We start from the raw sequence: 113428 nt of genomic DNA on the forward strand, positions 1-113428 counted from the left end.
AGCCTTTTGGGTTGCAGAAAAACATCGTCAGTCTGCCAAAAACAGATCTGCTTGTCGCCATCATTTTGGGCCAGCAGGCCGAAAGTTCCGCCGATAACTTGAATTCAGTACTGGCGAGCCCAATCTAGCGAATAACTGAGCAAAATACTCAGGTATTCGTTTTTTTCGTTTAAGCCATTCGAAAAAAATCAGCCTAGGCCGCACAAGTTTTATACAGGCCCATACAGAAAAATATGGTATAAAGTGCGCCAATTTTTAAGGCAGCCCGTATAGCACAGGGTTGTATAAAAACGGACATTGGAGTTTTCATGCCGAGCATAATGCCAGACGTAGCCAACCATGCCTCTGCCAGTTACGAAAGTACACTGGATTGGGTTGGGATGAGCCAGATTGAACTGCCCCTGATGTTCGCCGTCGCCGGCGAAGCACCACGTCAGGTCAGCAGCAAAGTAGAAGCTTTTGTGAACCTGAAGGATCCAAAAGCCAAAGGCATTCATATGTCACGGCTTTATCTGTTATTGGATCAGTTGTCCAATGAATCCAGTCTGAGTTTTCACACCTTAAGCCAGTTGCTGAGCGATTTTATCAGCAGCCATGAAGAGCTGAGCACTCATGCGTTTGTGAAGTTCGACTTTGACCTGCATCTGCGCCGAAAAGCCTTAATCACTGAAAAACAAGGCTGGAAAGCTTATCCTGTCACTATTGTTGGTCAGCGCAAAGACGGCAAAGTATCAGTGGAGCTAAAGGTTAATGTGCCTTATTCATCGACCTGCCCCTGCTCAGCCGCTTTGGCCCGTCAGCTGATTCAGGAAGCTTTTGTCACCAAGTTTGCTGGCCATAAAGAAGTCAGTATGGAACTGGTCAAAGACTGGCTGGGTACCACTCAGGGTATTGTGGCAACCCCTCACAGCCAACGCTCTGTGGCCGAAGTCAAAGTGAAACTGAACCACAGAGTGACCGACTTCCCGGTCATTGCGCTGATTGATGCCATTGAAGATGCATTGCAGACACCGGTTCAGGCTGCAGTTAAACGCGCTGATGAACAGGAATTTGCCCGCTTAAACGGACAGAACCTGATGTTCTGTGAAGATGCAGCCCGTCGTTTAAAACAGACACTGAACACCCTGACCGAATTTGATGATTTCTGGTTGAGGGTGAATCACTATGAATCTCTTCATGCCCATGATGCTGTCGCAGTCACGGTGAAAGGTGTGGCTTCAGGTTACGTCGCATAAGTTCCGCATAAAAAATATCTTTTCAGTTACAAAAAAGGCCGGTCTTACCGGCCTTTTTTCTGTCTTTTCTGGCAATTCCGGCCAAAAAAACTAAATTTCATGTAATTAAATTACAAAAACCCTTTGTCGATCCTGCGGTCTAATGGCCTGGGCAGTGCGGCAAATCTGTCTTGCAATTTGCAGGAAATCTCGGTATACCTAAAAGGCATTTTTATGGATAGACGTCTAAACGGCATAAAAATGCAGCCCAAAGGTCAGCAAACTGCATGAAAGCATAAATGTTGTTTTCTTTCAGTGATAAAAACGCCACACATAAGAATAATAATTCACTATTTATAAATTTATATTTACTTTTGGACAGGTTGGAGGAAGGGTCATGGCGTTGTATCACCACAGTCAGGCGAGAGAGAACTGTGGCTTTGGTCTGATCGCCCATTTAGAAGGCGTCGCCAGCCACCGTATTGTGAGGACTGCGATCAGCGGCTTAGACCGGATGCAGCACAGAGGTGGAATTTCAGCGGATGGGAAAACAGGTGATGGTTGTGGCCTGTTAATGCAAAAGCCAGACAGCTTTTTCCGTGCTATTGCGGACGAACAAGGCTGGAGTTTAGGCACTAAATATGGGGTGGGTATTATTTTCTTCAGCCAGGACCCGGTTAAAGCCGAACTGGCACGGGCCATTATTGAGCAGGAAATTACCCGTGAAACCCTGACCTTAGTCGGCTGGCGTGAGATGCCGGTTGATGCATCGGTGTTAGGTGAGCTGGCCCTTGACTCCATGCCACAAATCAAGCAAGTCTTTGTCAGCGCCCAGCCTGGCTGGGGCGATCACGACTTAGAACGCCGCCTTTATATGGTGCGCCGTCGTATCGAAAAACAATTGACCGACGACAAAGACTTTTATATCCCCAGTTTTTCTTCATTGGTGACCGTATTTAAAGGTCTGATGATGCCGGCTGATTTGCCGCGTTTTTATCTGGATCTGGCCGACGTGCGGATGGAAACCTCGATTTGTGTGTTCCACCAGCGTTTCTCCACCAACACCATGCCACGCTGGGCCTTGGCACAGCCATTCCGTTTTCTGGCACATAATGGTGAAATCAATACCATTACCGGTAACCGGCAGTGGGCCCGGGCCCGCCAATATAAATTTGCCTCACCACTGCTGCCGGACTTACAGACAGCCGCACCTTTTGTCAGCCAAAGCGGCTCTGACTCCAGCTCGTTAGACAATATGCTGGAACTGCTGCTGGCCGGCGGCATGGACTTGTTCCGCGCTATGCGTTTGCTGGTACCACCGGCCTGGCAAGGCAATAAGGTGATGGACGATAACCTCAAAGCCTTCTACGAATTTAACTCCATGCATATGGAACCATGGGACGGCCCGGCCGGTATCGTGATGACCAACGGAAAACATGTGGCCTGTAACCTGGACCGCAACGGCCTGCGTCCGGCCCGTTTTGTCATTACCAAAGATAAACTGATCACGCTGGCTTCTGAAGTTGGCATTTGGGACTACACACCAGATGAAGTGCAGGAAAAAGGCCGTGTTGGCCCGGGCGAGATGCTGGCAGTGGACACGTCAACAGGCAAAATCTGGCGCTCCGAAGAAATCGACGCCGACCTGATGCACCGCCATCCGTACCGTAAATGGCTGACCGCTAATGTGCAGCGCCTGGTACCCTACGAGCAGTTTGACAGCGACCTGATTGGCAAACGTGTGTTCAGCGACGATGAAATGCTGGTGTACCACAAGCTGTTTAACTACAGCTATGAAGAAATTGAGCAGGTGATCAGTGTTCTGGCCAAAGACGGTCAGGAAGCTGTGGGCTCTATGGGCGATGACACGCCAATGGCCGTGCTGTCGCAAAAAACCCGCACCTTTTACGATTATTTCCGCCAACAGTTTGCGCAGGTGACCAACCCGCCTATAGATCCGCTGCGCGAAGCTCATGTGATGTCGCTGGCAACCAGTATAGGCCGTGAGCACAATGTGTTCAGTGAAACAGCAGGTTATGCACGCCGTATTCAGTTTGAGTCGCCTGTGATGATGTACAGCGATTTAAAACAGCTGAAAACTGCCGACGAAAAATACTACAAACACCATATTATTTCGCTGAACTTTGACCCCAGCGAAGAAAGCCTGGAACAGGCTACCCGCCGTATTTGTCATGAAGCAGTGCGTGTGGTGCGCGACGACAAAGTTGTACTGGTGATTCTGACCGATCGGCGTATTGCTCAGGGCTTAATTCCTATTCCGGCGGCAATGGCGGTAGGTGCAGTGCATCACGCGCTGGTGGATAACCAGCTGCGCTGTGACTCCAACATTATTATCGAAACAGCGTCCGCCCGTGACCCGCACCACTTTGCCGTGCTGGTCGGGTTAGGCGCGACCGGTATTTACCCCTTTATGGTGTACGAGACCATTGAACAGCTGGTGGAAAAAGGCAGCCTGGCCTTAACCGCACGTCAGGCGGTATTGAATTACCGCAAAGGTATCAATAAAGGTCTGTACAAAATTATGTCGAAAATGGGGATTTCGACTGTGGCCAGCTACCGCTGTTCTAACCTGTTTGAAGCGGTCGGTATCAATAAAAACGTGATGCAGCTGTGCTTCCCGGATATGCCATCCCGTATTCAGGGGGCCGATTTCGCTGACTTCCAGCAGGATTTACAGAACCGTGCCAACAGCGCCTGGCTGAAACGCAAACCACTGACCCACGGTGGTTTACTGAAATATGTGCACGACGGCGAATACCACGCCTATAACCCGGATGTGGTGCAAAGCCTGCAAAAAGCCGTGCGCTCCGGTAAATACGCCGATTACAAAGTCTATTCCGACTTTGTGAATCAGCGCCCTGTGGCGCATCTGCGTGATTTGTTTGAGCTGAATAAAACCGGAGTTACCCCTGTTGCAGTGGAACAAGTGGAAGCGCCAGAACAGATGTACCCGCGTTTTGACAGTGCGGCCATGTCGATTGGTGCCTTAAGCCCGGAAGCGCATGAAGCCCTGGCTATCGCGATGAACCGCCTGGGCGGGCGCTCTAACTCAGGTGAAGGTGGTGAAGACCCACGCCGCTTTGGTACTGAGAAAAACAGCAAAATCAAACAGGTTGCTTCTGGCCGTTTTGGTGTCACCCCCCATTATCTGGTCAATGCTGAAGTCATTCAGATCAAAGTGGCGCAAGGTGCCAAGCCAGGTGAAGGTGGCCAGTTGCCCGGTGAAAAAGTGACAGCCGAAATTGCCCGGCTGCGTTATTCAGTGCCGGGTGTGACGCTGATTTCGCCGCCGCCCCACCATGATATTTATTCCATTGAAGATTTAGCCCAGCTGATTTTCGATTTAAAACAGGTGAACCCGGACGCTTTAGTGTCGGTGAAGCTGGTGTCTGAACCTGGTGTGGGCACTATTGCCACTGGTGTGGCCAAAGCTTATGCCGATTTAATTACAGTGTCTGGCTACGACGGCGGCACAGGCGCCAGCCCGCTCACCTCTGTTAAATACGCCGGTTCGCCCTGGGAACTCGGTTTGGCGGAGGTGCATCAGGCCTTAGTCGACAACGGCCTGCGTGACCGGGTACGACTGCAGGTGGACGGTGGTCTGAAAACCGGCCTGGATGTGGTGAAAGCCGCCATTTTAGGCGCGGAAAGCTTTGGTTTTGGCACAGGCCCTATGGTGGCTTTAGGCTGTAAGTTCCTGCGCATTTGCCACCTGAATAACTGTGCCACAGGCGTCGCGACTCAGGATGCGACCTTGCGCCGCGACCACTTTAACGGCTTGCCGGAAATGGTGATGAACTACTTTAGGTTCTTATCGCAGGAAGTGCGCGAGCTGATGGCTGAGCTGGGCGTGACCCAACTGACCGACCTGATTGGCCGCACTGATTTATTGTCCGTGCGTGAAGGGCAAACCCAGAAACAGCTGAAACTGGATTTAAGCCCTATTCTGCAGTCTTCCGGCGTGCGCTCAAGCAAACCGCTCTACTGTGTGCAGAACAATACGCCATTCGACCCGGGTGCGTTGAACCAGTTGTTGGTTGAGCGCTGCAAAGACATGGTGTTGCATAAAACAGGTGGCCGCTTAAACCTGGCCATCCGTAATACGGACCGCTCTGTCGGTGCTGCGTTGTCGGGTTTAATTGCCCGTCATCATGGCAATCAGGGCATGGCGACCGACCCAATCCAGGTGCAGTTTAACGGCACTGCCGGCCAAAGCTTTGGTGTCTGGAACGCCGGTGGTGTGCATTTGTCCCTGCAAGGCGATGCAAACGACTATGTCGGCAAAGGCATGACTGGTGGCCAACTGGCGATTTACCCGCCCAAAGGCGTCAGCTATTCCAAAGACGATGCCACCATTGCCGGTAACACCTGTTTGTATGGCGCCACAGGCGGCCGCTTGTATTTGGCAGGCCGCGCCGGTGAACGTTTTGGCGTGCGTAACTCCGGTGCTATTGCCGTGGTGGAAGGCACAGGCGACAACTGCTGTGAATACATGACAGGCGGCGTGGTATTGGTATTGGGTCAAACCGGCGTGAACTTTGGCGCCGGTATGACAGGTGGTTTTGCGTATTTATTAGATGAACAGGACGATTTGTGTCTGAGGGTAAACCCTGAACTGGTGGAAACCCTGGATGTCAGCATGCCGATTTTGCAGGAACACCTGCGCAGCCTGCTGCACCAGCACGTCGAAGCCACAGGCAGTGAGAAAGCGCACCGCATCCTCACTGAGTTCAGTCACTATTTACCTAAATTCAAGCTGGTGAAACCAAAAACCAGCGATGTAAACACCTTGCTGGGTCACCGTGCGCGCTCGTCTGACGAGTTGCGGGTGCAGGCGATGTAAGGAGCACTCATCATGGCACAAAACGTATACCAGTTTATCGATGTCAAGCGGGTTGACCCGCCAAAGCGTTCGCACCGCGAGCGCACTATTGAATTCGTTGAAATTTATCAGCCAATGACAGAAACCCAGGCCGCAGGTCAGGCCGACCGTTGTCTGGACTGTGGTAACCCTTACTGCGAATGGAAATGCCCGGTGCATAATTACATTCCGCAGTGGCTGAAGCTGGCCAACGACGGCAAAATTATTGAAGCGGCTGAGTTGTCGCATAAAACCAACAGCCTGCCGGAAGTGTGCGGCCGGGTTTGCCCACAAGACCGTTTATGTGAAGGCGCCTGTACCCTGAATGAAGGTTTTGGTGCTGTGACTATAGGCTCTATTGAAAAGTACATCACTGACAAAGCCTTTCAGATGGGCTGGCGGCCGGACTTATCCGCCGTGGTCAAAACCGACAAACGGGTGGCGGTGATAGGTGCAGGCCCGGCAGGTCTCGCCTGTGCTGACGTACTGATCCGTAACGGCGTTACTCCAGTGGTATTTGACCGTTACCCGGAAATTGGTGGCCTGCTGACCTTTGGTATTCCGCCATTTAAGCTGGAAAAAGATGTACTGAAACTACGCCGCGAAATCTTTACCGAGATGGGCATTGAGTTTCGTCTGAACACCAATGTGGGCGTGGATGTCAGCTTTGACAGCTTATTGGCAGAGTATGACGCGGTGTTTTTAGCACTGGGCACCTATACCCCAATGCAAGGTGGCCTGGTGAATGAAGACGCACCTGGGGTGTATGAAGCACTGCCGTTTTTGATTGGCAATATTAACAACCTGATGGGCTGGCAGACAGAGCACCCATTTGTTGATATGGCCGGCAAAAAAGTAGTGGTATTAGGTGGTGGCGATACAGCCATGGACTGCGTACGTACCTCGATTCGCCAAGGTGCCAGCCAGGTGATTTGTGCCTACCGCCGTGACGAAGCCAATATGCCGGGTTCACGCCGCGAAGTGCAAAACGCCCGCGAAGAAGGGGTGGAGTTTCTGTTTAACCTGCAACCTCTGGGCATTGAAGTAGACGAAAACGGCAACACCATTGGTGTGAAAGTGGTCACCACCCAAATGGGTGCACCGGACGCCAAAGGCCGCCGCAACGCCGAAGTGGTGCCGGGTTCAGAGCAAGTGTTGGCCGCCGACGCCGTGATTGTCGCCTTCGGCTTCCAGCCAAGCCCACCGCAGTGGCTGAAGGATATGGGTGTAGCCTTGGATGAAAAAGGCCGTGTGGTGGCCAGTGAAACCAGCTCGTACCCGCTGCAAACCAACCAGCAAAAAATCTTCGCCGGTGGCGATATGGTGCGCGGCTCCGACTTAGTGGTTACCGCCATAGCTCAAGGCCGCAAAGCCGCCGAAGGTATTCTGGATTATTTGCAGGTGTAGCCTAAGGCAACTCCCTATGTAGAGGCGGGTTTTAACCCGCTTTTTTTATTTTGGCCGTAATTTAAGGCCCAGCCTGTCACCCCAGTAGTTGGTTTGGTTACAGCGGAAAAGGGACTGCTTACGCAGACCCGCCGTGGATATCCGTAAAGGGCAGCGAAGCGTGTTGTTCGGTGTCCGGCCCTTTGCAGAGCAAAGGGCGTTCTTGCTGCGACAAAACCAAATGGTTGGCTTATCGAAACCCCGCAATCCCCTTGCTCAGTACTTTACCTTTCCTCGCGTTGGATAGTCTGAAACAATCCAAAGTCTTGCTCCAGGCAAATCCAACTACTGCAGCCCATCTCCAGTTGAGGCGAGCCGAACCGGGTCGTTTTTAGAATTGGCTCCTGCCAATTCCCCTTCGGGCCAGCCTTCGGCTGTTAAAGCAGGCGTCCTGCCTGCTTTGTCGGCAGACTGCCATTCAAAATCACATTTTATTACCGATTGAAACCCTTTGAGATCCAAGGTAAAACAACCGAATAGAATCCCTGCTGGTTAAAACGCTGGAGTGTAAGTGAAGCTTTTTCAAATCATAGTTCTGTTGCTTGCATTCGGTGCATTATCTGGCTGCACCACAGGCCAGTTAAACTACATTACGCCAGGCGGCGAGCATAAAACCGCCTGTCACACGGAATACAGCGGGCAGCCCAGTGTCGATAACTATGCAGTGGAATATATTCTGAGTTATTGCGCGACAGAGGCCACCAAACAAGGCCATACAGTCTCAGAACAGCACCTGCTGGACATCAACCGTACTCTGCCCGCGGCGCCTGCAGGCAAAAGCTGGTCGCACGAACTTGCCAGACAGCTGCATCAGGCCGGTCAGCTAAGCGACAAAGAGTACGGCTATTTAATCGCCGCGATGGATTTGGGGCATATTGAAAGGAAAACTGAATAAATAAAGATCCTGGCCTGTTCGTGGTGCTTGCTGGGGGTATCAGTCTTGACCTGCTCCACCAGTCCATTATTCCTCTTAAGATCCGGCCGGACACGACAGCGCTGTTTTCGACTTCCACCCAGATGCGGCCCAAAGAAAAAGCTGACTGGCAACCTGATGTACTGAGTCATTTCGGGCTGCTTCTCCCCTTGTAAATCAATAAGCTGCATCTATTCTTAATGCTGGTTTCTCTTCAAATTGGTTTTGCCATGTCATTTATGGTCAGTGGTTTGATCCTCTGTGTGCTAATGCTGTTTCCCGCAGAGTTCAGAGCCGAAGAGGTGATCCATATCCGTCATTATCATTTACAACCCCGTCATGGTTTTGCCTTAAAACTACTGGAGCTGGTGCTTGAAAAAAACGGCGCTCCTTATCGTATTGAAGCTGTGCAATCACCTGAGGTTTTAACGGAAGGCCGGGTAGAAAAGATGGTGGTGAATGGAGAGCTGGATATGCTGTTTATTTCCACCTCTGCAGAGCGTGAGCGCACTATGATCCCGATTAAAGTCCCCATTTACCGCGGCCTGCTTGGACTCAGGCTGCTGTTAATCACACCGGAAAACAATGAAAAGTTTAAAACTATAACAACACTGAAACAGCTTAAACCCTATGTGGCCGGACACAACCCTCATTGGAGTGACTTTGGCGTCTTTAAGGCGAATGGTTTAAGAGTAGTGAGCTCTACCAATTATGAAGCCCTGTTTGAAATGCTGAAACATGGCCGGTTTGACTACTTTTCCAGAGGTGTCAATGAGGTATGGGGCGAGTTAGCCTTGCATTCAGACGACCTGATCATTGCTGACAATATCATGCTGTTTTATCAGCACCCTGTGTATTTTTTTGTCAGTAAGCACAGGCCCGATCTGGCTGCTGTGCTGGAAAAAGGTTTGGCAAAGGCCACAGAGGACGGCTCTTATCGCGCTTTGTTTGACAGTTATTATGCCGACATGCTGAAAAAGGCCAACTTAAACAACAGAACCATGATTTTTCTGAACAATACGGCATTGCCTGCAGGCACAGCACCAATAGATACCAGTTGGTGGTTACCTCCCTGAATCTATGTGTATTATCGACAACCAGGCTGACGGCAGCTTGCTGCACAAACTACAGGAGAATTATAAGTTTTGCCTGGGCGTTACAGTGCCACAGCGAACACAGTTTTATACCCTGTTGATTGGAAGCTGGTACGACCACCACCAGCAGAATCTGCAAACACAACTTAGTTCAGAGGATATTGCCCAAGCGCTGAAGATGGCAGAGCAATGGACCCTGCGTATAAAGCAAAATGGCACCTTATACCCGCATTAACCGGTTTATTCCCTGTCAACTCTGCCAGTTTAACTGCGCAAAACTATGCTGCAGCTGCAATTGCCCCTTGCTATGCCATAGCTGCAGCTGGCCTGGAGTGATCACTCCGGGCGCCAATTCAGCCTCAGTATGAATAGCTTCCAGCCCAACCCAGCCATTGCGGCCACTGTATTTAGCAGCATAGAGGCAAAGATCCGCCAGTTTCAGCAGGTGTTCCCAGTGCAAAGGGGATTCACCAAGTGGCAATGGATAACAGGCATAGCCGACAGAGCAACTGACAGCAACTGGCGGCGCCTCGCTCAGCGGAAACAACTCTTGCTGCACAGTTTCAACCAGTCGTTGTGCCAAAGGAGCGGCTTCTGCTCTGTTAATACTGCGGGCAATCACCACAAACTCTTCGCCGCCCCAACGTACCAGGTAATCGGACTGGCGAAATACCTGCTGCAGTTTCAGGCTGAAGTGTTGCAATACCTCGTCACCCGCCTGGTGGCCATAACTGTCGTTCAGTGCTTTAAAGTGGTCTAAATCAATTAAAAATACGGCGAGCTCAGCGCGCTCTGGTTGAGTGGTTTTGCCACTCTGCCAGTCCTGCCAGCGCCGTCGGCACTGTTCCAGTTCGGTTTCGATATGGCTCTCCAGAAAATGCCTGTTGTGGAGCCCGGTCAATTTGTCGGTCAGGCTAATCACTTCTAACTGCTGATAAGCCTGCTGCAACTCGACATTTTTTTGCTCCAGTTCGATGGTACGGGCTTTTACTTCCTGTTCCAGACTGCGGTTTTGTTGGCTTTGCAGATAACGGCGGTACAAAGAAATCATCAATACAAATACCGCCACCAACCCGAAGATCCAGAAATTGCGGGTCAGCCGGCTCTGCTCCAGCCTGGCCTGCTGCAGAATTTGTTCGTTTTGCAGCAACGAAATTTGGTACTGCTGGCGGGTGTATTCGGTCTGAGCCTGAATGGCCGCTATAGTGGCCGCTTTTTTATTGCTGAATATCTCGTCTTCCAATTGCTTTTGCGATTGCAGTGCATTTAATGCTTCACGCACTGCGTCCTGCCGAATATAGGCGTCCACCCGCATTTGCTGCAACTGGGCTTCATCGGCACGCTCCTGAGTTTGCCGCGCCAGCGCAATACCAGGCTCAATATAAGCGAGAGCCGCCTGCACCTTGTCTTGTCGCAATGACAGCTCCGCCGCCATCTTATAAGTGTCTATCAGCAAACTTTTGTAGCTGTGCTGCAACGCCCGTTTTATCACAGCATCCAGCAGTTGCTGAGCACCGGCATAGTCGCCCTGTTCCATCGCCAGCTTGGCCAGCCCGGTTCGGGCCCAATCAGTATCGCGTTTCGCGCCAATCTGCTGAAACAACGCCAACGCCTGGTTGGCATGAAAATGGGCTTTGTCGAATTCCTTCAGCCCGCTGTACAAAAAGCCCAGCTTGTTATGGCTGTAAGCGATATTGCGTTTATTACCACTGGCAATATCCATTTCCAGTGCCTGCAGGAAATACGTTAACGCCTGGTCATTGTCGCCCAGGCTGCGGTGTAAATCGGCAAGGTTAAAAATGGTACTGGCAATGCTTTCACTGTCTTTCAGCTGATAACTCAGCTCCAGGCTTTGTTGGTGGGCGTGCAACGCTTCTTCAAACTGCCCCATTTTCTCCAACACAGTGCCTATATTGTTGTAGCCAGACGCGATGGATTCTAAATCTTCCAGGTCACGATAGATCTGCATGGCCTGGTACAGATAGTTCAGCGCACTGGCATAGTCACTCTGGTAGCGGTAAGTCATGCCTAATCTGTCGAGTGCATCCGCCAGCGCCTTGCTTTGCCCTAAAGGCTGCAACAGAGCAACTGCCTGCTCCAGTTCAGGCTTGGCCACCTGGTAATTGTTGCGCTCCATCGCGTTTCGGCCCTGCTGAAAATGCGCCAGGCCCAGTTGCAACGGGTCCTTCGCCTGAGTGGCCAGCCGCAGATAGTCGCGGGCAAGCGCATCGGCGTTGGTTAAATCGCCCTGTTGCCTCGCTTGTTTTAACTGCTCACGCAGCGCAATAAAGTCATCTGTTGCAGCCAAAGCAAGCAGGCTTTGACTGCAAAGAAACAGACTAAAAACAACAGGAAAACAGCGCATCACAAAGAATCTGGCAGCCGAAAAATTGCTCTGAAGCTAGCATAAGTAAATTAGTAACATCAAATATAAAACCGCAACTTCGCTACAGTTCACTTTAATCAGCGCAGTGCCAGCATATCGCTACGGATAAAGTCGGCCAGCACAGCTTTGTGCTGCTGCTCCCACTGCTTTAATGCGCTGCCGTCACCTTTGACCACCTGCTCGATAAATGCGGCGGATAAGGCCTGAGTAGCGGCTTTAATCACTTTATTCTGGTGGGCGGTTTCGTCGTTACGGCGCCAGCCGGAAAACACATTGTGGCTGCCACCGTTAAATACAGCCATCACTTTGTAAGGGCTCGCCATGGCATAAAACAGCTCCAGCCGGTCCTGTGGCGATGAATAATAACCCGGCACTTTTATTTCATCTTCTGTGGTGGTGATATGCAAAGTCGGAATGGTGACATCAGCCAGCACCTGAGCAAGTGGCTGGTCGTTATAAAAAGGTGGGGCTGAAATCAGAATAGCGGCCTTAATGCGTGGGTCTTTTAAGCTGACCAACCGGCCCTGCTGTTCGACCTGAGCACCAGAGAGCAACATGGAGGTGTTGGCACCATATGAATGCCCCGCCATCAGAATTTGGTTGTGATCCACGCCTTGAGCGGCATCAGAGGCTAAAAACTGGTCCAGCGCAAAACGCACATCCTGTACCCGGGCCAGAGCTTCAGCTTCATCGGCCGCATCCATTAACCTGAAAGGCAATAACAAACGGCTGCCTTGCCAGACTTTGCGGTCGCTGCCTTCATGTTGCAGGTGCAAACTGTAATAGCCCTGGCTGGCCCAATACTGGCCTAAATAGGCATAACGTTCTTTCGAGCCACCTAAACCGTGCGAAAACACCAACAAAGCGGCTTTGCCTGCTGGCAGTTGTGAGCTGAATCCAGTTTGTTTAGGGCTAAACAGCAGCGCAGGCACTGCACGCTGCCGGCTTTCGTCAAACCAGTGAAATTCGGTTTCTTCCACTTGCTCTGTCACTGCCAAAGCCAGCTGTTCGGCCTTCTGCACCGAAGGTAAATTCAGTTGTTGCTGCCAGACCGAAGGGCTTAACCCCGTGGCTTTAGCAGAGCAACCACTCAGGCCTGCCGCCAGCATCAGGGTTGCAGTCAGGGCCATCAGGCCTGTCCAGACGCGTTGTTGTTTCATCTCACTACTCCGGTGTCAGACTGCAGCTTAACCAAACGGCCTGAGTTGTCCGCTCGTCTGTGGTCAGAGGCTTGGGTTACGGGATAAGGGCAGTGTACGGATTTACAGACCAGAAAAAAGCGGGAAATTCTGCACAGGGTGTTCAAAAAAATTCATCAATCAAAAAGTATTGCAGTGGCGGGGGTTCCCCCGCCAGCAAAGACCAGCCTTAACCATTGATTTTTTTTACCAACAACAGCCCGACCTGAGCCGAACTAATAACCACCTGCTCGCCAGCGACAAGCTCAGCGTCACAGCTGTCTGGGTCCAGTTTTACCTGCCAGTGCACACCGCTAAACAGCAGTTCACTGGCCTGGGTTTTACTGGTGTGGCCTGCCAGCACCAGTTGGGTGCCGACAAAATCAGAAATGCCTTTGTCTTCCTGCAGCCGTTCCCCAGTGTGCTGTAAACGCCGTAGCGGTTTCCACAGCACCAAAGCTGTCACCACAGCAAGCACAGCCAGCGACAGCAGGCTGAGCCAAAGCTCGTCCGGCAACCAGCCGATATACAAAGCCCCAGCCACCAACAAGGCGGAAACCGCCAGCGACAGCAGCACTTCCAGCAAACCCGGCACCGCAAAAGGCAATAACGCCAGACAAACCAGGCCCAAAATCAACAAAGCGGAGAATAAATCCATCGATTGATCTCCTTATTTAGTTAAGGTACCGGATTGCTGAATAGCCGCCACAACCCCCAAAGCTTCAGCCACAGTATGGCCTGCCGAGGACTTGTCGTTATCCATCAGCACCACTGTGGATTCACGGGCTATGGCTTTTTTCGCCGCTATGGCTTCGGTGGCTAAATCCAGTTGCACTGCCGCCTGGCCTTCAGTGGTTGCTGCAGCCTGACCTATCATGGTCAGCGCTTTGGCTTTGGCTTCGGCCACCAGCTCGATAGAACGGGCTTCGCCTTCGGCTTTTAATACCTGCTGTTCCCGCTCAGCTTCGGCCGCCAGCACTGTGGCCTGCTTTTCCCCTTCGGCCAGGTTGATAGCCGCCTGACGCTTGCCTTCAGAATCCAGAATAGCCGCGCGTTTTTCCCGCTCAGCACGCATCTGTTTTTCCATCGCGTCCAGCACTGAACTGGGTGGGTTAATGTCTTTAATTTCGTAACGCATCACCTGCACACCCCAGGCGGCGGATGCCTGGTTGATGGCGTCAATAATTTTGGCGTTTAAGCTGTCACGCTCTTCAAAGGTTTTATCCAGGTCCAGCTTACCAATTTCAGAGCGCATCGAGGTCTGCGCCAGCTGGATCACCGCATACACATAGTTATCAATGCCATACGAAGCTTTGTACGGCTCCATCACCTTGATATAAAGCACACCGTCAATGGTCAGGCTGATATTGTCTTTGGTAATAGCTGACTGGCTGGGAATGTCGATGGCGTTTTCTTTCAGCGACACCCGGTAGGCAATACGGTCGATAAAAGGAATAATAAACTGCAGGCCAGCCGTCTGAGTTTCGTGGTATTTACCCAGACGTTCAATGATATAAGCCATATTCTGCGGCAGTATCACTATGGCTTTGCCAATAATAATCAGCACCGCAAACACCAGCACCAGAGGTACCAGCAACTGGCTGTCAAAAAACATAGTTTGGTCCATCACTTATCCTTATGATTCAATTAGCTTCCCTGCTAATTTAACGGATTTTTTACCAAAACCAAACCCTGCAGTTCAAGCCTGTGAACAGTTCGGAATTAACCTTTGTTCGCCCTGGTGATGCGTTGAACACGAAACCGGCAGCGAAGTCGAGTCAATCAGCATCAGCGGCAAGGGCCAAAGCTCAGAGGGTCGCCCGTCCAAATAAAAACAACAACGGCTGATCCAACCGGGCTGCCCAGGCCGATTCGGTATGAGCCGCCCCTGGAAAAAACCGGCTCTGCCACTGAGTTTCGCTGTAGCCTTTGTGCTGCATGATCGCGTCAATTTTTTGCTGCAACGGCGGATACCAGGCATCCAGCGTCTGGTCACCATAATCAAAATACAACCGCACTTTGCCGGGCGCCGGTAGTTTTTGGCGCAGATAGGCCTGAAACTGTGCAGGCACCGGGTTCTGGTCCTGACTGAAAGCGCCGGGCCAGTGGGTGGACAGACAGGCGGCGGAGCCAAACACATGAGGGTACTGCAGCAGGCCATACATGGAGATCAGCCCGCCCATACTGGAACCCATCAGCGCAGTCGACTGTGCATCTGTGGCCACCCGGTAATTTTTGTCGATATAAGGTTTCAGCTCTGTCACCAGAAACTTCAGGTACTGGTCCGAATACACCGGCTGACTGAAGAGTTTGACACCGGGGCTGCGCTCAGTCTGGTACAGCGACTCTTGCTGAGCCTGGGTCAGCGCTGCAAAAGGCTGCTGCGGAAAATATTCAGCATGGCGGTTTTGTTCACCGTTATGCACAGCCACCACAATAAAAGGCCGTACTTTGCCTTGCGTCTGTAAAGCCGAAGCCACTTCATCCACCTGCCACTCCTGCTTATTCCAGGTGGTATTGGCATCAAACAGCATCTGGCCATCGTGCATATAAAGCACGGCATAAGGCGCGGCTTTTGGATACCCAGGCGGCAGCCAGATATCCACAGTCCGGGCTGGCACCTGGACAGAACTGAAATGGCTGACCCGCTCCAAAGTGCCACTGCTGACCTGCGGCAGAGGCACCTCTGCCCCCTGCACAGCCGTTGCTGCCATAAAAACTGCAACCATCATCCATCTGAACATCTTTCTGCCCCCTGTTGTTTTTGATTTTTATGCTGGCCCGCCATCCAACAAACTGCAAGCTGAATACGAATGCCCTGAATTTGCCGCCAGCTCTTTTCGCCCCTGCGGCTTAAGGTTAGACTGGCAAGAAAATCCAGAGGCTACAGCATGAAGTGGGGCATTTTGTCAGTTCTGTATCTGAGCCTGGCTTTGCATGCGCAGGAACAGCCACAGCTGCTGATCCCTAAACCCCGCTCCGAATACGATATCAACCATCAGTACTATGTCAGCCTGCTGGACAAGGCACTGCGCAAAGCAGCCAATGGCCGCCCTGTCCCCAGGCTGGTCGCCAGCTACCAGATGGAACAAGGGCGCGCCTTGCGTGAGCTCGCCAAAGGTGAAGTGTTGGATGTGTTCTGGGTAGGCACCGACCAGGAAAAAGAACACCAATTCCGTGCTATCCGTATTCCGCTTGAACGTGGCCTGATGGGCTTTCGCAAGATGACTCTGCATAAAGACAAGCAGGCATTATTTGACACTATTCACAGCCTGCAGGGCCTGCAACGCCTGACCGCCTGCCAGGGAGCCTACTGGCCCGACGTCAGCATTATGCGTACGGCCGGGTTAAAGGTGCTGGAGGCTCCGGTCTATGAAAATATTTTTAAGCAAATCAATGCCGGGCGCTGCGACTACTTTCCACGGGGTTTGCACGAAGGTCTGGTCGAACTGCAGCTACGCCATAGCCTGTACCCGAACTTAGTGCGTTACCCGGATCTAATGCTGCATTACCCTTTTACCGTGTACTTTTTCACTCAAAAGCAGCATGAAGCACTGGCGCAGTGGATAGAACAAGGGCTGGAAGCCATGATCGATGACGGCGAACTGCTGGCTCATATGCAACAAAGTGAACTGACCCGCCAAATGTTTCCGCTGAGCCAACAGGCCGCCAGCCGCTGGCTGCTGCTGAAAAACCCGTTACTCAGCCCCGACACCGACTATCAAAACCCCAGGTACTGGTTTGTACCGGCCGATTTTGGCTATTTGCAGGAGCAGCCCTGATGTTGCAGGCTAAAGACATCGCTGATTTAATTTTGAAAGGTTTTCGCCGTCATTTTGTCTTGTTCCAGCGTATTACCGCTCAGTCGAAAAACCGTTTCAGCTACCAGAACTGGCAAGGCCTGCAGCAGGATAATTCTGAGCGTATTTCCTATTACGACAGCCGGGTCAGTGAGACCCTGACCCAACTGCAACATTTATTGCCAGCCGCACAACTGGATGAAGTACTGTGGCAGCAGGTGCGCCAGCATTACCAGTATTACCTGATGTTTCATCCTCAGGCCGAGCTGGCTGAAACCTTTTACAACTCAGTGTTCTGCCGTTTGTATGAACGTAAGTATTTTCATAACCAGAATATTTTTGTGGAGTCCAGCTTAAACAAACAGCAATTGCCAGCACCGGTCGCCTCTGTGTATGAAAGTTATTTTCCGTCGCAGTATGGCCTGAAACAAAGCATCCGCGCCATTATGGCCAGTTTTAAACTGGACGTGCCTTTTGTTGATCCCGAACGCGATATCCGCTTGTTGGTACGCACTTTTACCGAGCAGTCCAGCCATGGCCGCCACCCGGTCCAACTGGTGCGTTTTGATATTCTAAAATCGCTGTTCTTCCGTAATAAAGCCGCCTACATAGTGGGCCGGGTGGTCACACCGGATGGTCAGCAGCCTTTTATTATTCCACTGCTGCATCAGGGCCATGATGGCATTTACGTAGACAGCCTGATCACCGACGCGCAGCAGATGAGTATTATTTTTGGCTTCTCACGCGCCTATTTTATGGTGGAGATGACGGTGCCTTCAGCCTTGGTGCATTTCTTACGTGAACTGCTGCCGCACAAAACGCTGGCAGAGCTGTATTCATCTGTGGGGTTGCATAAACAGGGCAAAACCGAGTTCTACCGCGAACTGTTGCAACATCTGACCAAGTCCAACGATCCCTTTGTGGCCGCGCCAGGTATTCGCGGTATGGTGATGATGGTGTTTACCCTGCCGTCTTTTCCTTATGTGTTTAAGGTGATCCGCGACCGTTTTGCCGAAACCAAACAATTTGACCGTGCCACCGTCAAAGCCCGTTATTTACTGGTGAAAAAACATGACAGAGTCGGCCGGATGGCCGACACCATGGAGTTCTCCGACGTGGCCCTGCCACTCAGCCGCTTTAGCCCGGAGCTGCTGCAGGAACTTAAGGACAGCATAGGCAGCTCGATGCGGATTGAAGATGGCCTGGTGATCATCCGCCATCTGTATATTGAACGGCGGATGATCCCGCTGAATATTTACCTGGAGCAGGCGAGCCCTGCATTGAAACGCCATGCGATGGACGATTATGGTCAGGCGCTGAAAGACATGATTGCCGCCAATATTTTCCCCGGCGACATGCTGCTGAAAAACTTTGGGGTAACCCGGCATGGCCGGGTGGTGTTTTACGACTTTGACGAAGTGCAGTACCTGCTGGATGTGAATTTCCGCACCATTCCGCACACGGACAATTACGACGATATGCTCAGCAACGACCCTTGGTATTCCGTGGCACCGGGGGATGTGTTTGTGGAGCAAATCACCACTTATGTCACAGCGCAGCCGGATATTCGCCAGATGTTGCTCGAGCAGCACCCGGAACTGGCCGACGCCCGCTACTGGCAACAGAAACAGCAGGCCATTCGTGACGGTGTGGTCGAAGACATTTTCCCTTACCCGCAGTCCCAACGTTTTTGTCAGCTGTACCCGGATGAATTCAAATAGCCAAGTGGAAGACGCTTGCGTACAATGCGCCGCCTGAACCGGAGCCTGTTGTGACCCATATTAATTCTGTGCTGGCGCTGCGTGCGCGTGAACTGCAAAAAACCACCCGGATCTTCCGCGCCCGCGGCAGCAAAGTCGTGCGCTGTGAACAGTGTTTATTGCCGGTGCCCGATTGTATCTGTGCGCTTAAACCTTCAGCCTCTGCCCGCTCGGCTTTTTTGTTTCTGATGTACACAGGCGAAGCTTATAAACCGAGCAATACGGGCCGGCTGATTGCCGACATAGCCGAGCGCAACTTTGCGTTTGTCTGGGACCGTACCCAGCCGGATCCAGCGCTGTTGGCGCTGCTCAAACAGCCCTGCTATCAGCCCATTATTGTGTTTCCGCAGCAATATGCCGCTCCAGAGCGCTGCATTTCAGCAGTGGATACCGGCGATAAAATTCCACTTTTTGTGATGCTGGACGGCACCTGGCGCGAAGCCAAAAAGATGTTCAGAAGCAGCCCTTATCTGGACGGCTTTCCGGTGCTGGGCATTCAGCCGGAGCAGGCGTCCAGTTATCAGCTGCGCGAAGCGGCCCATGAGCATCAGCTGTGCACAGCTGAAGTGGCGGTAGAGGTGTTAAAGCTGGCGGGCGATACCCTGGCCAGCCAGGACCTGGCGCTGTATTTTCAGCACTTTCGCCGCAACTATATAGCAGGTAAACCGCATTTAACCTTCGAATAAAACAGCTTTAACTGCGCCAGCAACCAGGCCGCATCATCTAACGGAAGGTCGTGCCCGGCAGCACTGTGCAGCTGCACTTCTGCACCCAGCCAGTTCGCCAACCGCTCACTGCACCGCCAGTCCACCAGCCGGTCGGCCTGGCTTACCAGCACTAACACCGGGCACTGGGGTTTAGCAATGGGCCTGAATCTCGCGGCCGCCCAAAGCTGACGCGCCGCATTGGCAGCGGATACCGGGTTTTCACGGGCTATCTGCACCCACTGTTGAATCACCTCAGGCTGCAATGGCTGGTTGCTGGTTAATTGCCAAATCAGCGCTTCCCGTTGTTCTGGCTGGCGACTGAGCATGCTGCGCAGCAAAGTAAAATACTGTGCCGGCCGCAGCCGTTGCCAAAACGGGCTCAGCGCACTGCTGCTGTTCATCAGCACCAAAGACGCCACCTGTGCTGGCGCGGCCACAGCCCAGTCCAGCGCCAGCATACCGCCCATCGAAATAGCACACAGATGCAACCGGGCGTGCCGGTGCTGTGGAAATTGCAGGACAAACTGCTGCTGCAACTGTTGGCGCATCTGCCCAATACTGAGTGGACTTGGCTGCTGGCAGAGTGCGCCACAGCCCGGTACATCCAGGGTCAGTACAGGTACATTCAGTTGCTGCGCCGCTTGCGAAGGAAAATTCAGCCAGTGACGCTTTTCGCGCACCAGTCCACGCACTAACAACACAACCTCAGCGGCCATACCAGAGCTCCAGCGCCTGCTGGCGATGCATACGCGGATACAGACTTTGCCGCCATTGTTGTTGCGACGCTGTGGCAGAGATCAGAAAATGCAGCAGGGTCAGATGGGTACGCAGCACCCGTTTCACCCGATGCGGTTTGACCGGATGAAACATGCCCAAGAGATCCAGCAGTTGCCAGGGATTTTTCCGCACCCAGTTCCACGAGCCCATTTCCAGCGTCAGGGGTAAAAACAAGGTGGAGCTTCGCAGCGATTCGTCATACAGCTGGTCCCATAAATCGCCATGACACAGGTAATGCTGGGACTGAGGCTCAAACTGATAGGGCTGATAAGGGTAGCTGTCAAACAGCAGCTGGCGCAGCCGGAATAACTCAGCCAGATGTGGCACAGGCTCGCGGCTTTTGGCGTAAGGAAACCACAGTCTGTCCATCACACCAAAACCCGAGTGGCAGTCCAGCACTAAACTGAAAGGCCCCTGAAACAGCTTTTCCCGCACCAGCCGCAGCAAAGCTTCAGTCTCAGCTTCCGGCTGCAACGGGTTGCCGCGGTACCAGGGCAGGCGGTTAGACAGCAGTTGCCCCCCCACCAGAAAGGCCGCTTTGCCTTCGCAGCGCACCTGACCATTGCGCATCAGGTCCACGCCATGGCCGTTGCTGCGGGTTTTCAGCGCCATGCCCACAGGATTGACCATAGGTAATAAATACAGATTCAACTGACTGAGTGTATCGGCTAAGGTGTGGTCCCAGTTCAACCGGGCCAGCAGGCTTTCCAGAAAAGCAATCAGCACCGCACTGCCAATACGCTCCAGACCATGCACACCGCCCACCAGCAATAAATTCGGTTTGGCCGGGTCATGCGCCCCTAACTCCACCAGATAACTGGGCAGGGTAAGACCGGCAAATTCAAATTCAGCCCAGCACTGGGCTGTCACCGCTGCGGGCGCCCTGTCCAGCAAGGCTTCCAGCCGGATCAGCTCCGGCAGTAAATGTCGTACCCGGGCTGAACGCACCCAGCTCTCCCCATCATGTTCTATCGGTGTTTTTCTTCAGCATAAAAGTAAAAAGCCCAAGTTAAAGTGAACTTTTCATGACAGCAGCAGACTATGAATAGCTGGAGTTTCAGCGACTTAGGCGGCATACTGAAAAAAATACGGAGGAGTCATCATGCGATTGTTAGTTCTGCTGCTGGTGTTGGCCCAAACAGGTTGTGCATACAGCCAGCGTGGCTCAGATGAATGGTGGTATGACAGAACTCAACGGGACACCAGAGCCCACTGCAACAGCCTGCCCGCTGAAGTGAAAGCTCAGTGCCTGCAGCAGGCTCAACAAAGTTATGAAGAGTTTAAAAAGCAGCAACAGCAGCACTGAGCCACACTGAGTTACAGTATCAGTTGGTAAGCGTCCACCCATTCGTTTTTATCCGGCACCAGCACTGGCGGTATCGGCAACATGCCGACTTTCTCCAGCAGCTTTTTCGACGCCAGATTTTGTGGCGACACAATGGCCTGCAGCTCTGTCAGCTGTAAAGTCCGTGCATGGGCCACAACAGCCTGTGCCGCTTCCAGCGCATAGCCCTGACCGGTAAACTGCGGAAAATAGGCGTAGCCTAAGTCCGGCACCGGCAGAAAATCACGTTGGATCAGGCCACAAAGCCCAATCGCAGTGCCGTCCTGCAACACCACTTTGTACATACCAAAACCAAATTTCGGGTAGCTGGCCAAAGCCCCCTGCTCCAGGTTGCTGCGGGCATCCGCCAAGGTGCGAACGCCCTTGTCGCCAATGTATTGCAAAAAACTTGGCTCGTTATACAAGGCCAGGGCAAAAGCGGCATCATCCAGCGTCAGAGGCCGAATGATTAAACGTTCCGTGGTTAACATCAATTTCTCCATCACCGAAATATGCGGCTGCCAGTTCCGCATACTCTAATCCAGTGCATAGAAAAACCGGAGCCTGAGCTCCGGTTTTTTTGTTATTGCTCAGACTGAGCCTGTTGCGTTTTCGCTTTTTCTTCCCAGAAAGTGGCATTTTTAATGCCCAACTTCACAGGGTCAAAACGAATAGGGCCACCGGCCTGTTTTTGCGCTTCGTAATCACGCAGGCAACGAATGGTCGGCTTGTGCATAAAGAAAATCAGCAAAATACCCAGCACGTTAATCCAGGCCATCAAGCCCACACCAATGTCCCCAATGGTCCAGATGTAGCCTGCACTGTTCACCGCACCATAAGCCACCATAAACATCAGTGCCAGTTTAAACAGCACCAGCGGCAGCTTGTTACCAAACACCGAGTTTAAGTAAGCCACATTGGTTTCGGTGATGTAGTAATAGGCCAGAATGGTGGTAAAGGCGAAGAAGAACAGCGCCAGGCCAACAAACACTGAGCCGAAGTCGCCAAACACCTGCAGCAGCGCCAGTTGGGTAAAGGCCGGTGAGCTGATCTCCGTATTCGCCGCCACATTCTGCACTATCAGGCTGCCGTCTGTTAAGGTGCCAGCCACATTGTATTGCTGAGTGATCAGGATCATCAGCGCCGTGGCAGTACAGACAAACAGGGTGTCCACATAGACAGAAAATGCCTGCACCAGGCCTTGTTGCGCCGGGTGATCGACTTCAGCTGCCGCAGCGGCATGAGGGCCAGTGCCCTGACCCGCTTCGTTGGAATAAATACCACGTTTCACCCCCCAGCCAATAGCAGCACCTAAACCGGCCTGAGCGGTGAACGCGTCACTGATGATCAGGCTGAATACGCCGGGTAATTTATCCAGATTCAGAAACACCACCACCAGCGCCATAATGATGTAACCCAGCGCCATAAATGGCACCACGACTTGGGTGAAGTTGGCGATACGGCGAATACCACCAAAAATAATAAAACCCAGGATCATCAGGATCACCGCCAGCGTGATCAGTTTATTGGTGCCAACCAGGCCAAAAGCCGTATCGACCATAGCACCGTCACCGAAGATCCGAACCGCCGCATCACCGACCGCATTGGCCTGCACGCCAGGTAAAAACAAGCCACAACCAATAATGGCGGACACGGCAAACAACACACCCAAAGGCTTCCAGCCCAGGCAACGTTCAAAGTAATAGGCCGGGCCACCACGGTACTGGCCGTTTTGTTCCACTTTGTACAGCTGGCCTAAAGTCGACTCGACATAAGCCGTACTGGCGCCCAAAAAGGCCACCACCCACATCCAGAACACAGCGCCGGGGCCACCAAAGCCTATGGCCGCAGCCACACCGGCAATGTTACCTACCCCAACCCGGCCCGATAACGAAACGGCTAAAGCCTGAAAAGACGATATGCCTTTGTCTGAACTGGAATTATTCAGCAGAAGTTTCAGCATTTCTTTGAAATGACGCAGCTGCGCAAAGCGGGTCATTACAGAGAAAAACAAGCCTGCCCCAAGGCAAAGGTAAATCAGGGCTGGGCTCCAGATAACGCCATTAATGGCATTGACTAACTCATTCATTTACATGTTCCCCACGGCATTAAATGGCAATACAACTTGTCTATACCTGTCGTACTTGAAGCTGCGGCTTTGTTGGCTGCACCATCTCGCCCCAGTCACATAGCTTTACTATGCTCCCGGGGTCTCACTGGCTTGCCGCCTCCCCGCAACTGCAAGTTACTTGGGTAAATCTGCCTTTGTTTTTGGATAAAACAACGGCCGGAATCGCTGCCCGGCCGTTATGCCCTAACAAGATACCGCAAGCACGCCGCTACGCCTATTGTTATTTGTGAGTCCGGCACCTCTGGTCCCATCTTTGCCTCCTGTGGTGTTGTGCCGCCATCGCTTTTCAAAAGCGCTTGGTTATACTGCTTCTGACCTATTGATGCAGGACTTTGCAGTGCTTACCATGCCCACTTCCGCCGTTATGCGTTATCACAGTTGGTTCTGGCTGCTGATCTTTGTGATTAGCCTGTTCAGCTGGGGCCTGGATTATCTGATCTGGCAAAAAAAGGAAAGCCTGCTGTATCTGGGGCTGGCCTTTATCAGCGACGCTGGCGCCTTTGTATTAACTGGTGCCGTGTTGCTGTGGTCACAGCAGCAAATTCAGCAGAAGCATTTTTCCGTCTGGCAATTTGTGCTGGCCGCAGTGGCCGCCACGCTGATCTATATTCCGCTCGACAATGTACTGTGGCTGCTGCCGATGAAAAGTGAAACTTTCGATTTGCGCCTGCTGCTGAGTAACCTTGACAGCAGCACTCTGGCTTTTTTTGTCTGGACCAGCCTGTACCTGGCTTATGTGCTGCACCAGCAACGCAATTTCCGGCTGCAGGAATCCAGCCGCCTCAGCCAGAAAATTCAGCAGCTGGAACTGCAGGCACTGCGCCACCAGCTGAACCCCCACTTTACCTTTAATGCGCTGAATTCGGTTTGCGCGCTGATTGAGGCCGAACGTTACGACGATGCCGAACTGATGTCGGAACAGCTGGCGTCTTTTTTACGTTATTCACTGAGCCATTCGCCGGAGCAACTGGTGCAGCTGGCCGACGAGCTGGCAGCCATTAATGCCTATTTATCGCTGCAGAAAACCCGTTTTGGCAATAAACTCCGGGTAGACTGGCAAATTGAACCAGCGGCCACTGCCCAGTTGATCCCTCCACTGCTGCTGCAGCCTTTGGTGGAAAACGCCATTAAATACGCCGTCGCCAGCCGTCAGCAAGGCGCCACCATCACCATCAGCGGCGAATGCAAAAACAACGAACTCTGGCTGAAAATACAGGACGACGGCCCCGGTGAAGCCGCCACTGCGCTGGCCGGTCAAAGTGCCGGTGTCGGCCTGAGCAACATCCGCAACAGGTTAAAACAGCACTTCGGCCAGACCGCCCGTCTGATGGTGGACGCGGGTCAGCAGGGCTTTGCTGTACTGATCCAGTTGCCGTTGCAGCGGAGTGCCCTATGAGCGCTGTTCAGCCGTCCCTGGGCCGTTTTTGGTACTGGCACCTGCTGTACTGGCTCTGTTATCTGCTGGTCAAATTTATCCATCTGGCGGTGTTGGTGCCGCTGGATGGCCGCGCTGTATTTCCGTACCTGATGATTTACCTGCTGCTGAGCAGTATTGCTTTTGTGGTCACAGGCCTGCTCGGACAACGTGAGCTGCGCGCATCTCATAACCTGAGGCAGCAGGCTGTCATTTTACTGCGTTGGCTGATCCCGCTCTGGATGGCGTTGGTGCCACTGCGTCAGTACCTGATGATGAACTACGCCATGCTGAACTATGAAAACAACATCAGCCCGCTGCATTATTTATTGGCCTTTAATCTGGTGCTGATGCCCATAGCCGGCTGGGGCGCGCTTTTTATGGTGTACAAAGCCAATGTGCTGGACCGGCTTGAATTTGGCCACCAGCAGGAGCTGGCACGGCAAGCCCGGATGACCCGGTTGAAAGTGCTGCGCTACCAGGTAAACCCACATTTTATGTTTAACACCCTTAATGCGCTGAACTCCTTGATAGTGCAGCACAAAGGCCTGGACGCCGAAAACCTGATCCTGCAGCTGTCAGCCTTTTTACGCCACTCGCTGAAAAACCATACTGAACACCTGATCCCACTCAAAGAAGAACTGGACGCGCTGGCGGCTTATCTGGCCATTCAGCAGGTGCGTTTTGGCGATCGGCTGACCCTGTGCTGGCAATTGGATGACAAAGCACTGAACTACAAAATACCGCCGCTACTGCTACAGCCCCTGGCGGAAAACGCCATTAAATATGCAGTGTCCGAAATGAAAGGCGAAGCTCAAATTCGCATTACAGTCAGCCTGACCGACCATTTTATCAAGCTGTCTTTGTCGGATAACGGTCCGGGCGCGGAACTGGCGGCCGGCTGGCCGCGTCAGGCCAGCAGCGGCAGTTTACAAAACCTGGCTGAACGGTTAAGCCTGCTGTTTGGCGCTAAAGCCAGCCTGGCCTTTCATCAGCAGGCACAGCTTTTTACCGGTGAAATCTCGTTACCTCTGGAGTCTCTGGATGCAATTGATTAGAACCCTTATTGCTGACGACGAACCTTTAGCTGTCAGCAACCTGAAAGCCAAACTGGCGGCTTACCCAAATATAGTGGTGGAACAAAGTTTTGATAACGGCGACGACACCCTGGCCTATTTGCAGCAGCATCAGCTGGATTTAGTCTTTCTGGATATTCAGATGCCAGGCTTAAAAGGCATTGAAGTGCTGAAGCAACTGTCCAAGTCGTCCGCTATGGCGGCACCACTGATTATTCTGGTGACCGCTTACGACAACTATGCGTTTTCTGCGTATGAGCATTTTGCTTTTGATTACCTGTTAAAACCCGTGTCACGCCAGCGCCTGGCGCAGACGTTACTCGATGCCAAAACCGCACTGGATAAACAGCAACAACTGGTGCCTGCCCCTGTGGCGCAAAAGCTGACCTTTAAAACCGGCGCCTCTACCTTATTGCTGGACGATGTGGATGTGCTGATGATTGAAGCTGCCGGCAACTACATGTGTATTCACACCTTAAGCGAGAACCTGATTATCCGTGAAACCATGAAAGACTTATTGCAGCGGCTGCCGCCGCAGTTTGTGCAGGTGCACCGCTCCTCCATCGTCAACCTGCACCATGTGCACAAAGTGCAGCCACATAACAACGACTACCAGCTGCAACTGTCCAACGGCAAACAGGTGGTAGCGTCGAGGCGCTTTAAAGCCGACTGGTCGCCTAAATTGCAGCAGCTCTAACTTACACCGACCAATCTTCCAGCCGAAGATCTGGCACTCGTGCAAATTCTCTGATGTTGTTGGTGACCAGCACAGAACCTACCGCAATAGCATGGCCAGCAATTGCGGTGTCATTGCCACCGATAGGCGTGCCAGCATCCGCCAGATATTGCTTGATAGCCGCACTCGCCTCTACTGCAAGCTTATCCCAAGGCAACACAGCATCAATCCTGGCCATAAACTGATCAACAATTTGGTTATGTTTTGGCGATGCTTTTTTGCCTATAGCCCCAAAGCGTAATTCAGCATAGGTAATTGCCGAAATAACCAGCCTGTCTTTATTTTCCACATGACCTTGCAATACCTTCAGCAGAGTTTCTGGGCGCTCGCGCATGATAAAAGAGCAGATATTGGTATCAAGCATATAGGTTTGTTTCAAAGCACAACCCGCCCTTCCTGAATAACATCAGTACGCTCCGCCATAAAGTCAGCATCAGCGAGCGGTGCATCAGCGAAGCTGGTCCAACTTGGACGGACAGGACGCAGTATTAACACATCACCTTCGCGGCTGATTTCTACTTCAGAGACGCCTTCAAATTCCAGCTCTTTAGGGATCCGGACCGCCTGGTTGCGGCCATTGATAAATAGTGACGCTGTTTTCATAAACACCTCAGCATATACTTGATATATGCCAGCATAGTTCAGCCAAATCATATGTCAAGCATATAGCAAATTAAAGCCAGGCTGAGACAGCATTTACTGTATAAATCCTGACAAAATTATTGCCCAATGTTGCTAAATATTTCGGCGCCCCCTGCTGTCACAGCTGGCTTCCCAGTGGCCCCATTTGAGCAGAAAACCAACAAAAGCTCCGCCAGAATTCAGGTATGGCGCGGTGCCATAGCGGAGGATACCCCAATGAAAGTTTTAGCTTCTATCGCCATTCTGGCTGCAGTAATCTCTGGCTCAACCCAAGCCAGCGATACCCCATACATCATGGACCCAAGCATTGAGCAGTTACTGGTAAAGGTCTGCACACAAAGCCAGGATGATGACAAATTTGGCTTAAATAAAACCCTGAAAGCCAACCGGCTGAGCAAACAGAATGCCGTGGATAAAGTGGTTTGTAATGGCCAGCCTTTAGTCACATTCGCCCGTAACTATGAAGCGCACAAAGTGGTGAAAATGCTGGAACGTTACGAGCTACGTGGCAAAGGCAAAGTGTCTATTTCTGATGTCGTAGCAGCGCCGAATTAATAGCCACTGCCCAGACCCTATTCTGTAAATGCCAGTCAGTTCAGCTGACTGGCATTTTCTTTTCGCTTAAGTGCAGGCCGGTGTTCAGCCCTGCACATAAGCAACATAGTCCGTCACTCCGGGGTCGAGCCCCAGCTGGTACATCAGGGTAGTCACCTGCCCTCTGTGATGGGTCTGATGATTGAACATATGGGCAGTAGCCACCCACACTGGATGCTCACGTAGCTGGCCCTTTGAATTGCTGTAACGCATGCTCTGCCCAAGCAACTCATCCGTTAACTCCCAGGCCCAGTCGGTAATCACCTGGTCTGTCGCCTGCCGTTCACGAAACAAGGTGCTGAAATCGCTACATAATTCCAGCCGCAATGAGTCAAATTCATACACCAGGTCTGCCGAGCTCAGCGCCCTGATGCCGGGCAGTGCTTTGGCAAAGCGACCCAGCCAGATCCGGTCGGCCAGCAAAATATGGTTCAAGGTACTGTGGATGGAGCCAAAAAAAGCTCCCAGGTCCCGCTTGCGATCATGGTCACTCAGCCCCGCCAGCTGGTTAAACAGCGACAGGTTAAACTCGCGGTTATAGCGGGCAAAACCACAAAGCTGATCTCTATGTGCTCCCATTGGATCTCCTTAACGCAGATGAACTGAGCGCGCCTGCGCGCGAACCTGTGCGTCTTCAAGGCCGAACGGAAGACCCCGAATAACGCGTATTGTCTGCTGTTTGTCAGCATGAAGGCACGAAGCTACCGCTCCTCTCGCATAACATAGAAAACGACAGCCTTGTGCTTATCCTTACAATAAAAATTGTGACAGGCTGGCACCACAAGCTCCCCAAATACCGGATCTGGCAGCTCTGGAGCAAGGCCCCCCGATTTAGCCAGTTGATTCGCTGCAATCGCAAGCAGACAAAATCGGGGCTGGCATTTTCTTTGTTGTTCTAAAGTAAAACCTTGCCCGCCCAGCAGATACCATAATCTGGTATTTATTGGTATTAACAGAGGCAAGCTGATGGCCAAGAATACAAGTATCATACTGGGTGAACACTTTGAAGGCTTTATTGCCAGCCAGCTCCAAAGCGGCAGGTACGGCTCTGCCAGCGAAGTCATTCGCTCCGCACTGCGTTTACTGGAAAACCAGGAAACCAAATTAGCTGCACTGCGCCAACAGCTGGTGGAAGGTGAACAAAGCGGTGACGCTGATTATGATCTGGCGAGCTTTATGGCTGAGCTCGACGCTGAAAACAACCAATGAGGCCATTTACCCTTGCCGCAACAACGGATTTACGGGACATTGCATTATTCACCCAAAACCGTTGGGGCCGGGAGCAACATAACCCTTATTTACAGCAATTCGATGACGCATTTTGGCTTTTGGCTGACAACCCAGCTCTTGGTCAGCCATGCAACGAAATCCGCCAAGGCTACCGAAAATTCCCTCAGGGCAGCCACCTGATTTTTTACCAACAAAGCGCGCAGCAACAGATCCGAATCATCCACATTCTGCATAAAAGTATGGATGTTTATCCGATAGTGGGTGGGTAGTAGCATGAGCCACCGTGTTTACGCGGTAGCTCCACTCACTCGTCAGTGCTTTAAGCCCTTAAGGCGCAAGATTCAACTAATGGACTTATTTGTCCGCTATTGCTCTTTTGTACTGGTAGTTGAATGCGTTTGCGGACTCATCAACCAAAACCAATTTTCCATCTGCTCGAAGCTTCTGCAGAGCTTTTTTAACCTTATTGATGTCGTCTTCGCCACTCAACTGGCGAGCCATCTTGTTTGTTATGACTGAATCTGGATTTTCCTCCAGATAGTTCATGACTACATCTTCGATAGATGCCAACCTTTGATGCCGAATAACTACAACAAAATTGTTACCACGTTCTTCGAAAATCGGGTCAACAAGACCGGCCTTCTTTAATTCATTCTTGACTGTGTCAAGCCCTTCACCAATATCATGATTGAGGGGATTCGGGAGATTATGAAGCATCCTAACCAAATTAGGATTCCGAGAGAATCGCTCATCGTATAGGTTATTCAGATCAACATACCCTGGTAGACGACCCGGACTCAGGATCTCAACCCGATTGTCAAACACTCGAACATGAACATCGTCGTTCAGGCTATAGTCCCTATGTATAACGGCATTAACGAGAACCTCCTTTAACGCTTCTGCGGGGTAGCTTAGTTTAACTAGATTATCACCCTCATAGAATGAAGCCCCATCGACGAGTTCCTGAACTTTTGCGATAGTCTTTCTAATTAATGTCTCGATTGGACCGTTAATCGTTGCTGGCATCTCAGCAAGATGTTCTCGCTTGTATTCCGATTCAGTTGTTCGAAGCCTGTAAACTTTTACTGCGCACCGGGTATCTATAGATGCCTGAGGCTCTTCATCGAAAAGTAAAACGCACCCGACATTTACTTTTTGTTCACCGTTTTGCTCAGAGAGCAATCTTTGCTTATTTAGGAATCTACGCGCATCAAGAGCTGTGCCAACGCGTCGCATATAATCATTGAGAATCGGCGATTCGACGATCTCACCAATGTCAACGGACGATACTGCCACTCGTTCATAGGGAGCGGATCCCTTTGAATAACTTAGCGCGGTGACACGTTCACCCTTAATTTTAACCTTTCCGGCATTCAGTCTAATAAAGCAATCACTAGAAGCCGTGTAATGTACTTTTGGACTTTTCGGGATGGACAAGTGCAGAATATAACCGCCAACTGAAGGTGATATAAATTCAACCGCAACATTTTCAACGGCGGGAATTGTCTGCTCCAAAAGGACAGCCAGAACATCATTGGCATCCTCCTTCGCCACAAAGGGCACTAGTCGCTCTCCTTCGCATTTTTTGTCTTCAATTCCTATATACAGATCACCGCCATCGGCATTAGCAAAGGCTACGAAGGATTCTTGTAGCTTGGACGGCGCAATTCGCTTGCTCTTCACATCAAAGAAGTGATCTTCGTCAGAACTAAGGATCTTCGTAAGTTCACTGTCAGAGAGAATTCTTTCTTCAATCATCTATATCGCTCATATAATTAAATTTTGTGGCATAACAGCTCTATAAGATTCACGACGCACGCTTTAAATCGTGCGTCATCCCTTCTTTCCTAATTTTTTTCATTAATTGAAGCCGTTAACTCACCGAATCTCAGTAATTTAAAGCAGCGAGTCCCGAACACTGGCACGAAAAATTAGGTTATAACCCGAATAAAAGGCTTAAACAACCAGCTGACACTGAGACGACACAGTTTAATTTCGGTCAGACAAAGCAGCTCGCTTTTGGCGTAAGCCCAGCCGCCAGCAAAACAGACGCGGGTAACTGCGTAGTGAGCGATATAAAAGTGAGCGCGCCAGAAGCGAACGGGCGAACGCAGTAGTTACCTGTGGCTGGGTTGCCTGCCACTGAACTCAGGCCATCGCCGGTGATTGCTCCTGCATTGCTGGTGTACCATACATCCTGTATATCGCCGAAAAATGTTCCATGCCATTTCGGCGTACCGTGCATCCTGTACATAAAAAAAAGGGCAGCCGAAGCTGCCCAAACTGTCAGTGTTTACCGACCACGTTATCAACGCTGTGGATGCCCAGTCCGCTTAGAACTGGTTCATCGTATTGTCTTTACCTGCCGCTTTTAAGGCGGCGTCGCCCGAGAAGTACTCTTTATGGTCATCACCCATATCCGAGCCGGACATATTCTGGTGTTTTACGCAGGCAATGCCCTGGCGGATTTCCTTGCGCTGCACCCCTTCCACATACCCCAGCATACCCGCAGCGCCGAAGTACTCTTTGGCCAGATTGTCCGTCGACAAAGCCGCCGTGTGGTAAGTTGGCAAAGTGATCAGGTGGTGGAAAATCCCCGCCTCCCGCGCCGCATCGGCCTGGAAAGTGCGGATGCGGTTATCCGCTTCCAACCCAAGTTCAGTGCCATCGTAATCCACCGCCATCAGCTTGGCACGGTCGTACGCCGACACATCTTTGCCTTCAGCCTGCCAGGCGTCGAACACCTGCTGACGGAAGTTTAAGGTCCAGTTAAAAGACGGGCTGTTGTTGTACACCAGCTTGGCGTTGGGCACCGCCTCGCGAATGCGGTTCACCATGTCGGCAATCTGGCCAATATGGGGTTTTTCGGTTTCAATCCACAATAAGTCAGCACCGTTTTGCAACGAGGTGATGCAGTCCAGCACCACCCGGTCCACCCCGGAGCCTGCTTTAAACTGGAACAAACCGCTGGCCAGACGCTTGGGTTTTAACAGCTTGCCATTGGCTTTGACTACCACATCGCCGTTCTGAATATCGTCCGCGCTTTGAATGTAATCGCCGTCCAGGAAACTGTTGTACTTGTCGCCCAAATCGCCCGGCGTTTTGGTCACCGCAATTTGTTTAGTCAGGCCAGCGCCTAAAGAGTCGGTACGGGCGACGATAATGCCGTTTTCAATGCCCAGCTCCAGGAAGGCGTAACGCACCGCGTTAATTTTGGCCAGAAAGTCGGCATGCGGCACCGTCACTTTACCGTCCTGGTGACCACATTGTTTTTCGTCCGACACCTGGTTTTCAATCTGAATGGCACAGGCACCGGCTTCAATCATTTTTTTCGCCAGCAGGTAAGTGGCTTCTTCGTTGCCAAAACCGGCGTCGATGTCGGCAATAATAGGCACCACATGGGTTTCAAAGTTGTCGATTTTGGCTAAAGTCGCTGTCACTTTCGCCTGGTCGTCGGCGGCACGGGCTGCGTCCAGCTCACGAAACAGGCCACCCAACTCGCGGGCATCGGCCTGCTTTAAGAAAGTGTATAACTCTTCAATCAAGGCCGGCACGGCAGTTTTTTCATGCATGGACTGGTCTGGCAAGGGGCCAAAGTCAGAGCGCAGCGCGGCAATCATCCAACCCGACAAATACAGGTATTTGCGTTTGGTGCTGCCGAAATGTTTTTTAATGGCGATCAGTTTTTGCTGGCCAATAAAGCCATGCCAGCAGCCTAACGACTGAGTGTACTGGCTGCTGTCGGCGTCATAAGCTGCCATGTCCGCACGCATCAGGTCGGCGGTGTACTGCGCAATCTCCAGCCCGGTTTTAAAACGGTTCTGCAGCTGCATGCGCACTGCGTATTCAGCACTAATCGCATTCCAGCCTGAACCCTGCCCTTTTACGCTCTGTTCCAGTTGTGCCACTGCATCTAAATAAGCTGACATCTTTATCCCCTGTGATTGCTGTTCTGTGGTTACAGCGAAAGTGCTGTTGTTGCAATTCACTATAGGTTTCAGTTTTAGAATTCATGTAGTTGATTTTTATGATTCCCATCATTCATTATGTGAATATAGCCAGCCTGAGGAGCGGATCATGAATATCAGCAAAATTGACCTGAACTTATTGGTGTATCTGGACGTGTTGCTGCGGGAGAAAAACGTCACCCGCGCCGCCAACCAGCTGAATATCACTCAGCCTGCCATGAGCAATGGCTTAAAGCGGCTGCGTGACTTATTAAACGACCCTATTCTGGTGCGCACCTCAGACGGCATGGTGCCGACTGAACGCGCCAAAGAGCTGGCGCCTGTGGTACGGGGCATTTTGTTAACGCTGGAAGAAACCTTACAACCCAACAAAGAATTTGAGCCCGACCACAGCCACAGGGTGTTCCGCATTATGGCCAGCGATTACGCGGCTTCCACCCTGATCCCGGCGCTGCTGAAAAAGCTGCGGGCCTTAGCCCCTTCCACCTCACTGGACATTATGACGCCGTCGGACGTGACCTTTCACGACGTGGAAAACGGCAAAGTGGATATGGCGATTAACCGCTTTGACCAACTGCCACAGTCCTTCCACCAGAAGACCATCTGGCGCGACAGCTTTGCCTGCCTGGTCAATAAACAAAACCCTATTGTCAGCCACTTTAACCTCGACAGTTATTTAAAAGGCCAGCATATCTGGGTCAGTAAAACAGGTTTTGGCGTGGGCGTGGGCATGGACCCGGCTGATGTGCAGAAATTGGGTTGGGTGGACGAAGCGCTGGCCAAGTTTGGCAAACAGCGCAATATCAGCGTCTTTACCCGCAACTACCATGTGGCGATGCATCTGGCGGTAGAAACGGACCTGATCGCCACCCTGCCGCTGCGTGCTGCACTGTTGTATCAGAACGACAGTACCATGCAGGTGCTGGACCCGCCTTTCCCTATTCCGTCGATTGAGCTGAAGATGATCTGGAGCCCCTTGTTGCACCAGGACGCCAGCCATATCTGGCTGCGCCGCTTAATTGGTGAAGTGGCCGAGGAGCTGTAACATCGCTGGGGGCCAGGGGTTGAATGTCGCGGGCGGGGTTTACCCCGCCCGCACCTATTACAGAAGCTCGTAGGCGGGTAAGGTCAGGAAGTCCACCAGCTCGTCGGCTGTGGTAATTTGCAGCAGCAACTGCTGTGCTTTGGCAAAATTCTGCGCCTGCCACTGCTCTTCACCCACTTCAGTGCGCACCACCTCTGACTCCTGCTGCAGCATCTGGGCAAACAAATCTTTAGTCACCAGTTGGCCGTTGCTTAAGGTTTTGCCGTGTTTAATCCATTGCCAGATGGAGGTGCGGCAAATCTCCGCGGTGGCCGCGTCTTCCATCAGGCCATAAATTGGCACACAGCCTTTGCCACTCACCCAGGCCGCAATGTACTGCAAAGCCACCCGGATGTTGGTGCGCATGCCGGCTTCGGTACGCTCACCGCTTGATGGCGCCAGCAAATCAGCCGCCGTCACAGGGGCGTCCTCGCTGCGGCTCACATCCAGCTGGTTCAGTTTGCCGTCGGTCAGGTAGCGGTTAAACACCGCATTGGCCGTGGCCGCCAGGCCAGGGTGAGCCACCCAGGTGCCGTCGTGGCCGTTGCTGGCTTCACGCTCTTTGTCGGCTGTTACTTTGGCCAGAATGGCTTCGTTAGCAGCAGGATCTTTGGCCGGAATAAAGGCCGCCATGCCCCCCATCGCCAGCGCGCCGCGCTTGTGACAGGTTTTGATCAGCAGCCTTGAGTAGGCGGACAAAAACGGCTGGTCCATGGTCACTACCTGACGGTCTGGCAACACCCGGTCGGCATGGTTCTTTAAGGTTTTGATATAACTGAAGATATAATCCCAGCGGCCGCAGTTCAGCGCGACAATATGCTCACGCAGTGCATGCAGAATTTCATCCATTTCAAACACAGCGGGCAGGGTTTCAATCAGCACAGTAGCGCGGATGGTGCCCACCGGCTGGTTGAACTTCGCCTGGGTAAAACGGAACACGCTGTCCCACCAGGCCGCTTCCTTATGGCTTTGCAGCTTCGGCAGGTAATAATACACACCTGAGCCATTGGCTAAGCGGGTCTGGTAGTTATGCAGGAAATACAGGGCGAAATCGACCAGCGAACCAGGCACCTGCTCACCGTCCACCAGCAGGTGTTTTTCCCACAAGTGCAGGCCACGTACCCGGGCAATCAACAAGGCCGGGTTGTCCCGCAGCGCATATTGTTTGCCGGATTGCGGGTCGCTGTAACTGATAGTACCCAGGTTGGCGTCGCGCAGGTTGATCTGGCCTTCAATGACCCCAGCCCAGCTTGGGGCCTGCGAGTCTTCAAAATCCGCCATAAAGACTTTTACATCGGCATTTAAGGCGTTAATGATCATCTTGCGGTCGACCGGGCCGGTAATTTCCACCCGTCTGTCCTGCAAATCAGCCGGAATAGCGGCCACTGACCAGTCGCCCTCACGGATACTGGCGGTTTCCGGCAAAAAGTCTGGCAGCGCACCAGCATCAAATTGCTGCTGCCGGCTTTGGCGAGCCGCCAGCAGAGCTTTCAGTTGTGGCCGGAACTCACGGGTCAGCTCCACCAGGAATTGTTGCGCCTCTGGGGTCAATATCTGCTCGAAGCCGCTGTGCATAGCACCACGAATAGTTAAAGCTGAAATGGTGGTCATCTGTTGATCCTTGCCTTTCTCTTTGTAGGGTGAGCTTCACTATAAGTGAGCAAGCCTATTTCAGCCATTAATAGCAGCAATGCCAGACATTCACCTTGTTTATATAATTTAGAGCAAAAACACTAATTCATTGGCACAGCCCCTGCATACCCCCCTGTATCAGACACAAAGCTGCGTCTGTTCAGTCAAATTTTTGTCGGAGGTCATTATGGAATTGGTTTTATTGTTACTGGTGGTATTGGTGGTCGCCGCTGCGCTGTTGGCAAGCCGCTTTATGCAGCAGGGCAACCCCTTTCCGGTCAGCAGAAAAGCCACCTTATTTACTCAGGTCGAACGCAACTTCTTAGTGTTGCTGGAGCAGGCTGTAAATGGCGAATACAAAATTATGAACAGAGTCAAAATGCTGGACCTGCTCGATTTCAAACAAAACACCGACAGCAAATCACGCCGGGCGGCCATGCTGAAAATGAATGCCAAGTACCTGGACTTTGTGTTGTGCGATCCAAAAGACATGACCATTGTCGCGGTGATTGACCTGGTAAATAACAACAGCAAGGATGGCCACAAAGCGGCGCCAGACTGGTTTGTCAGCGGGGCTCTGGAAGCGGCGGGTTTACCTTATATCCGCATGAAAGTCCGCACCGATTACACAGTGGCTGATATTCAGGCCGGGCTGGCCGCCAAAATTGGCAAGAACCTGCCAAAACCAGACCCGCTGCTCAAAGGCCATATGAAAAAAGGCCCAACCCGTCCGGTGCGCCCTTTAACTCCGGTGTTGTCGCCGAACCAGATCAAAGCGCAGTCGACTGCACTTATTCATTGATCATCAGTCTGTGACCGAAAAAGCCACCTGCAGGTGGCTTTTTTATTGATTGGTATCACCCTCTGCACACCCTAAATAAAAATTACAAATTTTTACTTTAGCTGCAGAGCTGGCTGCCGATAGAGTTAAAGGATAAATGGCATGGGAGTAAACATGACAACATCCATAAGCGGAGCCCCTGGTTTAAGCGAAGGCTATGAAGTTCTGAGCGCCAGTCTGGCCAAAAAACAGCAAGTGGCAGAAGGCCGTGCGGCCCTTGAGCTCTTGCAAAGCGCAGCCATGCCTGTGGCACAGCTGCAAAGCCCATCTCCCGTGGGCAACCTGGGTCAGAATATTGACATCAGAGTGTAGGCTTTTGTCTGCAACCCAAGGGCTGACATTGTCAGCCCTTTTCTTTTGGTGACATTCACAGACTCTGCTGCTTTAGCCGTTTTGCGCAGCCAGCCATTGTTGCCGGTCCGGCAAGGCGGCAAAAGCACCATAAGACATACAGGTGAATGAGCCCGCCTTGATTGCGCCTTGCACCAGTTGCTGCTGCCAACTCAGGGATTGCAAAGCACTGTCGAGCGATTGGCCTTGCTCAATCCTATGTGCCAGCTGATACAACCAGGCCCCGACAAAGGCATCACCGGCTGCTGTGCTGTCTTTCACCTGCACAGCTGTTACCTGCTGCACAAAGTGCCCGGCTCTGCTGTAGCTGCCCACTTCGGCGGCCCCTGCCGTCACCAGTACCCAACGGGCCTGGCCAGCCAGTAACTGCCTAATCCAGTCGGTATCCGTCTGCTCATCCGCCAGATAACGCAGCTCATCTTCGCCCAGCTTGACCAGATCGGCCTGTTGCACCAACTGGCGCACCAAAACACGATCAGCCTGACCGCAAGCCCACAGATTATGCCGCAGGTTGGCATCCACAGAAATCAGCCAGCCATGTTGCCTGGCCTGTTGGATCAGGCTGAAACTGGTGGCCGCTATGTCAGGCATGGTGAGGCTGTTCGAGCACAGATGCAAAATGCCGGGCTGCTGCCAGAATGCCGCAGGGCAATGCTCAGCCCGATACAATAAATCTGCCGACGGTGGCCGGTAAAACGAAAAACTGCGGTCGCCGTCCTGATTTAACGCCACAAAAGCCAACGCCGTTTTGGCGTCGCTGGTAAAGCGGACCAGCTCACAGTTCACGCCGTAGCTGACTAATTGCTGATGCAAAAAATCACCAAATAGATCCTGCCCCAACATGCCGAGAAAATGGCTTTGACCACCCAGCCGGGCCACCGCCACAGCCACATTGGCAGGGGCACCACCGGCATAACGGCGGAACAGATCAGGCTGAGCCGGGTCTTGCAGAAAGTCGATTAATGCTTCGCCAAAACAACAGACAGGGACAGTCGGCATCAGATGCACCTCGAATTGAATAACCTTAACTTAATCGTTTAAGTCAGATTAGTCTTTTCTACCTACTCAGTAAATTCCCTGCAGAAAATTTTTTTGCTTTGGGCTGGAGAAAACCTTGCAAAAACGTTTCAGATCACGTTTTATTAGCAGCACTATTCGTGCTCAACCCGGATCTTCCCATGCAGGCCACCACAGATCAGCTACTTAGTCAGCCAGGCTTATTACAGCTGGAATGTCAGAGGCTACTAAAACGTTTCAGCCAAACCCTGAGACCTCTGGCAAAACAACAATGGCCCGCGCTGCAATCCCGGCTGAATGAGCAGCTGCCGGTATTACTCAGGCTGTACCTGCAGTTATATGCTGAACGTTATGACTGTTACTTCCATCTGGAGCAATTGCTGAAAAGCCTGGCGAAAAGCAGCGCCAGCCGCCCGGACTACCTGTGTCAGCTGGACGAACAGCCACAGGACTGGCATAAACAAAGCAACCAGTTGGGCGCTGCCTGTTACGTTGATTTATTTGCCAGCGATTTTGAAGGGCTGAAACAGCGTATCCCTTATTTAAAACAAACAGGCATCAATTACCTGCACCTGATGCCCTTGTTTAAAGCGCCGGAACCCAACAGTGACGGCGGTTATGCAGTGTCCGACTACCGCACGACCATGCCAGCGCTGGGCAGTATGCAGCAACTGGCCGAGCTGATGGCCGAGCTGCACCAGCAGGGCATCCGTCCTGTGCTGGATTTTGTGTTTAACCACACGTCCGACGAACATAGCTGGGCGCTAAAAGCCCAAAAAGGTGACCCTGAGTACCGCGATTTTTATTTTTTCCTGACCGAAGCCGAGCGCGACCGCTATGCGCCTCACCTGCGCGAAATATTCCCGGAAATCCGTCGGGGCTGCTTTACCCAAGACCCGGCATCCGCTTTATGGGTCTGGACCACCTTTAACAGCTTTCAGTGGGATTTAAACTACGCCAACCCGGCCGTTTTTAATGCCATGGCCGGAGAAATGCTGTTTTTGGCCAATCAGGGCGCGGCGGTGCTGAGGCTGGATGCGCTGGCCTTTGTCTGGAAAGAAGCAGGCACGAACTGTGAAAACCTGCCCAAAGCCCACCTGCTGATCCAGGCCTTTAACGCGGTGGCCCGTATTGCGGCGCCTGCGCTGCAGTTTAAGTCAGAAGCCATAGTGCATCCGGATGAAGTGGTGAAATACATAGCCCCCACTGAATGCCAGCTGTCCTACAACCCGCTGCTGATGGCGCTGCTGTGGAACAGCCTGGCCACCCGTAAAACGCGTTTACTGACCGAATCGCTGAAACGCCGTTTTGCCATAGATCCGCACTGCAGCTGGGTCAATTACATTCGTTGCCATGACGATATTGGCTGGACCTTTGATGACAATGTGGCCTGGCAACTGGGTATTCACCCTGACCATCACCGGCATTTCCTCAACCAGTTCTACACAGGCCAGTTCCCTGGCAGCTTTGCCTGTGGCGTGCCATTCCAGCAAAACCCGCTGACAGGCGACTGCCGCGTCGCTGGTATGCTGGCGTCGCTGGCTGGTGTCGAACAGGCAGAGCTGCAGCACAATACGCAGTACCTTGCGCATGCGCTGGCACGGATTTATCTGCTCAATTCGGTGATCCTGAGCATAGGTGGCCTGCCGTTGCTCTATATGGGGGACGAACTGGGGCTGCTGAATGACTACAGTTTTGTTACTGATCCGGCGAAAAAAGACGACAGCCGTTGGGTGAACCGGGTGAAAGTCACAGATGCACAGCTGGCAAAGGCCAAAGACCCGACGTCCTTTTCAGGTCTGGTGTACCAGCAACTGCAACAACTGCTGGCGGCCCGCCGCCGCCTCGTGGTATTGGGCCAGGGCAGTACCAGGATTCTGGAGTGTGGCAACCCCCATCTGTTTTGTTATCAGCGCGAACTGGCAGGCGACAGACTGTTGGCTTTGGTGAATTTTTCAGAGCAGCAACAGCAGGTGACGCTGCCCGCCACAGGCCCCTTTACCGATGAGCTGAGTGGCCAGTGCTATCAAACGGACACTGTACAGTTACAGCCTTATCAGGTGCTGTGGCTGACGCCCACCCCCTGAATCTATGCATTACTTCAGCTGCTGTTTTAACCACTGAACCATATCTGTGCGGACTTTCTGCTGAACAGGGGCAAAGCTGTGGTTGGCCCCAGGGTACAGCAACAGCTGATAGGGCCACTGACGTTTTTCAAGCTCAGTGGCCAAACGTTTGGATTGCTCCACTTCCACCCGCTCGTCTTGTTCGCCATGTTGCAGCAATAGCGGCACCCTGGGTAATTCGTCCAGCAAATACAATGCTGAGCGCGCACGTAACGCAGCTGTTTTTTGGTCGGCATAGCCGGGAATACGGTGTTGATAAACTTTTTCCATCTCAGGCCTGAGGTTCAGATGGGATTCCAGATCGGCCACCCCGGCCCCGGCAACCAGGGCTTTCACGTCACCCGGCCACTGCTTCGCTGCCAGGTACGTCATCATGCTGCCTCTGCTGTGGCCCCAAATCGCCAGTCTGCTGGTATCCGCTGCAGGCAACTGGTCGGCAATGGCTTTTAATGCCACCACATCGGCCACTTCAGCTCCGCCAAACTCGTCGCGCAGCAGGGTGGTCCCAAGCTTTTTTTCATCGGAGCGGTAGTTACTTGCCAGGATCACAAAGCCCTGCTCCGCCACCGGCATCAGTAACTGATACACCTGACCAAACACCAGTTGACCAAAGTCGCCATTGCCACCGCGGTTAAAAATCAGCACGGGCAGTTTTTGCTTTGCCCCTTTGGGCGACAGGATATAACCCCGCACTGAAAGACCATCCACTGTGTAACGAATTTCTCTGCAGTCTAAATTAGCCTGATACCGGCCAAAATCTTCTGCTTTAAACTGCTGCTCCAGCATAACGCGACGCTGTTGCGGGTCCACTCCTGCTTTACCGGGCTGAGCGCTGAGCCAGTCGAGAAAGTGTTGATGGCTGGCGGCGGGGCCTGAGAAACAGGACCGCTGTTTTTCGATTTGAGGGGAAGCAAGTCCGGCACTGGGGGTGGCCGCCGATAAAGAAAAGGCAGACGTCAGGCAAGACAACACCAGCACCGTCGATAACGCAGGGCGTTTCATTTTTGTTACATCCTTGTATAAAAAGAGAAAACAAACTAACTGAACCCTGAGTGGGCGGTCAAGCGGTCAAGTCTGTTTTTTTTCCGCTCCCGCTTTGGCTGGATAAGCTGCGCTTCTGGCCTGTCTGCCACTTGTCGCCCCGGGCGGATGCAGCGATAGTACAGCCCTCAGCAGAACCAAATGGAGCCCTTTATGTTTAATGCTGTGCGTCAACCCGGAGTGCAAGGCGTGGTGCTGGCCGCCGCTGGTATTTTGATGGTGACCATGGGCATACGCCAGTCTTTTGGTTTGTTCGTCAACCCAATCAACGCCGACACAGGCCTGGGCCTGGTGGCTATTAGTTTTGCTTTGGCGATAGCGCAGTTTTGCTGGGGCGCGGTGCAACCTGTGGCCGGCATTCTGGCCGACAAGTATGGCCCCAAACCTGTGTTGTCTTATGGTTTATTGATCCTGGCGATTGGCTGCGCCCTGACGCCTTTTATTCAAAACAGTTTTGGCCTGATTTTTACGGTCGGCCTGCTAGCCGCCATCGGCTCGGGTGCCAGCAGCTTTTCGGTGTTGATAGGTGCCGCGGCCCAGCGTTTACCGGCTGAAGTGCGCGGTTCTGCCTCCGGCATCATCAATGCCGGCGGTTCTTTGGGCCAGTTTGTGTTTGCACCACTGGCACAAAAGCTGATCGCCGTCTTTGGCTGGATGGGTGCTTTATGGGCTTTGGCAGTGGCGGCTCTGGCCGCATTGCCGCTGATTAATAAAGTGACAGGCCACAGCAACAGTCCTCACAATGCCGCATCAGTGCAAAGCGACACCGAAGCGAAACTCTGGCCGACCTTGCGCCAGGCTCTGAGCGATCGCAGTTACGCACTGATCCATCTGGGCTTTTTTACCTGTGGTTTTCATGTGGCCTTTCTGGTGACGCATCTGCCCGGTGAAGTCGAGCTCTGTGGCCTGCCGGCCAGTGTGGCCAGTTGGTCTCTGGCGCTGATTGGCCTGGCCAATATTGCGGGCAGCCTCTATGCTGGTGCGGCGGTGTCCCGCCACCGCAGCAAACATATTCTGGCGCTGATGTATGCGTCACGCGCACTGCTGATTGGCTGGTATTTGCTGATGCCAAAAACCGAGTGGACCTTCTACATTTTTGCGGTAGGCCTGGGCCTGACCTGGCTGGCCACTGTGCCCCCCACTGCGGCCATAGTCGGCAAACTCTTTGGCACCCGCTACCTGGCCACCTTATTTGGCCTGACGCTGTTTTCCCACCAGGTAGGCGGCTTTTTAGGTGCTTATCTTGGGGGCCTGGCGGTCACTGCTTTTGGTGATTTCAGCTGGATGTGGTACGCCGATATAGCACTGGCTTTACTGGCCGCTGCTGCGAATCTGCCTATAAGGGAAGCCAGAATAGAACAGATTCAGGCTCAGCCCGCCTGAACTCTGTTCAGTACGGACGAGAAAGCCGGAGCGAAATCCGGTTTTCTCGTCTTGCTTAGTATGAGAGTTACACCCGAAACTGCGTGACCAGCTGGTTCAGGTGTTCTGCCAGGCGGGCCAGCTCCGCGCTGGACGCCTGGGTTTCATGCGCCCCTTCAGAGGTCTGGGCTGACAAATCGCGAATATTCAGCAGGCCTCTGTCCACCTCTCGGGCCACTGTGGCCTGCTGTTCAGCCGCACTGGCGACTGTCATGTTCTGATCATTAATTTGCTCCAGCGACACCGCTATGCCGGAAAATGCACTGCCAGCGGCGTCTGACGCCTGACGGGTTTCTGTCGCCACCCTGCTGCTGCGCTCAATGCTTTCCACTGTCTGCTGAGTTTCTGCCTGCACTGCCTGCATCATTTTCTCAATTTCTTTGGTCGATTCCTGAGTTCGATGTGCCAGCGCACGCACCTCATCAGCCACTACGGCAAAACCACGGCCACTTTCGCCGGCACGGGCGGCCTCAATAGCCGCATTTAACGCCAGCAGGTTGGTCTGGTCAGCAATAGCGCGGATCACATCCAGCACAGAGCCTATGCTTTGCACCCGCTCCACCAGTTGCTCAATGCCCAGACGGGCTTGCTGCAGGTCTGTTTCCAGCAGCCGGATCGATTGCACCGCCAGGTCGACCCGCTGTTTGCCCTGCTTGGCTTCTTCATCGGCTTCAGTGGAGTTACGTGAGGTTTCCAGTGCATTGCGCGCCACATCTTCAATGGCTGCCGTCAGCTCAGTCACCGCCGTCACCGCCATATCCAGCTCCATACTTTGCTGGTTCAGGGTGCGCGACGACTGTTCCGTCACCACACTCAGCTCTTCAGAAGTAGCGGCCAGCTGGGATGATGAGTGGCTGATATCATGAATAGTCTGACGCAGCTGTTGTTGCATTCTGGCCATAGCGCGGATCAGTTCCCCTGCTTCGTCAGGCTCCTCGTCAGCAAACTGCTGAGTGAGATCGCCAGACGCTATACGCTGGCTGATCAGCACCGCATTGTTCATTGGCAGGGTCAGGCTGCGACTGAAGAAAAAGGCCAACAGGCCCCCCAACAGAATAGCCAGCCCAATCACAGTGATCATGCTGATATTGGCCAGCAGAATACTGTGTTTAGCATTTTGAGATTGCTGATGAGCTGTCTGTTTCTGGTAGAGAGCTAAATCGGCCAGTGCCTGGGTCAACTGCGCTGACGCCTGATTAATACCCTGATGACGCATGGCCTGGGCTTCTGCAAATTTCCGCTCTTTCATTAGAGCCAGCATCTGCTGATGCAGTGCTGCATAACCCGCTCTGGCCTGCAGCACTTTGTCAAAAGCTGACTTGCCTGCGGCCGTTTTATGAAATTCTGCCGCCTGCGCAGAAAAATCTTCGTAATTTTTCATCACGCCAGCCAATGCCTGCCATTGTTGCTCACGCTCTTCTTCCGATTGCGCCAGCAGGATATTCACAGTGTGCAGGCGGATCAGCATAAATTCGCGGTTCATCTCTGCCACCAGCATAGTGGCAGGTAAACGCCGGTCAGCAATATTGTCGATACTGGTCTGGGTTTCGGCAAAACGCAGCATAGCCACCATCCCAACAATCACACTGACCAGCACTAACACACCAAAGGACAAAGCCAGTCGTTTCCCTACTTTTAATTTACGCAGCATCAGGTGTTACTCTCAACAGAAGAATGAATACAAAACAGTGGGCTAAAGCGACACCCCCAGAGGTTTTCTTTAATTTTTTGTGACAACAAAAAAAACCAGCCATCAAAGGCTGGTGATTCCCGATACAGTTTAAAAAGAAAGACTGAGCGTTCAGCAGGTTTGGGTAATCGCTGAGGTTTTAAGGGCGTGTCACTATCCATCAACCGCTTATTCGGTGATCCGCCAGCAGTTTCCCCTGACCGAGCGCCGCCTGTTCATGCTCGGCTTCGCGATAAGGTTCGGCCAGTGCCTGCTGGTACCACAACTGCATTCCAGCTTGCTGCAGCATAAAGCACGCATAGCTTGCAGCAGGCTCTGAAAGTGGCAAGCCATAACTCTGACAACGAAACACCACGGGAGCAAAAAACGCATCCACGGCACTGAATGCGGAACCGGCCAGATAAGGGCCTCCGAACCAGCTGATCCCCTGCTGCCATAACTCAGAAATTCGCTGTAAGTCGTTCAGCACAGCGGCAGGTAAAGGCGTTTTATCGAAGCGGCCACCGGCATGAAAAGGGCAATAGCCGCGCAAAGCACTAAAACCTGAATGCATCTCCGCACTGGCCGAACGTGCCCAGCTGCGTGCTTTGGCATCAGCAGGCCAGACCCCCGGATGCCGCTCAGCCAGGTATTCAACAATAGCCAGCGAATCCCACACCACCCAGCCGTCGTCATGCAAACAAGGGACTTTGGCATTGGGCGCAAAGCCTTTAAACAGTCCGGCATTGTCATTGCTCTGGAACAGCACCTGCTGCTCTTCAAAGGCAATGCCCAGTTCCGTCAGCAGCAACCAGGGCCGCAACGACCAGGACGAGTAATTTTTATTGGCAATAAATAGCTGATACATAAAGGTTCCTCTGTTGACCACTGCAGTGTAACGCCACTGTGCCACCGCAACAGAGCTAAACAAGCCAGCTTCGGCAAGAAACCAGCCTATCCGCAATCACTGGTCCGATTTGACAGGGATGCTGTTATAGGTAACCATCTAGTTACTTATGGAGCCCCTATGAACGAACAACAGCTGGATCAGGTGTTTCTGGCGCTGGCCAACAGCAGCAGGCGATTGCTGCTCGACCTGATTGCCGCCAGACCAGGCTGCACACTCAGCCAACTGCAGGCTGAATTCAGCATCAGCCGTATTGGCCTGATGAAGCATTTGCAGGTGCTGCTGGATGCCGGTCTGGTGATGGCACAAAAACAAGGCCGGGAACGGCCCCTGTATTTTAACCCTGTGCCTTTGCAGCAAATCCATCAGCGTTGGGGCGACCAATACCGGGATTTCTGGGCCAGCCAGTTGCTGCGGTTAAAAGCAGCAGTGGAACAGCCTGAGCACACTACAACAGAACTGACGACTAAGGACCTGTTATGACCGAAACCAGCCGACTGGTGTCCAAAATTGTGATCAACGGCAGTCTCGAAGCCATCTGGCGCGAGCTGACCAAAAACGACGAACCCCAGGCCGCGGTGTTTAATGCCTGGTTACATGCCCAGGCGCTGGTGCCCGGTGCCAGCTTGCAGATGCGTACCGCAGACGGCCGTAATGTGCTGGTGATTGGCAAGGTAATGGAGTACGAACCGCCGTACCGTTTTGTTCACAGCTTTCGGTTTACCCAGTACGACGACCCGGAATGTGTGGTCTGCTACGAGCTGAAACAGCTGGAGCAAGGGGTGGAGGTGTCGCTGATTGTCGAGAACCTGCCGGTGGGCACCCGCACCGCCAAAGATATGGCTGGGGGCAGTACCTTGATCCTGAACACCTTAAAGGCGGTGGTCGAAACCGGCAAACCGGCCTTTGGTACCCGCGTGATGTATTTCCTGTTCAGCAAACTGGGGTTTGTGTTACCCGCCAAAACCCGCGCTGAACACTGGCCTTTATAAGGAATAGAACCATGACCGAAGTGACAGCCGCCGAACAAAGCCAATGGCGTAACCTGGAACAAAGTACCGGCAAATCTCAGGCAGAGTGGCTGACTCTTGCCAATCAACAGAGCTTCAGCAAACACAGCGAACTGGTGAACTGGCTGAAAAGCGAATTTGGCATAGGCCATGGCTACGCCAATCTGGTGGCGCACAGGGCCAAAGAAGCCGCAGCGGGCGGTCCTGCCTTAGAAGAAGATTTAGTGGCTGCTCAATACGCCGGTGCTAAAGCCGCTCTGAAGCCCTGGTATGACGAGCTGCTGCAGTATCTGCACAGCCTGGGCAGCGACATTGAAATCAGCCCGAAAAAAACCTACGTCAGCCTCAGACGCAACAAACAATTTGCGCTTATTCAGCCCTCCACCGCCAGCCGGCTGGACATAGGCCTGAATTTAAAAGGGGTAGAGCCGCAAGGCCTGCTGGAAGCATCCGGCAGCTTTAACGCCATGTGCAGCCATCGCATCCGGATCAGTCAGGCGGCCGATCTGAACGATGAACTGAAATACTGGTTAAAAGAAGCTTACTTAAAAGGTTAAAGGAGAGATTCGCATGGAATTAGGTGCATTTTCCGTCAGCTTAACGGTGAAGGATATTGAAGCTTCCAAGCAGTTTTACCAGAAACTGGGGTTTAGTATCTTTGCCGGTGAGCAAAGCCAGAACTGGTTAATCTTAAAAAATGGCGACACAGTACTGGGGTTGTTTCAGGGCATGTTTGAGAAAAATATCCTGACCTTTAACCCAGGCTGGAACCAGAATGCCGAACCTCTGGCTGAGTTTACTGATATCCGGCAAATTCAGCAGCACCTGCTGGCACAAGGCATTCAGTTGCAGAAAAGCGCAGATGAAACCAGTTCAGGCCCAGCCCATATAGTGCTGGAAGACCCGGACGGGAATCAGATAATGCTGGACCAGCACCGCTAAGTTGCAGTCAGCAAAGGTGTCTGATGCAGGTGGCCCTGTTCTTTTTTTGCTAATTTTAGTGGAGGTCTCCGGCCCTGTTTTCGCGAAAAACTGCCAGGGGCTATTCTCACTCACGACACGCTATTCACAGAGTTGGCGCAGCAAGCTGCGCCATTGCTGCAGCGCTTAGTGACGCACTATGCTCATTTCACTCAGCAGGTTATCGGCACCGTCCACATACTGCATCATCCACAGCATAAAGCGGATATCGACATGAATAGCGCGGGTGATTTCCGGGTTGAAGTACCAGTCTTTGGTGATGGACTCATAAGTGGAATCAAAGTTTAACCCCACCAGTTCACCGCGGGCATTCATCACCGCAGAGCCTGAGTTACCGCCCGTGGTGTCAGCGCTCGACAGGAAGTTCACCGGCACTGAGTTAAACGCCGTTTTCTTTGGCTCCGGGCAGCTAAAAATACCGCAGTACCAGGGGCTTTTCGTCTGCGCCGCTAAATCGGCATAAAAATAGCCATCTGTTTTGCCTTGGGTGTAAGCATCCACCAGCGCCTGCGGCACATGAAACGGATACGCCGCCTGACGTTTGGCAATCATGCCTTTGACCGAAGTAAAGGGCGTTTTATAAACGCCGTCTTTGGCCGGGTAACCGTCCACTGTGCCGTAAGTAATACGCAGTGTGCTGTTGGCGTCCGGGTACACCGGCTTACCCTGCTCTTTGTTGTAGGCAATAATGGCCTGCATATAAGCCGGGCGCACCACAGCAATCTGGCCTTTCAGGGTTTTGTCCTGCAGCTCCAGCGCTTTGTTTTTGCCGGCAATGGCCACCGCCAGACGAATAAAGGCGTCGTCGCTTTGCTCAAAGGCTTCGGCCTTTTGACCTAACCAGGCCAGCCGGCCTTCGGTGCTGGCCAGTTGGCTCTGTGCATACAGCTTTTGCAGCAGCACTTTGATTTGCGCCTGCGTCATACCAGCGGTTAAACCCAAGGCCTGGTCCAGCTCAGCCACCCGCACTGCTTCCGGCTGTGCGGCGTAGTCAGCTAATTGCTCTGACCAAAGTTCGATGTCCATGGCCTCTGCATAACTTTTATCCAGCCGGGCCAACCGGGCTTTAATCATCGGCAAGTCACGGTCCTGGTAACCCATTTCGCGTTCAGCATCTGGTTTTTGCTGCTCTTGCGCCAGACGGTACAAGGTGCTGGCAGCGGTTAATAAATCGCTGCGTTTGGCATTTTCAAAGTAATAGGTCTGCTGGGTAAAAGCCTGCTCAGCGTCGACCACCTTGGCCAGCTCCAGCAAAGCCTGCTGGTAGGCAGCACGGGACGGGTCAGCTTTAATCCACTGGTTCAGCTGCTGCTCACGCTCCAGCTTAATGGCATGAATGTCGGTCACTTGAAAGCCGTCCAGCAAGCCCTGCAGTTTTTTCATGCGGTTGTTATGGCTTTTTACCACTGAGGCGTATTTTACTTTCAGTTCAGCATCGGCGGCACCTAAACGGTCGATGCTGTTGATCATCTGCTGATAAGTTTTCACCATGGCCGGGTATTGCCAGTCGGCGGCAAAAGCAATTTCGTCCGCCAAACGGTAACGGCTGGTCTGGCCCGGATAACCGGCCAGTAAAATACCATCGCCTTCACGCACACCATTGGCATTTACTTTTAAGAAGCTCTTCGGCTGGTAGGGCACGTTCTCTTCAGCATAAGGCGCTGGTTTGCCGTCTTTGCCAACATAACCACGCAGGAAGGTGTAGTCGCCGGTATGGCGTGGGTATTCGAAGTTATCGATGTCGCCACCAAAGTTACCGACGGCTTCGCTGGGTGCATACACCAGACGCACATCCTGCAGCATCAGCTGTTTAATCTGAAAATACTGCATGCCATGGTGGAAACTGACCACTGAACAGCGGTAATTCGGGTCGGTTTCACAGTCTTTAATCAGGTTCTTGCGCGCCGTTTCAATGGCTTCATAACGCTCAGCGCCGGTCAGACCGCTCAGGCTGGCTGTGACTTTGTCCGTCACATCCAGCACCTCTTCAGTAATATACAAGCGCTCCTGCGGCCCGGCTGGCAGTTCTTCTTTTAAGGTTTTAGCCAGAAAGCCTTTTTCAATCAGGTTGTTGTCTTTGGTCGAGTTATTCTGAATGGCGTTGTAACCACAGTGGTGGTTGGTCACCACCAGGCCCTGCCCTGACACAAAAGACGCTGAGCAATAGCCCAGGCTGACAATGGCATTCATCGGATACTGGCTTAAATCGGCCAGTTGCTTACCCGGAATTTCAATACCGGCTTTAGTCAGTTGCGTTTGTAATTCAGCCAACTGATGCGGCTGCCATTGGCCTTCATCGGCATAGGCAGATGAAGCCAAAACAGCAGTCAGGGCTGCAGTAAGTACTCTGTATTTCATAAGGACCTGTGATTGTATTTGTTGTGGTGCGCCGATTATCCATGCTTTAGGCTGCAGTGCAACCGCGAGGCGTTCAAGTGCAGCTGCTGGCCGATAATTTTGTCCACAACAATTTACCCAATAAGATCAACGTGCTAACAATAAGGCTCGTTCAAGGAGTGACCATGGTTGATCTGAGCAATTTCATTGAAAAATTCCGTCCTTTGCACCTGGCACAGCGTTGTTACCTGCTGGCGAGCTTAAGCCTGCTGCTGTATTTACTGACGCTGGCCAAAGCCACAGTACTGATGCAAATCTTTGCTGTGTTGTTACTTAGCGCCACTGCTATTGAAATGTGGCAACGTTTTGCGCTTTGGTGGCACAGCCTGCTGGGCAAAGCACTGATCCTGGTGTTTTATGCCATAGTGCTGAACTTCTCTTTTGCTTATGCCGAATCCATGGTGAATTCTGTGCTGGGTATCCGGCCTGATGTGGTGCCTTATACGGTCAATCTGGCCGCTTTATTACTGGCCCCAGCCTGGGCCCTGATTGGCAGCATGCTGGTGTTACAGCTCTACACCACTCTGCATGTCGGTAAAGTGATGTTGCTGCTGATGCTGCGCCCCTTTGGCTTGCGGGCCCGGCATATTTTGCCGGACGAGCCTTACCCTGGCTGGACCCTCTGTGCCCGTATTCTGTATTTGCCTGTGGTCAGCATGTTTTTGCTGATGGCGCTGGCCAGCTATTTCAGCGGTAAACCAGAGCAGTTTTTTCAGTTGGACGACCCCGTGATTGAAGCCAGCATCAGCAGTGATACGTCCAAGCCATCCGCTGAGAAACAACTGCAGCAAGACAACCTGATTGATGGTGAAGGCCCGGTATTGCCCACTATGTTGTGGCTGAATAAAACGCTGGCGACGTTCAATTACCAGATAGAAAGCTTAAGTGCATCCAGTTGTGCCCTGACAGCCCCGACCCATCTGGTGCATATTAATGACTTTGAAGTGCTGCGGATCACCCCGGATCCAACCGCTGAGCTGGGCTACAGGTATGAAGTCGCGCTCTGCCAGTCGCCGGCTTTTGGTCACAACAAATCCAATCCGAAAACAGCAGAATTGCCATAAAAAAAGCCAGCATCGCTGGCTTTTTCGTTAAAGGGGTAATCCCTTAATGGCCCTGGGCCTGTTTCATCTGCCGGTTCAGCAGTGGGGTTAACACAAACATCAGTGCACCACAGGCCACACCTATCCAGCCTAAGGTGGCAAACACATCGGCATAAATACCCAGCGCCGCTTCTGTGCTGGTTCCGGCTGGCATCGACGCCAGAGTGCCAAAACGGCCAGCCAGCATTTCACCAAAGGCGGAGGCCAGGAACCAGACGCCCATCATCAGACTGACCACCCGTGGCACCGATAAGCTGGTCACCGCAGACAAACCAATGGGAGACAGCGCCATTTCACCAATTTCCAGCACCAGATAAGCCAGAATAAACCACCAGAACCAGGCCAGGCCGTTCGCTTCCGGGTTCAGCGCTGCATACTGCAGAATAAAGTGGGCTAAACCTGCAAACAACAAACCAAAACCAAACTTGGCTGAAGCAGATGGGTTCCAGCCTTTGCGGTCCAGCACAGGCCAGAGCCAGGCAAAAGGAATAGCCAAAGCGAAAATAAACAAAGCGCCAACTGCGGTCAGCTGCGACGCATTGGGCGTAAATTCAGCCAGGCCCAAATTAAAGGTGTAGCTGTTCATCACCCGGTCGGAAAACGCCAGCCAGGTGCCGTAGGTTTGTTCGTACAGGCCCCAGAACACTGCAGAGATCGCAATCAGCACCATCAACACCACCATATTGGCGCGTTCCACCCTGTTGCACTGCACAAAAATAAACTTAAACCACCAGATCAGCAGGCCAATACTCATCGCAATAGCCACGACTTCAGTGGCGGTAATTTCAGTGCCTTCGGCCAGCCCCAACAACGCAGCCAAAGCGCCAAAATCAAAACGGGTTTGCAGAATTTGTTGCACCAGCACCACACCGGCCACTGCACCCAGATAAATCAGCCATTCCCGTTTCAGGCCAAAGCGTTTTTCCTGCAGCAAATGCGGCTGGGCCGGTTCGGCCTGACCATGCAAATGCTGACTGTTCAGCACAAAAACCGCCAGCCCCAGCAATAAACCAATACCGGCTGAACCAAAACCATATTCCCAGCCGTATTCAATGCCCACCCAGCCCACAAACAAACTGGAGATAAAAGCACCCAGGTTAATGCCCATATAAAAAATGGTGAAAGCCGAATCACGGCGTGGGTCATCCTCTGCGTATAAACGGCCCACTATGGTCGAAATATTGGGTTTTAAAAAGCCGACGCCCACCGCCACCAGCGCCAGTGATAAATACATCACCTGCACGGCCACCTGATCAACCCCCATGTCAGGTGTAGCAGCATGACCCCGATAGGCCATACCCAGCATACCCACGGCCATCAGAGCGCCACCAAAAGTCACGGCTTTGCGCATACCCAGGTATTTGTCAGCCAGCAGCCCCCCGACCACAGGCAAGGCATAGGCCAGACCAGCGTAAGTACCGAGCAGAATGTAGCCGTCGTTATCGGAAAATAAATGGTGTTTGGTCAGATAGAGAAACAGCAGCGCTTTGAGGCCATAAAAGGCAAAACGCTCCCACATTTCGGTGAAAAAACAGATATAGAGCCCTAAAGGGTGCCCAAACAGCTCACGCTGCCCGGCCAGATGTGTGGTTGTCATACAGTTCCGCTTTGTGTTGATCTTGTTATGTTGAAGTCTGTCTGTGCAGACCAGGTCCCGTATTAAACCCAATGCCCTGACCCGCAGCAAATAAATTTACCCTGTTGTTTTGCGGATCCAGTGGTCAAAACCACCAGCTATTAGTAAAAACCATCATTACGCACCGGCCCAACAATAAGTCAACCTATTGATTTAATTAAACTTAAAAGTATGGCATTAAAGTTGATACCTTTTTAACAGAGACAAAAAAAGGAGAACTTTATGAGCCTGCTGCGACTGATTTTTAACCTGCTGTGGTTTGTGATGGGTGGTTTTGTGATGGGGCTGGCCTGGTGGCTGGTTGGCCTGCTGTGCTTTATCAGTATTGTGTTTATCCCCTTTGGCCGTGCCTGTTTTGTGATTGGTGAAATGGCGTTCTGGCCCTTTGGCAATGAGCATGTCAACCGGGAGCGGCTAAACCGGGTGGCTGATATTGGCACTGGCCCGCTGGGCCTGGTAGGCAATGTGATCTGGCTGGTGTTTGCCGGTTTCTGGCTGGCGCTCGGGCACCTGATCCACGCCGTGGCCTGTTTTGTCAGTATTATCGGCATCCCTTTTGGCCTGGCCCACTTAAAACTGGCGACCCTGACGCTGATGCCGATTGGCCGTACTGTGGTCAATAAAGCGTATTAAGCTGAAAGTGTTTACCGCTGACGCAGGTCTTCTTCGCATGCCATTTTTGTGGTGATACGGAGAAGACCTTGTGTTTAAAATTTCCCTTTCTGTGCCAAAACAACACTGTTTATCCTTGCTGATCACCGCCTGTGTCAGCCTGAGTTTTGGGTTATTGGCGTTGTCCGGTGCTGCCGGTGTGGACGGAGCCCTGAGTAAAGTGCTGGGGTTTTATCAGCTGAATACCGAAGCCAATCTGGCACTGCTGCGTCCGTTGACGCTGTTGCTGTTCAGCCTGTTGGCACTGCTGCCCTGGCTGGCCTTTTTTAAGCCCGGATACTCTGGGATACTGGCGCTGCTTTTGCTGATCACGGCCCTGCCCCCTTTAGTTTCTTTGACCGGTTCCATCCATTGGATCGACAGTCTGGGAGGTTTTCCGGCTATTGGTTCAGGTCAGGGTATTATCAAATACGCAGCCTTAGTGGCGCTGGCCGGCTACTGGTTGCGCCCTTTCCACCAATGGCAACACTGGCTGAACTATGCCCCTGTGGCACTGGTGTTGTTGTGGATAGGCGGCATGAAGTTTACTGCTATTGAAGCGCAGGGTATTGAAGATCTGGTGCAAAGTTCACCGCTGCTCAACTGGTTGTATCTGCTGTTTGACTTGCAGACCACGTCCAACCTGATTGGTGTTTATGATCTGTTGGCCCTGAGCTTATTGGGCATAGGCCTGAAATACAAACCGCTGTTCTGGCCCGGCTGGCTGATGTGTCTGTCCGTCTTTCTGACCACACAGAGTTTTTTAGTCACTTTTGCCGGCGCATTTTCCGGGCCTGCGGTACTGACAGGCTCCGGGCAGTTTTTGATTAAAGACTTGTGGTTTATTGCCAATCTGCTGGTGTTGCTGCGCTGGCAGCTGCATCAGTCCGCCTGCCCGGCCTGAGCCTGTTGCCAGGCCTGTTGCTGGGCGCGGTAATAATCCCAGACACAAGGGCAGCAGCTGCCACTGCCACAACAGTCGCTGCTGTCCGGGGCCACCGGCTCTTCATCCGGCACTTTGACTTTTATTTCACCAATCTGAACGTACTGGTTCATGCAAAAACCTCTGGGAAAAAACGGCGCAGAGTGTAGCATAAGCGCCAGCAAAACTTGAAAACCCACACCGATGAATGAAAAACAGCAACGCATTTGGCAAACCGTTTTACAAATTCCAGCCGGAAAAATTGCCAGTTATGGTCAGATAGCCGACTTAGCCGGCTTGCCTGGCCGGGCCCGGCTGGTGGGGAAAGTCTTGGGGCAAGCCCCCGATACCATGCAATTGCCCTGGTACAGAGTGATGCGCAGTGGCGGCCAACTGGCCTTTGCCGCAGGCACTCCCCATGCACTGACGCAGCAACAGCTGCTGTTGGCCGAAGGGGTTGTTGTCCGCAACGGCCGGGTGGCGAAAGAATTCTGGTGGCAACCCGATTTAGCTGAATTGCTGTTTAAGCTGCAGTACTAATGGAAGGCTTTGGAGCGTAACAACCAGCGCAGCGGCAACTGCGATGCCAGCATGCCCAGCAGCATCAGGCCACAGCCCAGCAGCGCCCGGCCCCCCAGCTCTTCACCCAATAACAACACGCCGCCTATGGCCGCAAACACAGTTTCCAGGCTGAGGATAATGGCGGCATGGGCCGGATGCGCATGTTTTTGCGCCAGCACCTGCAGCGTATAGGCAATGCCCACAGACACCACACCTGAAAATAATAAGGGCTGCCAGGCCGCCACCGCCTGAGCTGGGGTGGGCGTTTCGATACTCAGCGCAACAATGGCGCTCAGCAGGCCACAGACCACAAACTGCAGGCAAGCCAACAAAATAGGCGGCACTTTTTTGGTGTAATGGTCAATACAGAGCAAATGCGCTGCCCAGAATAAAGCGCCAATCAGCTGCAACAAATCGCCCAGGTTCACTGTAAAATTGTCACCGACACTTAAAAGGTACAAACCACTGATGGCAATTCCTGCCCCCAGCCAGGTATTGGCATTGGTGCGTTGTCCCAATAACAAACCAAGCACAGGCACCAGCACCATATAGAGCCCGGTAATAAAACCTGCATTGGCAGCACTGGTGTAGAGCAAGCCGACCTGCTGCAGCGACGCCGCAATAAAGAGTACGGCCCCCACTGGCAATGCGGCCCACAGCAGGGCTTTTTTATCGTACGCACCCAAGCGGCCGGTTTTTTTATACCAATAAATCAGTGGCAGCAGACTCAAAGCACCAATCAAAAAACGCAGTGCATTAAAAGCATAAGGCTCCAGGTAATCCATGCCCAGGCGCTGAGCGACAAAGCCCAGACCCCAAATAGCAGCAGCCAGTAATAACATCAGATTGGCTTGCATAGTCTTCCCTCGCCTTTATGCAACAGGTCGCTAATTTACTGGGCTTTTAGTGGCAAAACAATCGGCATAAAAACGCGGGTTAAAACGGCTGCACAGGCCCAGCACCAACAGGCTGACCAGCGCCAGCAGCAGCCAGCTCAGGTGAAAGCTCTGGGTCAGGTCGCGGATAAGGCCAGCAAACAATGGTGAAAACGCCGCCAGCGTATAACCCACCGCCTGCACAAAAGCGGTCAGGCTGGCCGCTTGTTGGGCCTCGCTGCGATGGTCCATCGCCACAATCAGCGACAACGGAAACAAACCGCCAATGCCCAGCCCCAATAAACCAGCCCAAAGCCAACCGGCCGCCGGCCAGAGCAGCAGACCGGCGAAACCGGTCAGCATCAGCAGGGCCAGTACCACAAGCACGGGGCGGCGGTCATAAAGCCGGCTCGCCAGCATAGGGCTGACAATACCGGACAGCACTTCCATGCTGATCATAAAGCCCAATAACAACCCGGCTTCAGGTTCAGACCAGCCCAACTCCACATAATAAGCTGGCAACCAGGCCAGCACACAGGTAAAAGCACAGGTGACCAGACCAAAGAACCAGGCCAGAGTCCAGCCGCGGCGAAACTTCCGGTAGCCCAGCGGGTTTTGCCCTGCAGTGGGAGCAGCCAGTTGACTCAGCGAGGGCTTGAGTAAGTACCAGGCCAGCAGCGCCAGTACAGACAACAGCACCCAGCTTCCCAGCGCCAGACGCCAGCTCTGCAACACTTCCGCCAGGTAAGCACTGACAGAGGCCGCCAGCGCAGCACCAGCAATAATGGCCGAAATATACCAGCCCATCACCAAAGCGGCATAGCTGGCAAAACGTTGTTTGATCACCGCAGGCAGCACCGCCTGCACCATCGCAATGCCAAGGCCCGACAGCACAGCGGTCAAAATCAGATCCCAGACGCTGTAAGTCCAGAACCGGGCCAGCGTTGCCAGGCCAATAGCGGCCGCCGCCCAGAAGATCAGCCGGTAAGGCCCCAGTTTTTGCGCAAAAAAATGGGCAGATAAAATACCCAGCCCCATCGCCAGCACCGGCAACATGGTCAGCAAAGACGCCAGACTAAAGCTAAAAGGCAGCTCCTGCTGAATAAAAGGCAACACAGGGCCAATGGCCGCCATCGACGGCCTTAAGGTCAGCGCCAATAACACAAGTGCCAGGATCAAGCCCAGCTGAGGCGCAGAGCGCAACGACGAATTCATACCACCTCCGGCAATAAGGGCGCGCACTGTACCACAATTTTGCAACAGACTGACGGCTGTGCAGATCCGGCTTGCGATCTGATTCGGATCTTTTATACTGTGTTTATATACAGTTATATTACCCTATTATGCACCCTTTATTGCAGCAGTTACAGAATAAACAATGGCTCTGGCAGGGGGGCCAGACTCAGGCTCCTTTTGCGCAGTTGTGTGCATCTGGCTGGCCGGCGCTGGATTTATGGTTAGGCGGCGGCTGGCCGCAACAAGGCACTGTGTTAATACATAGCGTCACTGGCGTGGGTGAATTGCAGCTGCTTGGCCGGTTGCTGGCGCCAGGCGCCCGTCTGCTGGTGTGCATTAACCCGCCAGCTCAGCTGGGTGCCGAAGCCTGGCAAAGTCAGCCGCTGTCGCAACTGTGGCAGCTGCAGGCGCGCAAAAGCGCCGACGCGCTCTGGGCCGCCGAACAATGCCTGCACAGCGGCAGCTGTCATGCGGTGTTGCTGTGGCAACAGCAACTGGAATTACGTCAGCATAAACGTCTGCAGCTGGCGGCACAGCAAGGCCAGAGCCTGCTGCTGGTATTGCAGGTGCCACAGCAGGGCCAATCCCCTTTGGCGCTGCCCTGGGATTTAAGCCTGCAACTGCAGGCTGATGCCGATGGCTTGCAGCTGCAGATGCTCAGACGTAAGGGGTTTGCCCGTCCGGATCCTTTCAGGTTAAGTTGGGCTGAACTCTTCCCACAATTTTTTCCGGCGTATCGCTCTTCACAACAGCAGCTGCAGCCGGACTCATTTCCTGTGGCCAGCTGATCATGGCTGAACTCTGGTGTTACCTGCACTTTCCCAACCTGCTGCTGGACTTCCGGTTGCAGCAGCCCCGGCATCCCAGTGCCCAACAGCTGCTGGACCCGGCCTTGCCCTGTGCTTTGGTGGATGATCAGCATCAGTTGCTGCAGCTTAATTCACTGGCGCGTCAGGCCGGTTTACAGCCAGGCACAGGCCTGGCCAGTGCCGCCGCTTTGTGCCACCAGCTGCAACTGCAGCCCTATGACGCCTTAGCAGAAACAGAGTTGCTGCAACAGCTGGCTTTGCAGCTTTATCAGCATTGTGCTGACCTTGCACCCGATCCGCCGCGGGGGCTCTGGCTCAGGCCTGGCCCTATGCTGGCACTGTATCAGGGCTTTACCCCCTGGTGGCAGCAAATGCAGCAGGCCCTGCCCTCCTTTGCCCGGCAATGTGGTTTTGCCACAGCCGGCAGTGCGCTGGCCGCCCGTTTATTGGCCCGTCAGGGGTATAACGAATGCTCAGCCCAACCGGAACACAGCTGGGCAGCCTTACGCCAGCTGCCACTGGCGGCCGCAGAGCTGCCGGAGCAACAGGCCGAACCGCTGCAGCGGCTGGGTCTGAAACACTTAGGTCAATTGCTGGATTTACCCAGGGCTGAACTGAGCCGGCGTTTTGGCCCGGCCTTGTTGCATTACCTGCAGCAACTGCAAGGGGAACAGCCCTTGCCACTGCAGCCTTTGCAGCGGCCGGATGAGTTTTCAGCCAGGCTGGAGCTTTGGTATGAAGTGTCAGACAGTGCTTTATTGCTGGCCCCTGCCAGCCGCTTATTACGCCAGTTGCAGCAGTTTCTGACCGAACGCGACGCGCTGGCTTACCAGCTGCAACTAAGCCTGACCGACCGCGAAAAACAGCAACAACAGCTGCTGTTAAGTTCAGCCGCTGGCGAACAACAAGCGCTCGCCTGGCAGCAGTTGCTGGCCCTGAAACTGGAAAAGGTGCAACTGAAAGCCCCGGTCATTCAGCTGGATTTAGCCCTGCAACAGGCAGGCCCACGCTATGCCGACCAGAACACCTTGTTTGACCGGCACAAGGCCCGTTACAGCCCGGCGGCACTGCTGTCGTTGCTGCGCGCCCGGCTCGGCGAGCAGGCGGTGCAACAGCCGGTGCTGGCCAACCATTTAGTGCCGGAGCAGGCCAACCAGTTAAGCCTGGTGCAACAGCCGTCACCACAGTACCAAAGCAACCAGCGGCTCAAGCCAGTGCCAGCCTCAAGCAGCACGCCCGGCAGCTGGCGTCCGCGTTTATTGCACAGCACAGCGCAGCAGGTACATCACCCTGCCCGGCAACTGATAGGGCCACAGCGCCTCAGCTGCAGCTGGTGGCAAACCCAAAGTGTGCACAGGGATTATTACGTGGCGCAGCTGGCAAGCGGCCAGTGGGCCTGGTGGTACCAGGATTTACGCCAGCCCGGCTGCTGGTATCAACAAGGCTGGTTCTGTTGATGGAGCAGTTGCCTTATGCCGAACTCTGCTGTCAGAGCCATTTTTCTTTTTTGCAGGCCGCATCCAGCCCGGCCGAGCTGGTTGATCAGGCGGCGGCTTTGGGCTATCAGGCGCTGGCGATCACCGATGAGTGTTCAGTGGCCGGTATAGTCCGGGCTTACCACCGCATTACGCAGAAACACTACCGGCTGAAACTCATTACCGGCAGCCTGATGCAATGGCCAGACGGCCTGCGTCTGGTGCTTTTGTGTCCGGACAAGGCCGCCTACAGCGAATTGTGCCGTCTGATCACGGCGGCCCGGCGGCGCAGTGAAAAAGGCCAGTACCAGCTGACCTTATGGGACTTTCAGCGGTTGCAGCATTGTTTATTGTTGTGGTTGCCTTGTGGTGAAGCAGAGCAGGATCTGCACTGGGCTCAGCTGCTGCGGCAGTACCACCCGGGGCGGGTCTGGCTTGGTGCCAGCCGGCTGTTAACCGCGGCCGATCAGTTTTTTTTACCTTATTGCCAGCAGCTGGCAAAACAATCTGAACTGCCCTGCTGTGCCGTCGGCACTGTGCTGATGCACCAGAGCAGCCGTTTGCCGCTGCAACAGGTGCTGAATGCCATCCGGCTGCACCAGAGCCTGAGCCAAAGCGAACGCCAGTTGCAGGTCAATGCCGAGCGCAGTATGCGGCCTTTACACCGGCTGGCTCAGCTGTTTCCGGCTGAGCTGCTGCAACAAAGTGCGCTACTGGCTCAGCGCTGCACCTTTGATTTAAGCAGCATCCGTTACCAGTACCCCAGTGAGCTGGTGCCTGAGGGGCTGAAGCCTGACGCCTATTTACGCCAGTTGGTGGAGCAAGGGGCGGCCTGGCGTTTTCCACAAGGTGTACCAGCGGACGTGCAGGCGCTGATCGACAAAGAACTGCAACTGATTGCAGAGCTGAAGTACCCTTATTATTTTCTGACCATTTACGATCTGGTGCGTTTTGCCCGCGAGCAGCAGATCCTGTTTCAGGGCCGGGGCTCGGCGGCCAATTCAGTGGTCTGTTATTGCCTGGGCATTACCAGTGTCGACCCCACTCAAATTCAGGTCTTGTTTGAACGTTTCCTCTCCAAAGAGCGCGACGAACCACCCGACATCGACGTGGATTTTGAGCACGAACGCCGCGAAGAAGTGATCCAGTACATTTACCGTAAATACGGTCGGGAACGGGCGGCTTTGGCGGCCACTGTGATTTGTTACCGCTTTAAAAGCGCCTTTCGGGATGTCGCCAAAGCGCTGGGACTGATGGAGGCGCAGGTGGAGTTTTTTCTGAAAAACCTGCACCGGCGAGACAAACACCAGCCCTGGACAACCCAGCTGGCGCAGCTGGGGCTGGACCCAGGCTCCCGCCTTGCCATGCTGTTGGTCGATTTAACCCAACAGCTGATTGGCACCCCCCGGCATTTATCCCAGCATGTCGGCGGTTTTGTTATTACCGCCGGGCCTTTGTACGACCTGGTGCCGGTGGAAAATGCCGCCATGGCAGAACGCACTGTGATCCAGTGGGATAAAGACGATCTGGAAAGTATGAAACTGCTGAAGGTCGACGTGCTGGCGCTTGGCATGTTAACAGCCATTCGCAAAGCCTTTGATTTGGTACGCCAGCACCAGCAGCAGGACTTGTCGCTGGCCGCCATTACCCGCCTGGGGGACGACCCGGCTGTGTATCAGCGTATTCAGGCAGCCGACACTGTCGGCGTCTTTCAGATTGAATCACGCGCCCAGATGTCGATGCTGCCACGTTTACGGCCACGCTGTTTTTATGATTTGGTGATCCAGATTGCCATAGTGCGGCCCGGCCCCATTCAGGGTGATATGGTGCATCCCTATTTAAAACGCCGCCATGGTGAAGAAGCCGTGGACTACCCTTCCGCTGCGGTTGAAGGGGTGCTGAGCCGTACTTTGGGGGTGCCGATTTTTCAGGAGCAGGTGATTAAAATTGCCATGGTGGCGGCCGGTTTTACCGGCGGCGAAGCCGACCAATTGCGCCGCGCTATGGCCAGCTGGAAAAAAACTGGTGAGCTGCTGCAGTTTAAACACAAACTGATCGACGGCATGCAAAAACGCGGTTATCCGTTGGAGTTTGCCGAACGGATTTACCAGCAAATTTGTGGTTTTGGCGAATACGGCTTCCCCGAGTCCCACTCCGCCAGCTTTGCCGTGCTGGCTTATGCATCGGCCTGGCTGAAGTATTATTATCCGGCTGCTTTTTACACCGCCCTGCTGAACAGTCAGCCGATGGGTTTTTATGCCCCCAGCCAGTTGGTACAGGATGCCAGGCGGCATGGACTGACTGTTCTGCCTGTCTGCATCAATCACTCGCTTTGGGATCATCAGATGGTGCAACAGGGCAGCGAATGGGCGATCCGGCTGGGGCTGCGGCTGGTCAAAGGCCTGAGCCGGCAGGCCGCACTGCAGCTTGAGCAACAGCGACCGGCGGCCGGTTTTCGCAGTCTAGCCGAAGTGCAGGCCTGCATACTGAGCAGCAGCGACCTGGCCGCTTTGGCCAGTGCCAATGCATTGCAGCCTCTCAGCGGCAGTCGCTTTGCCAGCCGCTGGCAATTGCTGGATAACGAAAACCGTCTGCCGCTGCTGCACAACCTGCCTTACCAGACCCAAACCGAACTGCCTCTGGCTGAGCCGTTACAGGACGTACTGGAAGATTACCAAAGCACAGGCCTGACGCTGCGCCAGCACCCTGTGTTACTACTGCGCCAGCAACAGCTGCTGGGGCCCTTTACCCTGGCCTCTGAACTTGGCGGCTTGCCGCATAAAAGCCTGGTGACAGTGATTGGGCTGGTCAGCTCCCGCCAAATGCCGGGCACCGCCAGTGGTGTGACTTTTATCACGCTGGAAGATGGCACAGGCAACATCAACCTGCTGGTCTGGTCGGCCACAGCTTCGGCACAGCGTCTGCCCTATCTGAAAGCCAAATTGCTAAAAGTGCAGGGTATACTGGAAAAACAGGGCGAAGTCATTCATCTGATCGCCGGCAAACTGACCGACCTGACCGCTTTACTTGGGCCCATCCGCAGTTACTCCAGGGAGTTTCATTAATGAATCACCACAAAGCCACCAAGCCTTACCGGGTGAAAAAAACCGGCATTAAAGATGAAAACATCGACCGGCAAATCCTGGTGTTACACAAGGCCATAGCCGAAAAACTAATACGCCAGCCCGAACTGCTGGCGCAGGTGCAGCACAAGCTGGCCGAGCGGCTGGAACAAGGGCAAATCAGTTACGGAGGTTATATTCACTGGCAGTCTGTGCTGGAGCTGTACCATCAGCCGGAACAGTTTGTACTGGGGATCACCGAAGACAGCCCCTACCTGCGTAAATTGCGCCGGGTCACCCCCTTCAGCGGCCTGCTCACCGAGCAGGAGCGCCAGCAGGTGCTGCAGGCAGACGCCTGCGGTGAGCTGAGTCAGGTACTGACAGGTCTGTAATTCAGTCCCATTACTGGTTATGCTGGGGACTGCGCCGTACCTCTGAGGTACCACTGATCCGGCAGCCAACCGAACTGCCAGCGGAGTTTATTTGATGTCACACCCTCCATCCTTACGCCACCGTCTGGCGCAACAACTGGACCCCCAGCTTTACCCCCACCAGGGCTTATCGCTGCTCAACCTGCTGATCGCCTGGGTGATTTTGTTCGGTATTGTGCTGGCTATACTGCAAACCGAACCCAGTATACGACAGGGCCATGAGCGCTGGTTCCGGCTGACTGAACTGGCGCTGGCTTCGATCTTTTTACTGGAGTATCTGGCCAGAACCTGGACCTGCGTTGAGAATGACGCCTACACCCAGCGCTGGCGTTATCTGTTGTCATTTTTTGCGCTCGCCGATTTGCTGGCCATAATCGTGGCTTTTTCGGTGTATTTTGGCCATGGTGGTGTGCTGCTCAGGCTGTTACTGCTGATCCGCATTTTACGGCTGGCCCGGCTCGGGCGTTTTTCGACGGCCCTGGATTGCATTGCCCAGGCCATCCGCAGCCGGGCTTATGAGCTGTTGATCAGCGCCATCTTTGCATTACTTAGTCTGCTGATCTCCTCTACCCTGCTCTATCTGGTCGAAGGCCAGCTGCAACCCGAAGCCTTTGGCTCCATCCCAAGGGCAGCCTGGTGGGCAGTCGCCACCCTGACCACTGTAGGTTATGGCGACGTTTACCCAGTCACAGTGCTGGGCCGGGTGCTGGCTGGTTTTACCGCTATAGCCGGTATTTGTATTATTGCCATTCCTACCGGCATTCTGGCGTCGGCTTTCAGTGATGCCTTGCAGGAAGCCAAACAGCGCCAGCACAGTTTACCCAAACGAACCGACCTGCCTCCCCGTTAAGCCAGCCTTAGCGGGTGGGAAGCAGCTCCAGCAATTGCAGCAGATCATCGACCACATAGTCGGCCTGCCCGGCAAAACGGCCATTGTCGCCGTACCGGAATAAGCAGCTGCGGGCACCGGCATTGGCGGCCGTTTGCAAATCAAACAGGTAATCGCCGACATACAGCAGTTCAGCTACCGGCAGTTGCAGCGCCTCAGCAATCTGCCATAAACCATCTGGCTTAGGTTTGGCCGGCGCATCGTCACGGGTGACCACCAACTCAATCGGGATCTGCAACTGCTGACAACAAAGGGTGGTGGCACTGCGCATATTGCGGGTCAGAATAGCGCGGGGAAACTGCAGTTCGGCCAGTTGCTGCAACAGCTGCTGTGCGCCTGGCATCCAGCCGGCTTGTTTTGCCCCTGCCAGCTCAAAGTCTTCGATAATACGCTGAGCCTGCTGCTGTTGTTGCGGGCACTCCAGGCTATGCAGCTGTTCCAGGATAGGGGTGCCTTTGGGCCAGCCAAGACGCTGGCACAACACCACAAAATCCAGCCTGGAATCGACCAGGGTGCCATCCAGGTCGAACACCAGGGCGGCTATTTTCGGCTCAGGAATGGGACTGCTCCTCGCTCAAATGTGCCATTTCGCCGCGGTGCAGCCTGTCGTGCACCTGATGGTCATGCATCAGATACTGTGGCATTAACGAGCCCAGCAACATGCCGACCAAACTGGCGATTAACCCCGCCAGATGCGCCGGCACCAGCGGATCGTCGCCCCCCAGCCAGATAATGGCCTGCCAGGTCATCACACCAAAGGCAATGGACAACAAGGCGCCCTGATTGGTGGCTTTGCGCCAGTACACGCCAAACGCCAGCGGAATAAAGGCCGCCACCAGGGTGACCTGATAGGCATTTTCCACCATACCGAAAATGGTCGATTCACTGTTCAGCGCATAAGCCAGGGTGCAGAAACCAAACACCAGAGTGACCAGCTGCATCAGGCGCAGCAGTTGCTTGTCGGTCATTTTCGGCAGCATTGGCTTTAAAATGTTTTCAGCAAAAGACACCGAAGGCGCCAGCAGGGTGGCCGACGCACAGCCTTTAATGGCCGACAGCAAGGCACCGAAAAACACCACCTGGGCAAGCAGCGGCATGTGCTGCATCACCAGGCTGGGCAGGATCAGCTGCGTATCAGAAGCCATCATTTCTTTCACCATATCCGGCGCAATCAGCGTGGCGGCATAACCGATAAACAGCGGGATCATCGCAAACAGCAAATACAACACACCACCGGTAATGGAACCCCAGACCGCAATTTTTTCCGATTTGGCCGACTGCACACGCTGAAACACGTCCTGCTGCGGAATAGAGCCCAGCATCAGCGTGATGGCCGCCGCAATAAAGGCCAGCACTTCTTTTAAATCAGCTTCAGGCCAGAAGCCCAGTTTGCCTGCTGCAGCGGCATGGTCCACCACCACAGCGACACCACCGACCATGTCGGACACTTCGCCGCCTATGTACATCAGGCCGAGCACAATCACCACCATCTGCACCAGATCGGTAATAGCCACGGCCCACATACCACCAAACAGGGTGTAAATCAGGATACTGACAAAACCAATCCACATACCTGCCGTCTGGCTGATGGCGCCATCCGACACCACATGAAACACCAGGCCCAAGGCCATCAGCTGCGCACCGACCCAGCCGAGGTAGGACATCACAATGGCCAGCGTGGTCATCACTTCCACCGGGCGGCCATAACGCCTTTTGTAGAAATCGCCTATGGTCAGCAGCTTCATCCGGTACAGCGGTGCGGCAAAAAAGATGCCGACAAAAATCAGACAAAGTGCAGCCCCAAAGGGATCCGCCACTATCGACCCCAGATTGCCGTCAATAAAAGTGGCTGGAATACCCAGCACAGCCTCACTGCCAAACCAGGTGGCAAAGACTGTGGCCGTCACCATATAAAACGGCAGATGACGTCCGGCGACCGCAAAGTCTTTGGTGTTTTTCACCCGAAGCGCAGCCCACAGCCCCAAAGCCACTGAAAATACCCAGTACGCAATCACCAGACTCAATAACATAACAGGCCTTATTCCTTGTTTTTTTGCGCTACTCTAGCGAACACTTATGCACAAATACAGTGGATTTATGCAAGCAAGGCTGAGTTTTTTTCAATCGCTGCCAGCCGCCCAAACCGATGGCCAGGGGTACTGACTGAATTGCTGACAAAACCACTGCAATGCCTTGCCCTGACTCTGCTTTTGCCAGGCCAGATACAAAGGCGCATTGTCACGCGGAATGCTGGTGTTTTTGGCGATCAACTCCCCTCTGGCCAGTTGGGCCTGGATCAGGTGTTTGGGTAAAAAGCCCACGCCCAGCCCCTGCACCTGAGCGGCAATTTTGGCCTGCATACTGTCCACCCGCAGCACCCGGCGGGTGGTAAACAACCCTGAACTGCGTTTGGGGGCATCCAGCGCCGAATCAGCCACTACGATGGCCGTTTGCTGCGCCACATCCTCCAGCGTAATCTGCCGGTTCAGTTCCGCCAGCTCATGCAAAGGCGACAAGGCAAACACAAATTCGGCCTCGCCAATAGGGACCAGCTCGTAACGGCCTTTAGGCATTTCCGCCGACACCCCTATAGCCAGCTGGGCCTGGCCGGTTTCCAGTGCTTCCCAGCTGCCACCCAATACTTCTTCGCGAATACGGACTTCGGTCATTTTACCGAGCTGCATAAACTGCTGCACCAGCGCCAGTACAGGTTCATAAGGCACTATGCTGTCTTTGGCCAGCACCAGCTGAGTCTCCCAGCCGGTATCCACCTGCTTAATCGCATCCTGTAAACGACTGGCCGCCTGCAACAACTCCCTGCCCTGCTCCAGTAGCAGCTGACCGGCGGGCGTCAGCTGGGCTTTTTGTTTGCTGCGGTCAAACAGCGGCACCTCTAAATCTGCTTCCAGCTTGGCGATGGTGTAACTCAGCGCCGAAGGCACTTTGTATAAATGCTCAGCTGCAGCGGCAAAGCTGCCTTTGCGCGCTATCGCGTCCACAGCCCGCAAAGCGTCCAGTGTCAGAATGGGGTGATTGGCCATGAACCCTCCTTATTCAAATTTTTTGAACATCCAAGTGATTTTATTCCGCTTTTCGTTCAGGGTAAAGCCAACTAAAGTACACACATCCAAGCACGACAGGCAGTAATTAACGGCGTTTGGAATAAACCAAAAGTCAACTAATTGAAGGTGAGTGAAAATGAACAAAGCAACTTTACAGCACATTTTTTCCAGCAATGCGGGTTTTGGCGCTCTGGCGTTACGGGTACCGGTTGGGGTGATCTTTGCCGCCCACGGCGCACAAAAATTGTTCGGCTGGTTTGGTGGGTACGGCCTGGAAGGCACAGGCGGCTGGATGGACAGCATAGGTTTAAGCCCGGGTGTACTGATGGCCTTTCTGGCTGGTGCCGCTGAGTTTTTTGGTGGTCTGGCGCTGATTCTAGGCCTGTTGACCCGCCCTGCCGCTGCAGCGCTGAGCGTTGCCATGCTGGTGGCCATTTTTGCGGTGCATTTCCAGAATGGTTTGTTTATGAGCAATAACGGTTACGAATTTGGCCTGGCCCTGCTGGCCGCCTCTGTCTCGCTGTTGTTCAGCGGTGCCGGCAAAGCTTCCATCGACAGCCTGATTGCCCGCAAGTTAAACCAGTAATTCTATCGACCGACAGCGGCCCTCAAGGGCCGCAGGAGACATCATCATGTTAGAACTCAGAGCAGCCAAAGATCGCGGTGCAGCCAATTTTGGCTGGTTAAACAGCAAACATACGTTTTCGTTTGGCCGCTACTACGACCCGACCCAAATGGGGTTTTCTGCCCTGAGGGTAATTAACGATGACGAAGTGGCCCCTGGCGCTGGGTTTGACACCCATGGCCATCAGGATATGGAAATTATCAGTTATGTGCTGCAAGGGGCCATTGCGCATAAAGACTCAGCCGGCAATATCAAAACCCTGCCAGCAGGTGAGTTCCAGTTGATGAGTGCTGGCAAAGGCATTTACCACAGCGAATTTAACGCCAGTGACAGCAACAACCTGAAGTTTCTGCAGATCTGGATCCAACCGAATCAGTTTGGTGGTACGCCTGGTTATCAGCAAAAGGCTTTTGAACGTAAAAGTGGCCTGAACCTGATTATTTCACCCGATGGCCGGGACGGCAGTTTGCAGATGAAACAGGATGCGTATTTGCACCAGTTACTGCTGGAGCAAGGCCAGCAACTGGCGTTACCGGTGCAGGCCGCTCGCCGCTATTACCTGCACCTGATCAGTGGGTCGCTGCAGTTAGGTGAACAGCAGCTTCAGCCGGGTGACGGCATTAAACTGGCGCAATTCACCCAACTGAACGCAGAAGCCCTGCAAGGTCCGGTCGAAGCCTTATGGTTTGACCTGCCTTAACGAAGCCGTATCAGGGCAGCACCTTGCCCTGATACAACCAAAGCACGGCGCGGCTGAACTCAGCCGCCCAGGCGGCTTCGTTATGGTCCGCCCCCTCCACCAATCTGTACTGAGCCTGCTGCGCCGTCATGCCTTTGCGGGCTAACTGCCGCACCACCTGTTCAATATCCGGTACCATACTGCCGCCTTCCTGCAAGCCCATATAAAAATACAACCTTTGTCCCGGCGCGGGTAACTGGCTGGAAAAGCGCTGAATTTGTGGGCCCACAGTCCAATAGGCCGGGGAAAACAGCCCATACAGACCAAAGACGTCCGGGTACTTCAGTAAGGCGTAGTGGCTGATCAGCCCGCCCATTGAGCTGCCCATGATGCCGGTATGCGCTGCATCGGCTTTAGTCCGGTAATGCTGGTCTATATAAGGCTTCACCACTGTGACAATAAACTGCAGGTACTGATCGCCCTGCGCTTCACCTATTGGCGGGCCAGAAAATGGCAATAACTCCTGATTACGAAACTCCCCGCCATTGTCGATGCCGACGACGATCAGCTTCAGACCTTGTTGTGCCAGCAAATTCAGCTGTTCATCCACTTGCCATTCGCCGGCATAAGAGGTACGCGCATCAAACAGATTCTGAGCATCGTGCATATAAAGCACAGGGTAATGTTCGTTGGATGCCTGATAATCCGCTGGTAAATACAAACGCACAGTGCGGCTGCGTTCCAGCCCTGGCATCTCAAAACGCTGTTCCAGCACTGTGACATTGGCGGCCGCTGTGGAGCCTGTGGCCTGAACCTGCCCTGTCAAAGCCGCGACGACAACCACTGCCAACCAGCCACATTTCATTGTCACTGTTTTATTCCTCCGCTTTACCAAGCACCATGCAGTCTTGATTTTTCTGACAAATTCCATCATCACCGCCATACCACAGATTGAAATTAACCACTCTGCTTTGTACATTACGCTTTTTTCCTGTGACTTCCTATGTGGCTTTCCCGAATTTACTACCCTGCACTGGCGATAAGCTCTGCCGCGCTGATGGCCAGCATAGGCCCTATTGCCCGGCTCAGTCAGGTTGACGCCGCCAGCCTGACGTTCTACCGGCTGGCCTTTGGCGCTGTTGCGATTGGATTATTTTTGCTGTTTAGCCGCCAGCTGCAATTGGTGCGCAGCAGTCCGCACTGGACAGTGGTCCTCAACGGTGTGCTGCTGGCCAGCTTTATTTTGTGTTTTTTGCAGGCCATTCAGACCTTGTCTTTAACAGTCGCCATCATGCTGGTGTACCTGGCTCCCGCCTTTGCTGCGCTGATCGCACATTTCTGGTTTAAGGAGCGGCTGACCCCTTTTTCACTGGCGATGATCCTGCTGGCCTTTTTCGGTTTTGTGCTGTTGCAGGATCTCAGTGCAGACCAATCCGGCCTGTATTCCGCAGGGCTGTGGTATGCACTGGGTTCATTGTTAACTTACTGTGCTTTTTTATTAGTGAATAAAAAAGTGCCTGTATCAGAACACCGCCTGAACAGCACCTTTTATCAACTGCTGGTCGGTGCCTGCTGTGCTTTGCCTTTTATGCTGCAGCAAGATGCGCCGAGCGCAGCACAATGGCCCTGGCTGATTGCGGCAGGTCTGTTTCCCGGTGCTTTAGCACTGTGGTGTGCGGTCCAGGCGCTGAGTCATTTGCCAGCCCGTGTGTACGGCACTCTGGCGTACACCGAACCTGTGGTGGTAGTGCTTTGTGCCTGGTGGTTTTTTGCAGAACCCTTGTCGCTGCGTCAGAGTATGGGCGTCAGCCTGATTATTCTTGCGGGCATTGCCCAGACTGCGGGTACTAAACCCGCACAGCCTAATGACAGAGCAGTGCCTCAGGCCTGAGGCACATCCAGTATCAACCGGTTTCTCAGCTCCACTGTAACACCTGGGCTTGGAAAGGCGGCATTGTAAAGCCGCAGCTGCACCCGCATGGCGGGCACCAGCCGCACGGGTTTGGGTAATTTATACAAGGTGGTACAGGGTAAACTCAGCAGCAGATCCTGCTGCAGCATAATTTCCAGCTTGCAGTTCACTCCGGCAGGCACATTGCCAGTGGCACCAAAAGCGACAATATCAGCCTGTTGTGTTGGCCATTTGGCGTCATAAGGGATCACCACTTCAGCCCCTGCAATCAGGGTTTTCTCCACATTCCAGACCAAATCCCGCGGGGCCGCCAGCGCCGCCCCAGGCACGAGCAGCAACAAGCCCAGCAGTTTGACCAGCCCCGCTGTCATAAACCCTCCTGCTTTTGCAGCAAGCTGAAATTCAGCTCTGCCTGCTGCAAATCCCGCTGCAACTGCCCCTGCGAGCGCTGCAACTCCCCCAGCTGCTGACGCAGCGACTTATTCTCAGTGCTGAGTTGTTGTTTTTGCTGTGCACTCTGAGCTGCACTTAAGGCATCGGTGTTGGCATCAATCCGCTGCTCCAGCTCCGCAATAGTCTCGGTATTTTGCGCAAACACCTGTTGCAGGTTTTCCAACGCAACTTTGGCGCTGTACCAGCTGCGGCCGCGCTGGTAGCCCAGTTTAAACTCAGCTTCGAGCGCGCCACTGCAGATGCTGTTGTAGCTTTTCCCCTGCTGCCCCCACAACAGGCCCTGATCGTACTGACAAAACTCAATAGCCCCTTCGGCATGTCCCTGCTGATAAGCCTGAAAATCCGAGTTGTGGCCATGTCTGGCGCATTCCTTCTGATAAGAACGGAACTGGCTGGCAGCAATACCTTGCTGCGCATCGGTTTTGCCTATAGCAAACCAGTCACCCAACTGGCATTCCTGTTGACTGATACTGCTGCAAGCCCCCAGACTCAGCAGCGACACCATCAGTAGCAGCTGTTTCATGCACTATCCTCATTTCTGCATTCTGGTTTTAATCTACCTGAATTGCTTTGTAGATTCCAAGCTGCATATTCCAAGCCAGAGCCACTTCGCGCACAATGGCCTTTTGGCGGCTGACGGCTGAACAATGAATTATCTGGCGCATTTATGGCTGGCCCAACACAACACCAATTCCAGAGTCGGCAATTTATTGGGCGACTTTTGTCGCGGCGTGGATTTAACACAGCAGCCCCCTGCCGTGTTGGCAGGTTTATACAACCACAGGGCAGTGGACTGGTTTACCGATCAGGCCCTTGAGGTACAGCAGGCCCGACAGCTCTTTAGTCCGGCCATGCGCCGTTTCGCCCCTGTGGCTTTGGATTTATTTTTTGATCATTTGTTGATCCGTCACTGGGCAGAATGGAACCAACAGCCATTTTTACCCTATAAAACGCAGCTTTACCTTCAGTTGCAGCTGGAATTGCCTCAGATGCCCACCGGCATGGCTGCGGTGCTGCAAAAGGTTGTGCAACAAGACTGGTTTGGCAGTTATGCCTCTGTGCAGGGTATTCAGCAGGCTGTGCGGGCCCTTGCGTTGCGTGGACAACGTACCGGGCTTTATGCCGCCATTGCCGACGAGCTACCGCAGTTGCAGCCCCACATAGAACCGCTGTTTCTCCGCTTTATACCGCGACTACAGCAATTCGTTGAACAGGCCGCCATAGAGCAGAGCCCTGACCAGGCCAAAGCGCGTTACATCAGCGCCACAGGCAAAGACCAGAGCAGGCAGGCCTGACGACCAGTCAGATCCAGCAGGCTGGCACTGGCTTTTTTGATCTGAAAACAGCTGGCTTCACTGCCCAGGTAACTGGCCAATAACGCGGAAATATCCGGCTCGTGGCCGACACAAACCAGAAGTTCAAGACCTTTTTGCTCTGTATAACGGGCAATGGCCTGCTGTTGTGCTTCAGCCTCTGAGTCAATATCCAGCCAGTCCACAGCCTCTGGCTGCGGCCAGCTTAAATGCTGGTGCAGGATCTGTGCTGTTTGTTGCGCCCGGCACAGCGTGCTGCACAACAGCACATCGGCATGCAGCCCGGAGCCAGCCAGAAAAGCGGCCAGCCGCCGGCTTTGCTGGCGGCCTTTGTCAGTTAGCTGACGAGTATGGTCTGCTAAACCCAGGCTGCGATCGTCAGCTGTGGCGTGGCGGATCAGCAGTAGCTTCATGGCTGCACCACAAAGTCGGCGCTTTCCTGATACAGGGGGTGCGTCCTGCCCTGGTACCAATACCAAATCTGGTCACTGTCGCCTGGCCCCAAAATGGCGTTCACCAGCAGCTCGCCATGCTGTAGCGGGATCCGATACAACAGGGGCTCCGACTGCAGGCCCACGGCTTTATCCAGCAACAGCTGGTTGACCTTGACCTCTACCTGACCCAAGGCGGTACCACCCCGCTCAAAATGGCCCAGCACCAGCTTTGCATGAAACCGGCTTAACTGGCCTTGCTGCAAATCAGCCAACGCAAAAGGTTCGGGCTCCAGTGTGATCAACTGCCGGGCTGCCAGTGCATTTTTGGCCTCAACTGGCAACACCAGCTCGACCTGAAGCACAATCTGATGGGCATGTTTACCGGCAAGCAAAGGTAAATGTGAGGCTATCAGTTGTTCGCCGGCCTGCAACAGCACCATGCCGTGTACACCATGGCTGGCATGCGGATCAGGTTCAGCCTGCAAAGTCCCGCACAGTCCAGACAGCACCAGGCATCGCAATAAAATTTTCATTCAAGCAGTTCCGCCTGTTATTGACTCTGCGCCAGAGTACAAAACCCCCAACTGCAGCGCCATACCCAAGGGCAGAAAAATCTTGTTATAATCGCCGCACTTTTGCCGGGCCAGACAGAGCGCCGGTCCCTTCAACTGCGGAGAACTGAAGATGCAATTTCCTGATGATGGCAATGGCGATATGCTCAAGGCGATGGCTGAATCCGGCATGGACCTGAACCAGGTGCTGGCTTTGGATTTTTATCTGGTGTTTGAAGACAAAACCAAAGCTGAACAGGCGCTGGCTGCCTTGCTTGCCAGTGAGATGGATGGCGAAGCAGAGCTGAACCTGAACGATCTGGACCAGTGGGAACTGATCGTTTGCCTGCACATGCTGCCGGACCATGCAGCTATCACTGCCAAAGAAAAAGAGCTGGATAAATTCGCCAAAAAATTCGGCGGTTACAACGACGGTTGGGGCGTAATGCAACACCAGGATGGCGATGATGAATTTGCCGACCACGATCACCACTGCGATGACCACTGTGGTCACTCTCATTAAAACTCAAAAAACAGCGAGAACGACTTATGGGCGCTCAATGGAAAGCCAAACATAAACAAGATGCTGCGGCCGCCAAAGGCCGTATTTTTACCAAATTAGCCAAAGAGATCATGGTGGCCGCCCGTAACGGCGCCGACCCGGATATGAACGCCAAACTGCGGGTAGCGATGGAAGCGGCGAAAAAAGCCTCGATGCCACGTGACACGCTGGAACGCGCCATTAAAAAAGGCGCTGGCTTGCTGGACGGTCCGGTCAACTACGAAGCCGTCACCTACGAAGGTTTTGCGCCGCATCAGGTGCCGGTCATTGTGGAATGTCTGACCGACAATAAAAACCGTTCCGCCCAAAGTATCCGGGTGCTGTTCCGCAAAGGCCAGTTGGGCACGTCCGGTTCCGTATCCTGGGATTTTAAATACTTAGGCGCCATTGAAGCGACGCCCAGCAGCCCGGATGCCGACCCGGAGCTGGCCGCTATTGAAGCCGGTGCTCAGGACTTTGAAGCCGCCGACGAAGGCGAAACCCTGTTCCTGACCGAACCGACGGATCTGGACGCCGTGTCCAAAGCCCTGCCTGAGCATGGTTTTACCGTCACCTCGGCCAAACTGGTGTATAGACCGAACAACCCGGTCAGCAACCTGACCGATGAACAACGGGCTGAAGTGGAAGCCTTCCTCGACGCCATTGACGCCGACGACGACGTGCAAAACGTTTATGTAGGCCTGGCTGGTTAACCATTTTCACAGCGAATTAACTTGAATAAAAACCCGGGAAACCCGTCAGGGCTCCCGGTTTTTTTGCATAAAAAATCAAAATAAACGGAATAGATTGCAGAAAAAAGCCAAAGTTTGGTTGAATTATATTCACTTATGCTAATGCAGCCTTGAGCTAAGTCCCGGCTTGTGTTCTTATCCGATGAAATCACAACTTTTCAGGATTAACCGAGGCTCCTCTGATGCGTTTCCAACCCCATTTGTTAACAGTCGCGGTCTGTACCGCGCTGAGCACAGTACCTGCAGTTCAGGCACAACAACAGAGCAGCGCCGAAGAGGCGCAGATTGAAAAAATCAGTATCACCGCCACCCGCCGTGCTGGCACTGTGCAGGATGCGCCGCTGAATATCACGGCGCTGGACAATGACGTGATGGCACAACAAAACATCTCTGAACTGGCTGATGTAGCCCGCTGGGTGCCGGGCCTGACTATTCCTGATTTAGGCGGCCGTGACGGCACGCCGCTGATTGTGCGTGGCCTGAACACCAACTCCTCTGGTCCGGATTCGGATGGCGGCACTGTCGCCACTTACCTGGGTGAAATGCCAGTGCAGATGGACTTACGCCTGGTCGATATTGAACGGGTGGAAGTGCTGATTGGCCCTCAGGGCACCTTGTACGGCGCTGGTACTTTAGGGGGCGCTATCCGTTATATCGCAAATGAACCTGAATTTGGCGTCACCAGTGGTTCGGTGTTTGGCGATATCTCACAAAATGCCGAAAGTGACAGCCAGGGCGCTGAAGGCGGTTTTATCCTGAACCTGCCTCTGTCCGGTGACACTTTGGCGCTGCGTACCTCACTGAATTACGTCAATGACCCGGGCTTTATTGATTACAACTATCTGGTGCGTCAGCCTGGGGTCAGCCTGGCCGACCCGGATTGGAGCAATGCCGAACAGGTTGACGCCAATCTGCGCCGCAAAGCGGACGCCAACGGCGAAAAAATTCTGACCGGTCGCATTGCACTGCGCTGGTCACCAAATGAAGTGTTCGACTCCACGTTGAACTACTACTACCAGAGCCAACAGGCCGAAGGCCGTTCGATCAGCCATTACCAGAGCCTGGGCGCTGATAACCCGCTGGCACCACAGATTGGCCAGTACGAGTCCGCTTACCGCTATGAAGAGCCAAACGATCTGGACGACTCCCTGCTGAGCCTGGAAATGAAAGTGGACCTGGATTTCGCTGAACTGGTGTCTGCGACTGGTTTGGCGACCTCCAAAGAGCAAGGCCAGCGTGACCAGAGCGATCTGCTGATCCGGTTGGATTACGGCTACGAAGAATTCCCGGCTTTTTCTGCCTTCACCTTTGAAGATGAAAAGGATGAAACCTTTACTCAGGAGCTGCGCCTGGTGTCCAGCGGCGACGACGCCTTCAGCTGGATTGTTGGCGCTTACTACAGCAACAACGAGTTTGACGGCCTGAGTAAAGAATTTACCCCTGGGTTTGACCAGTACGCCCTGACCGAATGGGAAACCGGCGGCAACCCGCGACCGGACGCGCTGGAGTATATTTCTGTCGACCAGACCAAAGTGATTGAAAAAGCGCTGTTTGGTGAGCTGAGTTACCAGTTCACTGACGCCTGGCAGGTCACTTTGGGCACCCGCTTCTACCGTTACAGTGTCAATTCCGCCTCAGCCATTGATTTACCTCTGTATAACTCAGTTTTTGATGGCGCACCGTCAGACCAAATCATTCTGGACTTTGAAGGTACCAGTGCCAAAGACAATGGCAACCTGCTGAAATTTAACAGCAACTACAAACTGACCGAAGACCTGATGGTCTACCTGACCATCAGCGAAGGTTTCCGTATCGGTGGCTCCAATGGTGTGGCCCCTTGCCCGGACCCGCTGCCGGACGACCGCCAGATTGTTTGCGCTTTACCCAGCGAGCGCCTCTATGCCGCTGACACCACCACCAACTATGAGCTGGGGTTGAAATCCAGCTGGCTGAAGAACAAGCTGCATTTAAATGCCGCTTTATTCCGGGTGGACTGGGATGATGCGCAGGTGACAGGGGCCACCATCAATGGCCAGCAGCCTATTACCACAAACGCAGCCACCGCCAAAGCTCAGGGCGTGGAATTCTCCGGCCGTGCCGTACTGACCGGTGAGCTCAGCAGCTACCTGACCTACGCCTATACCCAGGCAGAACTGACCTCAGATGCACCTTTCCTGTTTGCCGTGGTGGATGACCAGGGCACAGAGCTGCAGGATTATTACGATGGCAAAGCTGGTGATCGCCTGCCGGGCTCCCCAGAGCACAGCCTGTCCTTTGGCCTGAATTATCAGACTGAAGTCTTTGACGACAGTCAGCTGGACTTCAGCTACGGCGTTACTTACCAAAGTGATGTGTACACCAAAGTCGGCCTGCGTGCAGATGGTGAAGCCTTGCCAGGTTATGCGGTGAATAACTTTTCGGCCAAACTGGCTGAAGAGGCCTGGTCTGTCACTTTCTATATTGACAACCTGTTTGATAAATACGCTTATACGGCCACCCGCCGTGATCGCGGTGATATTGGCCTGGCGCGTTTTGACGAGATGAACAGCAATGACCCGGCGCTGCAGCGCAACTACGGTCATTACATTCTGACACCCCGTACTTTGGGCCTGAAGTTTAACTATCAGTTTGAACTTTAAGCGGCAAGGCGGTATACCAGGTTACAGAGGATCAAAGCGCCTGCGGGCGCTTTGTTTTTTAAGCGGAACTTTATGTCAGATCCAACCCAAGATGCCTTACTGCAGGCCAGGCAGCTGATACAGCAACAACAGGGGCAAGCGGCCTATCAGCTGCTCGCCACCCTGGTCCGGCAGCAACCCGCTGTTGCCGACAGTTATTTCCTGATGGCGCAGATCCAGCTGCAGCACCAGCAGTTGCACAAAGCCAAAGCGCTGCTGGTGCAGGCGCTGAAACTGCGCAATGAACCGGAGTTTCGCGTGCTGCTGATCCAGGTCTGCAGTTTGCTGGCACAGATGGCCGATGTGCAGCTGTTGATCAAACCTTTGCAGCCCGCTGGGCTTTCGCAGGCTGGCTGGGCCGATACGCTGGGAGTGGCGCTGACCCGGCTGGGCGATCATCAGGCCGCCCTTGGTTATTTTGCCCGGGCTGTGGCCCTGGCCCCACAACAGGATGCCTACCAGTACAATTATGGGGTGGCGCTGAAATTCTGCGGCGACTTTGCCGCGGCTAGCCAGGCCTTGCAGCAGGCCATTCACTACAACTCAAAGCATAGCTCGGCCTGGTACGCCTTAAGTGAACTTCAGACCACAGCTCAGGCATCAACGGCAATTCCCCGGTTACGGCAGTTGCTAAGCCAGCAGACCGATCCGGATCAACGACTGATCGCCAGCCATGCATTGGCTCGTTATCAGGAAGCCGAAGGCGCCTTTGCCGATGCACTGCTCACCCTGGAGCACGCCAAACAGGTAAAAAAGCAGACCACGCCGACAGCCGCCAGCGACCTGCTGCAGCTGTTTCCGGCGCTGACACAGCTGGCAGAACAGGCAAGCTCCCCTGCTGGCGGCAGCAGCAGTCAAGAACCTGTTTTTATTATCGGCATGCCCCGCTCCGGCACCACATTGGTGGAGCGGATTTTAAGCAGCCACAGCCAGGTGCAATCGGCCGGTGAATTGCAGGATTTTGCCACTGCAGTGAAAGAGCTGACGCAAAGCCCGGGCCAGACCGTATTAGACCCGGCGACTCTTGCTGCGGCTTATCAGTTGGACCCAGCCGCTATTGCCGGGCGTTATTTGCAGCGCAGCCGGGTGCTGACGGGCAGCAAACCGCATTTTATCGACAAGCTGCCATTTAATTTCTTTTACGTCGATTTACTGCGCCGCGCCTTCCCACAGGCAAAGATTATCTGGATGCTACGCAATCCGGCCGACACCTGCCTGGGCAACTACCGCGCACTGTTTTCACTGCACAACCCCTATTACAGCTATGTGTTTGATTTAAAAGACACCGCCGCCTTTTACGCCGGGTTTTACCGCTGGACAGAGTTCTGGCAACAACAGCAACTGCCACAAATTCGTTTTCAGTCCTACGAACAGCTGGTGCGCCAACCCGACCAACAAACCCATGCTTTGTTGCAGTTTTGTGGCCTGAGTGCAGAACCTGGATGTTTTATTTCTGAGCGCAATACCAGCCCTGTCGCCACTGCGTCCAAAGTGCAGGTGCGGGAAGCCATTCACACCAAAGCCATCGGCCGCTGGGCCAGGTACCAACCAGCGATAGACCCCCTGTTGCAGGCCTTAGAACAGCACCAGTTGCCCTTTGAGTGGCCAGAATTTTGAGACCATAGCGCTAGGTGTCTGAACTTAAGGGCTTTATACTGTTGCGCTGTTTTTCAGTTCAAGGACTACTGCGATGAAAGTTCTGGTTGCCTCGGCCAACCCGGCCAAAATCCGCGCTGTGGAATCGGCTTTTTCGGAAATGTTTGGCAGTGTCGGCTTATCCGTTTCTGGTGTCGCCACCCAAAGCGGTGTGGCCGCCCAGCCCATGACCAGCGACGAAACCCTGCAGGGTGCGCTGAACCGGGTGCAGGCATTGCAGCACGCTGATGCCGATTACAAAGTAGCGATTGAAGCCGGACTGGACGGCGACATGACCTTTGCCTGGATGCTGGTGGAGCACCAGGGCCAGTATGGCAAAGCCCGCTCGGCCAGCCTGATGCTGCCACCCCAAGCGCTGACCGCACTGCAACAGGGCCAGGAACTGGGCGATGTGATGGATGCGATGTTTGCCCAGCAGAATGTGAAACAACAAGGCGGCGCCATAGCCCTGTTAACCAAGGATAAACTCAGCCGCAGTTCGGTTTATCATCAGGCGCTGATCCTGGCATTGATCCCCTTTTTAAACCCTGCATTGTTTAGAGCGTGTTGACCTTTCAGGGTTGTTTTTCAGCAGTCTGGCCGATTGTTATGCCAGGCACTGTGAGTGCCGTAGTGAATAACCTGCTTTTCATGTAAAAAAAAGCCTGCATTTAGCAGGCCTTTTGACATGCAGCGCTCCTTGCTGCAAACATGTTTACTCAGTTAACCAATTAGAAACGAGCCTCTAAACCCAACTGGATTGAACGTGGCTCTTGCCAGGTATAAGCGGCACCATAGTATTGGTTCTTCACACCAGGTGTGGTTTCATAGTGTTCATTGATAGATTCAATTTCCTGCGAATCCAACACGTTGAAGATATTCAGTGTGGCTCGCATATCCACGCCGCCCAACTCAAACATGTAGTTGGCGGACAGGTCCAGTTTAAAGGACCACGGAGTGCGACCTATTGAACCACGAGGTACAAAGCTGTAGGTATCACTGACTGGATCATACAGGTAGAACGTGTCGCCATAGCTGCCGTACACCATTGGATCATCATCAGGATAACCGCGACCAAAGGCACTCATAGGACGGCCACTGGCCAGAGTGCTGTTGAAACCAACGGTCAGGTCTTCCAACAGGTCATAGCTACCATAAAGTTTAAACACATGGCGTCTGTCATTGGCCTGGTAACCGTCAGCACCATCCATCAGAGCCGGGAAGTCAAAATCCTGCGTAATACCGGGATCAGCCTGACCTATATCTGATTTCACTGCACCTTCAAAGTTACCTACACTGCGGCTCCAGGTGTAAACCAGCGTGAAGCGGGTTCTTTCACCGGCATAGGCCAGCTGAGTTTGCAACGCAGTGTATTCGTTTTTCGCTTCTGGCAGACCAATCTCCGCAGCGGTATAGGTTTGGCGGCTGTCAGGGTCAATCACACCATCGGCATCATTGTCCAGCTGCCAGGTAGAATCTTCACCTGGGTTTAACAGGGTGCAGGTGGCCTGAGAAGCCAGCGGACCACAGTAGTCATCCAGCGCAGACACAACCTCACGGTAGATACCGCGTACAGAACCGGTGATCTCGTCAGTCAGCTGAGTTTCATAACCCAGAATATATTCATCTTTGGCAAAAGGATCCGCTTCTTCAGCCTGGAAAGTGGCCTGAACAGCCGGATTTGGTACCGAGTTCACTACGGTGGAGTTGGCACCGGCAATGGGTGTCAGACCTGTGGCTGCACCAGTTGCATCAGAACCAGTAAACAGGTAGTAAGTTGTTGTATCACTCACACCTGACGCCGCACGGTAGTTGGTATTGTTTGGTACCGGCAGGTAATAACGGCCATAAGTACCAAAGATCTTCGATGTACCTTCACCCGTTGGGTCATAGCTGAATCCCAAACGTGGTGCAATATCTGTACTAAAAGATGAGAACACTAAACCTGTGACACCAGCATTTTCAAATTTGTCTTTACGCACACCAAGACTCAGACGCAGGTTATCTGTCGCCTGCCATTCATCTTCCAGGTACCAGGCATCCAGTTCAGTCGTAAAACCACCACCACCGGCAAAGATACGATCCGCAACATAATCCAGTGCAGCACCAGTATTATTCACATACAAAGCACCATCATTACCCTGAATACTTCCGCCTGTTGCTAAAGTACGGTAAGTCCAGTTATGACCCGTAATTGGGAATGAAGTATGATTGGTGTCACGGGTTTGAGTATCATAACCAGCACGCAATAAATGGTCGCCCAATACATATTCAACATTCAGACGAAGCTGCTCATTATTATCAACATTGTCTCCGTAACTACCACCAGGGCCACAGCTGGTTATCTTCTGGCTGTCAGGGATAGGACGAGCATCGGTCACCGTCGGGCAATCCAAGTTACCAGGCACGTTGGTGTATTGGGTTTCAATCTCACCATACATGGCCGTCACAGTCAGCTCATCGGTAAAGTTACCGGTATAACTCAGGCTCTTCACATCACCACCGCGCTTCAACACAGTGCTGCCCAATAAGCTGCCAATTTCACTGGTGTTTGCGTTAAAGCTGTAAGTTTCGGAGTTTGTATCACTGCGGTTAGAGTAAGCAAATAAGCTCAGGGTGTGCTGATCCGTGATCAACCAGTCAATTTTGGTGCCCCAAAACAGGTTGTCCCCACCACTGGAATCCCGGCGAATAAACTGATTATCTGCCGCATATTGAGTAGAGCCTGAGCGCGATGCAAAATCATCCTGGATATCACGGGGGTTCACCAGTGCATAAATAAACAGCTTATCTTCAATCAGCGGACCGCCGGCTGAAATTGTTACTTCTTTGGCGCTGTATTCATCTTGGGTGGTATTACGGAAAGCGCTGCCTACACCGCCATTGCCTTTAGAAATGCGACCAGATTCTGCCAGGCTTGCTGGTGTCCACAGCCCGGTAACAGCGAACTCCCACTCATTGGTACCACTTTTGGTAGTGCTGTTAATTAAACCACCTGTTGTACGGCCAAACTCAGCGGAGTAACCACCGGTTTTCACCTGAAACTCTTTATAGAACTCAAATGGCACCGAACCACAACCCAAACCCTGACTGGTATCAGTAACTTCCAGGCCATTGATATAGCATGTATTTTCAGCGACTGATGCACCACCAAATGAAGCCACATTACCGAAGCGGGTGTCACCTGCTACAGTGCCCGGTGCCAGCAAGGCGACTGACGTCAGGTTGCGTGGTACAGGCATACGATCAAGCTCAATTTCACCCATCACCAAACCAGAGTCACTGGTAGTCAAATCGATAGGATTGATACGACTACCAGTCACCTGAATGACTTCCAGACCTTCTGAGCCTGAGCTTGCCAGGTCATAACTGGCCTGTGTGTTACTGCCTAAGGATACCCGGACCTTGTCCGTGGTCACAATTTTACCGTCTTTAGCGATAGTCAGTTCGTATTCTCCCGTAGGCAACGAAGAAATACGGAAGGCACCATTACTGGCCGGTGTTACCTCACGGCTCAATCCCGTCGCTGTATTTTTTACACTGACTTTATAGGTTGTAGAGTTGGCAGCATTAATAGTACCAACAATATCTTCCGCAAGAGCTACCGCAGGCATACCTATAAAAGAGGCAATAGATAACGCCAGCAAACTCTTTTTTGCATATCTCATAATGATCCCCTGGATATTATTATTTTCTTGTTTGTAGAAACAATCTACAAAAAAAACAGTACGCCCAGAGGAAACACAAAGAAACAACACCATCGATGAAACAACAAAAAATAAAGATAAAACCACATAAACAAATTTAATTAACCCATAATAAAAACATAACTAATTAAACACATACAAAACAAAATAAAAGCTTACATAACTTAACACTACTATAATTCAATAAATATCATCAATCTGTTTATAAATTCTGAATCGTAGACAATCAGGTCGTTTTTCTATTCATTATTCGTGAGAATGATGAAACGAATATGACTGAACTGACTGCTATTCAGGCGCATCAACAGATACTTAGCTGTGACGATGTAGGGAAAAGGCTGGATCTGACTGCACCTTACAGCCTAAGCTGGTGCTTTAACCACCACAGGAGTGAAGCATGGCAAACTTAAGAATTCTGGCGATTTGTGGCAGTTTACGGCAAAAATCCACTAATAAAGCACTGTTGCAGTATGCGATGCAGCAGGCCCCGGCCGGAGTTGAGATTGAACTGGCGGACTTGTCGGAGCTGCCATTTTACAATGCAGATTTGGCAGAAAAACCAGCCAGCGTGACCAGACTGGTGGCACAGGCAGCCGCGTCTGATGCACTGCTGCTGGCCTGCCCGGAATACAACTACTCTATTGCACCAGCGCTGAAAAATGCGCTCGACTGGTTGTCCCGCGAACCGAACAATGGCGTGTTGGCCGGAAAAACCGCCGCCATTCTGGGCTCAGGTGGCGGTATGGGCACGTCCAGGGCTCAGTACCATCTGCGTCAGGTTTGTGTCTTTCTCGATTTGCATCTGGTGAATAAGCCTGAAGTATTCTGCAATTCCTTTGGTCATAGCTTTAATGAGCAGGGTGAATTGGTGGATGAACGTATCCAGGGTCTGATCCGGCAACAACTGCAGGCGTTGGCGGAATTGACAGGCAAGATCCGCAATTAAAACAAGGCAGTGCTTGTGCCTGATGAAAAAGTTTGTCAGATTAGCCAAAGCAAAAACCCACGGATAAGAGGTTGTCGCTTGATTGAGCGTTTAAAACAGGATTTTTACCTGATGATGGTGACACTGGTTGGTGTACTGGCCAGTTTCACCTTGGTACCTTTTGTGCTCTACCGTCTGGCCAGCGGGGATTATCTGGTTGCCACTGTGGATCTGTTGCTGATTGGCACCTGCTCGCTTTCGGTGCAATGGGCTTGGCGCACCGGTGATACTGAACGGCCAGGCCTGATGATGGCCGTGGCTTTTTGTATTGGCGCTGTCACTGTCGTTTATAAACTGGGGTCAGATGCGCTGTATTGGATTTACCCATTAATGATGTTTCTGTTTTTCCTGGTGGCGCCGCTCAAAGCCCTTTGGTTATTGCTGTCGATGCTGAGCGCTATTGCGTTGCTGTACCTGTCAGACCAAAGCCATATATTTGCCAGCTCTTTTCAGTTTGTCGTCTTTATCGCAACCACCTTAATCACCTGCATCTTTGCCTATATTTTTGCCTACCGTACCCATTTGCAGCGCAATGAGCTGCGGAAACTGGCGACGATAGACCCCCTGACCGGCGCTTGCAACAGACATCACCTTTCCGATGAGTTGACAGCGGCAGTGCAGCACTACCGCACCACAGGCAGGGATTCAGGGTTGATGCTGCTTGATCTGGACCACTTTAAAAGCATTAATGATCAGTATGGCCACCAGACAGGTGACCAGATCCTGATGCAACTGGTGCCTCTGCTGCGCCAGATGGTGCGTCAGCAGGACCAGATTTACCGGTATGGCGGTGAAGAGTTTGTCATTCTGGTGCAAGGCATTGAATTAGCCGATTTGCACCAACTGGCGGAAAAAGTCCGTCATGGCATCTGGCAGCAACTGACCTTGCCGGATGACAAAACCATCACCACGTCCATAGGTATCGCCTGCACCAGTCAGGCCCGCGACTGGTCGCATTGGCTGCAGCTGGCCGATCAGGCGCTGTACCAGGCCAAGCACCAGGGCCGCAACAAAGTGATGCAGGCAGAGCAGAATGTTACGACTTAAGTCGTAACGCCAGCCCACAGACTCTGCATTATGCTGAAGGTATCTGGGTTTGCAGGAGTGTGCTGATGTTGATGTTCTTTTTACCCCGTTACCTGGCGCTGAGTATTGTGGTGTTACTCGGTGTGGCGTTGCTGCATGCAGTGCAGCCTGTCCGGTTGGGTTTTGTTGCCGATGTGCTGGCGCCACCACTGCTTTGCCTCTGGCTGGTTCGCTGGTACCAGGGCCAGCATCCTCCTTTACAGCTGTCAGACCGTCCGCGGCTCACCTATGGCCTCGCCATGCTGGACGCGCTGGTGCAGGCCGCCCTGGTATTTATCAGCGTCGGTTCAATGCAAGCGATTGCCTTAGGTGATGCGGTGCTGAGTTTTTTTAGCGTAGTGGTGTTTCACACCCTGATGATTTATTTCGCCTTGGGCTACGCCATCAGCAAAGCAGCGGCAACGCCAAGGTCGAAACCCGCATAAACAAAAAGGGCTGGTATCAAACCAGCCCTTTTTAGTAGTTTCAGTGGATTAACTGCGCAGCAGGTGGTCAAAGGCCCCTAAAGCAGCAGTGGCCCCCGATCCCATCGCAATGATGATTTGCTTAAATGGGGTGTTGGTCGCATCGCCTGCCGCATACACGCCGTTCAGTGATGTTTTGCCATAACCGTCAACGATAATCTCGCCTCTGTTGGTCAGTTCCACAGCCCCACGCAACCACTCCGTATTTGGCACCAGGCCAATCTGCACAAAGATACCAGCCAGCTCGATTGTTTTGCTCTCGCCAGTCGCACGGTCTGTGTACTGCAGGCCGACCACTTTGTTGCCATCCCCCAGCACTTCAGTGGTTTGAGCCTGTTTGATAATGGTGATGTTGGGCGTGGATTCGGCTTTTTTCACCAGCACAGCGTCAGCGCGCAGGCTGCTGTCAAACTCCAGCACAGTCACATGCTCAACAATCAATGACAGGTCCAGCGCCGCTTCAATACCTGAGTTACCCCCACCAATAACGGCCACTTTTTTGCCTTTAAACAAAGGGCCGTCACAGTGCGGGCAATAGGCCACCCCTTTGCCGCGGTACTCTTTTTCACCTGGCACGTTCATTTCGCGCCAGCGGGCACCGGTCGATAACACCAGGCTCTTGGCTTTTAATACGGCCCCGTTGGCCAGCTCCAGCTCCAGGTGCTCAGTGCCCTGTCTCAGCTTCACCGCTTTCTGGCTGTTCATCACGTCCACGTCATACTGACGGACATGGGCTTCTAAGTTCGCCACCAGTTTTGGCCCTTCGGTTTCTTTCACCGAAATAAAGTTTTCGATACCGACGGTATCGGCCACCTGTCCACCAAAACGTTCCGCCACCACACCAGTGCGCAGGCCTTTACGGGCCGAATAAATGGCCGCAGAAGCACCAGCCGGGCCACCACCGACAATCAGCATGTCGTAAGGCGCTTTGGTTTTCAGTGCTTCGGCCTGACGGGCTGCCGCATTGCTGTCTACTTTGTTCAGAATGTTGGTCAGGCTAATCGCACCTTGTGAAAACTGCTGACCATTCAGGAACACAGTCGGCACCGCCATAATGTTGCGTTTGCTCACTTCGTCCTGGAATACGGCCCCATCGATCATGGTGGTTTTAATCTTCGGGTTCACAGCCGCCATGACGTTCAGCGCCTGCACTACTTCAGGACAGGTCTGGCAGCTTAAGGACACAAAGACTTCGAAATTCAGTTCATCGGTCAGGCTGGCAATTTGCTCCAGCACCGCCTGCTCTTCTTTGATGGTGTGACCACCAGAATGCAATAAGGCCAGCACCAGCGAAGTAAATTCGTGGCCCAGAGGTACACCGGCAAAACGGATCAGGCTGTTTTTCGCCGTGCCACGCACAGCCATGGATGGCGTGCGCACTGTGAGGTCAGTTTCTTCTTTGACGGATACCAGCGGGCTTAAGCCAGCAATATCTGCGGCCAGCGCTTTAATTTCACCGGCTTTATCACTGTTATCCAATGCAACAACCAGCTCCACCGGGCTTTTCAGGTATTGCAAATACGTCTGTAACTGAGATTTTAAGCTTGCATCTAACATATTCGACTCCTTTTGCTGCCACTACTGGTCTGTTGCTACTGCCTTTTCGGCAAAGCTTCGCCATGCGGGATAAGTCCCACGGGCAAAACATAAATAATTCGGAAATAAGCTGGCGGCCTGCGCCAGCTTTTTTAACAAGGGGCTGGAGGTCAGCCCCCTGGTCTTTTCAGACTTAGATCTTACCAACCAGGTCCAGAGATGGCGCTAAAGTCGCTTCACCCGGAGTCCATTTAGCTGGACATACTTCGCCGTCGTGGTTGGCCACGTATTGAGCAGCCTGAACTTTACGGAACAGTTCTGCAGCGCTGCGGCCGATACCCAGGTCGTGGATTTCCGCCACTTTGATTTCGCCTTCCGGGTTGATCACGAAAGTACCGCGCAGAGCCAGACCTTCTTCTTCGATCATCACACCAAAGTTACGGGTGATAGTGCCAGTTGGGTCACCGATCATTGGGTAGTTGATCTTCTTGATCGTCTCAGACGCATCGTGCCAGGCTTTGTGCGTGAAGTGAGTGTCAGTAGACACTGAGTACACTTCAACGCCAATTTCCTGGAACTTGGCATAGAAATCAGCCAGGTCGCCCAGCTCAGTTGGGCATACAAAGGTGAAGTCAGCCGGGTAGAACACCACAACAGACCATTTGCCAGCCAGATCCTGATCCGTCACTGGTACGAATTTGCCCTGATGAAATGCAGTGGCTTTAAACGGCTTAATTTTGGTGTTGATAATAGAAGACATTGTCATACTCCATGTTGGTTAGTGAAATTGAACACACATCAGATGTTGCACAGTGTAGTCCGGTCCGGTGATTTCATACAACGAATTAAATCCATAAATCTAATCAATAAAAATGATTGAACAAAACTCAATCAGCAGGACCAGCGCCGTCAGCATGTACTTCTGGACTAGACTGATGAAACACTCACAGCAGCATGGGGGCAAATTGTGACAGTTCAAGGCATTCGCTGCGCTGTGTTCTTGATTTTCTTTCTGAAGCTGACCGCGGCAACAGCAGGTTCTGTGCCTGTGTATCAGTACACAGATCCCCGGGGGACACCGGTGTTTGCCGATACCGCGCCTAAAACAACGCCTTTTCGTGTGCGAAATTACGACTACGCTGCCTGTGGCCTGACCCCGGCAGTCAATTGGGCTGACACCCCACTTTTTCTGACAGAATATGCAAACCCGATCCGCCAGGCCGCCCGGCAACAACAGCTTGAGCAGGCCTTGATCCGGGCGGTGATCCACGCAGAATCCGCTTTTAACGCCACAGCGCGCTCTAAAGCTGGCGCTCTGGGCTTGATGCAACTGATGCCGCTGACCGCCAAAACCCTTGGAGTGAACAACAGCCTGGATACCGCAGAGAACATTCAGGCCGGTTCAGCCTACCTGAAACAACAACTGCAGCGATTTGATGGTGAGCTGGAACGAGCACTGGCTGCTTATAACGCGGGTCCCGGCGCAGTGGAACACTACAAAGGCATTCCCCCTTACGCTGAAACCCAGCGTTACATTGCCAGGGTCAAATTATTGTTGCAGCGTTACCGTCAGGCTATAACAAGGCCTGCAGACGCTGTTTAAGCTCGGCGACAGAACTGGTGTTGGGGAAGGTCAGAGCCTGGAAGCCGTCACGCCGGAAGGCTCTGTCCAGTTCAACCAGCACATGGGTTTGCCCGGCTTCGCAAACAAAAGACAGTTCCACTTCATTAATGCTGAATAAACCAAAACCTTTGGGTCTGAACTCCAGTTCCTGATAGCAGCCGGTGCTGGAGCGGAAGGTGCGGGCATTGACGTAGCCTTTTTCCACGTCCGCTTTCACCAGTTTCAGTCCCAGCTCGTCCATCGCCTGGATCATCCGGCTCACCAGCTCTGGGGCTTTAATAAAAAGCCGGTCTTTGTCAGACGGGTCCAGCGCATGATCGACCGATAAACCGGTCGCCAGCCAGACAGCGGTATGGTTATTGCGCACCGGCAATTCAGTGATCGGCGTTTCCGGATGCAGCTGGCCTTTAAACTGCAGGCGTTTTTCCTGGCCGGGGCCAATGCTGAAACGGTCAGCCAGATGCCAGCGGGCCAGAGCCAGAGTGCTGTAATAATGATTGTCACCGGATTCCACTTTCATCCGCGTCATCAGTGCCAGCTCCAGCCCCTGGATCTGCTGTTCCACTTCCCCCCCGCGGATACTAATTTCAGCCTGAAACTGCTGGCCCGGCAGCAGTTGATCAGTTAACAAGACGGTATCGACTTTGGCTGCACCAATACCCACACTGGCTAACAATTGCTTAAACATGGCGTCCTCCTTGGTTTTTTCCGTTATATCCTCTTTGGCTGTTAAATTCGATCATCCAGAGCGGGAAAAAGGTAACAAAATATAAGCATATGAATAAAAACGACTTTATTCTTTGCTCTCGGACAGAGCTCTGTTGCAGACTAAAAGAAAAAGGAGAACCTTATGAAAAGCCTGTTTCCCGCTGTGACCCTTCCGCTGCTGCTCAGTGCCTGTGTTGTGCATGTCAATGCATCCAGCTCTGAGTCTGCCCAGCATGAAAGCCAGCAACTGTTTGTCAGCAGCAGTGGCATTAAAAAACTGTCTGTTGAAAGCCAGGCCGGCGATCTGCGGATTATCGGCAAAGAAGACCAGACTCAGATTGATGTCAGCGCCAAACTCTATTACCAGGACAAATCTCAGGTTCAGCTCAGTTTGCAAAGCCAGGGGGACAGCACCGTACTCAAAGCCCTGACCGACACTAAATGTGTTGGGATCTGCACAGGCGATTCGCCCCGCATTGATTTGGTTGTGACTGTGCCAGCGGCACTGGCACTGCAGATAGAGGATGGTTCCGGCAATATCAGTATCCATGGCATGGCCGCAGATATCACCATTGAAGATGGTTCCGGCGCTATTGTGCTCGACGGTGGCGCTTCTGTGGAGATCGAAGACGGCTCGGGGGAGATGCAGATCAGCCATCTCAGCGGCTCCCTGTCCATCACCGACGGCTCAGGCTCCATCCAGGTGCAGCAGGTGGCAGGTGCTGTCCGTATTGAAGACGGTTCAGGTGAAATTAGGGTGCGTCAGGTCGGTGGTCAGGTCCGGGTATCAGACGGTTCAGGCAGTATTTCGGTGCATCAGGCTGGCAGCTTTGTGCTGGACGAGGATGGCTCCGGCGAACTCGATTTAACAGATATTCAGGGCGCGGTTGAACTGAACAAGGATTGAGTCGCCCCCACACAGACAAAGCCCGGAACTCACCGGGCTTGCCTTTCATCCCTTCTCATTGCCGCTTGCCACTTCAGTGGCCCGTTGCAATCCGATTTGTCGCACACTGTTGCTAAAACAGAGGGACGACAGATGCATATCAGCAAAACAGAACTCCGATCGGCCGGTATCAGCTTTTTGGTCCTGTGCAGTATTCTGGCGTTGGGCGCCTATTTGCCAGTCCTCACAAGCCCGCTGCAATCCTGCTGGTCAGCGTTGCTGCTTTAGCCCTGCTGACGATACCACTCCCCCAGGATCAGGCTGGCGGCCACACTGACATTCAGCGATTCCACATGCCCAGTGCCCGGAATTTGCAGTGCAATATCTGCCGCTTTGGCGACAGACTGTGACACCCCAAACATTTCCTCACCAAAGACCACCACCACTTTGGCCGGTAACTTCGTTTTGTACAACGACTCGCCTCCATGACTGGAGGTGGTGACCAGAGTGTATCCCGCATCTTTGCACAGCTTCAGCGCCAATGGCAGACTGTCACAGTGTAAGCCTTCTACAAACTCTACCCCGCCTTCTGCGGTGCGGGCAGCGGCCCCATTGGCCAGTAAGTCAGCATCTTTCATCAGAATACCGCTGATACCAAAATGGGCACAGGTGCGGGCAATAGCCCCCAGATTATGCGGGTTGCCCACGCCATCCAGTGCCAGCAGACAATCGCGTTTTTTCACCTGCTGCAGGTAAGTCGCCACAGAACGAACCGGCTTACGTTTGAGCAATAACACCACGCCACCATGGTGCTGGCTGCCGCTGATTTTCTCCAGTTCCGCATCTGAGACAATGTGATAGGCCTTTTTCGCCTGGGCCAGAAACTTCATCAGATCGGCAAATTTAGGTGCCAGCTGTTCATTCAGATACAAGCGCACCAAGGCATCAGGCCGCTGCTCAAACGCCACCCGGCAGGCATTTTCCCCATAAATTTTCGCTTCTTCGCTGCGGTTTTGTTTCAGCACTTTGGCGGAAACCGGCTTTTTACCCGCCAGATCCTGCCCTGCTTTAGCTGCCCAGGGTTTGTGCATCAGGCTGGTGCTGTCGGTTCGGGGGCCTGTACGGCGTTTAGCTGAACGATGGTCGGTCATGATGGGTCCAGTGTGCTAAAAATGGCGCATAGTGTAGCAGTTTGTCGCCTTGCACCACAGTAGCAGGCCGCACAAAGCTTGCCTTTCGTGCGCCAGCCAGTATGCTGGCGTTTTGTTTTTGTTCTGGTTTTTTTATGCTGAGTTATCGCCACAGCTATCATGCCGGCAATCATGCCGATGTTATTAAACACCTGGTGCAGGTCGCCATTCTCAATTATCTGAAATTGAAGGATAAACCTTTCTGTTACCACGACACCCATGCCGGAGCGGGCCTGTACAGCCTGCACAGTGCTCAGGCACAAAAAACCGCTGAGTACCAGACCGGCATAGGCCGCCTGTTTGACTACCAGGCGCACAGCCCTGAGCTGGCTGCCTATATAACGCTGGTAAAAAGCCTGAATGACGGCGCGTTAGAGTTTTACCCGGGTTCACCGAAAATTGCCGCCTTGCTGTGCCGACCCGGCGATACCATTCAGGCCACCGAACTGCATCCGGCCGATCACCCTGTTCTGGCCAGTCAGTTTGTGCAGCGCCGGCACTGTCGCATTGAACAGATGGATGCCTGGCATGGCATTAAGGCGATGCTGCCTCCGCTGGCCAAACGTGGCCTGGTGCTGATTGACCCGCCTTATGAGCTGAAAACCGAATACCAGGATCTGGTCAAAGGTCTGCAACAGGCCTATCAGCGTTTTCCTCAGGCCACGTACGCCATCTGGTATCCGGTAATTGAACGCAGCGCGGTCGAGGCCTTTCTGACCGCTATTGCCAGCACAGGGATCCGCAACCAGCTGCGTATTGAATACAGCCCCATGCCAGACAGCAGCGGCTTTGGCATGACAGGCTCAGGCATGCTGGTGATCAACCCGCCTTATACGCTGAAGCAGCAGATGCAGCAGGCTTTACAGGAGCTGGACCCGCTGCTGGCCCAGCACGATTCGCAAATCCGGATTGAACAACAGGTGGAGGAATAAGATGCGCTGGCTACTGCTGCTCGTTGCTGGCCTGATCTGCGCCAGGGCCCAGGCCTTTGGCCCTGTCGGCCACCAGATGGTCTGTGATATGGCTTACAAACTGCTCAGCCCGCAGTCCCAACAGAAAGTGGACCAGTTACTGGCCTTGCATGAGGAAAAACACTTTGGCCTCGCCTGTTCCTGGCCGGATCAGGTACGGGCCTTACCGGAATACAAACACACAGCGGTCTGGCATTACGTCAATATCCAGCGCAGTGACAACAGCGTCAGCATGGCGCACTGCCCGGCAAAAGGCTGTGTGTTATCGGCGATAGAGCAGCACAGCAAAAAATTGGTGCCTTTTGCTCCGTCCAGAGCTCAGTTGGAAGCGCTGCTGTTTACCGGCCACTTTGTCGGTGATTTACATCAGCCTCTGCATGCAGGTTATGCCGACGATCTGGGCGGCAATAAAACCGCGGTTTATGTGGATGGTCAACCGTCCAACCTGCATGGCGTCTGGGACTATGTCATTCTGGAACAGGCAGGGTACAGTGCAGCAGATAAACAACAGGCCTTGTATCAGAGGTTGCTGCAGAAACAGCAACAGTGGCAGTCCGTCAATGTACTGGACTGGGCCAATGAGTCGGTGCTGCTGGTCAAGCTGATTTATCAGGGGTACAAACCTGGCATGCTGGTGGACGCACACTACACAACCACCCATCTGCCCGAACTGGAACAACGGCTGCAGCAGGCTGCTGTCCGCCTCGCCTTCTTGCTCGAGCAAGGCTGGACTGAGCCAGCCAAGGCATCTCAGGGCAACTGAAAGGATTTAAATTTGTTCAGCTTCAGCTGGCTTAATAAATTGGCCAGCTGCAACTGGTGCTCCAGCTCTGTCGGTTCAAGCTGATAAGCGCTGTAAAACATTCGGGCGGCCAGCTTCAGTTCACCATCCTGCTGATAACGTTGACCCATGCGGCAATAAGCCTGAGCCCGTTGCTCTGGCGGGTACAGCAGCTGAAAACTCTGCCGCTGCAAGCCTTCAGCATATATTCTGCCTGCATGGTAAGGCAGTTGATTTAACAAACGGTTGGCCCGCAGCAGCAACTCAAAAGCGGCTTGTGCTTTACCTAGACGGTTCATCAACAAGGCGCCATGATACAAAGCCGGCAGCGACATGGGCATGCTTTCCAGATGGCTGCGCTGACGCTCCAGAAACTCTTCCGCCGCTGTCCCTCCCGAACTGAGCAGCATCAGGCTGGCCTGTAACCAGATCACTTCGGCAGCAAAGGCCTGAACCTCCTTATCGGCCACCACTTGCCTGAAGGTCTGATTCAGCAGATGTTGCAGCGCTTCTGTCTGCTGATTTTTGTATTGATTCAGATACAGCAAGACCCGGCATAAGCTCAGGCTCAGGGCACAGTAGTTGTAGCCGCTCCCGGCCAGTCGACGTTTACGTTCAATAAATTCAATGGCCAGCTCATGCTGGCCTGACAATACCAGCACCAGCTGAACCAGTTGTATCATCTGCAGCGACATGCCAGCGGCCGGGATCTGACTGACACAGTGCGCTGCTGCTGCATAATCATCGTCGTTCAGCGCCAGAAAGACTGACCAGAACTCACGTTTTTCCTGATACGGCTGCAGTTCATCCGCCTGGTTTTGCAGAAAATCCAGGCAATGTGAGAGCTCGCCGTTTTCATAATCAATGCGAAATTGCGCCCACAAAGCCCAACCTTGCTGCCGGGCACAGGCATTTTTAATCAGACCGGCGGCGGCCTCATACACACCCAGTTCCAACAATACCGCCACTTTCAGCTGCAGCAGTTGGACTGGAGTATCGGCACCTGCCTTTTGCTGCAGCTCGGTGATCAGCTTAAAGGCGTCGACATAACGGCGTTTTTGCAGCAGCGCCAGGCAAGGCTCCAGAAAAGGCGCCAGCTTTACATGCTGTTTCAGCTCCTCGTCAATATGGAATTTATTGCAGGGCCGCTCCAGCAGACTGATTTGATGAAAAGGGTAATCCAGTGCATGGCGCAAACGTTCGTTGGGATTGGCCAGCAATACCAGCCGGCTGGACGATTTCAGCAGCTGTTTATCGAGAATGCGCTCCACTAAATCCTGCCCGGTCTGGCCTGGTTCCGCCTCCTCAGCCAGGAAAATAATGTCATAAGGTGCCGGATGATCCAGACTCAGCAAATCGTGCACTGAGCGGGCCATCTCCAGCTTTTTCATGCCGAGACCCTGCAAAATTTGTTTCATTAAATGCAAGGCAGCAGGGTCTGGCTCTATCACCAGCACCTGCAAATCAAAAAACTTACTGAAATCAAATTTGGTCAGACTCAACCAGGGCCTCCACCTATTGAAAAGCATATAACCACATGATTTTCTTAGTGTAGGCCTATTCTACTTTCAGGCAAACAAGTAATTTGGAAAAATCAATACCCTTGAAGCCTGCAGCAGCCTTTATTCCTGGCCGCGCCAGCGTGCATGACACAAAGTTTCATGTTTTTCTTTGCTGAGCAGAATACGGGCCAGCAGAATTTCTTCCTGCCCCGCAACATCGGCCAGACCAATACGGGCTTCCAGATGCAATTGTGGCTCAAGTTCTACGGCAAACCAGTCTTGCCATTCATCCGTAGCACTCACCAAATCCACAAAAGCAGCTGCGTCTGCATGCTGCAGATACAGCTGATAATCCGCCGCGTTCAGATTCTCCCCGGCCAGCTCTTCAAAAATAACAAAAGCATGATCACAGAGTTCATCCAGGGTCCAGAGTTCCAGTTCAGAGGTCGACATCGGCAGTTTCCTTCAAAAGCGGTCAATAGGCGTTTATGGCGCCGATTATAGCGCCCGAGCGGCACCAGCCGCAAAAGTCTCTGGTGTCACCGACAACGACGCGTTAGCATACAGCCCTTTTTACGGCGGAGCCTTCGGATGAACCAATACTTAAGCTTAGTCAGCCTGCTGGTGGATGATTACGATCAGGCCATCGCCTTCTATCAAGGCAAACTTGGTTTTGAATTGGTGGAAGACAGCCCACAAGGCGATAAACGCTGGGTGGTGGTTCGCCCGCGCGGCGCCAGAGAGAGTGCTATTTTGCTGGCCAGAGCCAGCACTGAGCTGCAGCGGGCCCAGATTGGCCAGCAAGGTGCGGGCCGGGTCTGGTTATTTTTGCACACAGAAGATTTTTACTCAGATTATCAACGTATGCTGCAGGCCGGTGTCGAATTTCTGGAACCACCGCGGGAAGAGCCCTATGGCACTGTGGTGGTGTTTCAGGATCTGTATGGCAATAAATGGGACCTGCTGCAAAGGCGGACCGCCTGATGTACCGCTGCCCTGTCTGTGCACAAGTGCTGACCCCCAACCCGGCGGGCCTGGGTTGCGTCAACCGCCATCAGTTTGACCGGGCCCGCGAGGGGTATGTCAATCTGCTGCCAGTGCAACACAAGAACTCCAAAGTGCCGGGCGACTCGGCCGACATGATGCAGTCCAGACGTTTATTCCTCAATGCAGGCCATTATCAGCCGCTGTCCGATGCACTGAACGCGCTGCTGGCCAGCGCCCAACCCGCCACATTGTTGGATTTGGGTTGTGGCGAAGGCTATTACAGCAACCGGCTGCAGCAGGCCTTGCCGGACACCACCGTCTATGGACTCGACATCGCTAAAACGGCCGTCCGCTATGCCGCCAAAGCCTATCCGGCAGTGAAATACTCTGTGGCCAGCGCCTGGCATTTACCCTTTGCCGACCAAAGCTTTGATGCCGTCCTGAAGCTGTGTGCGCCTTGTGAGCCACTGGAGTTGGCCCGGGTCAGCAAAAACGGTGCAGCGCTGCTTGCTGTCAGTGCCGCCCCCCAGCACCTGGTGGAGCTGAAACAACAAGTCTATCCACAGGTGCGATTACACAGCGAAGACATAGTGCAGATCCCAGGCTTCAGTCACCGGCACCGGCAGCAGCTCAGTTATCAGTTGCAGGCGCTTCCTGCAGCTGAATTAATGGCTTTGTTGGACATGACACCGCTAAGCTGGAAATTTAAACCAGGTCAGAAGCACGAGTTTGCCGCCACAAGGCCGGCCATCAGCCTGGATTTTTATCTGGATCTGTACCAAAAAAACTAAAACTGAAAAAACTGGCAACAGCTTTGCATAAACTCAGGCGGATTAACCAGGCAGGTCCGCTGCAGAAGTTGGTGTATGCAAGAATTTATCACCCAATATAAAAATGAATTCAAACTTTGTTTTCAGAATGTCGGCCAGCACGAAAGCCAGTTGCAGCAACTGAACAGCTGGTGGAGCAAAGTCAGCCTGATTGGCAAAATTAACTGTCTGAAAGTGGGATCCACCATTCTGGACAGCATGGATGAAACCCGGCAGCGCTTTGAGGAACTGCAGCAGGATCTGGTTGAACAACTGCTGCTGGAGCAAGGACGTAAACAGCTGCAGGCCGATCAGGCTTCCGTGCAACTGGCGCTGGATTTACTCACCCGCAATCTGTTTGAGCGTACCGCCGATATTGGCTTTCTGGCCAAAGATGCCGTCCTGATCCGCTACCTGCAGCAACAAGACAGCAGCGACACCGCTCAGCTGCAGCATCATCTGAGTCTGTACTGCCGTTTTTATTCTGTCTATGACGATGTGCTGTTGTTCAGCCCGGATGCCCTGCTGCTGTGCAGGCTGCAAAGTGACAGGCCTGACCCCGGCCGTGCTGAACCCTATGTGCTTCAGGCGCTGGCGCAGCCCGGACAGTTTCAGGAATACTGTGGTCCAAGCGCCTTATTTAGCGAGAAAGACTGTGCCCTGCTGTACCTGCAGGCCGTAACCGACAATGCAGGCACAGTGCTTGGCGTCTTGTGCCTGAGCTTTAAATTCAGCAATGAACTTCAGGCCATCAGTCAGCAACTGTTGCCAGAGCAACAGGGACAGTTTTTCCGCTTGGTTGGGCCCAAAGCCCAGCTGTTATTTCAAAGCGCAGCTCAGCAGAACCCTGCCAGCTTACTGCCGAAACGTTGCCTGCAATCTTTGCAGGGCGAAGCTTATCTGGTCAGCCCTGCACAAAGCCAGGGCTACCAGGGCTATCTGGGGCCGGGCTGGCAACTGCAGCTTTGGACGCCATTAAAACTGCTGAACCAGACAGTGGCCGCAGGTGCCGGGCTGGCGTTGGACCCTGGAGCTTTATTTCCACAGTTGCAGCAAATCCGCCAGGACTCACTGCGGGTCAGTGACGAGCTGGATCTGATCGTGCTCAATGGCGTAATTGCAGCCGCCCGCAAAGCGGCCACCGAGTTTGTGCCTGTACTGGATGCCATTCGCGGCATAGGCCGTCATATGCATCAGGTGTTCAGCAGCTCGGTCAGCGAACTGAGTCAGACGGTGCTGCAAAGCCAGCTGCAGGAACTGCAGACCATGGCCGTGCAGGCTGCTGATATGCTGGAACGCAACCTGTATGAACGCGCCAACGACTGCCGCTGGTGGGCACAAAACCCCCGCTTTCGTCAGGCACTGCAACAGCCGGTGATCCGCGCTGAGCTGCAGCAGGAACTGACTGACGAGCTGCGCTATATCAATCAGCTGTACAGTGTTTATGCCGGTATTTATCTGTTTGATCAGCAGCAGAACATAGTGGCGGCCTCTGTGCCCTCGTTGCTGCAGCGGCTGCCAGCGTCAGCCGGTGCCGATGCCTGCCTGCAACTGGACTCGGCAGCGCTGTACCATGTCAGCCCCTTTCAACCCAGCGAGCTGTATCAGGACAAGGCCACTTATCTGTATCAGGCGGCAATACTTCCCATAAAGGAACAAAAACCTGCAGGTGGCATTGCGTTGGTGTTCGACAGCGCGCCCCAGTTCAGTGCAATGTTAACGGATGTTCTCCCCAAAAACGGGCAGCATAATAGTCGCGATGGCTTTTCTGCCTGCTTTATTGATGCCACAGGCAAAGTCGTATCGACCAGTGCAGAGCAGCTCTGGCCGCTGCTCAGCCAGCTGGATTTACCTGCAGGGCTGCTGACCAAAGCACTGCAGGGCGCCTGCACTGAGAAAATCAGGTTGCAGCAACATGACTGGTTAGTGGCGATAGCACCGGGCCGTGGCTACCGCGAGTTTAAAACCACCGACTGTTATCGCCAGCAAATTTACGCCTGCTTTTTTCTGCGTTGCTGAAATAGCGCCCCCAGCGGTTCAGATGCCGGTCCGGCTGCGGACCGGCCGATCGTTCCGGCCGAAAAAGCATCAAACCTGCCAACCTGGGTTTTCCTGTCCAATTCTGTGGCGCTGACGCTGCGGATGCTGTCTGGATCAGACTGGCCCTGTTCATCATTTTTTTCAATAAAGACCATTTAATTAAATAGTTTTATCGGAACAAACACTCTGGATAGACTGCCGTTATTGAGCTATCTGCCGTTATTGAACACAGAGAAACTGCAAGTCAGCACAATAAATTGAACATTTTTCCCAAACGGAGGTCGATACGTGGCTGGCTACAGATTGATCTCCTGTGTTGTAAGACCTGGTTACCCTGTACTAGCGCAAGCGGTTACCACTATCTCCCTGGACCGCTTTTTTCGCCCGGCTTATTGCCGGGCTTTTTTTTCAGCACGACGCTGTCAGTTCGACACTGTCGTGGTTTTGTTCCACAGATTCTGGTGTTTGCCGTAAGAAAAATACTCGTCCGGATACCAGCATTTGGGCAGCAGATCCATATTCTTGCGCTCTTCAAAATTGGACACCAGTTTGCTGAGTATTTCCAGCAGCCGCTCTTTGCTCATCACTTCCAGTTTTTTCCGCGCCTGCGGGAAGTACAGGTTGTTCTCAACACTGATCACCAGATTTGATGCTGTCTGACTAAAGGTCAGATTGCGGGTGGCCACCCGGCAAATAGGCATATCGGCAGCGGCCGGATACAAAGACACCACAATGGCATACTCGTATCTGTCCATATCACGCTTGTCGGAGTCTTTTGGAATATAGGTAATACCAAAGCCCTGCGGAAACATGCCGGTGATTTGCAGAAGGGCTTCTACTGCAGCCTTGTGGTAATAGCCTCGTTCCACCCCACTTTGTAACACCAGAGCCGCTTTAGGTAACGACTCGTAGTTGTGGTTCGCTTTGGTTGACAACACCACAGAGGTATAGATTTGCGGAATTTTCAGCAGATTGCCCACCCCACCTTCTGGCTTGATGGCGTTCTTTAGCAAGGTAAACACAAAGTTCAGCTTATCCTGCTCGTTTTTATTAAACAGGTCGCGCTCTTCTTTGGAATTGCCGACATAGCGGTCGCAGGCCAGGCCTTTGACCACGTAGTTCAGGGTTTCCTGATAGTTGATCTTCAGTAGCTCCACCCTGTCTGCGTCGTCCAGTACGCGAAACTCATTCAGGTCCCCCTCAGGCCCCCGCAGAATTTGCAAGGCTTCAGGATGGAAAGTGCCAATATCCTGCAACAGCGCCGCCATCAGCAACGGGATCTGAACATCGTGTTTAAAAGGCGAATACTGCCCACCGTACCCCATATCCGGTAAGTCCAGTTTTTCCTTTTCTGCCCTGACTTTCGCCAGTACATAGTCATTCTGCAGTTCATTGTCGAGCAGTAACCTGTCCAGTAAACGCAGGCTCAGAATACCTTTGTATAAATGTTTATGCCGCTGGTTCACCGACGCCATGTATTTACCGGAACTGGGGGATAACAACTGAATGGTGCCCAAGAGTTTGGAGCTCAGCTGGTTGGTCTCTTCAAAACTGTCGCCTTCTGACAGCTCCAGTATCGCCAGACAAATGGCTTTCAGGGCTCTGAACCGCTCAACCCGGCTGTCATCCAGCATGCGCAAATAAAGTTTGTACGCCGAGGTTGCTTCTGCCAGTTGTTTTTGCAGTGCCTCACTTTTATCGCCCTGCTCCAGTTTCTGTTCCAGCTGACGAATTTGCAGCACCAGTTGCTGGTGTTTCTCTTCCTGCTGTTTGGCATGACGAAAATAGTCGGTGGCCACTTCATAGACGGAATCATTGATCGGGGTCAGATCATGGATTTTGCTCAGCAAGGTTTTGACTGTTTTAACATAACCGGATTGACTCTGGGCTCCATTGGACATACGAACTGATATTCCTTGATTATGAATAAGTTACGATTTCTGATTATAGCAGCAGTTCTGCCTCACTCTACTCCGCTATTTCGAACCCCACTGGATCTTCTGCCGCTTCTGGCAGCATTTCTGGTTGCATTAAGGCGGCCATTTTCTTTTTGGTCTGAGGTTTGGCATTGAGTAGCCTGGACCAGAAATAAGTGGATAAGTCGCCCACCAGATTGGTTTCTGCATTAATCAGCACCACCAGACCCACACCTTTTTGTTTCGAATACGCCATCTCGGTACGGTAACCTTTGACCCAGCCGCCGTGATAAAACACTTCATTGCCGGCAAAGTTAAAAATTCTGAGCCCTAAGCCATAATGCGAGGTGCTGACATACTGCCCCCAGGTGCGGCCCCCTAAATCATTGGCAACCTTCACTCGTTTTTGCCGCACATCCTGCAGCATCACAGGCGATAACACAGCCGGATATTGCCCCAGCTGTGCCATCAGCCATTGACTCATATCCATCACACTGGCGTTCACACCAGCCGCCGGGTTCACCCGGTAATAACTGGGATTGACTTTGGTTTCAGCCCAGCCCCGTTTGACCCGAATATGAGGCATGGCCCGGTTTTTCGACGCCAGAAAAGCCGAATACCCCACTGAAGCGGTTGGCATTTTCAGTGGCTTAAACAACTTTTGTTCCATCAGGCTCTCAAAACTCTGGCCTGTGGTTTTCTCCATCACAGGTTCAATCAGGCTGAACATCACATTCTGGTAACCGTAACATTTACCCGGCGTGCAACGCGGATTCAGGTAGCGGAATTTCGGCAGGATCTGTTTAGGGGTCTGGTTCGCTTCGATCAAATCATCATAGGTATTGGGAAACACACCTGTACTTTGCGACACCAGATGCTCCACTTTCAGAGCTTTGGTCTGGCTGGCACTTTTAAAGGAGAACGCCGGAACATAGCGGGTGACAGGGTCCTGCCACTGAAAGCGGCCCTGATGCACCAGCATAGAAGCCAGCTGCCCGGTAAATGTTTTGGACACAGACGCCAACCGGAATACAGTGTAAGCATCCACTTTGGCTTTGCTGCCCACAGAGCGCACACCATAAGCACCGACTTTGATAATTTGATTGTCTTTGACAATGGCATAGGCCGCACCCGGCACATTGGCCTTTTTAAGTTGCTGCCGGAAATGTTGGTCAAACTCTTTGGCCAGCTGCTCCACAGGCGCCGCCACAGACTGGAGGGAAAACAAACAGAAGGCGCCCGCCAGTAATACAGTTAATCTCACACCAGAACCCTTAATTCGGAGCTTCGCCCCTGCTGTTAGTCATGTTTTGCATCAGCTGGTACTGCTGCAAAAGTTCAGGAATTTGTTGTTCTGCCAGCTGTTGCAACTGGGCCGCACTGACCTGCTCAGGTTGCCACTGCCCCACCGCAAAAGGAGCCAGTTGCGGCCCGGCTAAATAAACCCAGGCATGCTGCCATTGCTGATTGGCATAGACCCGTACCAGCTCACGCCGGTACAAACCGCCGTCGATTTCTTCAAAAAAATCCAGAATGGCCAGGTCCTCTGCCGTCACACCTGATAACAGCACACCCACTTGCTCTGCCTGGCTGTCGGCCATCAAGACAGGGACTGAACCCGCATCCAGATCTTTACTCAAGCCAAAACGCCGGTAGCCTGGTAACAGCGCCTCTGACTGTTGAAAGTCGTGCCCGGTCAGCGCTTTGGTGATCACAGGGAAGGTCAGCAAACCATAAACAAACAGCTGTGTGCAGTCCGGTTGAGTCATAAGCGGGTCTCCAGATGCCTCAGGGTCAGAAAAAGCCGTAAATCAAACTCCAGTTGATGATACTGGGGTTCCATGTGCTGGCACAATTGGTAAAAAGCTTTGTTGTGATCTTTTTCCTTCAGATGCGCCAGTTCATGCACCACCACCATCTGCAACAACGACAACGGCAGTTTTTTAAACAAAGCACTGATACGGATTTCATTTTTTGATTTCAGCTTCGAGCCCTGCACCCTGCTGATCTGACTGTGCAGCCCCAGGCTGTTATCCAGGTGCAATTTGGCATCAAAGCAGACTTTACTGAGCGGGGCGCTGGATTTCAGATAGCGCTGTTTCAGTTGTTGGGTCAGTTGATACAGTGCCTGATCGGTCTGGATACTGTGAGGGGGTTCAGGGTAACGCCCTTGCAGCACCACGGCCAGCCGGCCCTGTTCCACCAGCTGCATCACTTGCTGCTGAATACCGGCCGGGTACGCCGCCACATAACGTAAAGGGTCAAACGACATCAAAACAGACTCCAGCAAAAACTACAGGCAGTGTAATGAATTTTGCCTGCGGGTCCAGCTGGGCTTTAAGTTTAACCAGCCGCAGGTTTCAGCCAGCTGCGCAGTGCAGCGCCCGCTCACTGCTGCGAATAGCCAGGATCTGGCCTTGCTGCCCACGCACCAGCTCAACGGTTTGCCCCTGCCGCCAGCTCTGATCCTGACGTAACTGTTCCGCCAATTGCTGATCCAGCTTCACCAGCAACTGGTCACAAACCGCTACCTGCCACTGCTGCTGTTCAAACAACAACTGCCCGACCAGCGCCTGTTGTTGCGCTAAGGTCTGTTTTGCCTGTTCATACTGCTGATAACGCTGTTGCCAGCGTTCAGGCTGCGCGGAGTCGGTATGTTCAGTGAGCTGATGCAATTGCACCTGGTGGTAGCCGGCCTGCTGCACTGTCTGAATTTGGTAATAACTGTCCTGCTGCCAGACATAAGCCAGTGCCAGTATCGCCAGCACAGCTGCGGCTGCCTGGGGCCAATAGTGCGGCGATTTGCTGCGCCGGTTTAAGCCTGACAATTGCTGCTGCAACTGAGCAGGCATAGCTACTGTGGCTTTGTCTGCGTCATATAACTGCTGCAGTTTGTTATCGAGCTTACTCATGATCCACTCCTAACTGTTGTGCCATAGCGGCTTTGGCATAACGCAAACGGCTTTTGATGGTTTCTTGCCCCACCTGACAAATGTCGCTGATCGCCATCAGACTAAAACCTTCCAGCTGTAACAGCAGAGCTTCACGTTGCACTCTGGGCAAACCAGCCATAGCCCTGCGAAACCGCTGCTGTTCCTGAGCCAGTTGCAGCTCCAGTTCAGGTTGTTCAGCGGCTTCTGGCTCTACCGGTTCATGAAACCAGCGCCAGCGCTGACGCCGGCGTATTTCATCCTGCAATAGATGGCGAGCGATACTAAATAACCAGGTTTTAAAACTGCTTTGCCCTTCGAACTGATGACACGCTTCCATCACTCGCAACCAGCTTTGTTGGCAAATGTCAGCAGCCAGATCCGCGGGGCATTGCCGCAGCAGAAAGTAATACAGCGGCTGCCCATGCAATCTGACCAATGTCGCTACATCCTGCGAACCACGCTGAGTTGCCCGATGCAATTCCAGTTCAGCACAGCTGTCTCTGGCTTCTGCAGTTCTGCTTATGCTGTCCATACCCACCTCCACTGCGACTACTGAGCATCCAGGCCAAAATCCAGTTGCACCACCAAACCATGTTGAGCCACGGCTTTGCCTTCTGTCATTTGTGGCTGATATTTCCATTGCTGTAAAGCCCGGATAGCTTCACGCTCAAACACCCGTTTGGGTTCTGCCTCCAGCACCTGAACATTGGTAACCTGGCCTGCACTATCAATGGAATAACTCAGTTTTACCCAGCCCTGAATACCGTCACGGGCGGCTTGCACCGGGTATTTCGGTTCAATCCGAACCAGGGGCAAGGCTGCTTTGTCCTGTAATCCTGCTGCAGGCTCATCCGAAAACGAAGGCGGCTCGATCCGTGGAGGTTCGGTAACAAGTTCAGGGCCAGTCCCTTCACCCCCAATGTTTCTTGCAATCACAGGTGGTTGTACCGGCGGTGGCAACACAGGCAAAGCAGCTTTGTGTTTTTCTGGCTCTGTATCAGGCCTGACCAATGAAAGGACAACAGGCTCTGAATTGATATGGAACACAGGAACAGCGTGCTGGCCCAATAAGGCCTGCATCAGTACAAATAGAAAAAAAGTCACTGCTGCGGCACCAGTAATAGCGACAGCAAATTGCTGACTGGTTTTCGCTTGAGATATGCTCATCATCATTCTTCTCCATGGCTTGTTTGTGAATTAGACGAACCAGCCGGCTAAAAGGGGTTATCAGCGGTGAAAAAATTAATAGTGTTGTTGTCTGTGGCGACCTGCCTGCAACTGCAGGCCTGGCCAGAGCAAATTGTGGTGGTGCGTCATGCGGAAAAAGAAGCAGGCAAAAGCGACCCGCATTTATCTTTGTGTGGCCAGCAACAAGCCAAAGCAATGGCAGCTTTACTGAATGTGCCGCTGCAACAGGTTTGGCATAGTGGCCTGAACCGCACCAGGGAAACCGCCGCATTGATGGCCTCCACCTGGCCAGATGCTACGCAGCACAGCTACCCGCCTGCAGACTTCGGTCCTGTCATCAACGCTCTGCAACAGAGCACAGAAACCACATTAATTGCCGGTCACAGCAATACAGTCCCAGAACTGCTCAGCCAGCTCAGCAGCCAACCCGCGCCAGAACTCACAGAGCAGGATTATGGCCAGGTGTTTGTGTTAACACGCAAAAATGCAGGGTATCAATGGCAGCGGCTTAGCATCCAACAGCCGGATGCTTGCCGCCATTAATCAGGGAAAGTGGCGGGACAGGGCCAATAGCCCGTTGGCTACAGCTCTTGCACTGTTCAATTATTTACGAAAACGCTCGACCAGTTCATGCAGTTGCTCAGAGGTCGTCTGTAAATCCCGGCCCAGCTCACTGACCGCATTGCCGTTTTTCAAGGAGCTGACCGCCAAATCGGAAATACTGACCAGTTGCTGATTGATATCCTCCGCCACATGCGCCTGTTCTTCCACCGCTGCAGCCATCTGGCCGGCCATAGTGGCAATGCTGGTCACTGCAGCGGTAATACCAGACAACATTTGTTCTGTCTGATTGACCTGCGCCACGCCCTGCTCTGCGTCTTGTTGCCCGCCCTGAGCCACCGTTACCGCCGCTTTGGCTTTGTCGGACAACTGCTGAATAATGCTGAAAATCTCTTTGGTGGAGTTGGTGGTGCGGGACGCCAGTTGACGCACTTCGTCAGCCACCACAGCAAAACCACGGCCCTGATCACCGGCCCGGGCGGCTTCGATAGCGGCATTCAGTGCCAGCAGGTTGGTCTGTTCCGCTATTTGTTCAATCATCTGCGCGGCAGACACAATAGTGGAGGTTTGCTGCGCCAGGTCCCCTACCGAGCTGCTGATGTTATTCACTGTGTGTTGCAGCTGCACAATAGCCTGGCGGGCCTGTCCTGCCACCTGCGCCCCCTGTCGGGCCAGTTGATCCGCATCATCAGCCTGAGTCGCGGTGTCCTGCACATGAGCAGACACTTCTGCAATGGTGGTAGTCATTTCATGCATAGCTGTTGCCACCTGCTCCGTCTGTTGTTGCTGCTGACGGATACTGTCGGCCGCTTCGACGGACCGTTTCATCACATGGCTGGACTGTTTGGCCACTGTGGTCGATGAGTCTTCAATCCGGGTAATCACCGCATTTAAGTGCGCGAGCTCAGCTAATAACGCCACCTCCAGCTTGCCAAGCAAGCCACTGTCTTCGGTGTAGGACAACACCGCCAAATCATCCATAAAAGGGCTGGGGTTCAGCGACCTTAACTTGCCAAGCGCCCCTCTGTAGCGGCTGACCCCTAATAAAATGGCGGACAGGGTACTGAGTAAGAAACCACCCGCAGCCCAGGCTGGCCCTTGCCATAGCCACAATAAGGCACTGATAAGTACCAAAGCCAATGGCAGCAGTTCCCACTTCATGTCGTTTGGCCATTCGGCACTGACCTGGCGCATTTTTTTGCCCTGATTAATCGCCTGATACAATGCATCAGCCCGGCTGACCTGCTCCCGGCTGGGCAAAGTACGGACAGATTCATACCCCACCACTTTGCCATGTTCTGTGATAGGAGTGACATACGCATTGACCCAATAATAATCCCCATTTTTGCAGCGGTTTTTCACCAGCCCCATCCAGGGTTTGCCTTGCTGCAAATAGCCCCACATGGTGCGAAAAGCCGCTTCGGGCATATCGGGGTGCCGCACAATATTGTGCGGTTTCCCTATTAACTCTTCCCGCGAAAACCCGCTGATCGCCACAAAAGCATCGTTAACATGCTGAATGCTGCCTTTGATATCGGTTGATGAAATCAGTTGTTGTTCTTTGGGAAAGGTCCGCTCCACTGCGGTGACAGGCAGGTTCTTACGCATCCTTGGCTCTCCTTGTTCCGAACTAAAAATTGATCAGGTATATGATAATTCTGATAAAAACTAGCAGCAGTTCAGAAACAAAAACAGAAAGATGGAAATTATTTTTTGCTGAGCAATACCAGTACTTCGGCATGTTGGCTATGCGGGAACATATCAAAGAGGCGGGCCTTTATCAGACGGTAGTCCAATGTCAGCTGGGCTAAGTCCTTTGCCAGGCTGTGAGGGTTGCAGCTGGAATACAATAGATAGGCTGGTGCCAGCTGCAGCAACTGCTGGCACAGGGCCGGGCCCAAACCACGGCGTGGTGGGTTCACCAGTAATAAATCCGGCGCCTGCTGCTGCGCCATCGCAAAGGCATTGGCATCCAGTGCCATAAATTCCGGCTGCTCCAGTTGCAGTTCAGCGGCTGCTTTGCGGGCACTGGCAATAGCCGAAGCAGATATTTCAATACCGGTCAGTTGAATGCCTGGTCTGCTGCTGGCCAGATGCAAACCAAAACCACCCACGCCACAAAACAAATCCCAGACCGACTGCAGCGGCAAGTGTGTCGTCCAGTCCACCGCACTCTGGTACAAGGCGGCAGCCACAGCCGGATTCGTCTGGAAAAAGCTTTGCGGAGTCAGGTACAAAGGCACCTGATTCAACTGCTCTGCCAGATAAGGCGTATCAGTCAGCAGAATTTCGGTGTCCCCTTCCAGTTGAGCCATCGCCACAGGTTGCAGATTGACCGAACAAAGCTCCAGCTCCGGCCATTGTTGCTGTAACCAGGGCAAATGTTTGCGAATGGACGCCAGATGGTTTTGTGAGCGCAGCACAAACCTCAGCATAAAGCGGCCACTGAAACTGGATTGACTGAGCAGAATAAATTTCAACTCACCTTTGCGTTCAGCCACCTGATAAGGCTGCAATCTGGCGCGCTGAATAAATTGCTGCACCAGTGCAAATGCTGGCGCAAAGGCGGTTGGGTACAACAGACAGGAGGTTAAATCGACGGCTTCGCCTGAACTATGCATCAAACCCAATACAGGCTGTTCTGCGGTCCCGGAGACCACCATTTTCGCTTTGGTTCTGAAGGCAGATTGTGGACTGGGATAAGGAGCGAGCACCTGATCTGGCGTAAAAGGTTCAAGCAAGGTCAGCCATTGCTGTTGTTTGTGCTGCAACTGCTCTGAATAATCCAGTTCTATTTCAGTGCAGGAACGGCAACGTCCTGCAACAAATTGTGCACAATACACGCGGATTATTCCTGACCCAAAAAAAGACGGGCTAGTGTAAACCAGCCCGCCTGCTTTCCGCCAGCCGGATCAGGGCTTAAGGTGTTGCTGTAAAAAGCTCAGCGCAGCATGGAAGTACTGAGCCCGGTTTTGCGGGTCATAAAAGCCATGGCTTTCATCATCAAACTCTAACCACTGATAAGTTTTATTGTGTTTATCCAGTGCGGTACGCAGCGCCTGAGCCTGGCTGTAAGGTGCCCGCTTGTCGTGTTTACCGTGGATCACCAGCAATGGTGCCTTGATAGAACTGGCGTTATGAGCTGGTGAGAATGCTCGCATTTTCGCAGGATCCGTCCCCAATACCAGGTCAAGATAAGCGATACCGAAAGAGCGCAACGGTATGTCCCCATCGGATTTCATCAGCTCCAAATCATACACTCCAGCAACACCAATAGCGCAGCGGTACAGATCTGGTTCCACAGCCGCAGACTGAATGGCTGAGTAGCCGCCAAAAGAGCCGCCCATAATGCACACCTGGTCAGCGCTGGCAACGCCCTGTGCCGTCAGATAACGCACACCGGCACTGATATCTTTTTGGATCGCATCTCCCCACTGCAGATAACCGGCCTGCTGGAACCCGGCGCCATAACCGCCCGAGCCCCGGTAATTCACCTGCAGCACGTTGTAACCGCTTTGACTCAGTAGCTGTACTTCTTCGTCGAAGCCCCAGTAGTCACGCACGCCATGTGGACCACCATGCACCAACACCACCAGGGCTTTACTTTGTGCTTTATTCGCTTTGGTCAGATACCCCTGAATGGGTAACCCGTCAAATGAGGTATAACTGATGGCCTCTGTTGCCGACCATTTGCGCTGCAACAACTCAGGTTTCCGGTCCAACAACTTACGTAGCGAATTCTCCTTTTTCTGATACAGGTAATAAGCGCCTGGACTGATGTCGCTGTAGGCATAAATAATCCAGGTATTATCATCTGAACTGCGACTGGTAATGGTCAGCACTTCGCCCGGAAATGCTGAGGCCAATTCTTTAAACAGCTGGCTTTCCACCCGCTTTTTATCCAGCAAGACATAATCCGGATAACCGTCATCTAAACGCAATGCATAGGGCTGTTGGTCCTGTTTGGTCAGCTCAACATCAGTAATACCAACTTTTGCATCGGTGAAAATGGTTTTGCGTTGACCTTGAAAATCCATCCTGCTCAGAGCTGGCATCGGAGTGTCTTTCTGATCAAGTAAAATCAAGCTGTCATCCGATGCGCTGACGGCCACAACTTTGACCGCTTCACCAAACCATTGGTCCGGTAATTTAGTCCATTGATCCTGTTCCCTGAGATAGACATCTTGCAGGTAATTTTTGGTGGTCGTGACCGCCACCCTGGGCTCTCCCTGCGCATTGGTAATAATTCGGGAATAAGGTGCAGGCGCCGCTGCCAGACGCTTGGTCGCGCCAGTGTAGACATTCAGCTTGAGGATCTCGGCCATACCATCACCGCTGGCGCTCCAGTTGGTGGCGGTGATCAGGATATTGTCGTCATCCTTCTCTAAGGTATCGACCACACGTGCCCAGGCGCGACGACCTTCTTTCGCCTTAAAACGGGTTCCTATCTGCTGTTCTCCGGCACGGTAACCAAAAATGAGTTCCGATTTTTTGCCGTCGTAATTGACCGCAAAAAGTTCACCATAATACAGCGGTTCTTCGCTCCAGGGGCTCGATTCCGCTAACTCAATCACCACACGCTCGTTATTCACCCACTGATAACTTCCAACCTCGAGTAAACCGGGGAACTTGGCGCTCCCTACCATCTGAAAGCCGTCCAAAGCGATAAAGAGCAATGCACGCCTGCCTTCGGCCCGGATCACAGCGGCCAGATGCTTGCCATCAGGAGATATTTTGACATCGGTGTAGGTACTATGCTGAGCCAACAATGTGGTTAAATCAGGTTCATTCGTTGCTGCTGCACCAGGTTGTGCAAACATAAAAAACAAAACCATAAAAGAAGAGGCGATCACTCTCATAATTTCCATTTATTCCTTTATCCAAAACAACGTCAGTATCGAGTGACAACCTAACAAACTTTTACATCATTTTAAATAGAGCAATTGCTCTGGAGTAATTCTCCATTGCCAGAGCTGCATCATAACGGGCCCCTTCATCCCGCATAAAGGCATGTTCGGCATTGTATTCAAACCAGCTGAACTTAACCCCGGCTTCAGACAATTGCCGGTAGATTTCAGCCCGGCCTGTTGCTGGCACATGGGGGTCTTGTTTGCCCCAAACCATCACCAGTTCGGCCTTAATTTGCGCACTTAGCGCCAGTGTCTGTTGCCCGCCCTGGGTTGGCAGCGTATTGCTGTGCAAATCTGTGGCATACAGGCAATAAGCGGCTTTCACTTGTGGCTGCAGCGCAGCCCGAAACGCCAGATGCCCCCCAATACAGACACCAAAGGCACCGACTTCCGGGCGGACATACGGCAGGCTTTGCAGATAAGCCAGCATGGCCTGATTGTCGGAATCGTACTGCTCCAGCGGTTTGCTCCATTTGTCCTGATTGCCTTTGTCTTTGCCGGCGTCGTCGTAAGCCAGCACAGTGCCTGCCGGGTTTAATTCATGGAAAATTTCCGGCACCAGCACCACTAAACCGTGAGACGCCAACAAAGTGGCGGTTCTGCTGATTGGCGCTGTCTGCTGAAAAATCTCCGAATAAAACAACACAGCCGGATAACTGCTACCGGATTGTGCCGCTCCAAGGGGCTGGTACTGATAGACCCGCATCGGGCCTGTCGCCGTATTGAGCGTGATTTGCTGTTGTTCAACCTGCATAAGAAAGAATCCCCAAGATGTCTGGCCGTTTATAGTAATTAAGCACCGCACCACACACCAGAGTGCAGGTTGATTTTGATTAATTCGGCATTCAGTCTCGGCCACCTACACTGGCCGATATCAACAAAGGAGAAATTATGCAACAACAGCCTTGGCTCGCCGCCGCTATAGTCTCCGCAGGTCTGGTTGGCGCAGCCGCAGTCCTTGGTAACGCCGTGCTGGATTTTCGTGCCATGGAGCGGGTGGTACAGGTCAAAGGTCTGTCGGAGCGGGAAGTGGCCGCCGACACCGTGATTTGGCCGGTGAAGTTTAGTGATGCGGATAATGATCTGAGCAAACTGGTGGCCAGCATTGAACGCAAAAATGAACAGGTGCAGGCGTTTTTAAAGCTGCAGGGCTTCAGCCCGAATGAAATTTCCGTTGCACCACCCCAAATAGTGGACCGGCAAGCCGGTTATTACGATCCCAATGCCAGGCAAATGCGCTACAGCGCTACTTCGACCGTCACTGTGTACAGCAGCAATGTCGATTTAGCCCACCAGGCCATGACCCGTTTGCTGGAGCTCAGTAAAAGTGGCATTGCGGTCGCCGGACAGGATTACGACAGCAAGGCCGAGTTTATTTTTAACGGCCTGAATGAGATCAAACCCGACATGATTGAAGAAGCCACCCGCAACGCCCGCGAAGTGGCCAGCAAGTTTGCCACCGACTCCGACAGTCAGCTTGGCAAAATTAAAGCCGCCAGCCAGGGCCAGTTCAGCATCAGTGACCGCGACAGCAATACCCCTTACATCAAAAAAGTACGGGTCGTTGCCACAGTGGATTATTACCTGTCGGATTAAGGAGCCATGCCATGAAGAAATTAAGTCTTAGCCTTGTGCCATTTATTGCCGTGATCTTGTTATCCGGCTGCGCCGTATCCGGCCCCAGCGTCTGGATAGAGCCTCCACGCCTGTACGTACCCGCAGTTGTGGTTGAACCTGCCCCAGCCGTCATTGTGGTGGAGGAGCGGCATTACCACAGCCACCCGAAAAAACATAAACGCCATTATCACCGGTGCCACAGATGCGGTGATTAACAGACCAGACTTTGCGTCTGTTGCACAAAGCAGCTAGCATTTGCCCACAGCAATAACAAGGAGAGCGCTGATGCGCAACAAAGTAATATGTCTTCTCGCGACAGTGGCCCTGTCTGGGTTAACTGGATGTGAGGTGGTTGGCCCCAGAGTCAAAGTGGAGCCTCCCAAAGTGAAAGTGCCCGTGGTGGTGGTGGAAGAACAAAGCAAACACTGCCCTCCGGGTCAGGCGAAAAAAGGTCGCTGCTAAACAGACATGCCAGTCAGCTTAACTGACTGGCATGAGCTGCTATCTAGCGGCTTTTTATTTATGTTTGTCAGAGGCGGACGGTTTCAAGCTGTTTAGCAACGATTGAAGCTGTTCAAGTGGCACCAATTTCAGATTCTGCCCTTGCTCCGGCATCCGGTTGCGGCCATCCTGCACCAGAATAGCGCCTTGCTCAAAACCTGGCCCCAGGTTCAGCGTGGTCAGTTCCAGACCATCGGTCTCAGAGCTGCCATCAATACCCAGCTCTGGGTTCAGCCGAATGCGAAAACGCAGTACAGCCTGGTAAGGTGCAGTCGCCTGATACAGCACATAACTGTCATTGCCCTGACTGGACACCAACAGATAAGGCTGGTCTGCCTGCCATAAAGCCAGGCCTTCGACATCGGCCACCAGCATATTGCCATCGGCTTTGATCACCAGTTCTCCAGCAGTTGAAGCGGTAGCTCTGGCGTCAAAATGCCAGATGCCGACATCCTCTTCCCCCACATAGAGCCGATGGTGCTGGTCATCAGCGACACAACCTTCAGGCTGAGACGGCACTTTCAGGCTGCGCACCAGCTTGCCGCTGAGCGTTTTACCTGCTGCTGTCACTTGATACTGAGCCACTGTGCCGTCTTTGCTGTTGGCAAACACATAAAACTGTTTGCTGCCGACAGGCTGGTACATACAGAGGCCGTAAATATCCGTCAGCCCGGTCTGAATACGCGCCAAGGTGCTGACTTTACCCTCAGCGCCAATACCAAACAGCTGGATTCCATTGTCCGCTCTGGTGCTGGCTGCCGCCAGCGCCAGGGTCTGGCCCTGATAACGGAAGCCATACCGCAAGTCCACATTGTTCACCCGGCCGACCGGCAAAAACTGCTGCTGCTCACCTTGCATGCTGTACACCGCCAGGCCAGCTCTTTTGTCAGTGGCCAGCACCAGGCTTTTCGCCGGGTCGCTGGGGTGCTGCCACACCGCCGGGTCATCTATTGCATCACCGCGGTAGCTGACCGCGGCGGTTTCCAGCGTTGGACTTAACTGATAAAAAGCTGGTGTGACACTTGAGCTTTGCATCTGCCAGGCTTTGTCTGTGCTATTGAGCTGACTCAGGGTTGAGGCGCTCGCCCCGGCACTGAGCCCTTGTTGTGTCAACTGCAGCACCTCAGGTTCTTCCAACTGCAATGTCTGCCTGACTGGAGCCTGGTCCAAAGCCCCAGCCTGGTATCGCAACAGCACTGCAGGTTCAGCGTGCAGCGCCAGCAAGTCCCCTTCAGCCGTCAGCTCCAGCGCCTTGATTTCGCCGCTCAGATGGCCTTTGGGCGCCCGGACGTCAATCAGCTGACGGTCTTCCGCCTGCTCCAGTTCAGCCGAATAAGCCCAGAGTGCGGTATCGCCTTCCGCCAGATACAGCAGACCTTTGGCCTGATCAACAGCGCAGGCGCTGGCATTGGTCGGCAGGTTCAGGCTGCGCACCGGCAACGCTTTTTCCAGCCATTTTCCGTCCTGCGCCAGCAACCATTGCTCGCCATTGCCGCGATCACCTATTAAAAACAAACTGAGTTGTTGATTGGCCTGGCTGTAGTACCAGCACAGGTCATCCACCACCAGTTGTGTGCTGGTTTGCTGCAGAATTCGGGCAGGCTGGTTCGCCTCCTTCTGGCCAACCAGCACTTGATTGGTTTCAGTGTCTACGGCAGCAAACCAGCTTTGCTGCGGCCCTTGCAGCAGTTTAAAGCGTTCAAAGCGACCGGCCCACTGACCGATAGTTTTGCCTTGATGATCAAGCAATTGCACCGCTTCATTGCCCGGCAGCACCCTAAATTCAGCGGTGCTCAGCTGCACCGCCGGCGCTGTGGTGGCAGTGGCACAAGCACTCAGGCCCAGCGCCGCCAACAGCGTCAGTTTATGAGATAAAACAGTCATCCGGTTCTCCTTACCAACGGCTCAGCTGCACACCAAAGGCAAAAGTACGGCCATATTCTTCGTACTGCGCGTTAAACTGGCGCCTGCCTGTGTAGTTGTAATAAGGCTCATCGGTCAGGTTGACCGCATTAAAGTACAGCTGCAGTGCCGGGCTGACTTTGTATTTGGCACTGAAATCCCATTGCAACTGCGCATCGGAAAACAGGTCATAACGGGCATCGTCCAGCTCTCCTACTTCGACCAGATACTCCGATTTGTAGTTGGCCGCCAGACGCAGGCTCCACTTTTCATCTTCATAACCCAACGCCAGGTTGGCGGTACGGTCGGACTGGCTGGGCAGATCAATATCCCGCACCAGCAGCTCACCATCATCGTACCAGCTGATTTGCGCCTCAGAGCCTGTCAGTGTCAGGTTGGCAGATACCAGCAAATGCTGCCAGAAGCCGCCCAAAGCGTTCAGTTGCTGCACCAGGTTCAGCTCCAGACCATAGAGGCTGGCATCGTCGCCATTGATATAAGTTTCAGCGGCGCTAAAACCGGCATAATCACCGTACCCGGCTAAATCTGTGGCGTAAATAAAGTCTTTAATATCTTTGTAGAACAAGGT

109 protein-coding genes (1 of these 109 running past the window's edge) are annotated in these 113428 nt (G+C 53.1%); 57 read left to right on the top strand and 52 right to left on the bottom strand.

All coding sequences use genetic code 11. The features are described 5' to 3' along the window. The first annotated feature begins 308 nt into the window (after positions 1–308). The 6 genes from folE2 (at position 309) to WKJ03_RS03215 (ending at position 9784) form a co-directional block, all read left to right on the top strand. On the top strand, positions 309–1235 hold the full coding sequence (gene folE2 / locus WKJ03_RS03190) for a GTP cyclohydrolase FolE2 (RefSeq protein ID WP_337840705.1): 927 nt from the start codon (positions 309–311) through the stop codon (positions 1233–1235). A 376-nt stretch (positions 1236–1611) separates the two neighbouring features. Continuing rightward, positions 1612–6078 carry a glutamate synthase large subunit gene (gene gltB, locus WKJ03_RS03195; protein ID WP_337840706.1) on the top strand — a complete coding sequence of 1489 codons (4467 nt, stop codon included), beginning with the start codon at positions 1612–1614 and terminating at the stop codon, positions 6076–6078. Between the two features lie 12 nt (positions 6079–6090). Beyond that, entirely contained in the window at positions 6091–7503 is a 1413-nt protein-coding gene (locus WKJ03_RS03200) for an FAD-dependent oxidoreductase (protein WP_337840707.1), read from the top strand. Between the two features lie 550 nt (positions 7504–8053). After that, positions 8054–8437 (top strand): hypothetical protein, encoded by a 384-nt coding sequence (locus WKJ03_RS03205; protein WP_337840708.1) that lies wholly within the window; start codon positions 8054–8056, stop codon positions 8435–8437. 218 nt (positions 8438–8655) lie between these two features. Continuing rightward, positions 8656–9531: a transporter substrate-binding domain-containing protein gene (locus WKJ03_RS03210; RefSeq protein WP_337840709.1), complete on the top strand. Its 876-nt coding sequence runs from the start codon at positions 8656–8658 to the stop codon at positions 9529–9531. 4 nt (positions 9532–9535) lie between these two features. After that, the gene (locus WKJ03_RS03215) at positions 9536–9784 is read left to right on the top strand and encodes a hypothetical protein (RefSeq protein WP_337840710.1); all 249 of its coding nucleotides are present in this window, start codon (positions 9536–9538) and stop codon (positions 9782–9784) included. A gap of 15 nt (positions 9785–9799) precedes the next feature. Here the strand turns inward: WKJ03_RS03215 and WKJ03_RS03220 are convergent, their stop codons facing one another. The 5 genes from WKJ03_RS03220 to WKJ03_RS03240 form a co-directional block, all read right to left on the bottom strand. Beyond that, positions 9800–11857, bottom strand: a complete 2058-nt coding sequence (locus WKJ03_RS03220; RefSeq protein ID WP_337840711.1) for a tetratricopeptide repeat-containing diguanylate cyclase — start codon at positions 11855–11857, stop codon at positions 9800–9802. A gap of 155 nt (positions 11858–12012) precedes the next feature. After that, positions 12013–13095 carry an acetylhydrolase gene (locus WKJ03_RS03225; RefSeq protein WP_337840712.1) on the bottom strand — a complete coding sequence of 361 codons (1083 nt, stop codon included), beginning with the start codon at positions 13093–13095 and terminating at the stop codon, positions 12013–12015. A 208-nt stretch (positions 13096–13303) separates the two neighbouring features. Next, positions 13304–13771 (bottom strand): hypothetical protein, encoded by a 468-nt coding sequence (locus tag WKJ03_RS03230; protein ID WP_337840713.1) that lies wholly within the window; start codon positions 13769–13771, stop codon positions 13304–13306. A gap of 12 nt (positions 13772–13783) precedes the next feature. After that, a complete protein-coding gene (locus tag WKJ03_RS03235) occupies positions 13784–14740 on the bottom strand; it encodes a stomatin-like protein (RefSeq protein WP_337840714.1) in 957 nt (318 codons plus the stop codon). Positions 14741–14921: 181 nt separating this feature from the next. Next, positions 14922–15857, bottom strand: coding sequence for an alpha/beta fold hydrolase (locus WKJ03_RS03240; RefSeq protein ID WP_337840715.1), 936 nt, complete (start codon positions 15855–15857; stop codon positions 14922–14924). A 147-nt stretch (positions 15858–16004) separates the two neighbouring features. Here WKJ03_RS03240 and WKJ03_RS03245 point away from each other — a divergent pair, with 147 nt between their 5' ends. The 3 genes from WKJ03_RS03245 to WKJ03_RS03255 are packed head-to-tail and all read left to right on the top strand — an operon-like array spanning position 16005 to position 19359. After that, positions 16005–16895 (top strand): hypothetical protein, encoded by an 891-nt coding sequence (locus WKJ03_RS03245; RefSeq protein ID WP_337840716.1) that lies wholly within the window; start codon positions 16005–16007, stop codon positions 16893–16895. After that, positions 16895–18634 (top strand): bifunctional isocitrate dehydrogenase kinase/phosphatase, encoded by a 1740-nt coding sequence (gene aceK / locus WKJ03_RS03250; RefSeq protein WP_337840717.1) that lies wholly within the window; start codon positions 16895–16897, stop codon positions 18632–18634. The genes WKJ03_RS03245 and aceK overlap by 1 nt, the downstream gene beginning before the upstream one ends. A 50-nt stretch (positions 18635–18684) precedes the next feature. After that, positions 18685–19359 (top strand): tRNA-uridine aminocarboxypropyltransferase, encoded by a 675-nt coding sequence (locus WKJ03_RS03255; RefSeq protein ID WP_337840718.1) that lies wholly within the window; start codon positions 18685–18687, stop codon positions 19357–19359. On the opposite strand, the gene WKJ03_RS03260 is transcribed toward WKJ03_RS03255, so the two are convergent. Both WKJ03_RS03260 and WKJ03_RS03265 read right to left on the bottom strand, forming a co-directional pair. Next, a complete protein-coding gene (locus WKJ03_RS03260; RefSeq protein ID WP_337840719.1) occupies positions 19323–20096 on the bottom strand; it encodes an alpha/beta hydrolase in 774 nt (257 codons plus the stop codon). The genes WKJ03_RS03255 and WKJ03_RS03260 overlap by 37 nt on opposite strands. Next, complete coding sequence (locus WKJ03_RS03265; RefSeq protein ID WP_337840720.1) at positions 20086–21105, bottom strand: DUF2817 domain-containing protein; 1020 nt, start codon at positions 21103–21105, stop codon at positions 20086–20088. The genes WKJ03_RS03260 and WKJ03_RS03265 overlap by 11 nt, the downstream gene beginning before the upstream one ends. Positions 21106–21259: 154 nt before the next feature. Between WKJ03_RS03265 and WKJ03_RS03270 the strand changes: the two genes are divergently transcribed. After that, entirely contained in the window at positions 21260–21463 is a 204-nt protein-coding gene (locus tag WKJ03_RS03270) for a hypothetical protein (protein WP_337840721.1), read from the top strand. Positions 21464–21474: 11 nt separating this feature from the next. On the opposite strand, the gene WKJ03_RS03275 is transcribed toward WKJ03_RS03270, so the two are convergent. Further along, entirely contained in the window at positions 21475–22014 is a 540-nt protein-coding gene (locus tag WKJ03_RS03275; protein WP_337840722.1) for a GNAT family N-acetyltransferase, read from the bottom strand. 50 nt (positions 22015–22064) lie between these two features. Further along, positions 22065–23570, bottom strand: a complete 1506-nt coding sequence (locus WKJ03_RS03280) for an alanine/glycine:cation symporter family protein (protein ID WP_337840723.1) — start codon at positions 23568–23570, stop codon at positions 22065–22067. Between the two features lie 388 nt (positions 23571–23958). Between WKJ03_RS03280 and WKJ03_RS03285 the strand changes: the two genes are divergently transcribed. Genes WKJ03_RS03285 through WKJ03_RS03295 form a run of 3 tightly spaced genes read left to right on the top strand, consistent with a single transcriptional unit; the run spans position 23959 to position 26799 of the window. Then, positions 23959–25008, top strand: a complete 1050-nt coding sequence (locus WKJ03_RS03285) for a histidine kinase (protein ID WP_337840724.1) — start codon at positions 23959–23961, stop codon at positions 25006–25008. After that, positions 25005–26084 (top strand): histidine kinase, encoded by a 1080-nt coding sequence (locus tag WKJ03_RS03290; protein WP_337840725.1) that lies wholly within the window; start codon positions 25005–25007, stop codon positions 26082–26084. Before WKJ03_RS03285 ends, WKJ03_RS03290 begins: the two co-directional genes overlap by 4 nt. Further along, positions 26071–26799, top strand: coding sequence for a LytTR family DNA-binding domain-containing protein (locus WKJ03_RS03295; protein ID WP_337840726.1), 729 nt, complete (start codon positions 26071–26073; stop codon positions 26797–26799). The genes WKJ03_RS03290 and WKJ03_RS03295 overlap by 14 nt, the downstream gene beginning before the upstream one ends. A gap of 1 nt (position 26800) precedes the next feature. On the opposite strand, the gene WKJ03_RS03300 is transcribed toward WKJ03_RS03295, so the two are convergent. Further along, positions 26801–27217, bottom strand: a complete 417-nt coding sequence (locus WKJ03_RS03300) for a type II toxin-antitoxin system VapC family toxin (RefSeq protein ID WP_337840727.1) — start codon at positions 27215–27217, stop codon at positions 26801–26803. Continuing rightward, positions 27214–27441, bottom strand: a complete 228-nt coding sequence (gene vapB / locus WKJ03_RS03305; protein WP_337840728.1) for a type II toxin-antitoxin system VapB family antitoxin — start codon at positions 27439–27441, stop codon at positions 27214–27216. Before vapB ends, WKJ03_RS03300 begins: the two co-directional genes overlap by 4 nt. Before the next feature lie 255 nt (positions 27442–27696). Here vapB and WKJ03_RS03310 point away from each other — a divergent pair, with 255 nt between their 5' ends. Beyond that, entirely contained in the window at positions 27697–28035 is a 339-nt protein-coding gene (locus WKJ03_RS03310; RefSeq protein WP_337840729.1) for a DUF3718 domain-containing protein, read from the top strand. A gap of 84 nt (positions 28036–28119) precedes the next feature. On the opposite strand, the gene WKJ03_RS03315 is transcribed toward WKJ03_RS03310, so the two are convergent. Beyond that, on the bottom strand, positions 28120–28653 hold the full coding sequence (locus WKJ03_RS03315; RefSeq protein ID WP_337840730.1) for a DinB family protein: 534 nt from the start codon (positions 28651–28653) through the stop codon (positions 28120–28122). Between the two features lie 387 nt (positions 28654–29040). Between WKJ03_RS03315 and WKJ03_RS03320 the strand changes: the two genes are divergently transcribed. Further along, entirely contained in the window at positions 29041–29283 is a 243-nt protein-coding gene (locus tag WKJ03_RS03320) for a type II toxin-antitoxin system ParD family antitoxin (RefSeq protein ID WP_337840731.1), read from the top strand. Next, a complete protein-coding gene (locus tag WKJ03_RS03325) occupies positions 29280–29573 on the top strand; it encodes a type II toxin-antitoxin system RelE/ParE family toxin (protein WP_337840732.1) in 294 nt (97 codons plus the stop codon). Before WKJ03_RS03320 ends, WKJ03_RS03325 begins: the two co-directional genes overlap by 4 nt. 85 nt (positions 29574–29658) lie before the next feature. Here WKJ03_RS03325 and WKJ03_RS03330 read toward each other — a convergent pair whose 3' ends face one another. Then, the gene (locus WKJ03_RS03330) at positions 29659–31062 is read right to left on the bottom strand and encodes an ATP-binding protein (protein WP_337840733.1); all 1404 of its coding nucleotides are present in this window, start codon (positions 31060–31062) and stop codon (positions 29659–29661) included. 575 nt (positions 31063–31637) lie between these two features. Continuing rightward, positions 31638–33233: an isocitrate lyase gene (locus WKJ03_RS03335; protein ID WP_337840734.1), complete on the bottom strand. Its 1596-nt coding sequence runs from the start codon at positions 33231–33233 to the stop codon at positions 31638–31640. A gap of 148 nt (positions 33234–33381) precedes the next feature. Between WKJ03_RS03335 and WKJ03_RS03340 the strand changes: the two genes are divergently transcribed. Further along, the gene (locus tag WKJ03_RS03340) at positions 33382–34317 is read left to right on the top strand and encodes a LysR family transcriptional regulator (RefSeq protein WP_337840735.1); all 936 of its coding nucleotides are present in this window, start codon (positions 33382–33384) and stop codon (positions 34315–34317) included. Between the two features lie 57 nt (positions 34318–34374). Here the strand turns inward: WKJ03_RS03340 and aceB are convergent, their stop codons facing one another. Further along, entirely contained in the window at positions 34375–35967 is a 1593-nt protein-coding gene (aceB, locus tag WKJ03_RS03345; protein WP_337840736.1) for a malate synthase A, read from the bottom strand. Positions 35968–36175: 208 nt separating this feature from the next. Between aceB and WKJ03_RS03350 the strand changes: the two genes are divergently transcribed. Beyond that, on the top strand, positions 36176–36790 hold the full coding sequence (locus WKJ03_RS03350; RefSeq protein WP_337840737.1) for a DUF2726 domain-containing protein: 615 nt from the start codon (positions 36176–36178) through the stop codon (positions 36788–36790). A gap of 153 nt (positions 36791–36943) precedes the next feature. Beyond that, positions 36944–37141, top strand: a complete 198-nt coding sequence (locus WKJ03_RS03355; RefSeq protein WP_337840738.1) for a hypothetical protein — start codon at positions 36944–36946, stop codon at positions 37139–37141. A gap of 72 nt (positions 37142–37213) precedes the next feature. On the opposite strand, the gene WKJ03_RS03360 is transcribed toward WKJ03_RS03355, so the two are convergent. Continuing rightward, complete coding sequence (locus WKJ03_RS03360) at positions 37214–38179, bottom strand: carbohydrate kinase (RefSeq protein ID WP_337840739.1); 966 nt, start codon at positions 38177–38179, stop codon at positions 37214–37216. Between the two features lie 179 nt (positions 38180–38358). Between WKJ03_RS03360 and WKJ03_RS03365 the strand changes: the two genes are divergently transcribed. Next, a complete protein-coding gene (locus tag WKJ03_RS03365; protein WP_337840740.1) occupies positions 38359–40284 on the top strand; it encodes an alpha-amylase family glycosyl hydrolase in 1926 nt (641 codons plus the stop codon). A 9-nt stretch (positions 40285–40293) separates the two neighbouring features. Here the strand turns inward: WKJ03_RS03365 and WKJ03_RS03370 are convergent, their stop codons facing one another. Further along, positions 40294–41325 carry a prolyl oligopeptidase family serine peptidase gene (locus WKJ03_RS03370; protein ID WP_337840741.1) on the bottom strand — a complete coding sequence of 344 codons (1032 nt, stop codon included), beginning with the start codon at positions 41323–41325 and terminating at the stop codon, positions 40294–40296. A gap of 192 nt (positions 41326–41517) precedes the next feature. Here WKJ03_RS03370 and WKJ03_RS03375 point away from each other — a divergent pair, with 192 nt between their 5' ends. Continuing rightward, complete coding sequence (locus WKJ03_RS03375) at positions 41518–42747, top strand: MFS transporter (protein ID WP_337840742.1); 1230 nt, start codon at positions 41518–41520, stop codon at positions 42745–42747. A 67-nt stretch (positions 42748–42814) separates the two neighbouring features. Here the strand turns inward: WKJ03_RS03375 and WKJ03_RS03380 are convergent, their stop codons facing one another. Next, positions 42815–44437, bottom strand: coding sequence for a methyl-accepting chemotaxis protein (locus WKJ03_RS03380; protein ID WP_337840743.1), 1623 nt, complete (start codon positions 44435–44437; stop codon positions 42815–42817). Positions 44438–44636: 199 nt separating this feature from the next. Next, positions 44637–45386 (bottom strand): glutathione S-transferase family protein, encoded by a 750-nt coding sequence (locus tag WKJ03_RS03385; RefSeq protein WP_337840744.1) that lies wholly within the window; start codon positions 45384–45386, stop codon positions 44637–44639. Positions 45387–45482: 96 nt separating this feature from the next. Here WKJ03_RS03385 and WKJ03_RS03390 point away from each other — a divergent pair, with 96 nt between their 5' ends. Genes WKJ03_RS03390 through WKJ03_RS03405 form a run of 4 tightly spaced genes read left to right on the top strand, consistent with a single transcriptional unit; the run spans position 45483 to position 47314 of the window. Further along, positions 45483–45845 (top strand): helix-turn-helix transcriptional regulator, encoded by a 363-nt coding sequence (locus tag WKJ03_RS03390; protein ID WP_337840745.1) that lies wholly within the window; start codon positions 45483–45485, stop codon positions 45843–45845. Beyond that, positions 45842–46354, top strand: coding sequence for an SRPBCC domain-containing protein (locus WKJ03_RS03395; protein WP_337840746.1), 513 nt, complete (start codon positions 45842–45844; stop codon positions 46352–46354). The genes WKJ03_RS03390 and WKJ03_RS03395 overlap by 4 nt, the downstream gene beginning before the upstream one ends. An 11-nt stretch (positions 46355–46365) precedes the next feature. After that, positions 46366–46929, top strand: a complete 564-nt coding sequence (locus WKJ03_RS03400; protein ID WP_337840747.1) for a DUF4287 domain-containing protein — start codon at positions 46366–46368, stop codon at positions 46927–46929. A 13-nt stretch (positions 46930–46942) separates the two neighbouring features. After that, the gene (locus WKJ03_RS03405; RefSeq protein ID WP_337840748.1) at positions 46943–47314 is read left to right on the top strand and encodes a VOC family protein; all 372 of its coding nucleotides are present in this window, start codon (positions 46943–46945) and stop codon (positions 47312–47314) included. A 165-nt stretch (positions 47315–47479) separates the two neighbouring features. On the opposite strand, the gene WKJ03_RS03410 is transcribed toward WKJ03_RS03405, so the two are convergent. After that, on the bottom strand, positions 47480–49711 hold the full coding sequence (locus WKJ03_RS03410) for a S46 family peptidase (protein ID WP_337840749.1): 2232 nt from the start codon (positions 49709–49711) through the stop codon (positions 47480–47482). Between the two features lie 164 nt (positions 49712–49875). On the opposite strand from WKJ03_RS03410, the gene WKJ03_RS03415 reads away from it, so the two are divergent. Further along, positions 49876–50814 carry a hypothetical protein gene (locus WKJ03_RS03415; RefSeq protein ID WP_337840750.1) on the top strand — a complete coding sequence of 313 codons (939 nt, stop codon included), beginning with the start codon at positions 49876–49878 and terminating at the stop codon, positions 50812–50814. A gap of 43 nt (positions 50815–50857) precedes the next feature. Here WKJ03_RS03415 and WKJ03_RS03420 read toward each other — a convergent pair whose 3' ends face one another. Next, positions 50858–52450 (bottom strand): oligopeptide:H+ symporter, encoded by a 1593-nt coding sequence (locus WKJ03_RS03420; protein WP_337840751.1) that lies wholly within the window; start codon positions 52448–52450, stop codon positions 50858–50860. A gap of 261 nt (positions 52451–52711) precedes the next feature. Here WKJ03_RS03420 and WKJ03_RS03425 point away from each other — a divergent pair, with 261 nt between their 5' ends. Both WKJ03_RS03425 and WKJ03_RS03430 read left to right on the top strand, forming a co-directional pair. Next, positions 52712–53122: a YccF domain-containing protein gene (locus WKJ03_RS03425; RefSeq protein WP_337840752.1), complete on the top strand. Its 411-nt coding sequence runs from the start codon at positions 52712–52714 to the stop codon at positions 53120–53122. A gap of 70 nt (positions 53123–53192) precedes the next feature. Further along, positions 53193–54044, top strand: a complete 852-nt coding sequence (locus WKJ03_RS03430; protein ID WP_337840753.1) for a DUF417 family protein — start codon at positions 53193–53195, stop codon at positions 54042–54044. Here the strand turns inward: WKJ03_RS03430 and WKJ03_RS03435 are convergent. Then, entirely contained in the window at positions 54023–54196 is a 174-nt protein-coding gene (locus WKJ03_RS03435) for an oxidoreductase-like domain-containing protein (RefSeq protein ID WP_337840754.1), read from the bottom strand. The two genes, WKJ03_RS03430 and WKJ03_RS03435, sit on opposite strands and share 22 nt — an antisense overlap. Positions 54197–54266: 70 nt before the next feature. Here WKJ03_RS03435 and WKJ03_RS03440 point away from each other — a divergent pair, with 70 nt between their 5' ends. Beyond that, positions 54267–54602: an MGMT family protein gene (locus tag WKJ03_RS03440; protein WP_337840755.1), complete on the top strand. Its 336-nt coding sequence runs from the start codon at positions 54267–54269 to the stop codon at positions 54600–54602. On the opposite strand, the gene WKJ03_RS03445 is transcribed toward WKJ03_RS03440, so the two are convergent. Together WKJ03_RS03445 and WKJ03_RS03450 are read right to left on the bottom strand one after the other, a co-directional pair. Next, a complete protein-coding gene (locus WKJ03_RS03445; protein ID WP_337840756.1) occupies positions 54599–55480 on the bottom strand; it encodes a DMT family transporter in 882 nt (293 codons plus the stop codon). The genes WKJ03_RS03440 and WKJ03_RS03445 overlap by 4 nt on opposite strands. A 30-nt stretch (positions 55481–55510) precedes the next feature. Continuing rightward, positions 55511–56713: an MFS transporter gene (locus WKJ03_RS03450; protein ID WP_337840757.1), complete on the bottom strand. Its 1203-nt coding sequence runs from the start codon at positions 56711–56713 to the stop codon at positions 55511–55513. A 128-nt stretch (positions 56714–56841) separates the two neighbouring features. Here WKJ03_RS03450 and WKJ03_RS03455 point away from each other — a divergent pair, with 128 nt between their 5' ends. The 5 genes from WKJ03_RS03455 to WKJ03_RS03475 all read left to right on the top strand — a co-directional run bounded on the left by WKJ03_RS03455 (position 56842) and on the right by WKJ03_RS03475 (position 63361). Beyond that, on the top strand, positions 56842–57522 hold the full coding sequence (locus tag WKJ03_RS03455) for a recombinase RecA (protein ID WP_337840758.1): 681 nt from the start codon (positions 56842–56844) through the stop codon (positions 57520–57522). Between the two features lie 2 nt (positions 57523–57524). Beyond that, positions 57525–59000, top strand: a complete 1476-nt coding sequence (locus tag WKJ03_RS03460) for a DNA polymerase Y family protein (RefSeq protein WP_337840759.1) — start codon at positions 57525–57527, stop codon at positions 58998–59000. Further along, entirely contained in the window at positions 59000–62083 is a 3084-nt protein-coding gene (locus tag WKJ03_RS03465; protein WP_337840897.1) for an error-prone DNA polymerase, read from the top strand. Before WKJ03_RS03460 ends, WKJ03_RS03465 begins: the two co-directional genes overlap by 1 nt. Next, positions 62083–62472, top strand: coding sequence for a hypothetical protein (locus WKJ03_RS03470; RefSeq protein ID WP_337840760.1), 390 nt, complete (start codon positions 62083–62085; stop codon positions 62470–62472). The genes WKJ03_RS03465 and WKJ03_RS03470 overlap by 1 nt, the downstream gene beginning before the upstream one ends. A 94-nt stretch (positions 62473–62566) precedes the next feature. After that, positions 62567–63361: an ion transporter gene (locus WKJ03_RS03475; RefSeq protein WP_337840761.1), complete on the top strand. Its 795-nt coding sequence runs from the start codon at positions 62567–62569 to the stop codon at positions 63359–63361. A 7-nt stretch (positions 63362–63368) separates the two neighbouring features. Here the strand turns inward: WKJ03_RS03475 and WKJ03_RS03480 are convergent, their stop codons facing one another. The 3 genes from WKJ03_RS03480 to WKJ03_RS03490 form a co-directional block, all read right to left on the bottom strand. Next, positions 63369–63932 carry an HAD-IA family hydrolase gene (locus WKJ03_RS03480; protein WP_337840762.1) on the bottom strand — a complete coding sequence of 188 codons (564 nt, stop codon included), beginning with the start codon at positions 63930–63932 and terminating at the stop codon, positions 63369–63371. 19 nt (positions 63933–63951) lie between these two features. Beyond that, positions 63952–65430, bottom strand: coding sequence for a sodium:solute symporter family protein (locus WKJ03_RS03485; RefSeq protein ID WP_337840763.1), 1479 nt, complete (start codon positions 65428–65430; stop codon positions 63952–63954). Between the two features lie 90 nt (positions 65431–65520). Next, entirely contained in the window at positions 65521–66441 is a 921-nt protein-coding gene (locus WKJ03_RS03490; protein ID WP_337840764.1) for a LysR family transcriptional regulator, read from the bottom strand. A 157-nt stretch (positions 66442–66598) separates the two neighbouring features. On the opposite strand from WKJ03_RS03490, the gene WKJ03_RS03495 reads away from it, so the two are divergent. Together WKJ03_RS03495 and WKJ03_RS03500 are read left to right on the top strand one after the other, a co-directional pair. Continuing rightward, on the top strand, positions 66599–67048 hold the full coding sequence (locus WKJ03_RS03495; protein WP_337840765.1) for a DoxX family protein: 450 nt from the start codon (positions 66599–66601) through the stop codon (positions 67046–67048). A gap of 46 nt (positions 67049–67094) precedes the next feature. Continuing rightward, positions 67095–67787: a pirin family protein gene (locus WKJ03_RS03500; RefSeq protein ID WP_337840766.1), complete on the top strand. Its 693-nt coding sequence runs from the start codon at positions 67095–67097 to the stop codon at positions 67785–67787. A gap of 10 nt (positions 67788–67797) precedes the next feature. On the opposite strand, the gene WKJ03_RS03505 is transcribed toward WKJ03_RS03500, so the two are convergent. Beyond that, the gene (locus WKJ03_RS03505; RefSeq protein WP_337840898.1) at positions 67798–68631 is read right to left on the bottom strand and encodes an alpha/beta hydrolase-fold protein; all 834 of its coding nucleotides are present in this window, start codon (positions 68629–68631) and stop codon (positions 67798–67800) included. Positions 68632–68769: 138 nt separating this feature from the next. Between WKJ03_RS03505 and WKJ03_RS03510 the strand changes: the two genes are divergently transcribed. After that, entirely contained in the window at positions 68770–69657 is an 888-nt protein-coding gene (locus tag WKJ03_RS03510) for an EamA family transporter (RefSeq protein WP_337840767.1), read from the top strand. On the opposite strand, the gene WKJ03_RS03515 is transcribed toward WKJ03_RS03510, so the two are convergent. Beyond that, positions 69648–70049, bottom strand: coding sequence for a hypothetical protein (locus WKJ03_RS03515; protein ID WP_337840768.1), 402 nt, complete (start codon positions 70047–70049; stop codon positions 69648–69650). The genes WKJ03_RS03510 and WKJ03_RS03515 overlap by 10 nt on opposite strands. Then, complete coding sequence (locus WKJ03_RS03520) at positions 70046–70654, bottom strand: DUF2799 domain-containing protein (RefSeq protein ID WP_337840769.1); 609 nt, start codon at positions 70652–70654, stop codon at positions 70046–70048. The genes WKJ03_RS03515 and WKJ03_RS03520 overlap by 4 nt, the downstream gene beginning before the upstream one ends. Positions 70655–70778: 124 nt before the next feature. Here WKJ03_RS03520 and WKJ03_RS03525 point away from each other — a divergent pair, with 124 nt between their 5' ends. Beyond that, positions 70779–71426, top strand: a complete 648-nt coding sequence (locus WKJ03_RS03525; protein ID WP_337840770.1) for an ACP phosphodiesterase — start codon at positions 70779–70781, stop codon at positions 71424–71426. Here WKJ03_RS03525 and sixA read toward each other — a convergent pair. Next, the gene (gene sixA, locus WKJ03_RS03530; RefSeq protein ID WP_337840771.1) at positions 71384–71857 is read right to left on the bottom strand and encodes a phosphohistidine phosphatase SixA; all 474 of its coding nucleotides are present in this window, start codon (positions 71855–71857) and stop codon (positions 71384–71386) included. The two genes, WKJ03_RS03525 and sixA, sit on opposite strands and share 43 nt — an antisense overlap. Beyond that, the gene (locus tag WKJ03_RS03535) at positions 71854–72411 is read right to left on the bottom strand and encodes a hypothetical protein (RefSeq protein ID WP_337840772.1); all 558 of its coding nucleotides are present in this window, start codon (positions 72409–72411) and stop codon (positions 71854–71856) included. The genes sixA and WKJ03_RS03535 overlap by 4 nt, the downstream gene beginning before the upstream one ends. A 151-nt stretch (positions 72412–72562) precedes the next feature. Between WKJ03_RS03535 and WKJ03_RS03540 the strand changes: the two genes are divergently transcribed. The 5 genes from WKJ03_RS03540 (at position 72563) to yjjX (ending at position 78606) form a co-directional block, all read left to right on the top strand. Further along, a complete protein-coding gene (locus WKJ03_RS03540) occupies positions 72563–72952 on the top strand; it encodes a ribonuclease E inhibitor RraB (RefSeq protein WP_337840773.1) in 390 nt (129 codons plus the stop codon). A 26-nt stretch (positions 72953–72978) separates the two neighbouring features. Beyond that, entirely contained in the window at positions 72979–73683 is a 705-nt protein-coding gene (locus WKJ03_RS03545; protein WP_337840774.1) for a YebC/PmpR family DNA-binding transcriptional regulator, read from the top strand. A gap of 221 nt (positions 73684–73904) precedes the next feature. Beyond that, on the top strand, positions 73905–76361 hold the full coding sequence (locus WKJ03_RS03550) for a TonB-dependent receptor (RefSeq protein WP_337840775.1): 2457 nt from the start codon (positions 73905–73907) through the stop codon (positions 76359–76361). 72 nt (positions 76362–76433) lie between these two features. Beyond that, positions 76434–78017 (top strand): sulfotransferase, encoded by a 1584-nt coding sequence (locus WKJ03_RS03555; protein ID WP_337840776.1) that lies wholly within the window; start codon positions 76434–76436, stop codon positions 78015–78017. A gap of 73 nt (positions 78018–78090) precedes the next feature. Next, complete coding sequence (gene yjjX, locus WKJ03_RS03560; RefSeq protein WP_337840777.1) at positions 78091–78606, top strand: inosine/xanthosine triphosphatase; 516 nt, start codon at positions 78091–78093, stop codon at positions 78604–78606. 160 nt (positions 78607–78766) lie between these two features. Here the strand turns inward: yjjX and WKJ03_RS03565 are convergent, their stop codons facing one another. Beyond that, positions 78767–81703, bottom strand: coding sequence for a TonB-dependent receptor (locus tag WKJ03_RS03565; protein WP_337840778.1), 2937 nt, complete (start codon positions 81701–81703; stop codon positions 78767–78769). Between the two features lie 436 nt (positions 81704–82139). Here WKJ03_RS03565 and WKJ03_RS03570 point away from each other — a divergent pair, with 436 nt between their 5' ends. The 3 genes from WKJ03_RS03570 (at position 82140) to WKJ03_RS03580 (ending at position 84238) form a co-directional block, all read left to right on the top strand. Continuing rightward, complete coding sequence (locus tag WKJ03_RS03570) at positions 82140–82688, top strand: NAD(P)H-dependent oxidoreductase (protein WP_337840779.1); 549 nt, start codon at positions 82140–82142, stop codon at positions 82686–82688. A 78-nt stretch (positions 82689–82766) separates the two neighbouring features. Beyond that, positions 82767–83774: a GGDEF domain-containing protein gene (locus tag WKJ03_RS03575; protein ID WP_337840780.1), complete on the top strand. Its 1008-nt coding sequence runs from the start codon at positions 82767–82769 to the stop codon at positions 83772–83774. A gap of 65 nt (positions 83775–83839) precedes the next feature. Beyond that, positions 83840–84238 carry a hypothetical protein gene (locus WKJ03_RS03580; RefSeq protein ID WP_337840781.1) on the top strand — a complete coding sequence of 133 codons (399 nt, stop codon included), beginning with the start codon at positions 83840–83842 and terminating at the stop codon, positions 84236–84238. A gap of 48 nt (positions 84239–84286) precedes the next feature. Here WKJ03_RS03580 and ahpF read toward each other — a convergent pair whose 3' ends face one another. Both ahpF and ahpC read right to left on the bottom strand, forming a co-directional pair. Next, complete coding sequence (gene ahpF / locus WKJ03_RS03585; protein WP_337840782.1) at positions 84287–85834, bottom strand: alkyl hydroperoxide reductase subunit F; 1548 nt, start codon at positions 85832–85834, stop codon at positions 84287–84289. A gap of 172 nt (positions 85835–86006) precedes the next feature. Continuing rightward, positions 86007–86573, bottom strand: a complete 567-nt coding sequence (gene ahpC / locus WKJ03_RS03590) for an alkyl hydroperoxide reductase subunit C (RefSeq protein ID WP_337840783.1) — start codon at positions 86571–86573, stop codon at positions 86007–86009. A 207-nt stretch (positions 86574–86780) separates the two neighbouring features. Here ahpC and WKJ03_RS03595 point away from each other — a divergent pair, with 207 nt between their 5' ends. Then, on the top strand, positions 86781–87416 hold the full coding sequence (locus tag WKJ03_RS03595; RefSeq protein ID WP_337840784.1) for a lytic transglycosylase domain-containing protein: 636 nt from the start codon (positions 86781–86783) through the stop codon (positions 87414–87416). On the opposite strand, the gene WKJ03_RS03600 is transcribed toward WKJ03_RS03595, so the two are convergent. Beyond that, entirely contained in the window at positions 87388–88125 is a 738-nt protein-coding gene (locus tag WKJ03_RS03600; protein ID WP_337840785.1) for a sporulation protein, read from the bottom strand. The two genes, WKJ03_RS03595 and WKJ03_RS03600, sit on opposite strands and share 29 nt — an antisense overlap. 162 nt (positions 88126–88287) lie before the next feature. On the opposite strand from WKJ03_RS03600, the gene WKJ03_RS03605 reads away from it, so the two are divergent. Further along, the gene (locus WKJ03_RS03605; RefSeq protein WP_337840786.1) at positions 88288–89052 is read left to right on the top strand and encodes a hypothetical protein; all 765 of its coding nucleotides are present in this window, start codon (positions 88288–88290) and stop codon (positions 89050–89052) included. A 263-nt stretch (positions 89053–89315) separates the two neighbouring features. On the opposite strand, the gene WKJ03_RS03610 is transcribed toward WKJ03_RS03605, so the two are convergent. Beyond that, the gene (locus WKJ03_RS03610; RefSeq protein WP_337840787.1) at positions 89316–90182 is read right to left on the bottom strand and encodes a tRNA/rRNA methyltransferase; all 867 of its coding nucleotides are present in this window, start codon (positions 90180–90182) and stop codon (positions 89316–89318) included. A 134-nt stretch (positions 90183–90316) separates the two neighbouring features. Between WKJ03_RS03610 and rlmJ the strand changes: the two genes are divergently transcribed. Both rlmJ and WKJ03_RS03620 read left to right on the top strand, forming a co-directional pair. Continuing rightward, entirely contained in the window at positions 90317–91153 is an 837-nt protein-coding gene (gene rlmJ, locus WKJ03_RS03615) for a 23S rRNA (adenine(2030)-N(6))-methyltransferase RlmJ (protein WP_337840788.1), read from the top strand. A 1-nt stretch (position 91154) separates the two neighbouring features. After that, on the top strand, positions 91155–91955 hold the full coding sequence (locus WKJ03_RS03620) for a S1/P1 nuclease (protein ID WP_337840789.1): 801 nt from the start codon (positions 91155–91157) through the stop codon (positions 91953–91955). On the opposite strand, the gene WKJ03_RS03625 is transcribed toward WKJ03_RS03620, so the two are convergent. Both WKJ03_RS03625 and WKJ03_RS03630 read right to left on the bottom strand, forming a co-directional pair. After that, the gene (locus tag WKJ03_RS03625; RefSeq protein WP_337840790.1) at positions 91943–93475 is read right to left on the bottom strand and encodes a hypothetical protein; all 1533 of its coding nucleotides are present in this window, start codon (positions 93473–93475) and stop codon (positions 91943–91945) included. The two genes, WKJ03_RS03620 and WKJ03_RS03625, sit on opposite strands and share 13 nt — an antisense overlap. A gap of 120 nt (positions 93476–93595) precedes the next feature. Continuing rightward, positions 93596–93928 (bottom strand): DUF440 family protein, encoded by a 333-nt coding sequence (locus WKJ03_RS03630; protein WP_337840791.1) that lies wholly within the window; start codon positions 93926–93928, stop codon positions 93596–93598. Between the two features lie 138 nt (positions 93929–94066). Between WKJ03_RS03630 and WKJ03_RS03635 the strand changes: the two genes are divergently transcribed. From WKJ03_RS03635 to WKJ03_RS03645, 3 genes are all read left to right on the top strand, one after another. After that, the gene (locus WKJ03_RS03635) at positions 94067–94459 is read left to right on the top strand and encodes a VOC family protein (RefSeq protein ID WP_337840792.1); all 393 of its coding nucleotides are present in this window, start codon (positions 94067–94069) and stop codon (positions 94457–94459) included. Further along, positions 94459–95253 (top strand): 23S rRNA (guanine(745)-N(1))-methyltransferase, encoded by a 795-nt coding sequence (rlmA, locus tag WKJ03_RS03640; protein WP_337840793.1) that lies wholly within the window; start codon positions 94459–94461, stop codon positions 95251–95253. Before WKJ03_RS03635 ends, rlmA begins: the two co-directional genes overlap by 1 nt. 75 nt (positions 95254–95328) lie before the next feature. Continuing rightward, positions 95329–97290: a cache domain-containing protein gene (locus tag WKJ03_RS03645; protein ID WP_337840794.1), complete on the top strand. Its 1962-nt coding sequence runs from the start codon at positions 95329–95331 to the stop codon at positions 97288–97290. Positions 97291–97733: 443 nt separating this feature from the next. Here the strand turns inward: WKJ03_RS03645 and WKJ03_RS03650 are convergent, their stop codons facing one another. The 7 genes from WKJ03_RS03650 to WKJ03_RS03680 all read right to left on the bottom strand — a co-directional run bounded on the left by WKJ03_RS03650 (position 97734) and on the right by WKJ03_RS03680 (position 103330). Further along, positions 97734–99212 (bottom strand): hypothetical protein, encoded by a 1479-nt coding sequence (locus tag WKJ03_RS03650; protein ID WP_337840795.1) that lies wholly within the window; start codon positions 99210–99212, stop codon positions 97734–97736. 67 nt (positions 99213–99279) lie between these two features. Then, a complete protein-coding gene (locus WKJ03_RS03655) occupies positions 99280–100491 on the bottom strand; it encodes a serine hydrolase domain-containing protein (RefSeq protein WP_337840796.1) in 1212 nt (403 codons plus the stop codon). A 10-nt stretch (positions 100492–100501) separates the two neighbouring features. Continuing rightward, entirely contained in the window at positions 100502–100996 is a 495-nt protein-coding gene (locus WKJ03_RS03660) for a gamma-glutamylcyclotransferase family protein (protein ID WP_337840797.1), read from the bottom strand. Next, a complete protein-coding gene (locus WKJ03_RS03665; RefSeq protein ID WP_337840798.1) occupies positions 100993–101499 on the bottom strand; it encodes a M48 family metallopeptidase in 507 nt (168 codons plus the stop codon). Before WKJ03_RS03665 ends, WKJ03_RS03660 begins: the two co-directional genes overlap by 4 nt. A gap of 88 nt (positions 101500–101587) precedes the next feature. Next, complete coding sequence (locus WKJ03_RS03670; RefSeq protein ID WP_337840799.1) at positions 101588–102139, bottom strand: hypothetical protein; 552 nt, start codon at positions 102137–102139, stop codon at positions 101588–101590. Beyond that, positions 102132–102692, bottom strand: a complete 561-nt coding sequence (locus WKJ03_RS03675) for a sigma-70 family RNA polymerase sigma factor (RefSeq protein WP_337840800.1) — start codon at positions 102690–102692, stop codon at positions 102132–102134. The genes WKJ03_RS03670 and WKJ03_RS03675 overlap by 8 nt, the downstream gene beginning before the upstream one ends. 17 nt (positions 102693–102709) lie before the next feature. Next, complete coding sequence (locus tag WKJ03_RS03680; RefSeq protein ID WP_337840801.1) at positions 102710–103330, bottom strand: TonB family protein; 621 nt, start codon at positions 103328–103330, stop codon at positions 102710–102712. A gap of 63 nt (positions 103331–103393) precedes the next feature. On the opposite strand from WKJ03_RS03680, the gene WKJ03_RS03685 reads away from it, so the two are divergent. After that, positions 103394–103891, top strand: coding sequence for a phosphoglycerate mutase family protein (locus WKJ03_RS03685; protein ID WP_337840802.1), 498 nt, complete (start codon positions 103394–103396; stop codon positions 103889–103891). 60 nt (positions 103892–103951) lie between these two features. Here the strand turns inward: WKJ03_RS03685 and WKJ03_RS03690 are convergent, their stop codons facing one another. The 4 genes from WKJ03_RS03690 to WKJ03_RS03705 form a co-directional block, all read right to left on the bottom strand. Continuing rightward, complete coding sequence (locus WKJ03_RS03690; protein ID WP_337840803.1) at positions 103952–105517, bottom strand: PAS domain-containing methyl-accepting chemotaxis protein; 1566 nt, start codon at positions 105515–105517, stop codon at positions 103952–103954. A 98-nt stretch (positions 105518–105615) separates the two neighbouring features. Continuing rightward, positions 105616–106752, bottom strand: a complete 1137-nt coding sequence (gene rlmC, locus WKJ03_RS03695; protein ID WP_337840804.1) for a 23S rRNA (uracil(747)-C(5))-methyltransferase RlmC — start codon at positions 106750–106752, stop codon at positions 105616–105618. A gap of 69 nt (positions 106753–106821) precedes the next feature. Next, positions 106822–108777 (bottom strand): S9 family peptidase, encoded by a 1956-nt coding sequence (locus WKJ03_RS03700; protein WP_337840805.1) that lies wholly within the window; start codon positions 108775–108777, stop codon positions 106822–106824. A gap of 52 nt (positions 108778–108829) precedes the next feature. Beyond that, positions 108830–109573: a dienelactone hydrolase family protein gene (locus WKJ03_RS03705; protein WP_337840806.1), complete on the bottom strand. Its 744-nt coding sequence runs from the start codon at positions 109571–109573 to the stop codon at positions 108830–108832. A 137-nt stretch (positions 109574–109710) separates the two neighbouring features. Between WKJ03_RS03705 and WKJ03_RS03710 the strand changes: the two genes are divergently transcribed. From WKJ03_RS03710 to WKJ03_RS03720, 3 genes are all read left to right on the top strand, one after another. Further along, positions 109711–110415 carry an SIMPL domain-containing protein gene (locus WKJ03_RS03710; RefSeq protein WP_337840807.1) on the top strand — a complete coding sequence of 235 codons (705 nt, stop codon included), beginning with the start codon at positions 109711–109713 and terminating at the stop codon, positions 110413–110415. Positions 110416–110426: 11 nt separating this feature from the next. Further along, the gene (locus WKJ03_RS03715) at positions 110427–110651 is read left to right on the top strand and encodes a hypothetical protein (RefSeq protein ID WP_337840808.1); all 225 of its coding nucleotides are present in this window, start codon (positions 110427–110429) and stop codon (positions 110649–110651) included. Between the two features lie 70 nt (positions 110652–110721). Then, positions 110722–110898, top strand: coding sequence for a hypothetical protein (locus tag WKJ03_RS03720; RefSeq protein WP_337840809.1), 177 nt, complete (start codon positions 110722–110724; stop codon positions 110896–110898). Positions 110899–110952: 54 nt separating this feature from the next. Here the strand turns inward: WKJ03_RS03720 and WKJ03_RS03725 are convergent, their stop codons facing one another. Further along, complete coding sequence (locus WKJ03_RS03725; RefSeq protein WP_337840810.1) at positions 110953–112821, bottom strand: phytase; 1869 nt, start codon at positions 112819–112821, stop codon at positions 110953–110955. Between the two features lie 10 nt (positions 112822–112831). Next, a protein-coding gene (locus tag WKJ03_RS03730) for a TonB-dependent receptor (protein WP_337840811.1) crosses the window boundary here: on the bottom strand, positions 112832–113428 show its end. It continues 2163 nt past the right edge of the window; 597 of the gene's 2760 nt are visible here — the last part of the coding sequence; the start codon falls outside the window, past its right edge — the gene reads right to left on this strand; it ends in the stop codon at positions 112832–112834.

The organism is Rheinheimera sp. (assembly GCF_037442525.1).
Lineage (GTDB): Bacteria > Pseudomonadota > Gammaproteobacteria > Enterobacterales > Alteromonadaceae > Pararheinheimera.

Excerpts from the sequence above, each read along its gene's own strand:
- folE2 (WP_337840705.1), top strand. The coding sequence starts at position 309 with ATGCCGAGCATAATGCCAGACGTAGCCAACCATGCCTCTGCCAGTTAC.
- gltB (WP_337840706.1), top strand. The coding sequence starts at position 1,612 with ATGGCGTTGTATCACCACAGTCAGGCGAGAGAGAACTGTGGCTTTGGT.
- WKJ03_RS03200 (WP_337840707.1), top strand. The coding sequence starts at position 6,091 with ATGGCACAAAACGTATACCAGTTTATCGATGTCAAGCGGGTTGACCCG.
- WKJ03_RS03210 (WP_337840709.1), top strand. The coding sequence starts at position 8,656 with ATGCTGGTTTCTCTTCAAATTGGTTTTGCCATGTCATTTATGGTCAGT.
- WKJ03_RS03215 (WP_337840710.1), top strand. The coding sequence starts at position 9,536 with ATGTGTATTATCGACAACCAGGCTGACGGCAGCTTGCTGCACAAACTA.
- WKJ03_RS03225 (WP_337840712.1), bottom strand. The coding sequence starts at position 13,095 with ATGAAACAACAACGCGTCTGGACAGGCCTGATGGCCCTGACTGCAACC.
- WKJ03_RS03230 (WP_337840713.1), bottom strand. The coding sequence starts at position 13,771 with ATGGATTTATTCTCCGCTTTGTTGATTTTGGGCCTGGTTTGTCTGGCG.
- WKJ03_RS03235 (WP_337840714.1), bottom strand. The coding sequence starts at position 14,740 with ATGGACCAAACTATGTTTTTTGACAGCCAGTTGCTGGTACCTCTGGTG.
- WKJ03_RS03240 (WP_337840715.1), bottom strand. The coding sequence starts at position 15,857 with ATGTTCAGATGGATGATGGTTGCAGTTTTTATGGCAGCAACGGCTGTG.
- WKJ03_RS03245 (WP_337840716.1), top strand. The coding sequence starts at position 16,005 with ATGAAGTGGGGCATTTTGTCAGTTCTGTATCTGAGCCTGGCTTTGCAT.
- aceK (WP_337840717.1), top strand. The coding sequence starts at position 16,895 with ATGTTGCAGGCTAAAGACATCGCTGATTTAATTTTGAAAGGTTTTCGC.
- WKJ03_RS03260 (WP_337840719.1), bottom strand. The coding sequence starts at position 20,096 with ATGGCCGCTGAGGTTGTGTTGTTAGTGCGTGGACTGGTGCGCGAAAAG.
- WKJ03_RS03270 (WP_337840721.1), top strand. The coding sequence starts at position 21,260 with ATGCGATTGTTAGTTCTGCTGCTGGTGTTGGCCCAAACAGGTTGTGCA.
- WKJ03_RS03275 (WP_337840722.1), bottom strand. The coding sequence starts at position 22,014 with ATGCGGAACTGGCAGCCGCATATTTCGGTGATGGAGAAATTGATGTTA.
- WKJ03_RS03280 (WP_337840723.1), bottom strand. The coding sequence starts at position 23,570 with ATGAATGAGTTAGTCAATGCCATTAATGGCGTTATCTGGAGCCCAGCC.
- WKJ03_RS03285 (WP_337840724.1), top strand. The coding sequence starts at position 23,959 with ATGCCCACTTCCGCCGTTATGCGTTATCACAGTTGGTTCTGGCTGCTG.
- WKJ03_RS03290 (WP_337840725.1), top strand. The coding sequence starts at position 25,005 with ATGAGCGCTGTTCAGCCGTCCCTGGGCCGTTTTTGGTACTGGCACCTG.
- WKJ03_RS03295 (WP_337840726.1), top strand. The coding sequence starts at position 26,071 with ATGCAATTGATTAGAACCCTTATTGCTGACGACGAACCTTTAGCTGTC.
- vapB (WP_337840728.1), bottom strand. The coding sequence starts at position 27,441 with ATGAAAACAGCGTCACTATTTATCAATGGCCGCAACCAGGCGGTCCGG.
- WKJ03_RS03310 (WP_337840729.1), top strand. The coding sequence starts at position 27,697 with ATGAAAGTTTTAGCTTCTATCGCCATTCTGGCTGCAGTAATCTCTGGC.
- WKJ03_RS03315 (WP_337840730.1), bottom strand. The coding sequence starts at position 28,653 with ATGGGAGCACATAGAGATCAGCTTTGTGGTTTTGCCCGCTATAACCGC.
- WKJ03_RS03320 (WP_337840731.1), top strand. The coding sequence starts at position 29,041 with ATGGCCAAGAATACAAGTATCATACTGGGTGAACACTTTGAAGGCTTT.
- WKJ03_RS03325 (WP_337840732.1), top strand. The coding sequence starts at position 29,280 with ATGAGGCCATTTACCCTTGCCGCAACAACGGATTTACGGGACATTGCA.
- WKJ03_RS03330 (WP_337840733.1), bottom strand. The coding sequence starts at position 31,062 with ATGATTGAAGAAAGAATTCTCTCTGACAGTGAACTTACGAAGATCCTT.
- WKJ03_RS03335 (WP_337840734.1), bottom strand. The coding sequence starts at position 33,233 with ATGTCAGCTTATTTAGATGCAGTGGCACAACTGGAACAGAGCGTAAAA.
- WKJ03_RS03340 (WP_337840735.1), top strand. The coding sequence starts at position 33,382 with ATGAATATCAGCAAAATTGACCTGAACTTATTGGTGTATCTGGACGTG.
- aceB (WP_337840736.1), bottom strand. The coding sequence starts at position 35,967 with ATGACCACCATTTCAGCTTTAACTATTCGTGGTGCTATGCACAGCGGC.
- WKJ03_RS03350 (WP_337840737.1), top strand. The coding sequence starts at position 36,176 with ATGGAATTGGTTTTATTGTTACTGGTGGTATTGGTGGTCGCCGCTGCG.
- WKJ03_RS03355 (WP_337840738.1), top strand. The coding sequence starts at position 36,944 with ATGACAACATCCATAAGCGGAGCCCCTGGTTTAAGCGAAGGCTATGAA.
- WKJ03_RS03360 (WP_337840739.1), bottom strand. The coding sequence starts at position 38,179 with ATGCCGACTGTCCCTGTCTGTTGTTTTGGCGAAGCATTAATCGACTTT.
- WKJ03_RS03365 (WP_337840740.1), top strand. The coding sequence starts at position 38,359 with ATGCAGGCCACCACAGATCAGCTACTTAGTCAGCCAGGCTTATTACAG.
- WKJ03_RS03370 (WP_337840741.1), bottom strand. The coding sequence starts at position 41,325 with ATGAAACGCCCTGCGTTATCGACGGTGCTGGTGTTGTCTTGCCTGACG.
- WKJ03_RS03375 (WP_337840742.1), top strand. The coding sequence starts at position 41,518 with ATGTTTAATGCTGTGCGTCAACCCGGAGTGCAAGGCGTGGTGCTGGCC.
- WKJ03_RS03380 (WP_337840743.1), bottom strand. The coding sequence starts at position 44,437 with ATGCTGCGTAAATTAAAAGTAGGGAAACGACTGGCTTTGTCCTTTGGT.
- WKJ03_RS03390 (WP_337840745.1), top strand. The coding sequence starts at position 45,483 with ATGAACGAACAACAGCTGGATCAGGTGTTTCTGGCGCTGGCCAACAGC.
- WKJ03_RS03395 (WP_337840746.1), top strand. The coding sequence starts at position 45,842 with ATGACCGAAACCAGCCGACTGGTGTCCAAAATTGTGATCAACGGCAGT.
- WKJ03_RS03400 (WP_337840747.1), top strand. The coding sequence starts at position 46,366 with ATGACCGAAGTGACAGCCGCCGAACAAAGCCAATGGCGTAACCTGGAA.
- WKJ03_RS03405 (WP_337840748.1), top strand. The coding sequence starts at position 46,943 with ATGGAATTAGGTGCATTTTCCGTCAGCTTAACGGTGAAGGATATTGAA.
- WKJ03_RS03410 (WP_337840749.1), bottom strand. The coding sequence starts at position 49,711 with ATGAAATACAGAGTACTTACTGCAGCCCTGACTGCTGTTTTGGCTTCA.
- WKJ03_RS03415 (WP_337840750.1), top strand. The coding sequence starts at position 49,876 with ATGGTTGATCTGAGCAATTTCATTGAAAAATTCCGTCCTTTGCACCTG.
- WKJ03_RS03420 (WP_337840751.1), bottom strand. The coding sequence starts at position 52,450 with ATGACAACCACACATCTGGCCGGGCAGCGTGAGCTGTTTGGGCACCCT.
- WKJ03_RS03425 (WP_337840752.1), top strand. The coding sequence starts at position 52,712 with ATGAGCCTGCTGCGACTGATTTTTAACCTGCTGTGGTTTGTGATGGGT.
- WKJ03_RS03435 (WP_337840754.1), bottom strand. The coding sequence starts at position 54,196 with ATGAACCAGTACGTTCAGATTGGTGAAATAAAAGTCAAAGTGCCGGAT.
- WKJ03_RS03440 (WP_337840755.1), top strand. The coding sequence starts at position 54,267 with ATGAATGAAAAACAGCAACGCATTTGGCAAACCGTTTTACAAATTCCA.
- WKJ03_RS03445 (WP_337840756.1), bottom strand. The coding sequence starts at position 55,480 with ATGCAAGCCAATCTGATGTTATTACTGGCTGCTGCTATTTGGGGTCTG.
- WKJ03_RS03450 (WP_337840757.1), bottom strand. The coding sequence starts at position 56,713 with ATGAATTCGTCGTTGCGCTCTGCGCCTCAGCTGGGCTTGATCCTGGCA.
- WKJ03_RS03455 (WP_337840758.1), top strand. The coding sequence starts at position 56,842 with ATGCACCCTTTATTGCAGCAGTTACAGAATAAACAATGGCTCTGGCAG.
- WKJ03_RS03460 (WP_337840759.1), top strand. The coding sequence starts at position 57,525 with ATGGCTGAACTCTGGTGTTACCTGCACTTTCCCAACCTGCTGCTGGAC.
- WKJ03_RS03465 (WP_337840897.1), top strand. The coding sequence starts at position 59,000 with ATGGAGCAGTTGCCTTATGCCGAACTCTGCTGTCAGAGCCATTTTTCT.
- WKJ03_RS03470 (WP_337840760.1), top strand. The coding sequence starts at position 62,083 with ATGAATCACCACAAAGCCACCAAGCCTTACCGGGTGAAAAAAACCGGC.
- WKJ03_RS03475 (WP_337840761.1), top strand. The coding sequence starts at position 62,567 with ATGTCACACCCTCCATCCTTACGCCACCGTCTGGCGCAACAACTGGAC.
- WKJ03_RS03485 (WP_337840763.1), bottom strand. The coding sequence starts at position 65,430 with ATGTTATTGAGTCTGGTGATTGCGTACTGGGTATTTTCAGTGGCTTTG.
- WKJ03_RS03490 (WP_337840764.1), bottom strand. The coding sequence starts at position 66,441 with ATGGCCAATCACCCCATTCTGACACTGGACGCTTTGCGGGCTGTGGAC.
- WKJ03_RS03495 (WP_337840765.1), top strand. The coding sequence starts at position 66,599 with ATGAACAAAGCAACTTTACAGCACATTTTTTCCAGCAATGCGGGTTTT.
- WKJ03_RS03500 (WP_337840766.1), top strand. The coding sequence starts at position 67,095 with ATGTTAGAACTCAGAGCAGCCAAAGATCGCGGTGCAGCCAATTTTGGC.
- WKJ03_RS03505 (WP_337840898.1), bottom strand. The coding sequence starts at position 68,631 with ATGAAATGTGGCTGGTTGGCAGTGGTTGTCGTCGCGGCTTTGACAGGG.
- WKJ03_RS03510 (WP_337840767.1), top strand. The coding sequence starts at position 68,770 with ATGTGGCTTTCCCGAATTTACTACCCTGCACTGGCGATAAGCTCTGCC.
- WKJ03_RS03515 (WP_337840768.1), bottom strand. The coding sequence starts at position 70,049 with ATGACAGCGGGGCTGGTCAAACTGCTGGGCTTGTTGCTGCTCGTGCCT.
- WKJ03_RS03520 (WP_337840769.1), bottom strand. The coding sequence starts at position 70,654 with ATGAAACAGCTGCTACTGATGGTGTCGCTGCTGAGTCTGGGGGCTTGC.
- WKJ03_RS03525 (WP_337840770.1), top strand. The coding sequence starts at position 70,779 with ATGAATTATCTGGCGCATTTATGGCTGGCCCAACACAACACCAATTCC.
- sixA (WP_337840771.1), bottom strand. The coding sequence starts at position 71,857 with ATGAAGCTACTGCTGATCCGCCACGCCACAGCTGACGATCGCAGCCTG.
- WKJ03_RS03535 (WP_337840772.1), bottom strand. The coding sequence starts at position 72,411 with ATGAAAATTTTATTGCGATGCCTGGTGCTGTCTGGACTGTGCGGGACT.
- WKJ03_RS03540 (WP_337840773.1), top strand. The coding sequence starts at position 72,563 with ATGCAATTTCCTGATGATGGCAATGGCGATATGCTCAAGGCGATGGCT.
- WKJ03_RS03545 (WP_337840774.1), top strand. The coding sequence starts at position 72,979 with ATGGGCGCTCAATGGAAAGCCAAACATAAACAAGATGCTGCGGCCGCC.
- WKJ03_RS03550 (WP_337840775.1), top strand. The coding sequence starts at position 73,905 with ATGCGTTTCCAACCCCATTTGTTAACAGTCGCGGTCTGTACCGCGCTG.
- WKJ03_RS03555 (WP_337840776.1), top strand. The coding sequence starts at position 76,434 with ATGTCAGATCCAACCCAAGATGCCTTACTGCAGGCCAGGCAGCTGATA.
- yjjX (WP_337840777.1), top strand. The coding sequence starts at position 78,091 with ATGAAAGTTCTGGTTGCCTCGGCCAACCCGGCCAAAATCCGCGCTGTG.
- WKJ03_RS03565 (WP_337840778.1), bottom strand. The coding sequence starts at position 81,703 with ATGAGATATGCAAAAAAGAGTTTGCTGGCGTTATCTATTGCCTCTTTT.
- WKJ03_RS03570 (WP_337840779.1), top strand. The coding sequence starts at position 82,140 with ATGGCAAACTTAAGAATTCTGGCGATTTGTGGCAGTTTACGGCAAAAA.
- WKJ03_RS03580 (WP_337840781.1), top strand. The coding sequence starts at position 83,840 with ATGTTGATGTTCTTTTTACCCCGTTACCTGGCGCTGAGTATTGTGGTG.
- ahpF (WP_337840782.1), bottom strand. The coding sequence starts at position 85,834 with ATGTTAGATGCAAGCTTAAAATCTCAGTTACAGACGTATTTGCAATAC.
- ahpC (WP_337840783.1), bottom strand. The coding sequence starts at position 86,573 with ATGTCTTCTATTATCAACACCAAAATTAAGCCGTTTAAAGCCACTGCA.
- WKJ03_RS03600 (WP_337840785.1), bottom strand. The coding sequence starts at position 88,125 with ATGTTTAAGCAATTGTTAGCCAGTGTGGGTATTGGTGCAGCCAAAGTC.
- WKJ03_RS03605 (WP_337840786.1), top strand. The coding sequence starts at position 88,288 with ATGAAAAGCCTGTTTCCCGCTGTGACCCTTCCGCTGCTGCTCAGTGCC.
- WKJ03_RS03610 (WP_337840787.1), bottom strand. The coding sequence starts at position 90,182 with ATGACCGACCATCGTTCAGCTAAACGCCGTACAGGCCCCCGAACCGAC.
- rlmJ (WP_337840788.1), top strand. The coding sequence starts at position 90,317 with ATGCTGAGTTATCGCCACAGCTATCATGCCGGCAATCATGCCGATGTT.
- WKJ03_RS03620 (WP_337840789.1), top strand. The coding sequence starts at position 91,155 with ATGCGCTGGCTACTGCTGCTCGTTGCTGGCCTGATCTGCGCCAGGGCC.
- WKJ03_RS03630 (WP_337840791.1), bottom strand. The coding sequence starts at position 93,928 with ATGTCGACCTCTGAACTGGAACTCTGGACCCTGGATGAACTCTGTGAT.
- WKJ03_RS03635 (WP_337840792.1), top strand. The coding sequence starts at position 94,067 with ATGAACCAATACTTAAGCTTAGTCAGCCTGCTGGTGGATGATTACGAT.
- rlmA (WP_337840793.1), top strand. The coding sequence starts at position 94,459 with ATGTACCGCTGCCCTGTCTGTGCACAAGTGCTGACCCCCAACCCGGCG.
- WKJ03_RS03645 (WP_337840794.1), top strand. The coding sequence starts at position 95,329 with ATGCAAGAATTTATCACCCAATATAAAAATGAATTCAAACTTTGTTTT.
- WKJ03_RS03650 (WP_337840795.1), bottom strand. The coding sequence starts at position 99,212 with ATGTCCAATGGAGCCCAGAGTCAATCCGGTTATGTTAAAACAGTCAAA.
- WKJ03_RS03660 (WP_337840797.1), bottom strand. The coding sequence starts at position 100,996 with ATGACTCAACCGGACTGCACACAGCTGTTTGTTTATGGTTTGCTGACC.
- WKJ03_RS03665 (WP_337840798.1), bottom strand. The coding sequence starts at position 101,499 with ATGTCGTTTGACCCTTTACGTTATGTGGCGGCGTACCCGGCCGGTATT.
- WKJ03_RS03670 (WP_337840799.1), bottom strand. The coding sequence starts at position 102,139 with ATGAGTAAGCTCGATAACAAACTGCAGCAGTTATATGACGCAGACAAA.
- WKJ03_RS03675 (WP_337840800.1), bottom strand. The coding sequence starts at position 102,692 with ATGGACAGCATAAGCAGAACTGCAGAAGCCAGAGACAGCTGTGCTGAA.
- WKJ03_RS03680 (WP_337840801.1), bottom strand. The coding sequence starts at position 103,330 with ATGATGAGCATATCTCAAGCGAAAACCAGTCAGCAATTTGCTGTCGCT.
- WKJ03_RS03690 (WP_337840803.1), bottom strand. The coding sequence starts at position 105,517 with ATGCGTAAGAACCTGCCTGTCACCGCAGTGGAGCGGACCTTTCCCAAA.
- WKJ03_RS03700 (WP_337840805.1), bottom strand. The coding sequence starts at position 108,777 with ATGGAAATTATGAGAGTGATCGCCTCTTCTTTTATGGTTTTGTTTTTT.
- WKJ03_RS03705 (WP_337840806.1), bottom strand. The coding sequence starts at position 109,573 with ATGCAGGTTGAACAACAGCAAATCACGCTCAATACGGCGACAGGCCCG.
- WKJ03_RS03710 (WP_337840807.1), top strand. The coding sequence starts at position 109,711 with ATGCAACAACAGCCTTGGCTCGCCGCCGCTATAGTCTCCGCAGGTCTG.
- WKJ03_RS03715 (WP_337840808.1), top strand. The coding sequence starts at position 110,427 with ATGAAGAAATTAAGTCTTAGCCTTGTGCCATTTATTGCCGTGATCTTG.
- WKJ03_RS03720 (WP_337840809.1), top strand. The coding sequence starts at position 110,722 with ATGCGCAACAAAGTAATATGTCTTCTCGCGACAGTGGCCCTGTCTGGG.
- WKJ03_RS03725 (WP_337840810.1), bottom strand. The coding sequence starts at position 112,821 with ATGACTGTTTTATCTCATAAACTGACGCTGTTGGCGGCGCTGGGCCTG.